At 57.7% G+C, this 100,303-nt stretch carries 102 protein-coding genes and 1 tRNA gene; 54 read left to right on the top strand and 49 right to left on the bottom strand.

Features of this window, described 5'->3' with window-relative positions:
• Positions 1-2: 2 nt before the first annotated feature.
• Entirely contained in the window at positions 3-1,253 is a 1,251-nt protein-coding gene (locus tag AC2FLX_RS07445) for an aminotransferase class V-fold PLP-dependent enzyme (RefSeq protein WP_496875399.1), read from the top strand.
• Between the two features lie 72 nt (positions 1,254-1,325).
• Positions 1,326-1,401, top strand: a tRNA-Val gene (locus AC2FLX_RS07440).
• A gap of 305 nt (positions 1,402-1,706) precedes the next feature.
• Here AC2FLX_RS07440 and AC2FLX_RS07435 read toward each other — a convergent pair.
• Positions 1,707-2,480: an FMN-dependent NADH-azoreductase gene (locus AC2FLX_RS07435; RefSeq protein ID WP_480748586.1), complete on the bottom strand. Its 774-nt coding sequence runs from the start codon at positions 2,478-2,480 to the stop codon at positions 1,707-1,709.
• Between AC2FLX_RS07435 and AC2FLX_RS07430 the strand changes: the two genes are divergently transcribed.
• The 4 genes from AC2FLX_RS07430 to AC2FLX_RS07415 all read left to right on the top strand — a co-directional run bounded on the left by AC2FLX_RS07430 (position 2,427) and on the right by AC2FLX_RS07415 (position 5,781).
• Positions 2,427-3,356, top strand: a complete 930-nt coding sequence (locus AC2FLX_RS07430) for a LysR family transcriptional regulator (RefSeq protein WP_496810199.1) — start codon at positions 2,427-2,429, stop codon at positions 3,354-3,356. The two genes, AC2FLX_RS07435 and AC2FLX_RS07430, sit on opposite strands and share 54 nt — an antisense overlap.
• Positions 3,357-3,422: 66 nt before the next feature.
• On the top strand, positions 3,423-3,620 hold the full coding sequence (locus AC2FLX_RS07425; protein WP_496810198.1) for a hypothetical protein: 198 nt from the start codon (positions 3,423-3,425) through the stop codon (positions 3,618-3,620).
• Positions 3,621-3,742: 122 nt separating this feature from the next.
• A complete protein-coding gene (gene sseA / locus AC2FLX_RS07420; protein ID WP_480748589.1) occupies positions 3,743-4,597 on the top strand; it encodes a 3-mercaptopyruvate sulfurtransferase in 855 nt (284 codons plus the stop codon).
• Positions 4,597-5,781, top strand: a complete 1,185-nt coding sequence (locus tag AC2FLX_RS07415) for an amino acid aminotransferase (RefSeq protein WP_480748590.1) — start codon at positions 4,597-4,599, stop codon at positions 5,779-5,781. The genes sseA and AC2FLX_RS07415 overlap by 1 nt, the downstream gene beginning before the upstream one ends.
• Before the next feature lie 23 nt (positions 5,782-5,804).
• Here AC2FLX_RS07415 and AC2FLX_RS07410 read toward each other — a convergent pair whose 3' ends face one another.
• From AC2FLX_RS07410 to AC2FLX_RS07400, 3 genes are all read right to left on the bottom strand, one after another.
• Positions 5,805-6,173: a hypothetical protein gene (locus tag AC2FLX_RS07410; protein WP_480748591.1), complete on the bottom strand. Its 369-nt coding sequence runs from the start codon at positions 6,171-6,173 to the stop codon at positions 5,805-5,807.
• Between the two features lie 105 nt (positions 6,174-6,278).
• On the bottom strand, positions 6,279-7,589 hold the full coding sequence (amt, locus tag AC2FLX_RS07405; RefSeq protein WP_496748630.1) for an ammonium transporter: 1,311 nt from the start codon (positions 7,587-7,589) through the stop codon (positions 6,279-6,281).
• A gap of 29 nt (positions 7,590-7,618) precedes the next feature.
• On the bottom strand, positions 7,619-7,957 hold the full coding sequence (locus tag AC2FLX_RS07400) for a P-II family nitrogen regulator (protein ID WP_480748593.1): 339 nt from the start codon (positions 7,955-7,957) through the stop codon (positions 7,619-7,621).
• Positions 7,958-8,212: 255 nt separating this feature from the next.
• Here AC2FLX_RS07400 and AC2FLX_RS07395 point away from each other — a divergent pair, with 255 nt between their 5' ends.
• The 3 genes from AC2FLX_RS07395 to AC2FLX_RS07385 all read left to right on the top strand — a co-directional run bounded on the left by AC2FLX_RS07395 (position 8,213) and on the right by AC2FLX_RS07385 (position 11,703).
• Complete coding sequence (locus AC2FLX_RS07395; protein ID WP_480748594.1) at positions 8,213-10,396, top strand: transglycosylase domain-containing protein; 2,184 nt, start codon at positions 8,213-8,215, stop codon at positions 10,394-10,396.
• A gap of 80 nt (positions 10,397-10,476) precedes the next feature.
• The gene (locus tag AC2FLX_RS07390; RefSeq protein ID WP_496810197.1) at positions 10,477-11,283 is read left to right on the top strand and encodes an isocitrate lyase/PEP mutase family protein; all 807 of its coding nucleotides are present in this window, start codon (positions 10,477-10,479) and stop codon (positions 11,281-11,283) included.
• A gap of 153 nt (positions 11,284-11,436) precedes the next feature.
• Complete coding sequence (locus AC2FLX_RS07385; RefSeq protein ID WP_496810196.1) at positions 11,437-11,703, top strand: DUF4399 domain-containing protein; 267 nt, start codon at positions 11,437-11,439, stop codon at positions 11,701-11,703.
• A gap of 147 nt (positions 11,704-11,850) precedes the next feature.
• On the opposite strand, the gene AC2FLX_RS07380 is transcribed toward AC2FLX_RS07385, so the two are convergent.
• From AC2FLX_RS07380 to nth, 3 genes are all read right to left on the bottom strand, one after another.
• Positions 11,851-12,468 (bottom strand): HEAT repeat domain-containing protein, encoded by a 618-nt coding sequence (locus AC2FLX_RS07380; protein ID WP_496810195.1) that lies wholly within the window; start codon positions 12,466-12,468, stop codon positions 11,851-11,853.
• A gap of 62 nt (positions 12,469-12,530) precedes the next feature.
• Positions 12,531-13,517, bottom strand: coding sequence for an adenosine kinase (locus AC2FLX_RS07375; RefSeq protein WP_496810194.1), 987 nt, complete (start codon positions 13,515-13,517; stop codon positions 12,531-12,533).
• Positions 13,514-14,158 carry an endonuclease III gene (gene nth / locus AC2FLX_RS07370; protein WP_480748598.1) on the bottom strand — a complete coding sequence of 215 codons (645 nt, stop codon included), beginning with the start codon at positions 14,156-14,158 and terminating at the stop codon, positions 13,514-13,516. The genes AC2FLX_RS07375 and nth overlap by 4 nt, the downstream gene beginning before the upstream one ends.
• A gap of 169 nt (positions 14,159-14,327) precedes the next feature.
• Between nth and AC2FLX_RS07365 the strand changes: the two genes are divergently transcribed.
• The 5 genes from AC2FLX_RS07365 to AC2FLX_RS07345 all read left to right on the top strand — a co-directional run bounded on the left by AC2FLX_RS07365 (position 14,328) and on the right by AC2FLX_RS07345 (position 18,016).
• Positions 14,328-15,179, top strand: a complete 852-nt coding sequence (locus AC2FLX_RS07365; protein WP_496807372.1) for a bifunctional helix-turn-helix domain-containing protein/methylated-DNA--[protein]-cysteine S-methyltransferase — start codon at positions 14,328-14,330, stop codon at positions 15,177-15,179.
• A 184-nt stretch (positions 15,180-15,363) separates the two neighbouring features.
• On the top strand, positions 15,364-15,621 hold the full coding sequence (locus AC2FLX_RS07360; protein WP_480748600.1) for a hypothetical protein: 258 nt from the start codon (positions 15,364-15,366) through the stop codon (positions 15,619-15,621).
• Between the two features lie 199 nt (positions 15,622-15,820).
• On the top strand, positions 15,821-16,492 hold the full coding sequence (locus AC2FLX_RS07355; protein ID WP_496810193.1) for a YiaD family glycine zipper/OmpA-like lipoprotein: 672 nt from the start codon (positions 15,821-15,823) through the stop codon (positions 16,490-16,492).
• A 141-nt stretch (positions 16,493-16,633) separates the two neighbouring features.
• Positions 16,634-17,176: an NADPH-dependent FMN reductase gene (locus AC2FLX_RS07350; RefSeq protein WP_496746632.1), complete on the top strand. Its 543-nt coding sequence runs from the start codon at positions 16,634-16,636 to the stop codon at positions 17,174-17,176.
• 36 nt (positions 17,177-17,212) lie between these two features.
• A complete protein-coding gene (locus tag AC2FLX_RS07345) occupies positions 17,213-18,016 on the top strand; it encodes an HTD2 family dehydratase (protein WP_496810192.1) in 804 nt (267 codons plus the stop codon).
• 4 nt (positions 18,017-18,020) lie between these two features.
• Here AC2FLX_RS07345 and AC2FLX_RS07340 read toward each other — a convergent pair whose 3' ends face one another.
• Positions 18,021-18,500, bottom strand: a complete 480-nt coding sequence (locus tag AC2FLX_RS07340; RefSeq protein WP_496810191.1) for a GNAT family N-acetyltransferase — start codon at positions 18,498-18,500, stop codon at positions 18,021-18,023.
• Positions 18,497-19,531 carry an NAD(P)/FAD-dependent oxidoreductase gene (locus AC2FLX_RS07335; protein WP_480748605.1) on the bottom strand — a complete coding sequence of 345 codons (1,035 nt, stop codon included), beginning with the start codon at positions 19,529-19,531 and terminating at the stop codon, positions 18,497-18,499. The genes AC2FLX_RS07340 and AC2FLX_RS07335 overlap by 4 nt, the downstream gene beginning before the upstream one ends.
• A 55-nt stretch (positions 19,532-19,586) precedes the next feature.
• Here AC2FLX_RS07335 and mnmC2 point away from each other — a divergent pair, with 55 nt between their 5' ends.
• Complete coding sequence (gene mnmC2 / locus AC2FLX_RS07330) at positions 19,587-20,252, top strand: tRNA (5-methylaminomethyl-2-thiouridine)(34)-methyltransferase MnmC2 (protein WP_480748606.1); 666 nt, start codon at positions 19,587-19,589, stop codon at positions 20,250-20,252.
• Between the two features lie 35 nt (positions 20,253-20,287).
• Positions 20,288-21,118 carry a DMT family transporter gene (locus tag AC2FLX_RS07325; RefSeq protein ID WP_480748785.1) on the top strand — a complete coding sequence of 277 codons (831 nt, stop codon included), beginning with the start codon at positions 20,288-20,290 and terminating at the stop codon, positions 21,116-21,118.
• Here AC2FLX_RS07325 and AC2FLX_RS07320 read toward each other — a convergent pair.
• Entirely contained in the window at positions 21,092-23,065 is a 1,974-nt protein-coding gene (locus AC2FLX_RS07320) for a lytic transglycosylase domain-containing protein (protein ID WP_496810190.1), read from the bottom strand. The genes AC2FLX_RS07325 and AC2FLX_RS07320 overlap by 27 nt on opposite strands.
• 135 nt (positions 23,066-23,200) lie before the next feature.
• Between AC2FLX_RS07320 and dapA the strand changes: the two genes are divergently transcribed.
• A complete protein-coding gene (gene dapA, locus AC2FLX_RS07315; protein WP_496810189.1) occupies positions 23,201-24,073 on the top strand; it encodes a 4-hydroxy-tetrahydrodipicolinate synthase in 873 nt (290 codons plus the stop codon).
• A gap of 99 nt (positions 24,074-24,172) precedes the next feature.
• Here the strand turns inward: dapA and AC2FLX_RS07310 are convergent, their stop codons facing one another.
• From AC2FLX_RS07310 to pdxR, 7 genes are all read right to left on the bottom strand, one after another.
• Positions 24,173-25,045: a dimethyl sulfoxide reductase anchor subunit family protein gene (locus tag AC2FLX_RS07310; protein WP_496810188.1), complete on the bottom strand. Its 873-nt coding sequence runs from the start codon at positions 25,043-25,045 to the stop codon at positions 24,173-24,175.
• Positions 25,045-25,794, bottom strand: a complete 750-nt coding sequence (locus tag AC2FLX_RS07305; protein ID WP_480748610.1) for a 4Fe-4S dicluster domain-containing protein — start codon at positions 25,792-25,794, stop codon at positions 25,045-25,047. The genes AC2FLX_RS07310 and AC2FLX_RS07305 overlap by 1 nt, the downstream gene beginning before the upstream one ends.
• Complete coding sequence (locus AC2FLX_RS07300) at positions 25,791-28,613, bottom strand: molybdopterin oxidoreductase family protein (RefSeq protein ID WP_496810187.1); 2,823 nt, start codon at positions 28,611-28,613, stop codon at positions 25,791-25,793. Before AC2FLX_RS07300 ends, AC2FLX_RS07305 begins: the two co-directional genes overlap by 4 nt.
• Before the next feature lie 64 nt (positions 28,614-28,677).
• Positions 28,678-29,712 (bottom strand): phosphate acetyltransferase, encoded by a 1,035-nt coding sequence (pta, locus tag AC2FLX_RS07295; protein WP_496810186.1) that lies wholly within the window; start codon positions 29,710-29,712, stop codon positions 28,678-28,680.
• Positions 29,709-30,455 (bottom strand): sulfite exporter TauE/SafE family protein, encoded by a 747-nt coding sequence (locus AC2FLX_RS07290; RefSeq protein WP_496746649.1) that lies wholly within the window; start codon positions 30,453-30,455, stop codon positions 29,709-29,711. The genes pta and AC2FLX_RS07290 overlap by 4 nt, the downstream gene beginning before the upstream one ends.
• A 3-nt stretch (positions 30,456-30,458) precedes the next feature.
• Positions 30,459-32,231, bottom strand: coding sequence for a sulfoacetaldehyde acetyltransferase (gene xsc, locus AC2FLX_RS07285; protein ID WP_496810185.1), 1,773 nt, complete (start codon positions 32,229-32,231; stop codon positions 30,459-30,461).
• A 130-nt stretch (positions 32,232-32,361) separates the two neighbouring features.
• The gene (gene pdxR / locus AC2FLX_RS07280; protein WP_480748615.1) at positions 32,362-33,822 is read right to left on the bottom strand and encodes a MocR-like pyridoxine biosynthesis transcription factor PdxR; all 1,461 of its coding nucleotides are present in this window, start codon (positions 33,820-33,822) and stop codon (positions 32,362-32,364) included.
• 136 nt (positions 33,823-33,958) lie between these two features.
• Here pdxR and AC2FLX_RS07275 point away from each other — a divergent pair, with 136 nt between their 5' ends.
• Both AC2FLX_RS07275 and AC2FLX_RS07270 read left to right on the top strand, forming a co-directional pair.
• Positions 33,959-34,267, top strand: coding sequence for an ArsR/SmtB family transcription factor (locus AC2FLX_RS07275; RefSeq protein WP_480748616.1), 309 nt, complete (start codon positions 33,959-33,961; stop codon positions 34,265-34,267).
• A complete protein-coding gene (locus tag AC2FLX_RS07270) occupies positions 34,260-35,294 on the top strand; it encodes a permease (protein WP_496810184.1) in 1,035 nt (344 codons plus the stop codon). The genes AC2FLX_RS07275 and AC2FLX_RS07270 overlap by 8 nt, the downstream gene beginning before the upstream one ends.
• A gap of 60 nt (positions 35,295-35,354) precedes the next feature.
• Here the strand turns inward: AC2FLX_RS07270 and AC2FLX_RS07265 are convergent, their stop codons facing one another.
• Both AC2FLX_RS07265 and AC2FLX_RS07260 read right to left on the bottom strand, forming a co-directional pair.
• A complete protein-coding gene (locus tag AC2FLX_RS07265; RefSeq protein WP_496746653.1) occupies positions 35,355-35,744 on the bottom strand; it encodes a hypothetical protein in 390 nt (129 codons plus the stop codon).
• A gap of 52 nt (positions 35,745-35,796) precedes the next feature.
• Positions 35,797-36,564, bottom strand: coding sequence for a DUF1013 domain-containing protein (locus AC2FLX_RS07260; protein WP_480748619.1), 768 nt, complete (start codon positions 36,562-36,564; stop codon positions 35,797-35,799).
• Positions 36,565-36,693: 129 nt separating this feature from the next.
• Between AC2FLX_RS07260 and AC2FLX_RS07255 the strand changes: the two genes are divergently transcribed.
• Positions 36,694-37,323, top strand: coding sequence for a ribonuclease T2 family protein (locus tag AC2FLX_RS07255; protein ID WP_480748620.1), 630 nt, complete (start codon positions 36,694-36,696; stop codon positions 37,321-37,323).
• Between the two features lie 5 nt (positions 37,324-37,328).
• On the opposite strand, the gene AC2FLX_RS07250 is transcribed toward AC2FLX_RS07255, so the two are convergent.
• From AC2FLX_RS07250 to AC2FLX_RS07240, 3 genes are all read right to left on the bottom strand, one after another.
• Entirely contained in the window at positions 37,329-37,817 is a 489-nt protein-coding gene (locus tag AC2FLX_RS07250; RefSeq protein WP_496746655.1) for a hypothetical protein, read from the bottom strand.
• A gap of 91 nt (positions 37,818-37,908) precedes the next feature.
• On the bottom strand, positions 37,909-38,178 hold the full coding sequence (locus AC2FLX_RS07245) for a CBU_0592 family membrane protein (protein WP_496810183.1): 270 nt from the start codon (positions 38,176-38,178) through the stop codon (positions 37,909-37,911).
• A gap of 37 nt (positions 38,179-38,215) precedes the next feature.
• On the bottom strand, positions 38,216-38,779 hold the full coding sequence (locus AC2FLX_RS07240; RefSeq protein ID WP_496746657.1) for a helix-turn-helix domain-containing protein: 564 nt from the start codon (positions 38,777-38,779) through the stop codon (positions 38,216-38,218).
• 106 nt (positions 38,780-38,885) lie between these two features.
• Between AC2FLX_RS07240 and ilvD the strand changes: the two genes are divergently transcribed.
• Entirely contained in the window at positions 38,886-40,718 is a 1,833-nt protein-coding gene (ilvD, locus tag AC2FLX_RS07235) for a dihydroxy-acid dehydratase (RefSeq protein WP_480748624.1), read from the top strand.
• A 152-nt stretch (positions 40,719-40,870) separates the two neighbouring features.
• On the opposite strand, the gene AC2FLX_RS07230 is transcribed toward ilvD, so the two are convergent.
• Positions 40,871-41,689, bottom strand: a complete 819-nt coding sequence (locus AC2FLX_RS07230) for a sulfotransferase family protein (RefSeq protein ID WP_496811455.1) — start codon at positions 41,687-41,689, stop codon at positions 40,871-40,873.
• A gap of 144 nt (positions 41,690-41,833) precedes the next feature.
• On the opposite strand from AC2FLX_RS07230, the gene AC2FLX_RS07225 reads away from it, so the two are divergent.
• A complete protein-coding gene (locus AC2FLX_RS07225; RefSeq protein WP_480748626.1) occupies positions 41,834-43,411 on the top strand; it encodes a DUF5928 domain-containing protein in 1,578 nt (525 codons plus the stop codon).
• A gap of 16 nt (positions 43,412-43,427) precedes the next feature.
• Here the strand turns inward: AC2FLX_RS07225 and AC2FLX_RS07220 are convergent, their stop codons facing one another.
• The 9 genes from AC2FLX_RS07220 to AC2FLX_RS07180 form a co-directional block, all read right to left on the bottom strand.
• Complete coding sequence (locus tag AC2FLX_RS07220) at positions 43,428-44,072, bottom strand: DUF1523 family protein (protein WP_480748627.1); 645 nt, start codon at positions 44,070-44,072, stop codon at positions 43,428-43,430.
• A 10-nt stretch (positions 44,073-44,082) separates the two neighbouring features.
• Complete coding sequence (locus AC2FLX_RS07215) at positions 44,083-44,349, bottom strand: hypothetical protein (RefSeq protein ID WP_480748628.1); 267 nt, start codon at positions 44,347-44,349, stop codon at positions 44,083-44,085.
• A gap of 1 nt (position 44,350) precedes the next feature.
• Complete coding sequence (locus tag AC2FLX_RS07210; protein WP_496811454.1) at positions 44,351-45,688, bottom strand: DUF6638 family protein; 1,338 nt, start codon at positions 45,686-45,688, stop codon at positions 44,351-44,353.
• A complete protein-coding gene (locus AC2FLX_RS07205; RefSeq protein ID WP_496811453.1) occupies positions 45,685-45,840 on the bottom strand; it encodes a hypothetical protein in 156 nt (51 codons plus the stop codon). The genes AC2FLX_RS07210 and AC2FLX_RS07205 overlap by 4 nt, the downstream gene beginning before the upstream one ends.
• Complete coding sequence (locus AC2FLX_RS07200; protein ID WP_496811452.1) at positions 45,837-46,169, bottom strand: hypothetical protein; 333 nt, start codon at positions 46,167-46,169, stop codon at positions 45,837-45,839. Before AC2FLX_RS07200 ends, AC2FLX_RS07205 begins: the two co-directional genes overlap by 4 nt.
• Positions 46,166-48,097, bottom strand: coding sequence for an AAA family ATPase (locus AC2FLX_RS07195; protein ID WP_496875398.1), 1,932 nt, complete (start codon positions 48,095-48,097; stop codon positions 46,166-46,168). Before AC2FLX_RS07195 ends, AC2FLX_RS07200 begins: the two co-directional genes overlap by 4 nt.
• 350 nt (positions 48,098-48,447) lie before the next feature.
• On the bottom strand, positions 48,448-49,572 hold the full coding sequence (locus AC2FLX_RS07190) for a hypothetical protein (protein WP_496809673.1): 1,125 nt from the start codon (positions 49,570-49,572) through the stop codon (positions 48,448-48,450).
• Positions 49,573-49,889: 317 nt separating this feature from the next.
• Complete coding sequence (locus AC2FLX_RS07185; protein ID WP_496747377.1) at positions 49,890-50,969, bottom strand: hypothetical protein; 1,080 nt, start codon at positions 50,967-50,969, stop codon at positions 49,890-49,892.
• A 249-nt stretch (positions 50,970-51,218) separates the two neighbouring features.
• The gene (locus AC2FLX_RS07180) at positions 51,219-52,427 is read right to left on the bottom strand and encodes a M24 family metallopeptidase (protein WP_480748634.1); all 1,209 of its coding nucleotides are present in this window, start codon (positions 52,425-52,427) and stop codon (positions 51,219-51,221) included.
• A 262-nt stretch (positions 52,428-52,689) separates the two neighbouring features.
• Here AC2FLX_RS07180 and AC2FLX_RS07175 point away from each other — a divergent pair, with 262 nt between their 5' ends.
• The 4 genes from AC2FLX_RS07175 to AC2FLX_RS07160 all read left to right on the top strand — a co-directional run bounded on the left by AC2FLX_RS07175 (position 52,690) and on the right by AC2FLX_RS07160 (position 58,517).
• On the top strand, positions 52,690-54,165 hold the full coding sequence (locus AC2FLX_RS07175; RefSeq protein ID WP_480748636.1) for an NAD-dependent succinate-semialdehyde dehydrogenase: 1,476 nt from the start codon (positions 52,690-52,692) through the stop codon (positions 54,163-54,165).
• 154 nt (positions 54,166-54,319) lie between these two features.
• Positions 54,320-54,796, top strand: a complete 477-nt coding sequence (gene smpB, locus AC2FLX_RS07170) for an SsrA-binding protein SmpB (RefSeq protein WP_496747383.1) — start codon at positions 54,320-54,322, stop codon at positions 54,794-54,796.
• A 379-nt stretch (positions 54,797-55,175) separates the two neighbouring features.
• Positions 55,176-56,258: a FecR family protein gene (locus tag AC2FLX_RS07165; protein WP_496875397.1), complete on the top strand. Its 1,083-nt coding sequence runs from the start codon at positions 55,176-55,178 to the stop codon at positions 56,256-56,258.
• A 27-nt stretch (positions 56,259-56,285) separates the two neighbouring features.
• Positions 56,286-58,517, top strand: a complete 2,232-nt coding sequence (locus tag AC2FLX_RS07160) for a CHASE2 domain-containing protein (protein WP_496809675.1) — start codon at positions 56,286-56,288, stop codon at positions 58,515-58,517.
• A gap of 7 nt (positions 58,518-58,524) precedes the next feature.
• Here the strand turns inward: AC2FLX_RS07160 and AC2FLX_RS07155 are convergent, their stop codons facing one another.
• Positions 58,525-59,505, bottom strand: coding sequence for a DMT family transporter (locus AC2FLX_RS07155; protein WP_496809676.1), 981 nt, complete (start codon positions 59,503-59,505; stop codon positions 58,525-58,527).
• A 167-nt stretch (positions 59,506-59,672) separates the two neighbouring features.
• Between AC2FLX_RS07155 and AC2FLX_RS07150 the strand changes: the two genes are divergently transcribed.
• The 7 genes from AC2FLX_RS07150 (at position 59,673) to uvrC (ending at position 66,983) form a co-directional block, all read left to right on the top strand.
• Positions 59,673-60,191 carry an SRPBCC family protein gene (locus AC2FLX_RS07150; protein WP_496809677.1) on the top strand — a complete coding sequence of 173 codons (519 nt, stop codon included), beginning with the start codon at positions 59,673-59,675 and terminating at the stop codon, positions 60,189-60,191.
• Positions 60,192-60,281: 90 nt separating this feature from the next.
• Positions 60,282-61,211 (top strand): ABC transporter ATP-binding protein, encoded by a 930-nt coding sequence (locus tag AC2FLX_RS07145; protein ID WP_480748641.1) that lies wholly within the window; start codon positions 60,282-60,284, stop codon positions 61,209-61,211.
• Entirely contained in the window at positions 61,208-61,969 is a 762-nt protein-coding gene (locus tag AC2FLX_RS07140) for an ABC transporter permease (RefSeq protein ID WP_480748642.1), read from the top strand. Before AC2FLX_RS07145 ends, AC2FLX_RS07140 begins: the two co-directional genes overlap by 4 nt.
• 115 nt (positions 61,970-62,084) lie before the next feature.
• A complete protein-coding gene (locus tag AC2FLX_RS07135) occupies positions 62,085-62,882 on the top strand; it encodes a S49 family peptidase (RefSeq protein ID WP_496809678.1) in 798 nt (265 codons plus the stop codon).
• Positions 62,883-63,050: 168 nt separating this feature from the next.
• Complete coding sequence (locus AC2FLX_RS07130; RefSeq protein ID WP_480748644.1) at positions 63,051-64,013, top strand: calcium/sodium antiporter; 963 nt, start codon at positions 63,051-63,053, stop codon at positions 64,011-64,013.
• A gap of 24 nt (positions 64,014-64,037) precedes the next feature.
• On the top strand, positions 64,038-64,817 hold the full coding sequence (locus AC2FLX_RS07125; protein ID WP_496747396.1) for an SDR family oxidoreductase: 780 nt from the start codon (positions 64,038-64,040) through the stop codon (positions 64,815-64,817).
• A gap of 291 nt (positions 64,818-65,108) precedes the next feature.
• Entirely contained in the window at positions 65,109-66,983 is a 1,875-nt protein-coding gene (gene uvrC, locus AC2FLX_RS07120) for an excinuclease ABC subunit UvrC (protein ID WP_496747397.1), read from the top strand.
• On the opposite strand, the gene AC2FLX_RS07115 is transcribed toward uvrC, so the two are convergent.
• Positions 66,980-67,864 carry a DMT family transporter gene (locus AC2FLX_RS07115; RefSeq protein WP_496809679.1) on the bottom strand — a complete coding sequence of 295 codons (885 nt, stop codon included), beginning with the start codon at positions 67,862-67,864 and terminating at the stop codon, positions 66,980-66,982. The genes uvrC and AC2FLX_RS07115 overlap by 4 nt on opposite strands.
• A gap of 174 nt (positions 67,865-68,038) precedes the next feature.
• On the opposite strand from AC2FLX_RS07115, the gene pgsA reads away from it, so the two are divergent.
• From pgsA to AC2FLX_RS07100, 3 genes are read left to right on the top strand one after another with little or no spacing between them, the layout of a single operon-like run.
• A complete protein-coding gene (pgsA, locus tag AC2FLX_RS07110) occupies positions 68,039-68,707 on the top strand; it encodes a CDP-diacylglycerol--glycerol-3-phosphate 3-phosphatidyltransferase (RefSeq protein WP_496809680.1) in 669 nt (222 codons plus the stop codon).
• A gap of 3 nt (positions 68,708-68,710) precedes the next feature.
• On the top strand, positions 68,711-68,956 hold the full coding sequence (moaD, locus tag AC2FLX_RS07105) for a molybdopterin converting factor subunit 1 (RefSeq protein ID WP_480748649.1): 246 nt from the start codon (positions 68,711-68,713) through the stop codon (positions 68,954-68,956).
• A 5-nt stretch (positions 68,957-68,961) separates the two neighbouring features.
• Positions 68,962-69,405, top strand: a complete 444-nt coding sequence (locus AC2FLX_RS07100; protein ID WP_496747399.1) for a molybdenum cofactor biosynthesis protein MoaE — start codon at positions 68,962-68,964, stop codon at positions 69,403-69,405.
• Positions 69,406-69,440: 35 nt separating this feature from the next.
• Here AC2FLX_RS07100 and AC2FLX_RS07095 read toward each other — a convergent pair whose 3' ends face one another.
• From AC2FLX_RS07095 to ubiA, 3 genes are all read right to left on the bottom strand, one after another.
• Positions 69,441-69,755, bottom strand: a complete 315-nt coding sequence (locus AC2FLX_RS07095) for a hypothetical protein (protein WP_496747401.1) — start codon at positions 69,753-69,755, stop codon at positions 69,441-69,443.
• Between the two features lies 1 nt (position 69,756).
• Entirely contained in the window at positions 69,757-71,673 is a 1,917-nt protein-coding gene (locus AC2FLX_RS07090) for an OmpA family protein (protein WP_496807384.1), read from the bottom strand.
• A 66-nt stretch (positions 71,674-71,739) separates the two neighbouring features.
• The gene (gene ubiA / locus AC2FLX_RS07085; protein WP_496748351.1) at positions 71,740-72,702 is read right to left on the bottom strand and encodes a 4-hydroxybenzoate octaprenyltransferase; all 963 of its coding nucleotides are present in this window, start codon (positions 72,700-72,702) and stop codon (positions 71,740-71,742) included.
• Positions 72,703-72,714: 12 nt separating this feature from the next.
• Here ubiA and AC2FLX_RS07080 point away from each other — a divergent pair, with 12 nt between their 5' ends.
• The 4 genes from AC2FLX_RS07080 (at position 72,715) to AC2FLX_RS07065 (ending at position 76,206) form a co-directional block, all read left to right on the top strand.
• Positions 72,715-73,440, top strand: a complete 726-nt coding sequence (locus AC2FLX_RS07080; RefSeq protein ID WP_480748654.1) for a 16S rRNA (uracil(1498)-N(3))-methyltransferase — start codon at positions 72,715-72,717, stop codon at positions 73,438-73,440.
• Positions 73,437-74,243, top strand: a complete 807-nt coding sequence (locus AC2FLX_RS07075) for a hypothetical protein (RefSeq protein ID WP_496809681.1) — start codon at positions 73,437-73,439, stop codon at positions 74,241-74,243. The genes AC2FLX_RS07080 and AC2FLX_RS07075 overlap by 4 nt, the downstream gene beginning before the upstream one ends.
• Positions 74,240-74,767 (top strand): hypothetical protein, encoded by a 528-nt coding sequence (locus AC2FLX_RS07070; protein ID WP_496809682.1) that lies wholly within the window; start codon positions 74,240-74,242, stop codon positions 74,765-74,767. Before AC2FLX_RS07075 ends, AC2FLX_RS07070 begins: the two co-directional genes overlap by 4 nt.
• Before the next feature lie 68 nt (positions 74,768-74,835).
• Complete coding sequence (locus AC2FLX_RS07065) at positions 74,836-76,206, top strand: glutamate--cysteine ligase (protein ID WP_496809683.1); 1,371 nt, start codon at positions 74,836-74,838, stop codon at positions 76,204-76,206.
• 71 nt (positions 76,207-76,277) lie between these two features.
• Here the strand turns inward: AC2FLX_RS07065 and AC2FLX_RS07060 are convergent, their stop codons facing one another.
• The 8 genes from AC2FLX_RS07060 to AC2FLX_RS07025 form a co-directional block, all read right to left on the bottom strand.
• Positions 76,278-76,811: an outer membrane protein gene (locus tag AC2FLX_RS07060; RefSeq protein WP_480748658.1), complete on the bottom strand. Its 534-nt coding sequence runs from the start codon at positions 76,809-76,811 to the stop codon at positions 76,278-76,280.
• Between the two features lie 268 nt (positions 76,812-77,079).
• Positions 77,080-77,556 carry a YHS domain-containing (seleno)protein gene (locus tag AC2FLX_RS07055; RefSeq protein ID WP_496809684.1) on the bottom strand — a complete coding sequence of 159 codons (477 nt, stop codon included), beginning with the start codon at positions 77,554-77,556 and terminating at the stop codon, positions 77,080-77,082.
• Positions 77,557-78,014: 458 nt separating this feature from the next.
• A complete protein-coding gene (gene plsY / locus AC2FLX_RS07050) occupies positions 78,015-78,620 on the bottom strand; it encodes a glycerol-3-phosphate 1-O-acyltransferase PlsY (protein WP_496809685.1) in 606 nt (201 codons plus the stop codon).
• A complete protein-coding gene (gene pyrC, locus AC2FLX_RS07045) occupies positions 78,620-79,900 on the bottom strand; it encodes a dihydroorotase (RefSeq protein ID WP_496748353.1) in 1,281 nt (426 codons plus the stop codon). Before pyrC ends, plsY begins: the two co-directional genes overlap by 1 nt.
• Positions 79,897-80,301: a hypothetical protein gene (locus tag AC2FLX_RS07040; protein ID WP_496748354.1), complete on the bottom strand. Its 405-nt coding sequence runs from the start codon at positions 80,299-80,301 to the stop codon at positions 79,897-79,899. Before AC2FLX_RS07040 ends, pyrC begins: the two co-directional genes overlap by 4 nt.
• Positions 80,302-80,351: 50 nt before the next feature.
• Complete coding sequence (locus AC2FLX_RS07035; RefSeq protein WP_496748355.1) at positions 80,352-80,741, bottom strand: hypothetical protein; 390 nt, start codon at positions 80,739-80,741, stop codon at positions 80,352-80,354.
• Positions 80,726-81,250 carry a hypothetical protein gene (locus AC2FLX_RS07030; RefSeq protein WP_496809686.1) on the bottom strand — a complete coding sequence of 175 codons (525 nt, stop codon included), beginning with the start codon at positions 81,248-81,250 and terminating at the stop codon, positions 80,726-80,728. The genes AC2FLX_RS07035 and AC2FLX_RS07030 overlap by 16 nt, the downstream gene beginning before the upstream one ends.
• On the bottom strand, positions 81,247-82,182 hold the full coding sequence (locus AC2FLX_RS07025) for an aspartate carbamoyltransferase catalytic subunit (RefSeq protein ID WP_480748665.1): 936 nt from the start codon (positions 82,180-82,182) through the stop codon (positions 81,247-81,249). The genes AC2FLX_RS07030 and AC2FLX_RS07025 overlap by 4 nt, the downstream gene beginning before the upstream one ends.
• 774 nt (positions 82,183-82,956) lie before the next feature.
• Here AC2FLX_RS07025 and AC2FLX_RS07020 point away from each other — a divergent pair.
• From AC2FLX_RS07020 to AC2FLX_RS06995, 6 genes are all read left to right on the top strand, one after another.
• Positions 82,957-83,724, top strand: a complete 768-nt coding sequence (locus AC2FLX_RS07020) for a uracil-DNA glycosylase (protein ID WP_496809687.1) — start codon at positions 82,957-82,959, stop codon at positions 83,722-83,724.
• Positions 83,721-84,317 (top strand): metallophosphoesterase family protein, encoded by a 597-nt coding sequence (locus tag AC2FLX_RS07015; RefSeq protein ID WP_480748667.1) that lies wholly within the window; start codon positions 83,721-83,723, stop codon positions 84,315-84,317. The genes AC2FLX_RS07020 and AC2FLX_RS07015 overlap by 4 nt, the downstream gene beginning before the upstream one ends.
• Entirely contained in the window at positions 84,314-84,934 is a 621-nt protein-coding gene (locus AC2FLX_RS07010; protein ID WP_496748312.1) for a LysE family translocator, read from the top strand. The genes AC2FLX_RS07015 and AC2FLX_RS07010 overlap by 4 nt, the downstream gene beginning before the upstream one ends.
• A gap of 4 nt (positions 84,935-84,938) precedes the next feature.
• On the top strand, positions 84,939-85,481 hold the full coding sequence (gene moaB, locus AC2FLX_RS07005) for a molybdenum cofactor biosynthesis protein B (RefSeq protein ID WP_496748311.1): 543 nt from the start codon (positions 84,939-84,941) through the stop codon (positions 85,479-85,481).
• A gap of 107 nt (positions 85,482-85,588) precedes the next feature.
• Entirely contained in the window at positions 85,589-87,043 is a 1,455-nt protein-coding gene (locus AC2FLX_RS07000) for an efflux RND transporter periplasmic adaptor subunit (protein WP_496809688.1), read from the top strand.
• A 5-nt stretch (positions 87,044-87,048) separates the two neighbouring features.
• Positions 87,049-90,450 carry an efflux RND transporter permease subunit gene (locus AC2FLX_RS06995; protein WP_496809689.1) on the top strand — a complete coding sequence of 1,134 codons (3,402 nt, stop codon included), beginning with the start codon at positions 87,049-87,051 and terminating at the stop codon, positions 90,448-90,450.
• A gap of 9 nt (positions 90,451-90,459) precedes the next feature.
• On the opposite strand, the gene AC2FLX_RS06990 is transcribed toward AC2FLX_RS06995, so the two are convergent.
• Both AC2FLX_RS06990 and AC2FLX_RS06985 read right to left on the bottom strand, forming a co-directional pair.
• Positions 90,460-90,885 carry an NUDIX hydrolase gene (locus AC2FLX_RS06990; protein ID WP_480748672.1) on the bottom strand — a complete coding sequence of 142 codons (426 nt, stop codon included), beginning with the start codon at positions 90,883-90,885 and terminating at the stop codon, positions 90,460-90,462.
• Positions 90,886-90,888: 3 nt separating this feature from the next.
• Positions 90,889-91,701 carry a protein-disulfide reductase DsbD domain-containing protein gene (locus tag AC2FLX_RS06985; RefSeq protein ID WP_480748673.1) on the bottom strand — a complete coding sequence of 271 codons (813 nt, stop codon included), beginning with the start codon at positions 91,699-91,701 and terminating at the stop codon, positions 90,889-90,891.
• Positions 91,702-91,846: 145 nt separating this feature from the next.
• Between AC2FLX_RS06985 and AC2FLX_RS06980 the strand changes: the two genes are divergently transcribed.
• Positions 91,847-92,401, top strand: coding sequence for a YqgE/AlgH family protein (locus AC2FLX_RS06980; RefSeq protein WP_480748674.1), 555 nt, complete (start codon positions 91,847-91,849; stop codon positions 92,399-92,401).
• Here AC2FLX_RS06980 and AC2FLX_RS06975 read toward each other — a convergent pair whose 3' ends face one another.
• Positions 92,402-93,352, bottom strand: coding sequence for an L-threonylcarbamoyladenylate synthase (locus AC2FLX_RS06975; RefSeq protein ID WP_496748308.1), 951 nt, complete (start codon positions 93,350-93,352; stop codon positions 92,402-92,404). It abuts the gene before it with no gap.
• A gap of 137 nt (positions 93,353-93,489) precedes the next feature.
• Here AC2FLX_RS06975 and AC2FLX_RS06970 point away from each other — a divergent pair, with 137 nt between their 5' ends.
• The 7 genes from AC2FLX_RS06970 (at position 93,490) to AC2FLX_RS06940 (ending at position 99,986) form a co-directional block, all read left to right on the top strand.
• Positions 93,490-95,193: an acyl-CoA dehydrogenase gene (locus tag AC2FLX_RS06970; protein ID WP_496809690.1), complete on the top strand. Its 1,704-nt coding sequence runs from the start codon at positions 93,490-93,492 to the stop codon at positions 95,191-95,193.
• 23 nt (positions 95,194-95,216) lie between these two features.
• Complete coding sequence (locus AC2FLX_RS06965; RefSeq protein ID WP_496809691.1) at positions 95,217-96,239, top strand: MBL fold metallo-hydrolase; 1,023 nt, start codon at positions 95,217-95,219, stop codon at positions 96,237-96,239.
• A gap of 3 nt (positions 96,240-96,242) precedes the next feature.
• Positions 96,243-96,695, top strand: a complete 453-nt coding sequence (locus AC2FLX_RS06960; RefSeq protein WP_496807396.1) for a DUF6173 family protein — start codon at positions 96,243-96,245, stop codon at positions 96,693-96,695.
• Positions 96,696-96,819: 124 nt separating this feature from the next.
• Positions 96,820-98,595 (top strand): glycerophosphodiester phosphodiesterase family protein, encoded by a 1,776-nt coding sequence (locus AC2FLX_RS06955; RefSeq protein WP_496809692.1) that lies wholly within the window; start codon positions 96,820-96,822, stop codon positions 98,593-98,595.
• On the top strand, positions 98,582-99,142 hold the full coding sequence (locus tag AC2FLX_RS06950; protein ID WP_480748680.1) for a hypothetical protein: 561 nt from the start codon (positions 98,582-98,584) through the stop codon (positions 99,140-99,142). The genes AC2FLX_RS06955 and AC2FLX_RS06950 overlap by 14 nt, the downstream gene beginning before the upstream one ends.
• 63 nt (positions 99,143-99,205) lie before the next feature.
• A complete protein-coding gene (locus tag AC2FLX_RS06945; protein WP_480748681.1) occupies positions 99,206-99,340 on the top strand; it encodes an aa3-type cytochrome c oxidase subunit IV in 135 nt (44 codons plus the stop codon).
• Between the two features lie 16 nt (positions 99,341-99,356).
• Complete coding sequence (locus tag AC2FLX_RS06940; RefSeq protein ID WP_480748682.1) at positions 99,357-99,986, top strand: hypothetical protein; 630 nt, start codon at positions 99,357-99,359, stop codon at positions 99,984-99,986.
• 3 nt (positions 99,987-99,989) lie between these two features.
• Here the strand turns inward: AC2FLX_RS06940 and AC2FLX_RS06935 are convergent.
• Positions 99,990-100,303 (bottom strand): AzlD domain-containing protein (locus tag AC2FLX_RS06935; RefSeq protein WP_496875396.1); only part of this gene is annotated, 314 nt, incomplete at its 5' end.

The raw sequence follows: 100,303 nt of genomic DNA, 5'->3' as shown, positions 1-100,303 counted from the left end.
TGCTGCACGAAAAACCGGGTCTGATCGAAGCCGTTCGCGCGCGATTTGCGCATGTGGATGCCTGCCCGTTCCAAGGGCCGCGCATCTTTTTCGAGAACGCGGGCGGCGCGCTGACGCTGAACTCGGTGGTTGAAACCACGGCGAAATTCGCGGCCATCCCCGACAATCAGGGCCGGGACAACGTGGCCAGCCACGCGCTGGTCGACATCATCAATCGGGCCAAGTCGGACATGGCGACCCTGATGAATGCCTCGTCCGGGCAGTTCTTTGTCGGCGAAAGCGGTACCGAGCTGCTGTTTCGCATGATCCGCACCGCCTGCGTGAATGCGCCCAAAGGCAGCAAGGTTATTGGCAGCTCCATCGAACACCCCGCCAGCCGCAGTGCCGCGCGGCGCTGGGCGGATATTGCCGGGCTGGACTATGTGAACGTGCAGCATGACGATGACACCGGCATGGTCACGGCGGATCAGTACCTCGCACACCTGACACCCGATGTCTCGGTCGCCACCATCGTGCATGCCTCGCCCGTGACCGGCATGGGCATGGACGTCGCTGCCATAGCCTCCGCGATCCGCGATGTCGCGCCCGATTGCCTGATCGTCGTCGACGGCATCCAGCACGCGGCCCACGGCCAGCTTGATATCGACAGCTATGGCGTCGACGGCTACGCGATCTCGCCCTACAAGATGTTCTCGCGCCATGGCTACGGCGTGGCGTGGATATCGGACCGGCTGACGGCGCTGCCCCATGACATGCTGATCGACGCGCCCGCAACGGGGTGGGAATTCGGCACTCGCGATACCGGGTCATACGCCACCATGTCCGACGTGGTGGCCTATTTCGACTGGCTGGGCGGCGAGGTGTCCGACCAGACCGATCGCCGCGCCCGGATCGAGGCGGCGGGTCGCGCCATCCACGCCTATGAAACCCACCTGACCAATGCGATGATCAACGGCACCGGAAATCTTCCCGGCCTGCGCGACATGGATCACATCCACATCCTGGCAGGGGCGGACAACCCGGCGCGCGAGGGGCTGGTTTCGATCGTGGTCGAGGATGTGCCCTCGGCCGACGTGGTCACGCGGCTGAACGAACAAGGGATTCGCACCCATATCCGCAAGGCCGACCATTACAGCGGCAACGTGCTGACCCCGCTGGGCCTCAGCGACTGCATCCGCATCTCGCTGTGCCATTACAACACCGAACACGAGGTGGCGCAGTTGCTGGCGGTACTCAAGAACATCCGGGACTAGGGCCGGGATCGCGCAAGAATTTCTCCAACCCCTCTTGCGCGCGCCGTCCCTCTTGGCTACATCCCCCATCACGGGTGATTAGCTCAGTTGGTAGAGCGCTTCGTTTACACCGAAGATGTCGGGAGTTCGAGTCTCTCATCACCCACCATCCCAACCCACAATGTATCAAGGACCTATGCGCCTAGAGCCTCTGGACTTATCAACCGGAATGATCCGAGCCAATACCAACCTGATCTCAACCGATGTGGCCCCTTCGGCGGTTTCAGGCAATCGAGTTTGGGACGCGAAGGATCAAAATTCAGCCTGGATCGTGATCCGGAGCCGAAGTACCCCTGCTTGGGCGGTATTACCTGATCCTTGAGGCAGGCGCGCCGCCTCTGGCTGGCGCACCTTTCCTCGCCTGACAGAAAGCGGCTTCAAGCGGGGCAGGTCCTGTCAGCGATTGCGCCGAACTCACGCCTGTACCAACTGCCCAGCTCTGTGAATGGCTTCATTTCGTGCAGCTGCCGCAGTTGCCGGGCTGCCCTCTGTTGGCGCGACGTCCAGCCACTCGACATCCGTGATGCCGACAAAGCCGAGCCAGCCATCAAAATACGGACGAAAGAAATCAAAAGCGGCGGCAGGGGTGCCGATTGCATAATCGCCCCCACAAGCACGCAGGACGATGGCTTTCTTTCCGGTAAGCAGTCCAAGAAACTGGCCATCTTCAGTCACTTCAAAGGCGATACCAGGTTGGGTAATCACGTCCATGAACTGCTTCAGCCGATAAGGAACCATGAAATTCCACATCGGTGAACTAAAGACAATGATATCAGCTGTCTGAACACGAGCGGCCAGTTCTGTGACAGCCTTCCATGCTGCGGCCTCAGAATTGCTCATCTTGCCGTCAGTCTGACTGTGATGCTTGGCAGAAATCGCATCAGCCCCGAATTCGGGCAGATTTCCGTGCCACAGGTCCAAAGTGTCAATTTCACCCCCAGGATTCTGGGTATGCCACTTTTCGATGAATGCCTTGGCAACCGCAATCGAGTGAGACCGCTGTTTGCGGGGAGAGGCTTCGACGTACAGAATCTTTGTCATGAATAAGTCCTTCGCTTCGCAGGTGTATTCTGGAAGAACTGTAAATTGTTCAGAAATGGGGCAGTATTCGAAAAATTTGGCCAGGAGGTGTACATGTTTGAACAGATGAATTGGGACGATTTGAGATTCCTCAGAGCGGTCGCTCAAACAGGCAGCCTGTCAGGAGCAGCCCGGTCTCTTGGTTTGAGCCACCCGACGGTCTTGCGTCGTATCCAGCGCATGAAACAGCTATGGGCTGTCGACTTGCTGGAAAAGACACCAAGCGGCTATGTACCGACCGAACACGGGAACGCTTTGATCCGTCTCGCAGACGATATCGCCAGTCGGGTTGCGGCAATCGACCGGCAGATATATGGGCAAGAGCCGCACCTCGAAGGCACAGTCCGCATAACAACCACCGATACGCTGCACTTTAGCTTTCTGGCGCCGATGTTCCTGCAGTTGCGCAGGGCTTTTCCACTCATTGATCTAGAGATTACGGTTTCAAACCAGATGTATGATCTGGGCAGCCGGGATGCTGACATTGCCATTCGCCCCACAAACGCTCCACCAGAAACGCTCGTAGGCCGCAAAATGGGAAAAATCGGGTTTGCAGTGTACCTGCACCGGGATCTCGCAGTGGCGCAAGGCACAACGAAGCGTTTTGATGGTCTGGACTGGATTGGCATAGACAACAGCCTGTCCCACTTGCCGCAGGAAAACTGGATGCGCCGCCACAACTTCGACAAAACGGTGCACCTGAGGGTCAATTCAATCCAATCGGTTCTCCACTACATCCGGTTAGGGGGAGGACCCGGAATTGTAGCATGCTTCATGGGTGACAAAGTCGAGGATCTGGTACAGGTCAGCCCCAGGATCAAGGAGTTGGAAACCGACTTGTGGGTACTGGTTCACCCGGATGTAAGAAACGCAGTTCGTATTCGCGCGGTGCTCGATCAGATCTATGCATTCCTCTCTCGTCACCGCGTCACTCTGGAAGGTACAGACGGAGACCAGGCGCATAGATTACTGGGCACCGTTTGACCAACGTGCCCCTCAAGTTGGCCTCTGTATGGAGGGCGTTTTACAGCCTCCCTGTTTGGGAGGTGAATGACGCAGGGCAAATCTGTGGTTCTGGTTGGGTTTGATGTTTCGAATGACACCATTTCGGTTTCCGTGGTCGAAGATGCGCTGACCGAACGGAGCGGCTACGCCATAATTCGCGGCCTGCCCAAACGGCTGTCGTCGGCCACTTGGAAACAGATCGCGGTACTGGCGGCGAAACCGGAATCGCCGACAGTGCCTTGAGCGGTCCCGAGACCCGAAAACCGCGCAGATTCGGGCGACGGTTGCGCCACCATCGTTATCCTGCCTTGAACCCTTGCGCCCGCCCGTATAGGAAAATTCCTGCGCGCATAGGAGGGGCTTAGATGCAGGACGATCCGAAAACTCTTGTCTCCACCGGCTGGCTGGCCGCACATTTGAAAGACCCGGATTTGCGGATACTCGACGGGTCCTGGTACCTGCCGCAGCAGGGGCGCGACGCCAAGGCGGAATATGACGCCGCCCACATTCCCGGCGCGCGGTTCTTCGATATCGACGATATCGCCGATCACCGCTCTGATCTGCCGCACATGGTGCCGCCGGTCGAGAAATTCATGTCGCGCCTGCGGGCGATGGGCGTGGGCGACGGCCATCAGGTGGTGGTTTATGATGGTGCCGGCCTGATGTCGGCGGCGCGGGTCTGGTGGTTGTTCCGGCTGATGGGGCAGGACAACATCGCCGTGCTTGATGGCGGCTTGCCCAAGTGGCAGGCCGAGGGCCACGAGATCGAGGATCTGCCCCCCGTCATCCGTGACCGGCACATGACCGTCCGGGTGCAGAACCATCTGGTGCGCGATGTGACACAGGTCTCGGCCGCCGCCAAGCTGCGCGATCACGAAATCATCGACGCCCGCTCGGCAGGCCGCTTTTCCGGATCCGAGGCCGAGCCGCGCGAAGGGTTGCGGTCGGGCCACATTCCCGGCTCGCGCAATGTGCCGTTCGGCAACTTGCTGAACAAGGATGCCACGATGAAATCGCCCGATGACTGCCGCGCGGTGTTCGAAGCCGCCGGGGTGGACCTGTCGAAACCGGCGATCACCACCTGCGGCTCAGGTGTTACCGCCGCCATTCTCAGCCTCGCGCTCGAGCGCATGGGCAAGAAAGATCACTCGCTTTATGACGGCTCCTGGGCTGAATGGGGTGCCTTCCCGACCCTGCCCGTCGCAACCGGAGAGAACTGATGTTCGAAAATCTCAAGGCGCAGCCCGCCGACAAGATCCTCATGCTGATGCAGATGTATCGTGACGACCCGCGCGATGACAAAATTGATCTGGGCGTGGGCGTCTACAAGAATGCCGATGGTGTCACCCCCGTCATGCGTGCGGTCAAAGCAGCCGAACAGCGTATCTGGGAACAGCAGGAAACCAAGGCCTATACCGGGCTTGCGGGCGACCCGGCGTTTTCGGATGCAATGATCGGACTGGTTTTGGGCGGCGCGGTGCCGCGTGCCAACGTGGCGGCGGTGGCGACACCAGGCGGAACCGGGGCCTGCCGTCAGGCGTTCGAGATGGTCCGCATGGCCAACCCTTCGGCACGCGTGTTCGTGTCGAACCCCACTTGGCCGAACCACCTGTCGATCCTGAACTATCTGGGCATCGAAACGGTCCAGTACCGCTATTTCGACAACGATACCCGGGGCGTCGATTTCGACGGCATGATGGACGACCTGAAAACCGCCAGTGCGGGTGATGTGGTTCTGCTGCACGGTTGCTGCCACAACCCGACCGGCGCCAACCTGAACCTTGTGCAGTGGCAAGAGGTGGTGAACCTCATCAACGAGCGTGGCCTCATCGCCATGATCGACATCGCCTATCAGGGATTTGGCGACGGTTTGGAGGAAGACGGCAAGGCAACGCGTCTTGTGGCATCTTCGGTCAAGGAATGCCTGATCGCGGCGTCGTGCTCCAAGAATTTCGGCGTCTATCGCGAGCGTACCGGCCTGTTGATGGCGATCAGCGCCGATGCCGGTCAGACCGCGCTCAATCAGGGCACGCTGGCCTTCCTGAACCGCCAGAACTATTCCTTCCCGCCGGATCATGGCGCGCGGGTGGTATCCACAATCCTGCAGGACGACGCATTGCGCGCCGACTGGGCGGCCGAACTGGAAGAGGTGCGCCTGTCGATGCTGGACCTGCGTCGGCAACTGGCTGATGAATTGCAACGCCTGACCGGCTCTGACCGCTTCGGTTTCATCGCCCAGCACCGTGGCATGTTCTCGCGCCTCGGCGCCGCGCCCGAACTGGTCGAGAAGATGCGGGTCGAGCATGGCATCTACATGGTCGGTGACAGCCGTCTGAACATTGCCGGGCTGAACGCGACGACCGTGCCAATTCTGGCAAAAGCCATCGTTGACGTCGGGGTCTGACCCGGTCAGTCGCCGCGCCTCGGTCAATCGGGGCGCGGTGGTGTCTTTACAAACCGCATGCCGCCATCGGCAACCGCGAACGGTTCGCCTCCTGCCGTCAGGACCGCGCGGTCCTTCATCTCGCCAAAATCGAACATTGCGTTCAGGATGACATCCGTCCGGCCCTGATATTCCGCCGGGCGATAAATGCAGATCCCCATCCGGTCATCGAGCCGCCTGTAGGTATATCGCGCCTCGCCAACCAGCTTGCCGGCCGCCGTCACATAACAGGTCGTCTCTGTCTCATAACTGACCGTATGCGTGGACAGATCGGCAAAATCGCCGGTGCCCGAATGATGAACGCCAGTCCATTCGAGACTGGTGCCGACCAGTGTGTCCGGTGCTGTCGCCATCAGGCCCTCCGGTTCATCCGCGTTGACACCAAGCCTAGGCGATCAAAGCCCGCAACGCAAAACGCCCCGGTTGGGTCCGGGGCGTTTGTGCAAAAGCCTATCAGGTCAACCCTTGGAAAACTCCGGATAGGCCTCCATCCCCAGTTCCGCCATGTCGAGTCCGTTGATCTCTTCTTCTTCACCCACACGCAGGCCTACGGTCATCTTCAGGATCGTGAACAACGCATAGCTGACGACAAAGACAAACAGGCCGATGGCACCAAAGCCGATGATCTGTTTGGCAAAGGACGCATCGCCATTGGTCCAGGCCACAATGAAAGTGCCCCAGAAGCCTGCAATCAGGTGAACCGGAATTGCGCCCACCACGTCGTCTATCCTGGCCCGGTCCAGCATCGGAACGGCAAAGACCACAATCACACCGCCGACGCCGCCGATGATCAGCGACTGGAACAGCGTGGGCGCCAGTGGCTCGGCGGTGATCGACACCAGCCCGGCCAGCGCGCCGTTCAGGGTCATCGTCAGGTCGACCTTGCCGAACATAACCTGCGTCAGGATCAGCGTTGCAACCGCACCGGCAGCAGCGGCCATGTTGGTGTTGGCAAAGATCTGCGCCACCGCGTCGGCGTCCTCAAGCGTACCCATCGCCAATTGCGAACCGCCGTTGAAACCGAACCAGCCCAGCCACAGGATGAAGGTGCCCAACGTCGCCAGCGCCAGGTTCGAGCCGGGCATCGGCACCACCTTGCCATCCTTGTTGTACTTGCCGATGCGCGGCCCCAGCACCAGCGCGCCTGCCAAGGCGGCGAACCCGCCCGCCGCGTGAACCAGCGTCGAGCCGGCGAAATCGGAAAAACCCATTTGGCTCAGCCAGCCGCCGCCCCACTGCCACGAGGCCTCGATCGGATAGATGATACCAGTGAGCACCACGACAAACAGCAGGAATGGCCACAGCTTGACCCGCTCGGCCATCGTTCCGGACACGATCGAGGCGGTGGTGGCGCAGAACATCAGCTGAAAGAAGAAATCCGAGGCGTTGGAATACCCGCCCGCGTCGATGTCGGTCTTGATGTCCTTGGGGGCGATCGTGCCAAACACGCCCTCGATGATCCAGTTGCCGTCGCCCGGATACATGATGTTATAGCCGACCAGCCAGAACATGATCGCCGCCAGCGAAAACAGCGCGATGTTCTTGGTCAGCTGCATGGTCACGTTCTTTGACCGTACCAGCCCGGCTTCGAGCATGGCGAAACCCGCGGCCATCCAGAACACCAGAAACCCGCCGACCAGAAACAGCAGTGAATTCAGGATGAATTGCGTTTGCGCGGCGGCCTCGCCCGAGGCGGCCTCTTGCGCCAGTCCCGTTTGTGGCAATGCGGCGACGGCAACTGCCGGGATTAAAGTCTTGATCACGTTCATTTTGAAGTCCTCAAAGGGGGTTGCCGCGCTTACAGCGCGTCCGCGTCGATTTCGCCGGTGCGCACGCGCATCGCCTGTTCGACGTCCAGTACGAAAATCTTTCCGTCACCGATCTTGCCGGTCTTGGCGGTGGACGAGATCGTGGTTACGATCTGTTCAACCATTTCTGCCGGCACCACGATTTCCAGCTTGATCTTGGGCACGAAGTTCACGGCGTATTCCGCGCCCCGATAGATTTCGGTGTGTCCGGATTGTGAGCCAAAGCCTTTGATCTCGGTCACCATCATGCCGCGCACACCCACGCCGGTGAGGGCTTCGCGCACCTCTTCCAGCTTGAATGGCTTGATTGTCGCAATGATCAGTTTCACGTCTTTCCCCTTGATAGCGCCGGCCCACCCGGCATTTCGCACCTGCAGAAAAACTGCTGAATCGTCGGCGGGGAACGGAATTGGGGCGTGTGGCGGAACCAAAACCGCGAGATATCGCACAATTTTTGCACAAAACGACACTTGTGATGAAAAAAGCGGCGCAAAGATGAAGGAAATTTAAGGAAATTCGCACCTCTACATGGGCGGCTGGGCAGGGTATTGTCCGGCAAAAGCAAAGATCGGGCAGATTTGAGCATGACTGACTCCAAGCGCCGCAGGCCGACATTGGTGGCCGACAAGCGATACCCGTCCGGGGGTAAGAAAAAGGCGCCGTCGAAATCGACTGCAAAGAAGGCGGCGCCGAAAAAGGCCGCGGCCCGAAAGGCGTCGCGCAAGACCACGCGCCGGACGCCCAGGAAAACGCGCGGCGGCATCATCGGGCTGTTCCAGCGGCTGTTCCGTTGGATGTTCCGCCTGATCTGGGGGATTACCTGGCGTGTCGGAGCCATCGTGGCCCTGCTTGTCGCCCTCGCGGTTGGTCTTGTCTACACGACGTTGCCCGAGGCCGACACCGTGCTTGACGGCCGTGCGCGCGGGTCGGTCACCATGCTGGATCGTGACGGCAATGTTTATGCCTGGCGCGGCGATCAGTTCGGCGGGGTTGTCACCGCCAATACGGTTTCGCCGCACCTCAAGAACGCGGTTGTCGCTACCGAGGACAAGCGGTTCTACCGCCACATCGGCGTCAGCCCGCGTGGCGTGGCAAGTGCGGTGCGCATCAACCTCAGCGAAGGGCGAGGTCCGCTGTCGGGGCATGGCGGTTCGACGATCACCCAACAAACGGCCAAGCTGTTGTGTCTTGGCGTTCCGTATGTTCCCGCCGAGTGGGAGTCGGAGGCCGCCTATGAGGCCGACTGCCGCCAGGGGTCGCTGTGGCGAAAAATGAAAGAAGCCATCTATGCCATGGCAATGGAGGTCAAGTATACCAAGGATGAAATCCTGACCATCTACCTCAACCGGGCCTTCCTTGGTGCGGGTGCGCGCGGGTTCGAGGCGGCAAGCCAGCGCTATTTCGGCATATCCGCCGCCGAGGTCAGCCCCGCCGAAGCGGCGATGCTGGCCGGACTTCTGGTCGCGCCGACCCGCTATGCGCCGACCAACGATCTGGAACGGTCCCAGAACCGCGCCCGGCTGGTCATCAGCCTGATGGAGGATCAGGGCTATCTCTCCGGTACCGAGGCGGACTGGGCGCGGGACAACCCGGCGGAACTTTCCGATGCCGCCGAAGCGCGTGCAGGCGGGTATTTCGCCGATTGGGTCATGGCCAGCGGTCCCGAATATTTCACCCGCAACACGACCGAGGATGTGGTGATCAAGACCACGCTGGACCAGCGCATTCAGACCTCGGCCGAAGAGGCGCTCAAATTCGTCTTCCAGGAAAAGATCAAGGAAGGGTCCAAGGCACAGGCGGCGATTGTGGTCATGTCCTCGGACGGTGCTGTTCGGGCGATGGTCGGCGGACGCAAGACCAAGGTCTCGGGCGCCTTCAACCGCGCCACGCAGGCGCTGCGCCAGACCGGATCGTCCTTCAAGCCCTTCGTTTACGCCACGGCTCTGGAACTGGGCTATTCACCGCTCGATACCGTGATGGATGAACCCTATTGCATTGACATTCCCGGTTCGGGCCAATGGTGCCCCAAGAACTACACCAACAAGCATTACGGGCGGGTGACGCTGGCCGCTGCGCTCAAGGACTCGCTGAACGTCCCCGCCGTCAAGGTGGCCGAGGTCGCCGGGCTTGACAACGTCCGGCGCGTCGCCAGCGAGTTCGGCATCGAAAGCGATCTGGCCGCTGGCCCTGCGCTGGCTTTGGGCGCGTCGGAAAGCACCCTGATCGAAATGGTGGGGGCCTATGCGGGCATCTTGAACGGTGGTTCCTCGGTCGAACCTTACGGGCTGACCGAACTCAAGCTTATTGGCGACGACCAACCGATGATGGCCACCACCTCGGGTATCGGCGAGCGGGTCATCCGCGAGGATGCCGCGCGCCAGTTGATCTGGATGATGGAAAAGGTCGTTTCCGAAGGATCGGGCAAACGGGCGGCGCTGCCCGGCTGGCAGGTGGCGGGCAAGACGGGCACAACACAGGCCGCCCGCGATGCCTGGTTCATCGGCTTCACCGCGGATTACGTGACCGGCGTCTGGATGGGCTATGACGACAACACGCCCCTGTCCGGCACCACTGGCGGCGGCCTGCCTGCCGAGATCTGGCACGAAACCATGGTGCGCGTGACCGAAGGCATGACACCGTCCCCGCTGCCGATGATGGTCCCCAAGCAACCCACCCGCACCGAACAGCCCAAGCAGCAGAAGCGGCGGAACAACACGATCGGAAACGCGGTTGACAATTTCTTCAAGGATCTGTTCGGCAGAAACTGAGCGGCGCAAACCGCGCTTGATTGACAGTGCGGCCAAAGGCAAGCTCGTCTGGCCGAAACGACCCAGAGGAGGGCCAAGTCATGCGTCGCAACGAGTTGACGGAACGCTTTCGTGCCCTGCATGTGCCGGGCCAGCCATTGGTGATGCCGAACCCCTGGGATCTGGGTTCTGCCAAGGTGATGGCGCGGCTGGGGGCGCAAGCTCTGGCCACGACATCTTCGGGGTATGGGTTCACACTGGGCCTGACCGATGGCGGGCAGATGACACGCGACATGGCCCTGCAACACGCCGCCGCCGTCTGTGCAGCCGTCGACGTGCCGGTGAATGGCGATTTCGAGAATGGATTCGGCGATACTCCGGAAACCGTGGCCGAAACCGTGCGGCTGGCCGCCGAGGCTGGGCTGGCCGGTGTCTCGATCGAGGATACCGCGCTGCCGGGGTCCGGCTCTTATCCGTTCGACCTGGCGTTGGCCCGGATCGAGGCGGCAGTTGCGGTAGCACGAGAGGTTGGCATCGTGCTGACCGCCCGTGCCGATGGCTGGCTTTGCAAAAGCTATGATCAGGCCGAGGCCCTGCGCCGCTGTCAGGCCTTCGCCCGCGCGGGCGCCGATGTGATCTATGCACCGCTGGTCGGTGCCGACACCACCCGCGCTCTGGCCGCCACCGGAACGCCGGTTAACCTGTTGGCCGCGGGCACGATGCGTGATCTGACGCTCGACCAGATGGGCGCGTTGGGCGCGGCCCGCATCTCCATCGGCGGTGGATTGGCGCGGGTCACGCAGCAGGTGCTCCTCGACGGCGCCCGCGCCATGCTGGAGCAGGGCGACTTCACCATCCTCAACGGCGCTGCGAACACGGCCGAGGTCGATGCACTGCTGAACGGCTGAGCTGCATCCAGAGAAAACTCCGCATACCATCAGGCGCGCCGGGTCTCGGGCTTTTCGGATTGGAATGGACCGTGTTGCACGAATAGTGGTTGGGCCGCATTTGCGCCTTTCCCCTGTTCGTTATGCGACACGTTCACAGGTCGCGCGACCGAGATGGGTCATGCGGTTGAAAGCTTTGACAGCGATCCGGGTTTCGGTTGTCCGAGTCTCCATTTTGCGACTGCGCAGGTTGGGGCCGAGGAACTGACCTATGGCCTTCCGGTTGATGATCACCACCGCCATTTCGGCGGCGGCCAGACCCAGGTGACCATCGACCTGCCACCGGGGGACCACACCCTGCAACTGGTGCCAGGCGACCACTCTCACGTCCCCCACGCCACCCCGATCATGTCCGAGGTCATCACCATCACGGTCGAATAACCGGTAGAATCGCCAGCTTTCCTTGACGCAGGGAATGCCCGGTTCCAAACAACGCATCCGGGCTTTGCCCTGACCTCTCCGGCACATGGATGAGTGAGGTTCCGGTGTGCGGGACCTTGCTGCTATATGGAATGTTCCCTCAAGATCCTATAGTGGGCTCCAATTCGAGTACTTTTTACCTGCTGCAAGTTTTGCAGCCCTCACGATCTGCGGATCGGACGAATGGATGCATTCTTCGACGAATTTTGAAACATTGTCGCCAGTCCAACCGGGAGCAGCGGCGAGAGGCCAAATACGAATCGGATCATCTTGAGCTCGGCGACTAACGAAATTCAAAATCCGATCAATGTCATCATCAACAGGGACCATTTTGAGCATTGCCATGCCTCTGAATGCACCATCAATCAGCATGTCATTCCCAGATTTCAAGATATCCATAATCGGTGCACCGTCCTTCGATGACTCTGATTTCAAACGAACAATAGCGTCCCCGACACCAACATAGATCATAGTCGCATCAAGGGGACGAGCAGCGAATTCAGTCAAAAACTCCAGCGCATCAATATGCCGACATTCACCTAACGCCATGACAAGCTGATACTGCGTTTCCCACGTTCTTGGGTCTTCAACTTCTTTGCGGAGCGCCTCCAGTAAGTCAGGACCGGCTGCCGGGTCGCCACGTTTGCGTAGTCTTTTAGCGGCCGATCTGCGCTTAGGTGAACGGGTATGCTTTAACAATTCCAAGTCTTCTGCAAGTGTCGACATAACAGGCCTCAAATCAATAGAACTCAGAGATGATATGTCCCAGCCCAATGTCTGCCAAGGGCTCAAAGCAGGCCTTCTTCCTTCAACAGCTCGACCATATTCGCCTCCGGTCTCGGCCCGATATGGCTGATGACCTCGCGGGCACAGACATTGCCGATCCTGGCGCAGGTCTCGAAATCGCGCCCCGTGGCCATGCCGTACAGGAAACCCGCAGCAAACTGGTCACCGGCGCCGGTTGCGTCTACCGGGACAACCTTATTGACCGGCACATCGATGCGCTGGGTGCCGTCCATTACCGTCACACCGTCGCCCGACCGGGTGCACACCACCAGGGGACAGATGCCCGAGGTCAGCATCAGCGCGTCGTCCAGATGGTCGCTTTCGAACAGCGACTGGATTTCGGCCTCGTTGCCGATCACGAAATCCAGGTCGTGCTGGATCAGCGACAGGAAATCGGCGCGGTGTCGGTCGACGCAGAACGGATCGGAAATCGCAATTCCCGCCTTGCCGCCCGCCGCGCGGGTGGCCCGCGCCGCCTCGCGAAAGGCCGATTTTCCGGCATCGTGGTCAAACAGGTAACCTTCAAGGAACATCAGCTTGGCGTTGCCCGTCACCTGCTCCGGAACATCGGTCGAGCTTAACGTGGTCGAGATGCCCAGATAGGTGTTCATCGACCGCTCGCCGTCGGGTGAAACAAAGATCATCGACCGCGAGGTCGCCAGATCGCCCGCCGCCGGCGGATTGACGAAATCGACGCCGTCCTCATTCATGGCGTCGGCATAGAAATGACCCAGCGCATCGTCGCGCACGCGCCCGATGAAGGCCGCGTCAAGCCCCAGCGCGCCGGCGCCGGCGATGGTGTTTGCCACCGATCCGCCGGGCGTCTGCACCCGGTTTTCCATCGCCGCATACAGCACCTCGCCCCGGTCCTGCTCGATCAGTTGCATGATGCCCTTCTCGATCCCCATCAGGTCGAGAAAGACGTCATCGGATTGCGAGATGACATCGACAACTGCATTGCCGATACCGACGATATCGTAGGTCTTCATAGGGTCTTGTCCTCGAATTGGCACAGGTCGCGGATGATGCAGGTGCCGCACATCGGCTTGCGCGCCTTGCAGTGATAGCGGCCATGCAGGATCAGCCAGTGATGTGCGTGTTGCTGAAAGTCGACGGGGATGTTGTCCTCGATGGCGCGCTCGACCGCATCCACATCCTTGCCGGGGCAGATGCCGCTGCGGTTGCCGACCCGGAAGATGTGGGTATCGACCGCCTGCGCCGGATAGTGCCACCACATGTTCAGCACCACATTGGCGGTCTTGCGCCCCACACCCGGCAGCGATTGCAGCGCCGCACGCGAATTGGGCACCTCGCCGCCATACTCCTCGACCAGAATACGGCTGAGCTTGATCACGTTCTTGGCTTTCTGGCGGAACAGGCCGATGGTCTTGATATGCTCGGTCAGACCCTCTTCGCCCAGATCCAGCATCTTTTGCGGTGTGTCCGCGATCCGGAACAGCGCGCGGGTGGCCTTGTTGACACCTGCATCGGTGGCCTGCGCACTCAGCGCCACGGCGACGACAAGAGTATAGGCGTTCACATGCTCCAGCTCGCCCTTGGGTTCGGGGTCGGCTGCATGGAAGCGGGTAAAGATCTCGTGGATCGTGTGATAATCGAGTTGCTTTGCCATCCCGCCCGGTATGCCGTCCGCGCTTCGGTCGCACAAGTGCAAAGAGGCACCGGTTCAGCGGTTTGTACAATTCGGACAACTACCCTCTGGGAACAGGTACATTTCGCACGATTCGGGTCGCTGCCTATGGGAATGCGGGATAGGTTAAGAAAAAGAAATGAGGTGCGCGATGAATGTCCAGACCACCGAAACCGGCTATCACTACAACGTCATGCGGCGGGCAATCGATCTGATTGATCAGGGCGGAGAAACCCTTTCACTTGACGAACTTGCAAGTCAGATGAACATGAGCCCCGCGCATTTCCAGCGCCTGTTCTCGCGCTGGACCGGGGTATCGCCAAAGCGATATCAGCAGTACCTGACACTTGGTCACGCCAAGGCTTTGCTGCACGAACGGTTCACCACCCTGGAAACCGCGCACAATGTGGGCCTTTCGGGCAGCGGGCGGTTACATGATCTTTTCCTCCGGTGGGAGTCCATGAGCCCCGGCGAGTACGCGCGAAAAGGCGAGGGGCTCTGCATCTATTGGGGGTGGTTCGAAAGCCCCTTTGGCCCCGCATTGGTGATGGGAACAAGCAAGGGAATCTGCGGTATAGGCTTTGCGGCCGAGACGGGTGAAGAGGCGGCGATGGACGATCTGGTTTCTCGCTGGCCAAAGGCCGAATTCGTCGAGGAACCCACGCGCTTGCGAGCATGGGTACAAAGCGCCTTTGGCGCAGAACGCGAAGGGGCGGAACCGACACCGCTCTATCTGATCGGTGCGCCTTTGCAGATCAAGGTTTGGGAAGCTTTGCTGCAAATTCCGACCGGGCATGTCTCCACCTATTCCGAAATCGCCGGTTCCATTGGCGTGCCACAAGCCGTCCGTGCAGTTGGTACCGCCGTGGGACGAAACCCGATCAGTTGGTTGATCCCATGTCACCGGGCCTTGCGAAAATCCGGCGGATTGGGCGGATATCATTGGGGGCTGCCGGTGAAACGGGCAATGCTGGCCTATGAAGGCGCGCGCGCTGACGCATGAACATGTCCAACGTCAATCGCGTTTTCCAAGATTATAAAATCCGCGACTGATACCGAAAATTCGGTGATCGGAGGAATATTGCCGAAAAGACTCTCAATATTATTAAAGAGTTGCGAAAAAGATGAATGTGGATGTTACTTTTCTTGTTGAGGTAACCCCAAAGGGTCAACGAGGAGAAATACACATGCCAAACAAGCCAGATTTGCCGAACAACGTGGATTTTGATCCATTCGAATTCGCCACCGAGGCCCATCCGGGATGCAGCTGGGGCGAGTTGACGAGTGACGCCATCGAGGATGGTTTTGACCAGGGGGCGCACGCATCGGACCCCAGCGGTGACGGTGTCGGGCCAGAAGAGCGCGTTGGTCTGGCCAATGTGATCGAACAGGGCAACCTGCACGCGACCTGTGAGTTTATCGACGGATTGAACGACATAGCCTGACTTCTTCGGATAGGTACGGTTACTAGACAAAAAACACCCACGTTCGTTGAGCTGTGGGGGTGAACGTGCAGTTTCCATTGGTTGGGCGAGGAACCGCCGATCTCGCCCGATTGTTGCTTGAGCTTGCGATTGCAGGCCGTGATATACTGCGGCAAACAACGCAATCCCGAAGTTGGGGTCTTGAGCAGAAGGTGATTCCATGACGATTTCCAGATTTGTCCTTGCGACCGCGCTGAGTTCTGCGGTGGTCCTGAGCGCATGTACCGATCCGCTTACCCGCAGCACGCAGACTGATCCGAACCAGAACACAAAACAGGGCGCTCTGATTGGTGGCCTGTTGGGCGCCGGGATCGGGGCGATTGCCAACGACTCCGATCCGGGCCTTGGTGCATTGGCCGGTGCTGCCATCGGTGCCGCTGCCGGTGGGGCGGTCGGCAACGAGTTGGACAGGCAAGCCGCCGAACTGCGTCAGCAGCTTGCAAATGACGGGATCACGATCACGAATGCGGGTGACCGCCTGATCGTCTCGGTTCCCAACGACATCACCTTTGACACCGACAGCGCCACCGTGCGGCCGGCCTTGCGGTCGGACTTGCAGAAAGTCGCGCAGAACCTTGTGCGTTACCCCAAGTCGAACGTGCAGGTCATCGGCCATACCGACAGCGATGGCGATGCGGCCTATAACCAGGGACTTTCCGTGCGCCGGGCGAATTCCGTTGCCGATATCCTGCAGGCCGGCGGTGTGAGCTATAACCGGATCACCACCATAGGGCAGGGCGAAAACAACCCGATTGCGTCGAACCTCACTCCGCAAGGCAAGGCGCAGAACCGCCGCGTTGAGATCGTGATCGTGCCGACGCGCGCTGGGTGAAGTCCGGAAAAAAGTATCTGAAATGGGGGGCTGCCAATGGCGGCCCTTCTTGCTTGCGCACATTGACTGCGCGTCAGGTGGGGTTTGGTTGATCGCCGTCAGTGGCTAGGTAATGCAAAACCAACGAAAGGGCTTTCGATCATGTCAAGACCTACCCTGCTTGGCCTCTCTGGCTCGTTGCGGAAAGAGGCGACGAACCGCAAGCTCATGCGCGAGGCAGCAAGGCTGTTCGGGCCGTGTACATTCGTCGAGGCGGATCTGAACCTGCCGCTCTACAACGGTGATGACGAAAAGGCGGACGGCATTCCCGATGCGGTCCAAAAGCTGGCCGATCAGATCGTGCAGGCCGATGCGGTGGTGATCTCGACGCCAGAGTATAACAAAGGCCCCTCTGGTGCTCTCAAGAACGCCTTGGACTGGGTCAGCCGGACTGACGGCAAGCCCTGGGCCGACAAGCCGGTTGCGGTGATGTCGGCGGCGGCTGGTCGGGCCGGAGGCGAACGCGCCCAGATGATCCTGCGCGCCTTCATGGTGCCGTTTCAGACCCGAATGCTGCAAGGTCCTGAGGTGCATCTTGCGAACAGTTCCGCCGAGTTCGACGAAGCAGGACGCCTCTCCAGCGAACACTATACAAGGACTTTGCAGATACTGATGCAGAAACTGCGGGTCGAAGCTGGCCATTGACTTGCCCGGAGCGGCGGGGCTGTTAGTGTCGGCGGCATGGATCAGGATGTTTCGCAGGAAATCCAACGGGATGTAATGGACCCGGCCCGCGCTGCCGCGTTCGAGGTGGCACTGGGGCGAGTTCCTGTGATCGGTGCAGGATCGCCTTTGCCCCCGTTCTTTCACCAGCTTTATTTCTGGACACCGCGCCCGCCTGAATACCTGGGCCGTGACGGGCATCCAAAAGTTGGCGGCGGGCTGATCCCTGATATGGGCTTGCCGCGCAGGATGTGGGTCGGCGGGCGCTTGCGGTTTTCAAGCCCGCTTCGTGCAGGTCTCCCGGCGGAACGGCGGTCGGTACTGGAAAGCGCGACCTCGAAGACAGGTCGTACTGGTCCCTTGGCTTTCGTGACGCTCAGGCATGAAATCTGGCAGCAGGACAACCTGCGCCTGACCGAGTGGCAGGATCTGGTCTATCGCGAAGATCCGAACCCGGATGCACCGCGCCCACACCCGCCCGAGGCCCGCAGGGACGAGACCGACAGGCGCGAGGTCGGGTTCGATTCCACGCTGCTATTCAGGTATTCTGCGCTGACCTTCAATGGGCACCGGATACATTACGATTTGGACTATGCCCGCGACGTCGAAGGGTATGTGGGACTGGTGGTGCACGGTCCCTTGCTGGCGCAGCACCTTATGTTGTTGGCCGAAGAAGTGATTGGCCCCCTGACCGGTTTTTCCTTTCGCGCCTCCTCGCCGCTGATGCATTTCGAGCGCGCAGAGCTGTGCCGGAGCGGGGACGACCTTTGGGTGCGCGGCCCGGATGGCCGCGAATGTATGCGCGCGACGGCCGAGACCTGATCAGTCAGCCAACGACCTTGCACATGGTGATCGACGTGGGGCTGTAATAGCCGGGATGGGCGGTCTCTCCGGTTTTGACAAAGCCGAGACGCGTGAACGCGATGTGGTTTTCGACCAGTTCGACCCGGGTCTGCAGTTCCAGTGTCGGCAGGCCGTGCACCACCGCGCGTCTCACGGCCAGGGTCACCAACTGCCGGGCCAGTCCGGCACCGCGTTTGTTTTCGGACACTGCCAGTTTGCCGAGGTAAAGCCGATCGGACTTGGGCGTCAGAAATACGACCGCATGTGGGGGTCTTCCGATGGTCCAGATTTCACCCTCGGTGGCTTGCTGGCGTATACTCGCTTGGGTCAGGCGGTGCACCGAGGATGGCGGATCGATCTGGCCTTCCATGAAAGCAAAGCATTCGCTGATCAGCGACAGGATTTGCGGGATAGATGGGTCATCCGGTCCAACTCGCCGCGGATTCTGGTCAGTTCCGCTCACAAGGACGCCTCGGGTCGGAAGTCATCGGGAATGTTGTTTTGATCCTCGAGGATCAGATCGGCCATCACCTCGGCCACTTTCGGGGCCATGCCAAAGCCGATCTTGAACCCGCCATTGGCAATGAACTGGCCCTTGTGCAGCGGGTGTTGCCCCAACATCGGCGCGCGACTTTTGCTGCGAGGGCGGACCCCGGCCCAGCGGTCGATCACCTCGGCCCCATGCAGGACAGGCACCGCCCGCATGGCGCGTTCGATCACGTCGTCCAGCGCGCTGTCGGTGCTGGTCGGATCGTCATAGTCGCGTTCCGACGTCGAGCCGATCGCCAGTGTTCCATCGGCATGTGGCACGATGTGGATCGCATCCGCGAATATCTGTGACACCTCACCGGCATGGAAGCGGAGCAGCGCGGATTGCCCCTTGACGCCGTTGCCGACAGTCTTGCCATAGGCCCGGTTTAACTCTTCCAGCCCCGCAACGCCAGTTGCATGCACCACCCGACCCGAATCAGGGGCATCAGCCACGACTTCGACACCCATCACGGAAAGTGCGGCCACCAGTGCCGCACCCGCTCGCCTGGGGTGCATCCGAGCGCTCAGCGTATCGTGAATGACATGGCCAGTGACGCTGGGTGGGCACCATGATCCGAGCTTGGCCACCGGCACGACCCGCCACTCGGCCTGTCCTTGCCACAGCTCGCGTGCGGAGATCTCACGCTGTCTGGCAAGCTCCAGAGACCGAACGTCGGCAATCGGCTGAAGCCGTCCAAGGCGACCGTAGCCGGCAGATACGCCGCCCGTCGACTCAACCTGTTTCCAATAGGGTTCAGCCATGATCAGGCTTTCGAATTGAAAGGCTTTCTTGGCGTTCCAGTTCTCGGGGACATGTGGCGCCAGTGCGCCAACAAGGCCGCCACTTGATCCCGCGCCGGGACCGAAAGGGTCGACCACCTGCACCTTTGCCCCGCGTCGGGCGCAGGTCCACGCGATGGAGAGGCCGAAAACACCGGCGCCGCGAACCGTCACATCGACCATTGCCAATTCCCCGTTCCTTGTTCAGTGTCGCGCCGCCTTGCTACAGGATATCACGATGGCAGACCAGCGCGCCAAATTGACATGGACAGGGGACGCGGTGCCCGTGTCCCAACGGTTCGACGATCCCTACTTCTCGCTGCAGAACGGGCTGGAGGAAACCCGGCATGTCTTTCTGGCGGGCAACGATCTGCCTGCGCGGTTTACACCTGGCTTCCGGATTGCCGAACTGGGCTTCGGCACCGGTCTGAACATGCTGACAGTCTGGTCGGAATGGGAAAAAGCGGGGCAGGCCGGCCGGCTTCAGTTTACCAGCTTCGAGGCGTTTCCCATGGATTTGGCGGATATGGAAAAGGCGCTGCAAGCCTTTCCTGAACTTGACCAGTGGAGCAGCCGGTTTCTTGCCCATTGGCGAGGCGGCGCATGCGATCTTGGCACCTTGCAGCTTGAAGTGATCGAAGGCGATGCGCGGCAAACCGTAAGAGGTTGGGCAGGCGAGGCCGAGGCATGGTTTCTGGACGGGTTTTCCCCTGCCAAGAACCCTGAATTGTGGGAGGCGGATTTATTGGCCGATGTCGCAAACCACACAGCAACCGGTGGCACGGCTGCTACTTATACCGCAGCGGGCTTTGTCCGCCGGGGGCTGGAGGAGGCGGGGTTTACCGTCACACGAATCCCCGGCTATGGCCGCAAAAGACACATGACGCGGGCTATCAAAGCGTGACGCAAAAGAACAACATTCCGGCAGGAATTGCCCTGATGATTGGCGCGACAATCGTATTTGCGCTGCAAGACGGCATTTCGCGCCATCTGGCGGGAACCTACAACACCTACATGGTCGTCATGATCCGGTATTGGTTCTTTGCCGCGTTTGTAATTGTCCTGGCGGCACGGACGTCCGGTGGGATTCTGGCGGCAGCGCGAACCAATCAGATTGGCTTGCAAATAACTCGGGGGTTGCTGCTGGCGGGCGAAATTTGCGTGGCCGTCTTTGGCTTCACGGTTCTGGGTCTCATTGAAAGTCAGGCAGTTTTCATTTGTTATCCTTTGCTGGTCGCCGCACTCAGCGGACCGGTACTGGGTGAAAGCGTCGGTTGGCGGCGCTGGGCGGCCATCGGCGTCGGCTGTGTGGGAGTTTTGATCATTCTCCAACCAGGCATGGGCGTATTCAACCCTTGGGCGATCGTCCCTTTGATTTCAGCCTTAATGTTCGCCCTGTATGGCCTTTTGACACGCTATGTTGCCCGTCAGGACGGCACAGCAACCAGTTTCTTCTGGACCGGAATTGCCGGCGCCGTGGCGATGACAGCGGTTGGCATGTGGTTCTGGGAACCGATGATCAGCCGTGACTGGATGTGGATGGCGCTGTTGTGCGTGACCGGGGTTACGGGGCACTGGCTGCTGATCAAATGCTATGAAATGGCCGAGGCAAGCGCAGTTCAGCCCTTCGCCTATTTCCACCTGGTGTGGGCCGCCATTTTGGGCATTACCATTTTCGGAGAAACTCTGCGCACGGCTGTGATCATAGGCGCGGGGCTGATCGTTGCCGCCGGTTTGTTCACCTTATGGCGCGAACGACAGCAGCGTTGAACCGACAAGCTCCTGCGAGAATGGAATTGGCAACGCTGGTTTGCCCAGCCGAGCACGATAGACTGGCAGGCTTTCCGTGACCCGCATGACATAGTTCCGTGTTTCGGAAAACGGGATGTGCTCGATCCAGTCAATCACGTCGATCTCTCCGGCCCTTGGATCGCCGAACCGTTCCATCCACGAGATCGGTCGCCTTGGCCCGGCGTTGTAACCAGCTGCCATCATGACCACGTTGCCGCCAAGATCGGCGGCAAGGCCGGCCAGATAGTTCGCGCCAAGTTTGGCGTTGTACCTCCAGTCCGAGGTCAGCCGGTTCGTCTTGTGCCCGCTGAGAATACCCAGATCCTGTGCAACGATTTTTGCCGTGGCAGGCATCACCTGCATCAATCCGCGGGCACCGGCACCGCTGATCACAACCGGGTCGAACTCGCTTTCGCGACGAGCGATCGCGAGCGTCATTTCCTTAGCCATCGGAAGACCAAGATCGGCGATGGGGTGCAGCGGATAGTAGGCTGCAGGTAACACAATGCCAGTCTGTGCAGCCCGTTTGGCGATCATCACGGCGACGTGGGGCTCGTCCATTTCCAGTGCCATGTCCCCAAGCTGCGCGGCTTGCGTTTCATCCAGGCTTTCCACCAAATGGGTGAGAAACCGCTCTGCCAGATCACGTTCGTCGGCCTGCAACAACAAAAGCCCCGCCTCCAGAACACTGGATTCGGCAAATTTCGCCTGTTTCCAATGCGGCGCGCGCCGCGGCAATGCCAAATCTGGGTCAAAAGCGCGACCTATCCGTTCGGCAGCAAGAAGCCCGTAGAAAGAGGTCTGATGCGCGGCCCCCGTGGCATAGGCTTCATAGGCTTTATCAGCATCCCCATTCTCGGCATAGGCCCGGCCCAGCCAATACCCGGCGCGGCCGACTGAGATCGGCGACTCCACTGCTTGCGAGAAGTTCTGGAAATGGCGAACAGCGGTGCCGGGATCGTTCAGCTTGCGCAGGGCAAGGAAGCCGGCCAGCCATTCAAGTTCCGCGTAATCATACCCTATGCCGGGGGTCATGTGGTGGCGGGACGCGATGTCATAGGCGATTTTGTCTTCACCGTTCCGCATCTTCAACCGGGCCAGGCGGGCGCGTCCTTCGGCCCATTTCCCAGGCTCACCCAGCGTCTCCGGGCTGTTTGATCGTTGCAGCATCAATTCGATGGCGCTGTCATCAAGTTCCTTCCGGTCGCGCCAGAAAAACCGCTCATACGCCAGACCCGGAGAATTCGCCAAGGCTTTTGGTACTTCGGCGATCCGGGCGTCCACCCCTGGCGCCATATTGCGAAGATCGATCCGTGCCCGTGCCAACTTGCGTTGATCCTCGCTGACCAAGGGCAGCATCTGCTTTGCGCTGATCAGGTGGCCATCCCACAGCATGCGGTCCAGACGCGCCTCGTGATGCGGTTTCAGCAAGGTCGAGAAATTTTCAAGGTAATTTCGTTGCAGCCCCGGCCCCATCGGCATCGTACGCCATGCCATGACGATATCCGCCTCGGCATCGCCGCGCATGCCTTTGGACATCAGTGCAACCGCGTGATTCAAGGCGCCTTCCGCTGTCTGCGGCGGGATATTGTCATAGAATTTCAGTACACGATCCGGATCGGCATTCGTAAACGAGGGCTCACTTTGCCGCCGCAGCCAATCAAGGCCGGGCCAATCCGGGCGGCGGTCCAGAAACACAAGGGCGTCACCCGATTCGCCATATCCCTGGCGTAGCCAGTGCCACACGATGATATCGCGCGCGACCGAACCGCGCTGTCCTGCCGCCTGCAACGCCTCGTTCCAGTTGTCATTCCGCATTTCGGCAAGAGCCAGCCGCAGATCGTCGACAGTTTCCGCGCGTGCAGGTCCCGACAGGGCCATGCAGCACAGAATCACCCCTGCGATCGTTCTCAGAATGCGTGTCATCCCTTGCAATTCCCGCCAAACCAAGGATACAGCCATTCACGATAAACCGTGCGGCGGCAGGATCAACTCACAATCTGTTCGGCGCGCATTTCCTGCGGTTCGCCCGCTTACGCTGACACTTTGGGAGCACACTTCATGTTCAAAGGCTCTATGCCCGCGCTCGTCACCCCGTTCCACAACGGCGAGTTGGACCTGGACGCGCTCAAACATCTAGTGGAATGGCAGATCGAACAGGGCTCGACGGGGCTGGTGCCAGTTGGAACGACTGGAGAAAGCCCCACGCTGACGCATGAAGAACATGAAACCGTGATATCCGAAGTGGTCAAGGCGGCTGCGGGCCGGGTTCCGGTGATCGCCGGAGCGGGATCGAACAACACCGTCGAGGCCATCCGTTTTGTGCAATTTGCCGAAAAGGTCGGGGCAGATGCGGCGCTCGTGGTGACGCCTTACTACAACAAGCCCACCCAACGTGGACTGCTGGCACATTTCAACACTCTGCATGACTGCGCAGATATTCCGATCATCATCTACAACATCCCGGGCCGCTCTGTCATCGACATGACGCCTGCCACCATGGGCGAACTTGCCAAACTGCCGCGCATCGTCGGTGTCAAAGACGCCACTGGCGATCTTGCACGCGTCAGCCAACAACGTGCCACCTGCGGACCGGAGTTCTGCCAGCTTTCGGGTGAGGACGCCACCGCACTTGGTTTCAATGCACATGGCGGGGTCGGTTGCATCTCGGTCACCGCGAACGTGGCACCGAAGCTTTGTGCCGAGTTCCAGCAGGCCACGCTTGCGGGTGACTACGCCACGGCGCTGGAATATCAGGATTGCCTGATGCCGCTGCACGAGGCAATTTTCATTGAGCCCGGCCTGGTCGGTGCGAAATATGCGCTCAGCAAAGTGGGCCTGTGCAGCGAAGAGGTTCGCTCGCCCTTAACCGGCCTCGAAGACAGCACCAAGACCGCCATAGACGCAGCCATGGCCCACGCTGGCATTCTGTAAAAGGACAAACGGCGCTTTTTCGGCGTCGCCTTCTCGCTTCTTTCTGGTCCGAAATACCCCGGGGGTCTGGGGGCAGCGCCCCCTGAGCAATCGCGAATTTTAACGTTTGCCGTAATAGAGGCCCACGACGTGTTCAGCTTGAGCAAAGAACAACCATCGAGATACAGTAACACCAGTGAGATGGGATAGTACCGCCAGCAAGGCAAACACGTGGTTGAAAGGCATCAACAGCAACAGGATTGGCAGGAAAAATGCCAAGCCAAATGCGATGATTCTAAGTTTGACGGCATGCTTTCGCCCCACGACATGTACGAATTCGCGCAGCAGATAGTTGGTGCCAGTATGCGGCGGCTCGAAGGCGCGGACTTTGCCACGCGAACCCAGACCGGTTGCCGTTCCGAGGTTGGTACCTGACTGTTCCAGTGCATGATCACCCTGTTTCCAGTAGGCGAGTTGAACCAGCGCAGCGATCAGCAACAATACCAAAGCGGCCCTGATCTGCCCGCTCAGCAATGCGCCGCCAGCCAGGCTGAACGACAGGAACATCGCGGGTGTCAGTTTCATGTTCCAGCGGGGGATAGTCTTGAGTTGAGTGTAGATCATGGAGGTGGTGAAAACCGTCGCCAGTGAAAACACCGATCCGACGAGACCCAATAGCGTCCAGCGCTGGCCAAGGAAGATCACGCCAATAGCATAGAGCCCCATGACCACAAGCGCGACAACCGCGCAAACGCCTTCGCGTGAAAGCCAGCTGGTTTTCCACTGGGTGAACGCTTTCCACGCTCTTTCCGGATGTCCGAGGTGAAAGGTCGACGCCAGAAGGCCGGCCACCGCGATGCCGAAACCTACGGCAAACAGAACAAAAGCGACCACGCCAGACACCGCCGGAAGCCCGAGGCCAAGAAAGAACAGCAGGCCGAAGCCAAGACCCGACAGCGTGGTAAAGATGATGACGGAAGGTGCGGGATGCATCAGAGTTTCTCCAGTGCCTTGTCGAGCCAGCCAAGAAAACCTTTGGGTTCTTCGGCTACAGGTGCGAGCAGGGGGGCGAGTATGTCAATCTGGTCCTCGATCCTGTCCTTGGGTCGGGGGGGCAGGTATTTGTTAACCGGCTTGGTTCCCATTTCCGGCATCAGGTCCATGCCTCCACGTTCGGCAACCAGTTTGGAAACATCGCTTTCGGGATCCCCCAGATCGCCAAAATGGCGAGCTCCGGCCGGACAGGTGCGCACGCAGGACGGGATACGGTCCACCTCGGGAAGGTTTTCGTTGTAAATCCGGTCGACGCAGAGGGTGCATTTCTTCATCACCCCTTCGGCCATGTCCAGTTCGCGTGCGCCGTAAGGGCAGGACCAGGCGCAAAGCCCGCAACCTATGCAGTCACTTTCATTGACCAGCACAATTCCGTCCTCGGCCCGCTTGTAGCTGGCGCCAGTGGGGCAGACTGTGACGCAAGGCGCATCCTCGCAATGCAGGCAGGATTTGGGGAAATGGATAAGCTGCGCATGTCCCTCTGCGGGTTGCACTTCGTAAGAATGCACCCGATTCAGGAACGTTCCCGACGGGTTGCCGCCATAGGCATCCTGATCGCTGAGCGGGGCGCCATAGTTCTCGGTGTTCCAGCCTTTGCATGAGATAACACAGGCGTGGCAGCCGACACAGGTATCCAGGTCGATGACCAGACCCATTTTGCGCTCGGTGGATTGGGGAAGCTGGGTCATTTGCCTACCTTCCAAGCCAGATTTTTCGGGCCGGTTCCGACCGGCGATTTGATCGGGTCAAAAGCCGGCTGGCTTTCACCCATCTCTTCCGGGTTCGCCGCTTTTTCAATTCTTACCTTGAGGTCGAACCATGCCGCCTGCCCGGTGATCGGGTCCGAGTTGGCCCAACGCATCCCATCACCCTTGGGCGGCAGCAATTCATGGATCAGGTGGTTGAGCAGGAACCCCTTGGTTGCTTCGGGCGCATCGGGTTCCAGTGCCCAAGCGCCTTTGCGCTTGCCGATGGCGTTCCATGTCCAAACGGTGTTTTCGTTCAGCGCGGCCATTTCCATCACAGGAACGGTGATGGAACCGTGTGGCGAAGACACTTTGGCCCAATCTCCGTCTTTCAGCCCGTGTTCCCGCATCAGCTTGGTGGGCACATACAGGGGATTGCGGCCATGCAACTGGCGTAGCCATGCGTTCTGTGTGCCCCAGGAATGATACATCGCCATCGGACGTTGGGTCAGGGCATTGACGGTAAAGCCCTCGTTGCCGGTTTGATCGGTTTCATACCAGATAGGCAGCGGGTTCAGGCGCTCCTTGATCTGCTCGCGCAGATGATCAGGCGGCTGTCGGTCGCCATACCCTTCGGCCGCCAGCTGAAACTTGCGCATCGGCTCGGAGTAGAGCTGGAACAGATAGGGTTGCGGGCTGTCATAAATGCCCATGCCAACGGCCCAATCCTGATAGGCCGTGTTCCATGGTTTGTAATACAGCGCCTCTTCAGGCACATGTTCTATGAAAAAGCCGCCGTTTTCGATATAGCGATTCAATTGGTCGGGGTTCACTTCGCCCCTACCGGATTTATCCCCGTCCGGACCCCGGAAACCGGCGAGCGGTCCGATGCCCGGTTTGCGCTGGTGGTTGACCATATAGTCGGCATAGTCGGCGTATTTGGCCGAACCATCCTCGTTGGTGAATCCAGGCAATTTCAGCTTGTTTGCCAGTTGCACCAACACGGTTTGGAAACCGCGCACATCGCGGTCCGGTTCGATTACCGGCCAGCGAATGGCGTCGGCCGCGCCATCCGCTTCGCAGATCGGACGATCAAGCAGCGAGATGCAATCGTGCCTTTCCAGATACGTGGTGTCGGGCAGGATCAGGTCGGCATAGGCGACCATCTCGGACGAATAAGCATCCGAATAGATGATGCGCGGAATCACATACTCGCCGTTTTCATCCTTGTCAGTCAGCATGTCCATGACACCCTTGGTGTTCATGGTCGAGTTCCACGACATGTTGGCCATGTACATGAACAGCGTATCGATCTTGTAGGGGTCGCCCGCATGTGCGTTCGAAATCACCATGTGCATCAGCCCGTGGCTGGACATCGGGTTTTCCCATGTGAACGCCTTGTCGATGCGGGCAGGACTGCCATCCGCCTTTAGCGCCAGATGTTCGGGGCCACGCACAAAGCCCAGATGTGGACCATCCAGCGGTGTGTTCTTGGTTACCTTGCAGTGGGGCGTCGGATGCGCTTCGATCGGTTTCGGATAGGGCGGTTTGAAGCGAAACCCTCCGGGAACCTCGACGGTTCCGAGTATGATTTGCAGGATATGCAACGCGCGACAGGTCTGAAACCCGTTGGCATGCGCCGAAACTCCGCGCATCGAATGCATGGAAACAGGCCGCCCGATCATCTTGGCGTGCTTTTCGCCCCGGAAATCCGTCCACTCCTGGTCCAGCTCGAAAGCCTCTTCGAACGCCACGCGGGCCAGTTCCCCTGCGATGGCGCGGATACGTTTGGCGGGGATACCGCATTTTTCCGCAACGGATTCTGGGGCGTATTCTTCGCTGAGATAGCGCTCGGCCATCAGGTGAAAGACCGGGCGATGGATCACGCCGTCTTTTTCATAAACCGCCGACAGATCGGGGCGGACGCCGGACTTGTCGAACGGGGCAAGTTCGCCAGTGGCGCGGTCAACGACCAAAGGCTTCCCATCTGCGTCGCGCAGAAACAGACCATTGTCGGGACCATCCGAGGCGTTGATCAGGACCGGAGCGTTGGTGTAGCGACTGAGGTAGTCCAGATCGATCTTGCCGGCCTTCATCAGAACGTGAATCAGCGACAGGATGAACAGCCCGTCGGTGCCGGGCGTAATGCCGACCCAGTCGTCCGCCACAGCATTGTAGCCCGAGCGGATCGGGTTGACGCCGATTACCCGCGCGCCACGTTTCTTGATCTTGCCGATACCCATCTTGATCGGGTTGCTGTCATGGTCTTCGGCGACCCCAAACAGCATGAACAGCTTGGTATGCTCCCAGTCGGGCTGGCCGAATTCCCAGAATGCGCCGCCCATCGTATAGATTCCGCCAGCGGCCATGTTGACCGAACAGAAACCGCCATGGGCAGCATAGTTGCAGGTGCCGAAATTCTGTGCCCAGAAACTGGTGAAGGATTGCGACTGATCGCGACCGGTGAAGAAGGCAAGTTTTTCCGGGTCATTCTCGCGCAGAGGCTTCAGCCAGCCGGTCGCGATATCCAAGGCCTCGTCCCAACTGATTTCTTCGAACTCTCCCGAACCGCGCGGCCCCACGCGCTTGAGTGGTGCACGCAAGCGCGACGGTGCATTGACCTGCATAATGCCCGCTGACCCCTTGGCACAAAGCACCCCCTTGTTCACCGGATGATCCCGGTTACCTTCGATATAGGCGACCTTGCCGTCCTTCATGTGCACGTTGATGCCGCAACGGCAGGCGCACATGTAACAGGTGGTCCGCCGGATCTCGTCCGAGACTTTGGGCGAGGTATCTAGGATCGGCTGCTGATGGGTCATTGGCGGGTCCTGCTGGTTGGTAAAGGGAACAAGTTCTCAGGCTATTTGAGATATTGGAACGTCGTCACGGTATTTTTTGTGTTTCCGGGAGGGAGTTTTTCGTGGCCTGCAGAATGGTAACGGCAATGATCTGAGTTACGTCCTCTGCGCTGCAGCCGCGGGATAAGTCGTTGGCTGGTTTGGCGAGCCCCTGCATGACTGGCCCGATAGCCGAATATCCCCCCAGCCGTTGGGTGATCTTGTAGGCGATATTTCCGGCATCAAGATCCGGGAAAATCATGACATTCGCGTGCCCGGCGACTGTGGAGCCCGGAGATTTGCGTTCCCCAACCGACGGAACAAAGGCGGCGTCGAACTGTAACTCTCCGTCCGCTTCCAGATCGGGGCGATTGGTTTGCAGAAGCTTGGTGGCCTCAGTCACCTTGTCCACAGCGGGATGTCTGGCGCTGCCCTTGGTCGAGAAGCTGAGCATCGCAATCTTCGGTTCCTGACGCAGAAGCGCGCGGCAAGACTGAGCGGAGGCCACAGCGATAGAGACCATTTCCGATGCGTTGGGGTCGATCACGAGGCCGCAGTCGGAATACAGCATCGCGCGTGCCCCTACGGTGGCGTTTTCGGGCGGGTACATCAGGAAAAAGGAAGACACCATCCCGGCATTGCGTGCTGTTCCGATGACCTGAATGGCAGCCCTTACGACGTCGCTGGTCGTGTGCACGGCGCCGCCCACGGTTCCGGTCGCGCGACCCGTGCGAACCAGCATGGCGGCATATGTCAAGGGATCTTGGACCGCCACGCGGGCCGCCGCTTCGTCGACGCCCTTGTGCTTGCGCAATTCATGAAAGATTCCAGCGAACTCGTCGGTAAGATCCGATGATGCGGGGTCGTGAATAGTCAACCCTTCGCCCTGGCTTGCGCCTTCGGTTTGCAAGGTTGCCTCGACCTGGGCCTGAGGCCCAACCAGGATGATATCGGTCAGACCCGCGTTGTGCGCGGCAAGTGCCCCTGCAACAATTCGCGGATCACTGCCCTCGCTCATCGCGACAACCGGGCGGGTGGTCGGAGGGTTTTGGCGAAGAAGATCAATGGGCAAAAGCGTCATACCAAAACCTTCAGGATGTTGAGGATCGAAAAAACGGATAGCATCAGAACCACGAATTTGCGGAACTGGGATTGCGAAGTCTTTGAAAACCGATGCGTTCCCGCCCAGATACCTAACCCAAGGATGGGAAATGCTAGAACGACGCCAAACACGGTATCTGACGTAACCAGACCATTCGCGGCCATGACCGGAAGCGTCATCAGGTCAATTCCGGTCAGAAATACGATCATCGTCGCCCGGAATACAGTTGCTGGGATGGGTTGGGCGGTCATGAAGGCCGCAACCGGCAGTCCACCCACGCCAGCGCTGTTGGCCATTCCGGCGAATATCCCGACACCGATATGACCAGAACGCCCGATCGGCCGTTGAAACTGCCAGCCGCTAAGCAGAAGCAGGCTTAGAACCAGAATCAGGCAGGATACCGCGATGCGCGCCTCCTGTTCACCCAGTCGCGCCATGACGTATACGGCCGGAACAATGGCAATCCCTGCCCCGATCAGAAGAGTGGTCGCCCGTTTCCAGTCGATATGAGGTCGGATGTCGCGCGCCTGAAAAACAGTCATCAGAACTTCGCAGCAAAACACCACGGGGATAAGTGGGATCGGATTGGTTGTCAGTGCCGCGAGGATGATGAAGATCGCGGAAAACCCAAACCCGGAATATCCGCGAATAAAGGCCGCCGCGAACAGCGCGGCGGCCAGAAAGCCCCCTTGGCCCAGTGTGAGGTCAAAGGGAAGGGTCATGTATCAGACCTGTTGCGGCTTCATGTCGGCCTTGTCGATGCCCGCAACCTTGACAGGCTTCTTCATCGCGTCGCGACGGAAAGGCTCGCCCAGTTCCTGGTTGATCATGGCCTCGATCAGGGTGGTGATACCGTTTTTCTGATCCTTGATCGCCTGGTCCAAGGCCGCGGTCAGCTCGTCCTGGGTGCGGGCAATCACGCCTTTCAGGCCGCAGGCATTGGCGATACCGGCGTAAGACACCTGAGTGTCCAGTTCGGTGCCGACAAAGTTGTCGTCGAACCAAAGGGTGGAGTTGCGCTTTTCAGCACCCCACTGATAGTTGCGGAAGACGATCTGGGTCACGGCGGGCCATTCTTCGCGGCCGATGGCGGTCAGTTCGGTCACGGCAATACCGAAGGCACCGTCGCCCGAGAAGCCGACAACCGGAACGTCCGGACAGCCGATTTTCGCGCCCACAACTGACGGCAGGCCATAGCCGCAGGGACCGAACAGGCCGGGCGCCAGATATTTGCGGCCTTCCTCGAAGGACGGGTAAGCATTGCCGATGGCGCAGTTGTTGCCGATGTCGGAAGAGATGATCGCCTCTTTCGGCAGCGCTTGCTGGATCGCACGCCATGCTTTGCGCGGGCTGAGCCAATCGGGTTTGGCGGCACGGGCGCGCTCGTTCCAGGTGGTGCCCGGATCATCCTGCTCGTGGTCCATCGAGCTCAGCTCTTGCGCCCAGGCCGACTTGGTGTGGGCGATCAGCGCTTTGCGCTCGTCGCGGCCTGCATCGCCTGCGGTATCTGCCAGTTTCTCCAGGATGGTCGTGGCAACCTGTTTTGCATCTCCGACGATGCCGACGGTGACTTTCTTGGTCAGGCCGATGCGATCAGGGTTGATGTCAACCTGGATGATCTTGGCGTCAGCCGGCCAGTAGTCGATGCCATAGCCCGGCAGGGTCGAGAACGGGTTCAGGCGGGTGCCCAGAGCCAGAACAACGTCAGCCTTGGAGATCAGTTCCATTGCTGCCTTGGAGCCGTTGTAGCCCAGAGGGCCTGCGTGCAGCGGGTGCGAACCCGGGAAGGCGTCGTTGTGCTGATAGCCGCAGCAGACTGGTGCATCCAGGCGCTCGGCCAATGCTTTGGACTGTTCAATCGCGCCGCCGATGACCACGCCTGCGCCATTCAGGATGACAGGGAACTTGGCGTTGGACAGCAGTTCGGCCGCCTGATCCAGCGCCTCGCCGCCGCCTGCGGGGCGTTCAAACTCGACAATCTTCGGAAGCTCGATATCGATTACTTGCGTGAAGTAGTCGCGCGGCACGTTGATCTGGGCCGGAGCAGAGTTGCGCTTGGCCTGCATGATCACGCGGTTCAGGACTTCGGCCATGCGGGAGGGGTCACGGACCTCTTCCTGATAGCAGACGCAGTCGGCAAAAGCGCGCATCTGTTCCATTTCCTGAAAGCCGCCCTGGCCCATAGTCTTGTTTGCGGCCTGCGGAGTCACCAGCAGCAGCGGGGTGTGGTTCCAATAGGCGGTCTTGACTGCAGTCACGAAGTTAGTGATGCCGGGGCCGTTTTGCGCGATCATCATCGACATCTTGCCGGTGGCGCGGGTGTAACCGTCGGCCATAAAACCGCCAGAGCCTTCGTGGGCACAGTCCCAGAAGGTGATGCCCGCTTCTTCGAAAATGTCCGAGATCGGCATCATGGCCGAGCCAATGATTCCGAACGCGTGTTCGATACCGTGCATCTGCAGTGTTTTGACGAAGGCTTCTTCCGTTGTCATTTTCATGTGTAAGCGCTCCCAAACAGGATGAGTGAGTCCCTGAAACGGTTGTCTCAGGCGATTGCAATTGGTTTTGGCGTAACGAGGGGGAAGTCGTTAGGGCCAGTCGAGGTGGCAGGCTAAGTCCAGAGTTGCGTCATTCCCTAGGTATTGCGGCAGCAATGCATTCGATTCCTGGTGCGATCCGTTCATTTGAAATCGAGGAATAGCCTAGGCGATAGTAGTTTCTGGGACGTGCTGGTCCGGAAAAGAATGGCTCTCCCGGTTCGATGTGAACGCTTTGGCTGCGCAGGGTGTTTGCCAAGGCCGTCGTGTTGACGTGCTCGGGCGCTTTCATCCAGAGTGACGAGCCACCATAGGCGCCTCGTCCGGCGATGGTCAGGCCTTGTTGAGCGATTGCCGCCTCGATTGTCTTGCGTCGCTCCAGCAGCGCGTTGGACATGCGGCGGATTTGAGCGTCGTAGTGACCCAGAGACAGAAAATAGGCTGCAGTGCGCTGTATGTGGCCCGGTGGGTGCCGCAAGACAAGCGAGCGCAACGCGCGGGCTTCACGGATGAAGGGTTCTGAGCCGACCATGTATCCCAGCCGCAGACCGGGGAAGAGCGATTTGGAGAAGCTTCCGACGTAGATCACGCGCCCATCCTTGTCGAGCGACTTGAGGGCAGGGGAGGGGGCCCCCAGAAAAGCGAGTTCGAATTCATAATCGTCCTCGACAATCATGGCGTCGATTTCCTGCGCGCGTTGCAGCAGTTCCCGCCGCCGCGCGATCGGCATTGTCGCCGTTGTCGGGCATTGGTGGCTGGGGGTAGTGAAGATGACGTCGGTATCATCGGGAATGGCGTCTGGCGGCAAACCATCCATGTCGACCCTCAGTGTGGCCATGCGGCAGCTCGATTTCGCCAAAAGCTCGCGCAAAGCGTAGTAGCATGGGTCTTCTATTGCGGCTTTTCGATCCGCGTCCAGCAGAACGCGGGACGCGATCCAAAGGGCGTTCTGCGCCCCGAGTGTGATCAGGATCTCTTCGGGCCTGGCTGTAATCCCACGTCGGGGCAGTGTGTGGCGGGCGATGAATTCAATGAGTAAGGGATCGTCTTCGTCGACATAATCTGCCGTGAGCGATGCAAAATCCTTGTGCCCCAGTGCACGGACTGCACATAACCGCCAGTTGGCGTGATCAAAGAGCGTAGGATCTGCCTGACCATAGATGAAGGGATAGCGAAAGTTGCGCCAGTCCCGCGGCTTGGGCAAAACATCACCGCCGGAAAACCGGCGTGCGATCGAATGACCCCAATTTACCGTCTCCTCACCGCGTTGCATCGGTGAATAGGTCGGCGGGACAGGTGCATTTTCCGAAACGTAATAACCTGACCGCCCTTTTGATACGAGATAATCGTTCGCCAAAAGCTCGGTATATGCCAATGTCACCGTGATGCGACTGACACCCAGATGGCTGGCAAGCTTTCTTGATGAGGGCAGTTTTTCGCCCACGTGAAAACGTCCGGACAGAATGCCCTCGGCAATCATCTGTTGAATCTGGGCTTGTAGCGTGCCTTGTCCGTCAGATTTCAGAAAGAATGTGTCGACCGATATCCCCATGAGGTTACCTTAGAGTGGACCTAATTTGGGTGCAATCTGGACTTACCGAGTGGAGGCAGAATTTTCGGTTTTTGGTGGGTTGATTTGAGTTTTAAAACTATATAACTAGAAATATAGTTATAACTGGAGCCTGAAAATGTGGGAAACAGCTGCTGCAGGGTTTTCGGCCATGGGGTCGGAAGCGCGACTGAAAGTTCTGAAGACGTTGGTTCGGGCAGGTGTGCCAGGTTTGTCCGTCGGCGAAATCCAGAACCGCACCGGGATTCCGCCATCAACGCTTGCTCATCATCTCAAGTTCCTTGCTGCTGGCGGTGTGGTCGAGCAGGAAAAACAAGGTCGAAGCACCATCAACAGGGCTCGGTTCGAAGAGTTGAGGAAGCTTGCGGACTTCATCCTGAGCGAATGCTGTGCGGACACCCAATCAAAGGCGGCAAACGATGGCTGATTTGACACAAACGCCGGTTCGACCTGCGAAAGTGCTTTTTACCTACCTAAAAACACCGTGGTCGGCGATTGCAATGATCCTGGCTTGTGTCGCGGTCCTCGATCCGGGAAACTGGGGACTGGTTGTGACATTTGCGGCGAAGGCCCTGGCCCATACTGGCCAGTACATTTTATTCGCGGTGCTGCTTCTGGCATACCTCAAGGCAACCGGTGCCGAAGTCCTGATCGCGCGAGCCTTTGAAGGGCGAGAGTCTCGAATGATCATATTGGCCGCCCTGATCGGGGGGTTGGCACCGTTCTGTTCCTGCGAGGTTATTCCATTCATCGCGGGGCTTCTGGCTTTGGGTGCGCCATTGTCGGCAGTCATGGCCTTTTGGCTCAGTTCGCCTTTGATCGACCCGCCGACTCTGCTGATTACGGCAAGTGCCCTGGGATGGCCTTTTGCCATCGGCAAGGCCGTGGCAGCGGTGGGATTGGGCCTGTTCGGTGGTTTTGTCGTCAGGGCATTGATGGCCCGTGGTGTGTTCGCGGCCCCGTTGCGCGTGTACAAACCTGCAGGATGCTGTGGATGCGGGCTCAAAAAAGCAGATATGCCGATGTGGCAGTTCTGGCAGTACCCGGAACGCAGAACCCGGTTTCGCGCCGAATTCGTTCACAACGGTTTCTTCCTGCTGAAATGGCTGGCATTGGCCTATGTGCTGGAAGCCTTGTTGGTCATCTATGTTCCCGCCGATTTGATCGCCGGTGTCGTCGGGGGCGAAGGGGTGGGGCCGATTGTCGTGGCAGCTCTGGTTGGCATGCCGGCCTATTTGAATTCGTACGTCGCGCCGCCCTTGTTGGCTGGACTTGTGGAGCAGGGGATGAGCGCGGGCGCCGCGATGGCCTTTATGGTCGCGGGTGCGGTCAGCTCCATTCCGGCAATGGCGGCGGTCTGGTCGCTCGTCAAACCCAGAGTCTTTGTGATGTATCTTGGGCTTGGTATAAGTGGCGCGATCGTCGCCGGGGTCACGTTCCAATTGATTATTTGAAAAAGACCCTCCTGGTCTGGAGACTGGGAGGCTCGCTTCAGATGAAATGCCAAACTCTGGTCAGCTTTCGCTGCAATATTTCGGTAATTTCAGGCGATACCGGGGATTGCCGCTGTCCACATAGATCCGCTTTTCGATACAAGCCGTTGTTCCGACCGTCTGGGCAATTTCTCCCTCTGTCGAAGTAATCGATGTTGCTGAACCGTCAGGCAGACGAACCGAGGTGATCACTCCTTGGCTCATATCGCCGTTGACGGCAGTCGCCGAAAGTACCGGCACCGTTATATACGCTTCGTGTTCGTGGGCTTCGTCGCCGCCGAACAGCAGCAGTCCAGTCAGAATTGTGACCAGTCCGGCAACTCCAAGAACGGCAAGTCCCTTGGTTTGAAGAAATACGTATACCGACACCGCGCGATGCGATCCGATCAGTTTGGAAAGCAGTTCCAGCATGAGAAATCCGGGTTAAGAAAGCCCCGGAGCAATCTCCGGGGCTTGTTACCTGTCAGAAACGTGGATCGTCGCTGTCGTCTTCTTCCTCGTCTGCTCCGCCTTTGGGCAGGTTGAAGAAGCTGTCGGCGTCGATCATCGGTTCGTCATCTTCCTTGCTGTCGCTGTCGTCCGACAAAGAGAATGTCTCCAATCCTTCGATCGCGGTAGGGATCTTTGGTGACGCGTCCATTTCAAGCGACTGTTCGGTCGACACCAGCTTGCGACGCTCGTCGTCGCTCATCACGCCGCCTTCTGCGGCTTTCTTGGCGGCGGCCTTCTGCACCACGGCATCCAGTTCGGACTGCTTGCACAGACCCAAAGCAACCGGGTCGATTGGCTGCATGTTCCCAATGTTCCAATGTGTGCGTTCGCGGATCGACTGGATCGTCGGCTTGGTGGTGCCCACCAGCTTGGCGATCTGGCCGTCGCTTAGCTCGGGGTGGAACTTGACCAGCCACAGGATAGAGTTCGGGCGGTCCTGCCGTTTGCTGAGCGGCGTGTAACGCGGGCCACGGCGCTTTTCTTCGCCAGATGCCGCCGGGTTGAACTTGAGCTTCAGCTTATGCAGCGGGTTGTTCTGGGCCTTGTCGATCTCTTCCTGAGACAACTGGTTGTTGGCAATCGGATCAAAACCCTTGACGCCGACTGCCACGTCTCCATCGGCGATGCCTTGAATCTCCAATTCGTGCATACCCACGAAATCGGCGATCTGCTTGAAGCTGATCGTGGTGTTATCCACCAGCCACACGGCGGTCGCCTTGGCCATCAGAGGTTTTGCCATGAGCCTCACTCCTTTGAATACATCTTTCCCGTCGCCGGAATTCGGCGGCCTCGCGAAGCGGGGCAGGTTTCCGTTGTCGGGGAACTCGGGCCGTATATAGTCCGACGTGACGAAGAAGGGAAGAGGTGAATGCGCTGGGTATTTTTGTGGGTTTTTTTGGTTTTTCCAGCATTGGCGATTGGTGAGGAGGCGGGCGAATTTGACTACTATGTTCTGTCTCTCAGTTGGTCGCCCAATTGGTGCGCCCGCGAAGGAGACGCACGCGGAGCGGAGCAGTGCGATGCGCGCCACGACTACGGATGGATAATGCATGGGCTTTGGCCGCAGTATCACAGGGGTTGGCCTGACTACTGCCGTACGATCCAAGCGCCGCCGACCCGGCGGATGACCCGGGAAATGGAGGATATTCAGGGAAGTGCTGGTTTGGCGTGGCACCAGTGGAAAAAGCACGGCACATGTTCGGGATTGAGCGCGGCCGATTATTTTGGCCTGTCGCGTCGGGCCTACGAAATGGTGGTTCGGCCTGAGGTATTTCGTAAACTGGACAAGACCATCAAGTTGCCGGCCGCAGTTGTTGAGGACGCTTTTCTGGAAGCCAACCCCGCTCTTGATCCCGACATGCTCACCGTCACCTGCCGCGATGGGTTCATCGAAGAAGTTCGGGTGTGCCTGTCAAAATCGCTGGAACCTGTTCCCTGCGCGCGAGACACGATACAGGACTGTCAGGCCAAGAATGCGGTGTTCCAGCCGATTCGCTAGCGCTGTCATCCCTGGTCTTTTTGGCATTCGCGAGCATATTCCAGCGCCTTAGCGGTTCCTTTCAGATCTATTGCCATGACCTTTTGCCCTGCAGGATTATACACTGTCATCACCTTGCGTAGGGCAATCGCAGTCACGAAATTCCGGTCCTTGAAGAACACTGTGGCCCCCGGAATTCGATCCTGACGGAAACCTATGGCGGTCGCATCAAAGTTTTCGCCATCCAGATCAAACCGGATTGGATAGGTTTTGCCCGGTTCGACATCTCCCCAAGCCTTGTTGTAAACGGTGAAATACCCGCGATTGTCCAATGCATCATATCCCAGCCGAACCACGGAAAGGTCTTGATAGACGGTCTGGATCAAGCAGCCATTGCCCAAAGCCGGGTCCATCATAATATTCCATCCTTCGGCAAAACCTTTGTCGACCAATTCCTGAGCCGGAGCAGATGTGGCAGTTAGGGCGGTAAGGGCGAGGGCAAACAGTTTTGTCATGGATAGGGTTCCGGCGCTGGATTTTTTCCAGCCATATCGCATGAGTCCTTGAGCCTGAAGTATTATTGCAAACTCTCGCGTGGATTTCAGGCTATCGCAGGTGGCGTGTCCGAAAATGCTGACCGATTCCGACAATGCTGATCAAGATCCAAAAGCATTCAATCAGCATCGAGGCCAGGTTGAAATTGGTCATCAGCGAGAAAACGATCAGAGCTGATCCTACGAGATTCACCACCGGAAATCTCAGATCGTCCGAGTTCAACCAACGCATCTGGGTCGCGAAGTAGGCGATCACAACGATCAATGCTCCGAATGATCCGATGGCGTCCACCAGGGATAAGGTATCAAGAAATTCGGCCAAGGAGGTCTCCTGAACTTCATATTTTGTGCAAAACAGGTCAGCTTAGCGATTGCGCAGGTGTCGGTTGCGCGTAATGGTGCATGTTGAGAAAGGTTGCTCCCGCGTGTCCCGCTCGGTAGCCGTGGGGCAGATCGGCGGCAAAGCGAAGCCCCTGACCTGCGTTCAGTGGAACCCATTCGCCGTCGCGCAGCACATCCAGAGTTCCATTCAGGACGAAAACCTCTTCTGTCACGCCTGCGGCATGCGCAGGGGATTCGTGGTATTGATCGGCGTACAAAGCCACGTGAAACGTTTCCGCACACAAGACAGGGTCGAAAGGAAATACGATCTTAACCCTGATTTCACCCGGAAAGGTCACCGTACGGAACACACCGGCATCGGTCGGGTCACGCAGGACATCGTGTCCAATCAATGCGCTTAGCGGCAGTTGGAAGCCTTTGGCGATCTTCCAAAGCGTGGCAATGGTCGGACTTGATTCGCCTCTCTCAATCTGGCCCAGCATGGCTTTGCTGACGCCAGTCAGTTCGGCCACTTTCGAGAGACTCAATCCCGCTGCCGACCTTACTTCCCGAAGTTTTAGGGTGATTTCGTTCGATTCCATGCCCGTGCCCCGCAATATCGCTTGTACGTTATAACGTACATCGGGTAGCGTGCGCTATAACGTACAAGCACCCTATCGCAGGGGCGGGCAAAAGGGAAAGAGCATCATGCCAATGTACCGATCCAGAACCTCGACTCACGGACGCAACATGGCTGGCGCGCGCGGTTTATGGCGTGCGACGGGCATGAAGGACGATGATTTTGGCAAGCCGATCATCGCCATCGTCAACTCGTTCACGCAGTTCGTGCCGGGGCACGTGCATCTGAAGGATCTTGGTCAGATGGTTGCGCGCGAGGTCGAGGCCGCAGGCGGTGTCGCCAAGGAGTTCAACACCATCGCGGTGGATGATGGCATCGCCATGGGTCATGACGGCATGCTCTATTCTTTACCGTCGCGCGAGATTATCGCGGATTCGGTCGAATACATGGTCAACGCCCATTGCGCTGATGCCATGGTCTGCATCTCCAACTGCGACAAGATCACTCCCGGAATGTTGATGGCTGCCATGCGCCTCAATATTCCCGCAATTTTTGTCTCTGGCGGGCCAATGGAAGCGGGCAAGATCGATATTGCCGATCTGGATGCCAAAAAAATCGATCTTGTTGATGCGATGGTTGCCGCCGCAGATGACAAGTACACTGACGAGCAGGTCCGACATATCGAGGAAAACGCTTGCCCGACCTGCGGGTCGTGCTCGGGTATGTTCACCGCCAACTCGATGAACTGTCTGGCCGAAGCGCTGGGTCTGGCGCTGCCGGGCAACGGTTCGACGCTGGCCACGCATGCCGATCGCAAGGGGCTGTTTCTGGAGGCAGGACGCAAGATCGTCGACATTACCAAGCGCCACTACCAGGACGAGGAAAAGGGCCTGCTGCCGCGCGAAATTGCAACCTTCGAGGCGTTCGAGAACGCGATGAGTCTGGACATCGCCATGGGCGGCTCCACCAATACCGTGCTGCACCTGCTGGCAATCGCCAATGAAGGTGAGGTGGACTTCACCATGACCGACATGGACCGGCTCAGCCGACAGGTTCCCTGTTTGTGCAAGGTCGCGCCGAATATTCACAATGTTCATATGGAAGACGTGCACCGTGCGGGCGGGATCTTTTCGATTTTGGGGGAACTCAGCCGTGCAGGCCTTTTGCACAATAGCGTTCCCACCGTGCATTCCTCGACCATGGGTGAGGCGATTGCAAAATGGGACATCAAGGTGGCCAACAATCCTGAGGCCGAGCAGTTGTTCAAGGCCGCGCCCGGAGGTGTCCGCACAACGCAAGCCTTCTCGCAGGCCAACCGGTTCAAAGAGTTGGACACAGACCGGGAAAAGGGCGTGATCCGTTCCAAGGAACACGCCTTCAGTCAGGATGGCGGTCTTGCGGTTTTGTTCGGAAACATCGCTCAGGACGGCTGTATCGTGAAAACCGCTGGTGTGGATGAAAGCATCCTCAAGTTCACCGGCAAGGCCCATGTCTGCGAAAGTCAGGACGCCGCAGTGAACGATATTCTGACCGGCAAGGTCAAAGAAGGTGACGTGGTCGTGATCCGCTACGAAGGCCCGCGCGGCGGTCCGGGCATGCAGGAAATGCTCTACCCGACCTCCTACCTGAAGTCGAAGGGCCTCGGCAAAGCCTGCGCTCTCTTGACCGATGGGCGATTCTCGGGGGGCACATCGGGCCTGTCGATTGGCCATGTCTCGCCCGAGGCGGCCGAAGGCGGGACCATCGGCCTGGTACGTCAGGGTGACAAGATCGAAATCGACATCCCAAACCGCTCGATCCATCTGGCCGTCACGGATGAAGAACTTGCCCAACGCCGAAAACAGCAAGATGCTGCAGGCTGGCGTCCCGCAGAGCCGCGCAAGCGCAAGGTGTCAACCGCGCTGAAGGCCTATGCCAAACTGGCCACCAGCGCGGCAAAAGGGGCCGTTCGTCAGCTTTGAACGCCAAGTAAAAACAATCGATCCGCCCAATTGGCGGATCGTCCTGTTTCACGAATGTGATTTCGAAAATCGATGACCTGTGCCAACCGGTTTTGTGAACTGGTGGAGTGTCATCATTGGCATTCCGCACGGGAGGCGTTTTGATCGACGCTTCAATCCCCCAGCTTGGCGTGCACCTCGTCCAGGTCGATCTCGCCTATTGGCAACTTGTTGGCGGGGTTCGCGAAGTCGTATTTGAACAGCTCGAAATCGCGCTTGTAGATTTCATAGACAAGATGCATCGACAGATCGTCAAAATAGTCCTCGACCGGATGGGCGCGTTTTGGGCCGTGCCCTTCGGATTCGTTGAAGCGTGGAATTTCTGCCAGATCGACCGGATGCCGGACATCGATACTGTCCAAGACACCCTGCATGCCGTCATTGAAATTCTCGGTCCAGAAAATCCGGTCGTATTTTCCGCCATTTAGAATGAAGGTGGAGATGTGTCCCGACATGGCCGACCAGTGAATGTCTGGATCCATCGGGCGTCGCCAGCGGATCGTGTCGCGTGCGAACAGCAGGAAGCGACGAAAGCTCTTGATCTGGTCGAAGTCCTGTTTGCCGTCGTCACCGCCAACTTCGATACCGTAGTTGTATATTAGTGACGGAACCAGGTTGCCACGGTACCTTTTCCCATTGCGCTGGATTCCGCAAATCTTGTCGAAGAACGAGCTGAGAATCCGCGTATATGGGTTGCGTACGCAGGTGAAAGCAAAAGAACTGTGAGATTTCACATTGCGGCTGATCGGCTCCTGGCTATCGTCAAAGGCCCATTTATGCAAGCCGTCCTGAGCATCATGGATGTCGCCGTCGAAAAACCTGCCGTGATCCGAATAATACATGATCTGGCCGATGGTCGAGCAGGCGCATTTCGGCACCACGCGATACACCATGCTTTCACTTTCCGTCATCCAAGTGCCGGGAAATCCCATCTGCCGTGCCTCCAATACCTGCTTCGTTTCAATTCAATCGGCAGGCGTTATGTTCAAAAAAGCAAAAATACCGAGTTTATTCAATCGCTCGTTCGCATTATCAGGGTGTTCCAAGAGCAGCAATAAGGCACATCGTCCAAAGAAATGGCTAGAATTGCGTATATCCTTTTGTGCCACAAGGACCCCGAGGCGATCATTGCCCAGTCAGAGCAACTGACGGCGGCGGGCGACTATATCGCGATTCATTTCGATGCCAGGGCGGGAAGCGCGGAATTCGAACGTATTCGGTCTGCCCTGTCACCCAATCCGAACGTGACGTTTGCCCGTAAACGCATCAAATGCGGTTGGGGCGAATGGTCCTTGGTGCAAGCTTCGCTTTACGCTGTCGAGGCCGCCGTCGAGGCATTTCCGCATGCCAGCCATTTCTATATGCTGTCTGGGGACTGCATGGCGATAAAGACGGCTGAATACGCGCATGGTTTTCTGGATGCTAACGACAAGGATTTCATTGAAAGCTTTGATTTTTTTGAAAGCGACTGGATCAAAACCGGAATGAAGGAAGAACGGCTGATATATCGCCATTTCTTCAACGAACGGTCGCAGGCGTGGTGGTTTTACAGGTCGTATGAACTGCAGAAATCACTTGGGCTGTCGCGGGACATACCCTCGGATATTCAGATCATGATCGGCAGCCAGTGGTGGTGCCTGCGCCGTCAGACCATCGAGAAAATCTTGGAAGTCACCCGCGTAAGGCGCGACGTGATGCGGTTCTTCAGAACCACATGGATACCCGACGAGACTTTCTTCCAGACGCTCGTGCGCCATCTCATTCCCCGAACCGAAATCGAAAGCAGAACGCTCACATTTCTGATGTTTTCGGATTATGGCATGCCGGTTACATTCTACAATGATCACTACGATCTGTTGCTGTGCCAGGACTTCCTATTCGCCCGCAAGATCAGCGCCGAAGCTTTGGAGCTCAAGAAAAGGTTGGGGCAGCTTTATGCGGCGACGGGTGTGACGTTTCAGATATCGAACGAAGGGGGCAATCTATACAGCTACCTGACCAGCCGGGGACGGATTGGGCGGCGGTTCGGTCAGCGATTCTGGGAGACGGAAAGCACTCTGGGGCGGGATCGGGAACTGATAATCCTGATCTGCAAGAAGTGGCATGTCGCCAAACGCCTGCTAGACCAGATATCTAGTCACACCAACTTTCCGGTGGTCGAGTATCTGTTCAACGAGGAAGACACTCTCCTGCCGGATCTTGGTGGTATTGAATCGGCTTTGTACAAGCGCAGCCGCCATTGTCGCGCGTTGCTGCGGATGTTGTTCGATTACTTCGAATCCAACTGTCTCGTGATCTGCCTGGACCCTGCGAATCTGGATCTTATCGAGGATTTTTGCTCTGACCGCTCGGTGACCCGCCTCCTGGAAATCGAGTGTGAATACACCGACGAATATCTCGTGGGCCATGCCCATCGCGTCGGATTGGCCGGAGAGCATACACCGCCAGCACATCTGGACCGACTTTTGCCCACGATCCGAAACGACATCGCTCATGAGGCCGATTGTATTCGCGATGCCGGGTTTCAAAACTACAGCAGGATTAGTGAAACACACCCGAAAGAAGAGAACGCAAAAAAACTGGCCGAGGTTCTGCGGATTCCGCAAGAACTGGCGCTAGAAATATTGTCGGTAGATTATCTGTTTTCCGATTGAGGGCGGTTCTGCCGGCTTACTTGGACTTCCAGCTGTCCAACCAACGGCGCAACCGACCGCGCCGTTCATCAATAGCGTCGCCAGCCGCGTAAAGACTGTCCTCGACGCTGTCGATCATCGGATCGATCCGTGCTTTGCGGAACCGGCGCCAGCGCACCCAGATGGCCCAAACAAGTGCGAAAAACAGAGTTAGGAAGAAGATGTTGAACCACGGGATGATGCGGGCATCTGGTCCGTCGACCGGCTTGATGATGATCGCATTCGGGAAGATCGACAGGAATTCGTTTCGCCAACCATAATGCGTGACGGCCACCCATTCGGGATTGTCCTTGGTCGAAATGGCGTCATTCGCCTCAGTATACAGATTGGCGGTGTCAAATTTGAAATACGGCGGCCAGCCCCAGCCGGTATCTTCGTTGCGATAGACGATGGGCTTGCCGTTGGCCCGTACTGCCTGAATGAACTGCACGTCGCGGTTTGACAGGCTGGTCGATTGATCCTCGGGTTCTGACCAGAAGATGCGGGTCCAGTCGGTCAGGTCCTGCCGTTCCTCATAGGTGTTGACGATGCGCACCACGTCATGTTGGGGCAGGGAGTATTGCAGGAAAGCACCCAGTGTAACCCAGAAGATCAGGATGATTGCCCATTTGACATAGACCATTTGAGGGTCCTCACATGTAATTCACGATATAGATCAATACCGCGATTGCCACCCACGGTATGATATAGACACCAAGGATCAGTTTGCGACGGAACGAATTGTCATAGACCTTGAGCCCGCGTTCCACAAACGCTTCTTTGTTGCCCGTCTTGCGCTGTTCATCCCACCACGTTTCCAGCTTGTCGCGCCGGACATTGCGGGAATAGATCGACAGGACGACATAGGCAATCGTCTGCAGCACAAGCAAAATGAATATCAGCCGCAGCGCACCCAGCATCTCAACCTCTCCTGATCGCGCCCCAGGGGCCGGCGCGGTGAATGATGTCTTCGCTCACCTGGTCCTCGCCGCTCATATCGGGTTCGTGCCCGAAGAGTGCGGCGCGCGCGCCCGCCTTGTCCACCTGATATTCCCGCGCAAGGAAATCTGCCACATAGGCGCGCTTGGCATCCGGCCAGGTCGCATAGGTTCGATAAAACAGTTCCTTGTGGCAGATGAACATCTGGCGCGGGTCAAGCGGCGCCAGCTCGGTCAGCAGCATGTTGACCAGATCACGGTCGCGCGTGTCCGCCGCGCGCAGCGTGTAGAAATAGGCCGGGTGGTCCGAGGTAATGCGCGGCCACGACCCTCCATCCTCGGCCCAGCGCAGCAATTGCGCCAACCCGTGATAAGCTTCCGGCAACCGGTCCGCATGATTGCGTGCCAGACGGCGCATGTCGGTGCGATCCAGCCCGGTCAGGTCGATGCCCGCGCCAGCAGCGGTGTCGATGGTGATGAAATCCATCTTTTGCCGCAGGATCGCTGCCGCGTCGACGCCACGCGCCTTGACGATAGGTTCGACCAAGTCGTTGAGGTCCAGAAACTTGGCGATCCGGTTCCGCTCGGTCAGATCAAAGACGTAGCGGATCGGCAGGTCATCCGGTTTCGTGCCTGCACATATCGCCGCCGGGTGGTCCAGATCGGGAAACAAATAGAGCCCGCCGAAATGGGCCGTCCAGAAATTGCGCTGCTCAAAGGCCGTGTGGCGCAGATGGACGGGGTTGCGCGTGACGTCGCCGGTTTCTTTGGCGGTTTCGATCATCCTGGCGATCAGTACGTCGTCGAACCAGGCGTCCTCTTCGGTCTTGAACCGCTCTACCATGCCCGCGAGTTGCTGCGCCTTGCGCAGAGTGCCGCCTGCGGTATCAGCCTCAATCTCGATCTTGCGCAGGTTCAGCAGATCATTGGGCGTCGTGAGCTTGAAGACCGAGTTCACCAACTCTCCGGCCACGGCATCGGTGGCGGTCAGGGCAAACAGCTGCGCCTCGTTCATCTCGATGAACTCGCGCAGGATATCGCGCGAGGTCGAGAATTTGACGTTCAGCAGAGGCGCGCGTTTCTGCTCGGTCGTCAGAAGGATGAACTGCCGGTTGACCCCGTTGGGGTTGAGGTAGAGCTCATCCTCCAACTCAATCCCCACCTCCGGCGAATAGCCCGAGATATCCACATGGAAATCAGTCAGAGCGGTGGTCTTGCCCGCCAGATGCTGCAGCGCGCGGTTATACCTCTGAACCAGAGCCGGGCTGGAGATGTGGACAAGGTTGCCGAACATCAGGCCCTTTTCGATGAGGCGGATCATGGCGTTTGCCTTTCCGCACAACGGTAGCGATGCGCCCGGCCCGAGGGTGGGTGCGGAACGCGCCCGCCCTGGGGGGCGGGTCGGGCGCGTCGCGGCTGCGCCGCGATGTCACCCTCAACCAGAATCACGATTCCCTTTGTTTCAAAACTCATGCGCGCAATCCTTTTGCGAACGCAAAAATGATGGTGAAACCAAGGGGTACTGAAATCAACCCAAACTGTAGCTGGAAATAGACCATAACATCTGCGGGATTTGCGTTGCCAACATCCACGGAAATGCGGTCGACAAAAACATCCATCAAAACATAGCTGACAAGAATTGCCAGAACAGCGCAAGCCCCACCATAGGCCAAAAATGGAAGAAGCCATTTCTCTCCATTTTCTTTGGTAGCACGAGCCGTGCGATAGGCCCGAAAACCCATTGGTATGGAAACCACAGCACTCAGCAGAAGCGGAAAACCTATGGCGATCAAAAAGGTCACCCCTTCGCCTCCAGATACCGCCGTTTGGCCTCTTCCATCCGGCCCATCTCACGCACCGCGCTCTCGATGGCGACCTCGTCGCTCTTGTCGGCATAGCGGAACTCGCTGTCGGCGTAGCGGTTGATCTCCTGGATCACCATCTCGACCGTGATCGGCTGGCGCAGGTCCTCGATCATGGCCTTCTTGGTGTCGTAGTCGCGGAACAGGAACAGGTCGGGGTTCTCCATCCATTCGTCGGGCAGTTCGAAATCCATCGCGCGGACCTTGACCGCGTCGGTGATGTTCTTGATCGCGCGACCGGTGAACCGTTCATCCGCCTGCTGGATCGCCTTGAGGTAAGTGCCCAGCTTGGCGATTGTGTCCATCTGACCGATCTCGCCTGAGACCCGGTCATAGACCTGCAACAAAGCATCCTCATGCGGGCGGGAATGGCTTTCGAAACTGGCGGCGACGGCCTTTTTGATTTCCTGCGCGGCATAGGCCTCGTGTTCGCCCAGCGGAATGTCGTGGTTGCGGCCCATCAACAGGTGCAGGATGTCGATGTAATCCTCACGCGTCTGCGGGCCGTCCACCAGAAACCGCGCGCCCGCCCGCTGGCGCAGGGCGTCGTCCACATTCTCGGGGTAGTTCGAGAACATGCCAAAGGTGCAATTGCCGCGCACAACAGTGTTGGCCCCGGCAAAGCTTTCCATCAGCACGGCGGTAATTTCCAGTTGCCCGGCTGATGACTGCCGGTCGCCGCGTTTACCCGCCAGTTGGTCGATATCGTCGATGGTGCCGAAACCGATAACCGAGGGGTCGATGATCGTGTTGATAAACGCCTTGGCGTTCTGGCCGGACTTGCCCTGATAGCTGTCGATATTGTCGGTGCTCAGGTTCTGATAGCGGAACGGATAGCCCGCGTTCTGGCAATACTCGTTGATCAGCCCGGCCATCATCTGGATCAGGGTGGTCTTGCCGGTGCCCGGTTTGCCGTCACCCATGAAGGTAAAGATGAACCCGCCAAGTTCCGCAAACGGGTTCAGGCGGCGGTCGAAGTCGTAGGCCATCAGCATCTTCGCCAGCTTCATCGCCTGATACTTGGCGATATGGTTGCCGACCACCTCGTTCGGCTTCTTGAACGTCATGGTCAAGGTGGTGGATTTTGCCTTGGAGGCCGGCTCGAACCCCCGGATCGTCAGGTCGTCGGCCTCGATATGCCAGGCTGCGCTCTGGAACGGGGCCAGATGACCTGCGGACCCTGCGCGCAGGGCGGATTTCTCCATCAGTTGCTCGGCATAGGCACCGGTGGCCGCGATCAGATGGGCGTCGTCGGGGGCGTGTTTGGCCAGCGTCTGGTCCAGCTCCCACAGCGCGCCGTGCAGGGCAAGTTGGCCATTGTCGGTCAGGACCTCTTCGATCTCGCCGATATCGACGGTGGTTTCGCCTAGGTGCGAGGACATCAGATAGGCCAGCGCATTGCCGAAGGTGTGCGACGTGATCAGCGCCTCAGCCGTCAGCAATTCCGAGAACTCGGTCTTGCGCGCAGCTGGCAGATCCCCGGCCAGATTGGCGCGTTTCAGGTCGGCCAATGGGGTCTGTTCCGCATAGGTGTCGGCCACGGCCAGAGCGATTGCGATGGCGCGGCGGATCGCTTGTTGTGCAGTTGCCTGCGGCGGCGAAACCAAGGCGTCACCATCGTCCGACGCCTCGATCCGCTCAACCAGATGCACCCCGTCTGCGCGCACGGTCCGGCGTGTCACCAACCCCGGTGTCGTCGAGCGAAACCGTCGACCAGTCGAAACGCCCGGAGAGCGCTCAACGGTGGCTTCTACCGCCTTGGCAATTCGCGGCGCATGCTCGAACCCGTTTAGCAAGGCGGTCGCCGCCGGATAGTGCTTGCGAATGTCGTCTTCGCGCAATTCCATCTGATCTGACGTCAAACTCATTTCAAAAGCCCTTACAATCCAGCAACTAATTCATAGGTTTTAATCTCGGTAATAGTTTGGTTTTCGTCTAGCCGGGCACAAACCCAGCGCCGGCCTCCCGCCCAAAATCCGTAACTCATGTTTCTATTAAAACAGACAGGCAGCGGATCCGGATCATTTGCCGTGGGAATGAAAGCAGGTCCGCTTTTTCTGAAACCGTGTCTACGTAGGTCCCGCGCTAGCATGTCTTCCGAACTGCCAACGGGATAATCTTCGGCGATCCGTGAGCGGAAGGTCTCAAAATCCTCTACCAGATACCCGCTGCATCCTGACAGCGGTAGACATAGAAGGGCTAAGAGAAATTTATTCATTTAGTACCTCAACACCTGCCCGGTCTTGCTGACGACGAACTTACGCACATCGGCAAATCCCGGCGGGTTGCGTTCGGCCAGCACCTGAAACGGGCGCTGGGGTAGAATGATCGAGCGTTGGGTGCGTGTGGCCCCGGTCTCAGCCCCTTGCCCACCAAACGGATCCAGCGCAAAAACCTCGCGCTCGACGGTGGAAAACCATCCGGCGCGTTCTTCGATCACCTCTTCGCTTTCCAACTCTTCCTTGGTCCAGGCCAGCGCCCAATCCTGCCCTTGCGGAGACTGCGCGTCCTCCAGCACCTGCCGCAAAGGGCCGGATTGTTCGGTATAGGCCGAGGAATACATCGGGCCCACATGGATGCGGCGCAGGTGTTTGGGGTGCAGATCGTCGAAATCCTGATCGAAGCCCTTGGCGATCGTCACGAGTTTCAACCCGCCCAAGGATTGCGCCATCAGATGTGCCTGCACCTCGGGCCAGCGGCGCTGGTCCTTGGGCAGGGCGGTTTTGCCGCTGTCCTCCAACTGCATCAGGTAGATGACCGGCAGATTGATCTGGCTGTCATAGACCGCCCAATGGATCATGAACTTGCGCCGCTCGCCTTCGTTGCCGATCCAGTGGCATTCGGGATCGTTGCGGGCCCAGAACAGCTGACCCTTTAGCAACTCTTCGTAATAGAGCCTTTGCGACAGCGCGAATTGTAGCTTGGTCGGAATTTCCCGGTCGCCAATGATCGTGCGGACCATGTCGGTTTTCAGGTCATCTTCCGAGGGCATATTCGCCAGATGCACCTGTGCCTGTTGCGCGTCATTGGCCATGGTCAGCAACTCGGCCGCCACCGGAAATCCGCTGTCGCGCTTGTCCATGGCAAGGCTGCCAAAGAACCGCCCGGTATCGCGCCCGACCAGCAGGTATTTCATGGAAAGCGCGCGGAAGGTGTAGAGCAACCCCGAGAGGTAGCGCGACACGATCCGCACCTCTTGTTTGCTGATCGCGCCTTCGGCCTCCATCGTCGCGGCCACGCGCAGGAGGTGGACGGTGATCACCTCAAATTTCCGGAAATACCGGCGCGAGGCGAAAGTGTCGGTCAGGCCGACATGGTCTTGGGTGGGGCTTCTATCGGTCATCTTGGAGCGTCCAAGTCCTTCCCGTTTTTGTCGATGTGAAACCACCAACGATATAGCGGCGAGCCAATACTATACAGCACAACCTCGGGATTAATCCCAACTAAGCGCTGAAAACGAAGCCCCCTCTCGCTACCCCAACTCAGCCAGCACAAAAACCGAATGAGCCAAGCGCCAAAAGCCATCGAAAGCAGTATCTGGATAGTCTCGGGATAGATCGGCTTATGCTCTATTACACCCAACTTTTCTAAAAACTCTGGAACCATAAGTGGACCAGGGCTCAAGACCATCAATACTAACTGCTGGTAAGCAAAACGCACTTAACCACCATACAAATTCTTATCATGCTTCTCGACAATCGAGGCAAATCGGCGCGCGAACCGCTCATCCGCCTTGGCCTTTTTCTCCAGCACGTCGCGGGCAAAGACCATGTGGTCCTCATGCGCCTCAAGCATGTCGGCCATCTTCTGGTTGGTTGCGGTGCCGATGGCGGCCATGGCGGTTTGCGCCTCCTGATCGGTTTGCACACCAATCTCGTTGATGCGGTGGGCCACGTCCTGCTGCTGCGCGGTTTTCAGCGATTTGGTCAGGGCGTCATACAGCACCACGCGCTGCTGCGTGTCTGTCTGTAGTTTGTTGATCAGCACCATCTGCGTCGCCGCCTGGTTCTGCAGCGAGTCGACCCAGGTTTTGCCCTTTTCGATATAACGCTCCAGTGTCTGCGATTTAGCCAGCTTGACCTGTTCTTCCTGAACCTTGGCGTTGTATTGCTTGTTCAACTCGGCCAGTTCGGTCTCCAGCTGGGTCCGCGCGGCGGCGTCCTGTTCGACGCTGATCTTGTTTTCCAGCGTGATGATGGTCGGGTCCATGCCTTGTATTTCTGCGCGCAGCGCCTCTAACTCCTGAACCGTGAACTCGCGGTCATCAAGCGTCGCCGTCAGGTTGTCCTCGACCTTCACACGCTGCTCTTCCAGTACCGACAACTGCCCTTCCAGCAGCTTTACAATCACGTCGGATTTGGCGATCAGGTCTTGCAGTTTGTCGTCGATATTGGCGGTACGCATCCTTTCTTGCCGCATCGACTCGGACTTGGCCTTGGCGAAGATGCCCACGAAGCTCTCCCACCCGGTTTTCGAGCGCATCTCGTCGAAATCCTTGGAAAACGCGTTGGTGACGTCGTCCAGCCCCATGATCAGCTCGGCAATATTGGCGTTCATGACCTCGGTATGGGCGTGCACATCCTCAAGCGTGGCGTTTTCGATGTCGATATCGGCCTCGGCGGTGCCGATCTTGGCCCGTGCCGCTTCGATGCGCGAGGTCAGCCCCTCGATCTGCGATTGGCTTTCGCGGACCTTCTTCTGTGTATCTTCAATCAACGCTTCAAATTGCTGGTTCGACATTTTGCCCTCTCGTTTTTTCTTATTCAAGCTAGAGATAGGGTATGTTAAGTTAATTTACATCCCTGCCTTTTCAATTTTCACGCGAACTCTGACAAACCTTCTCCGAAAAGAAAAGAGATATGGCGGAACAGGGCGCCCCTGCGACGTCGCGCCCCGTTATCAAACAAAAGGGCCGCCCGATCTTGGGCAGCCCCTTCATCTTTTTCCAATACTCCCGCCGGAGGCTTGGCCCATCAGGGCCAAACCCGCTTAGCCAACGACGTTGAACTCCGGGCCATAGGGATAGCCGGTGATGTTTTCGTTGCCGTCTTCGTTGATGACCAGAATGTCGTGCTCGCGATAGCCCCCAGCGCCGGGTTGACCATCCGCAATCGTCAACATTGGTTCCATCGAAATAACCATGCCCGGTTCCAGAACCGTGTCGATGTCTTCGCGCAGTTCCAGCCCAGCCTCGCGGCCGTAATAGTGCGACAGCACGCCGAACGAGTGGCCATAGCCAAAAGTGCGATACTGCAGCAGGTCGCGTTCGGCGAAAAAGTCGTTGATCTTGTGGGTGATCTCGGCGCAGCTTGCACCGGGCTGCAACAGGCTCATGCCGTATTCATGAGCGGCGACGTTTGCTTGCCAGATTTTCAGGCTGGCTTCGTCGACTTCCTCAACGAACATCGTCCGTTCAAGAGCAGTGTAGTAACCCGAGATCATGGGAAAGGTGTTCAAAGAGAGGATATCACCGCGCTGCAGAACGCGGCCTGTCACTGGGTTGTGTGCGCCGTCGGTATTGATGCCGGACTGGAACCAGACCCAAGTGTCGCGGTACTCGGCATCCGGAAACCGTTTTGCGATTTCCAATTCCATTGCATCACGGCCCGCCATCGCAACGTCAATCTCTCGCACACCAGCCTTGACAGCATCGCGGATGGCATAACCACCCACGTCCGCGACCTGTGCACCGTGGCGGATCAGCGCGATTTCTGCGGGCGATTTCATCATCCGTTGGCGCATGGTGGTTTCGAACATATCGACCATGGCCGAGGGCTTGAGAAAGTTTTCCAGCTTGTCGCGCTGCATCAGGCTCAGGTGGTCACTTTCATAACCGACCACCTGGCCTTCGCCGGCAACCGATAGAATGGCACGCCAATAATTGTCGCGCTGCCAGTCGGTATAGGTGATGTTGTCGCCATAGCATCGCCGCCATGGCTGGCCAGCATCGATGCCTGCGCTTATTGTGACCGACTCTGTTTCGGTGACGACCAAGCCATAGGGGCGGCCAAAAGCGCAATACAGAAAGCCCGAATAATAAGCGATGTTGTGCATCGACGTGAAAACGGCGGCACCAACACCTAGATCGGCCATGCGCGCGCGCAAGCCTTTCAGTCTGGCCTCGTATTCGGTGTCCTCGAACTGCAATTGGGTTTGTTGGCCGTTGTGATAACGGTAGAATTCCGGACGTGCGGTCATAAGACCCTCCTTGACAGAAGGTCCCGGCGTTCAGGACGGGGAAGTGGGCGCATGCATTGCGGCATGAGGCGACGCCATCGCCAGGGCCCGCGCGCAATCTGTACTATCGCAGAGAGTCGATCAAGCGGGAGTTTTCGTTATGTTTTGGTCAGATGAAAAATTTGATCAAATCTGGATTGATTCATAGGGCCGAGTGGACATAGACAAGTGCCAGACCACTTGATTGAGTGGGCGAAACCATTCTCTAGCCGGAGGCTGACCCATGCTGGATACGACGACCGATCTCAAATCGCTCCTGAAGAAACCGGAACTGCTGGCAACCAAAGCCTTTATCGGAGGTCAATGGGTTGATGGCGAAAACGGGACGTTTGCCGTGACCAATCCTGCACGCGGCGATGTTGTGGCCGAGGTGGCGGATGTCAGCCGGGCACAGGTTGCGGGAGCGATTGCGCAAGCAGAGGCGGCACAGAAAGAGTGGGCGAAATACACTGGCAAGGAACGCGCTGCGATCCTGCGTCGCTGGTATGATCTGATGATGGAAAATGCCGAGGACCTGGGTAAAATCCTGACCGCCGAGCAGGGAAAGCCGCTGGCCGAAGCGATTGGCGAGATCGGATATGGTGCGTCCTTCATCGAATTCTTTGGCGAAGAGGCCAAACGCATCTATGGTGAGACCATACCGGGGCATCAGCGGGACAAGCGGATCATGGTGCTGAAACAGCCGATTGGTGTTGCAGCGTCGATCACTCCGTGGAACTTCCCCAACGCGATGATTACCCGCAAAGCGGGTCCGGCGCTGGCCGCTGGCTGCGCGTTCGTCGCGCGCCCTGCCGCAGAAACGCCGTTGTCTGCGTTGGTTCTTGCTGTGCTGGCAGAGCAGGCTGGTATTCCAGCAGGCGTGTTTAGCGTGGTTCCGTCCTCACGCGCCAGCGAGATCGGCAAGGAATTCTGCGAAAACCCGGGCATTCGCAAGCTGACCTTTACCGGTTCGACCGAAGTTGGCCGTATACTGCTGCGTCAGGCAGCCGATCAGGTGATGAAATGCTCTATGGAGTTGGGTGGGAACGCGCCATTCATCGTGTTTGACGACGCCGATCTGGATGCAGCCGTCGAAGGCGCAATGATGTGCAAGTTCCGCAATAACGGCCAGACTTGTGTTTGTGCCAACAGGATCTATGTCCAAGCCGGTGTATATGACGCATTCGCAGCCAGGCTGAAGGCGGCAGTTGAGGCCCTCAAGGTTGGCGATGGTTTGGCCGAAGGCACAACGACCGGGCCATTGATCAATGCTGATGCCGTTGAAAAGGTGCGCGAGCATATCAAGGATGTTACCTCGCATGGCGGCGCGGTTCTGACTGGTGGGCTGCCCCACGATTTGGGGGGTACATTCTTTCAGCCAACGATTGTGACAGGTGTGACACAGAACATGAAAGTCGCACAGGAAGAAACTTTCGGCCCACTTGCCCCCCTCTTCAAGTTTGATGACGTGGATGATGTGATAGCGATGGCCAATGACACGATTTTCGGGCTGGCCGCCTATTTCTATGCCAAGGATCTTAGCCGGGTTTACAAGGTTGCAGAGGCGCTGGAATACGGAATCGTGGGCGTCAATACCGGCATCATCTCAACAGAGGTCGCGCCATTCGGCGGCGTCAAACAGTCTGGTCTCGGTCGCGAAGGCAGCCACCATGGGATCGAGGACTATCTTGAAATGAAGTATATTTGCATGTCGGTGTAAGAGCATTGAAATCGAGTTCAAAGCTCGCCGTTAGGCGGGCTTTTCTGCTTGGGTAATTTTCAATCCATTGTTGATTTTTCAAATGGCGTACCTTCGCAACTTTTGCGATCAAACCGCTTGCATGGGTGTTGCAAGGCCCCTAAATCACAGCGTTATGGCCAAACCGAAATCAGACCCGAATTACAAGGTGATCGCCGAGAACCGGCGCGCGCGCTTCGATTATGCTATCGAGGACGATATCGAGTGCGGCGTTGTTCTTGATGGGTCCGAGGTCAAGGCCCTGCGCGCGGGTGGATCGAACATCGCCGACAGCTACGCAGCGGTGGAAAACGGTGAATTATGGTTGGTCAACTCCTATATCCCGCCCTATGAACAGGCCAAAGTGTTCAAGCACGAAGAACGCCGTCGACGCAAGTTGTTGGTATCACGAAAACAGATGTCGGATCTGTGGAACGCTACCCAACGCAAGGGAATGACCTTGGTTCCGCTGGTGCTCTATTTCAACCACAAGGGACTGGCGAAGATTAAGATCGGAATAGCCAAGGGCAAAAAGTTGCACGACAAGCGTGAAACCGAGGCGAAACGCGATTGGTCTCGCCAAAAACAGCGGCTGATGAAAGATCACGGATGATTATTGGCACGGTTTTCCGCCGGTCAAGCTTCAATATCGACAATCAAATGTGACTGTCGTGGTGCGCAATGGACAAACGCATACGTAGGCGAACTCTTGCAAAACTCTCCGACTATGCGGCATAGTTGTGTCAATTTAGTGGCATTATAGAGCCAATACAGGCGCCTCCAGGCCCGGCAAGGGTCTGCCTCACCCAAGCCCTGGGTGGGTGTTGTGTACCTCATGGAGGGGGTGTGGGTTGACCTGTTTGCGTCTTGCTGGAGCTTTTGTCCTCTTTCTGCTTGTCTTATTCCCGGCCAGTCGGGTGTTTGCTGCAATCGGCAAAGTGATAGACGTCCGCCAGGGGGCCAGTGTGACATCTGGCGGGGATGATCGTGTGATGCGTGCCGGAATGGTCGTCGAAAACGGCGACGTCATTACAACGGATGGTAACGGGGTCGTTCAGATCCTGTTCAGCGACGAAACCAAGATTGCAATAGGCCCCAATACACGCATGGTATTGGATGTTTCGATGATGCGTGGCGATCAGGCCGCCAGGAATTTTGCGGTCAAGGCGCTGGGGGGTAGTTTCCGTTTCATATCCGGAAACAGCCGGAAGTCGGCCTATTCGATCACGACGCCGACCGCGACCATGGGTGTCCGCGGAACAATTTTTGATGTTTGGGTTCTGGGTGAACAACAAAGCACGATGGTGATCCTCGAAGGCACCGTCCGGATGTGCGGCATACGCAACAGATGCTCGTTCGTGCGAGGGCAATGCTCGATGGTTGCCACAACGCCGGGGGGCGGTGTCGGTCGTCCGATCGATAACCAACAGGCTGTTCGTGCGTTGAACAACGGATTTCCGTTCATCCTGTCCCAAAGCCAACTGGATCCTGCCTTTCGGGCAGATGTCGGCGGTTGTGGAAGCTTTGCTGTTGTGCCAACTGGGGCGGGCATCATCCCAATTCGCGCTGTACCCGTACCTAAAACGCCGGTTACGCCAGATCCACCCGTGGTCGATACAGCAACCCCACCTTCTGATCCTCCGCCATCCCCTCCGGCGACCGAACCGCCTTCGCCACCTCAGCCCGAGCCACCAGGCATTCTGGGCTTCCCGGGGCAGAGCGGTGTAGCCGGTGGCAACAGTCGTGGCCAAGGGAACGCGGTGAGTGACGGTCAGCATGGTACTGGCGCCGGGAATGGGCAGGGTGCCGCCAATCGCGGCGGAAATGGCCCAAATACAGGAGCAACCGGCGATGGTCCCGGTCAAAGTGCGGGGCAAGGTAATTCAGGGTCGGCGCCGGGCGGAGGTAAAGGAAGTGCTTCTTCCGCCGGTTCAGGAAATGGCAAAGGCGTTGGGGTTGGTGGATCGCCGGGACAAAGCGCCGGGCGCGGAAGCTCTGCCGGTCGTGGCGAGGTCGGTGCCGGAAGCAATGGCGGTGGAAACGGGTCATCGGGCGAGAAAGGAGGAAGAGGTTGATGCGCCCGGGATCGAAAGCTGAGTGACATGGCCTGGCTGACCGCAAGCAAGCAGCGCAATTGGACGTTTCGGGGTATTGGGCTGTTGCTGATCCTTTTGGGGTGCCTGCTGCGGATATCGGATCCTTATCCGGTTCAGGCCGCACGGATGATCTATTTCGATTATCTGCAGCGGTTGTCCCCCCGAGACTTCAATCCTGAACTGCCGGTCCGTGTCGTCGATATCGACGAAGCCTCATTGTCTGAAATCGGTCATTGGCCCTGGCCGCGCACGAAGCTGGCCGAGCTTGTCCAAAGGCTTGGAGAATATGGGGCGGCGGCCATTGCGTTTGATATTCTGTTTGCCGAACCGGACAGGTATTCCCCCGCGCGATTATCGGAGGACCCGGCTTTCAAGGAACTGTTGCGGGATGATATTGCGGCAACCCTCTTAGACAACGATATCCGGTTTGCAAATACCATTGCAGAATGGCCGGTAGTTCTTGGTGTAGCGGCCAGACTGCAAAGTGACGGTTTCGAAGTAGCGCCGAAGACCGGCATCGTCGAGATTGGTGAGCGCCCGACGTCAAGGTTGCCTCGTGTATCCAGTTGGACACCTCTGGCAACGCCTTTGGGAGAAACAGCGCTAGGGATTGGCGGTGTAAACGTCTCGCCGCTCGGTGGGCTTGGTGTGGTCCGCACGGTTCCCCTTTTGTGGATGGGGCCCACCGGGGCCTTGCCCAGTCTGAATGTCGAAGTTCTGCGTGTTGCCACCGGCGTAGCTAATATCTTTGTCGAGGGTTCCCAGGATGAACCCGGTGTCATGCTTTCGCTGGACTTCGGTGGCTTTCAGGTGCCGACAACGGAAAACGGTGAGATATGGGTGCGATACAGACGCGATGATCCCGGACTTTACCTTTCAGCAAAGGATGTCCTGAAGACGGGTCTGGATTCCGCTTTTCAGAAAGAAATCCAAGGTCGGATCATATTGGTGGGTACATCAGCTGCGGGCCTGCTGGATATCCGCGAAACCGCTCTGGGAGAGTCGGTTCCAGGCGTATCGATCCATGCCCAGATCATCGAGCAAATCCTTCTCGGAGAGGTTCTGCGCCGCAGCGATGTTACGGCCGCCTTGGAATTGATCGCGTTCATCGCATTGGGATTGATAGTGACCAGCGTCATGTCCGGCTCAGGCGCGGTCCCATCATTCGTCTCGGGTGGGATTGCGGCGGCATCGGTTGTCGGGGTGAGCTGGTTTGCCTTTCACTCCAACTCCATCTTATTTGATGTGACATTTCCACTAATTGGTGGAATGGCGAATTTCGGATTGCTGGCCGGGTATCAGTACATCGTGACCGAGCGCGACAAGCGCGCGATCAGGCAGACGTTTTCCCACTATGTCGCTCCAGAGATTCTGGACGAAATGGAAGCGAGCGGTCAGGCCTTGAAACTTGGCGGTGAAACGCAGGACATAACCGTCATGTTCTCGGACATTCGCGGTTTCACCCCTTTGTCTGAAATACTACCCGCGTCCGAACTCGTGACATTGCTGAACGCGTTGTTTTCCAAACTGGGAGAACAAATTCTTGCGGAAAAGGGAACGATCGACAAGTTCATCGGTGATGCCATCATGGCGTTCTGGAATGCACCGTTGCCGGTTGAGGACCACCCGGCGCGGGCGGTGTGTGCCGCATTGGCGATGCGGCGGGCAATGGCCGAATTCAACGCCTCCCAAAAGATGGACGGGCAGGCCTCTTTGGCGCTGGCAACTGGCTGCGCCACTGGCAGCGCTTGTGTCGGCAATATCGGATCGCGAAAAAGGTTCAACTACACGGCCATTGGCGACGTGGTAAATGTTGCCTCGCGTCTCGAGGTCGCTTGCCGATACGTCAACTATGACATTGTTGTGTCGAAGCCGGTTTACGAAGCGACTAAAGGCAAGCTTGCCATGTTGGAAGCAGGTGCTGTTCACCTCAGGGGAAAATCCGAACCAGAATCGATTTTTGTTGTTGTTGGCGATCAGGAAGTTTTGACGTCGCAGGGCTTTGCAAGGCTGGCAGAAGCCCATTCCAAGATGATGGAAAAACTGCAAGATGCCGAACAAACTCGGGACATGGCCGCGTTGGCGTCTGACTGCGCGCAACTGGCCTCAAAGGTAGAACCCGGACTGGCTGCATTCTATAGGGAAATACCAAGGCGGGTTCAGGATTTTTCTCAGCACATCGCCACGACCGATATCGCCTTCAGGCATTTCGAGCGTTCGCGAATGGCCGGTGAATGACCACAGATCAATATCGGGCTTTGATTTCGGTGCGCGCAATTTCTTTCGCTTTTTGGCGTTCGCGCAAAAAGACGAACAGCCCGGCCCCTATGATCATCGACATGCCCAGCCAAACCACTGTCCCCGGCAATTGTCCCCAGATTAACCAGCCCCAGAATACGGCCATCGGCAGGCCGACATATTCAAATGGGGCGACAGTTGCTGCGTCGGCAACCCGATAGGCTTGGGCCAGGCAATAGGCAACGATTCCCGAGTTCAAGCCAAGCCAAATCACAAAAACCCAATCTTCGTTCGCAGGCCATACCCAGGCACGCAAAAGAAAACTTAGACTGGGGTTGTCTGTCCCCGCTACGAAGCGCCCATCACCTGCAACCAGATAGAAGCCAACGGAGACGAGGATGAACATGCCTTGGATATAGGTTGCCAGCGCCGAGGCCGACGTCGTTGCGCCGAGTTTTCGTGTCATGAGTTGGTTCAATGCATAGGCAAGCGCTGAAAGAACCGGCAGCATCAATACAAGCCGATTTGCATCCATCGTGTCGCTACCTTGCCAATGCCGTTGCATGACGACGACGCCAACAAATCCGACGACGACTGCGCCGATCCGCAACGGACCGACTTTCTCGCCAAGGACCGGGATAGAAAGGACGGTAATGAACAGTGGCGCAGCAAAGAATAGCGCTGTCGCATCGGCAAGCGGTGCTGCGGCGAGTGCAACAAAGAAGGTCATGTTTGATATCACGACCAAAAGACATCGCACGGTATGCAAAAATGGATGGCGTGTTCGCAAAATTCCGACGCCACCTTCGAAATATACCAGCGCTAGCGATAGAACCATGCCGATCGACGACCTCAGGAACACTATCTCGTGCAAGGGATAATCGCCAGAAAACTGCTTGATCAGCATGTCGTTGACAGAAATCGCAAACATGCCACAAATGATAAAGGCGATACCGGCGGCTGACCGGTTTTGTTGTACATGTGACACGGTAGGCTCTCCCAGCGAACGACTTGATGTTTTGCCAAGTAGAAACACCGCTATCATAAGGATTTTGGATTTCCCAATCTCAATATCGGAGTTGTACCTGTTGCGCAGGTCTGCCTTCTGGCGCAAGGTTTTGACCGGATACGCACGACGGCAGAGGAGGTGCAGGCATGCACATGAGTGATACTCGGGAGATCCAGGCGACACCTGCGGAAGTTTATGCGGCGTTACTGGACCCTGCTGTTCTCAAAGAATGCGTGTCTGGCGCGCAAGAGGTCACCGGAAACCCGGAGGACGGTTATGAAGCGACCGTTGTTCAAAAGGTTGGTCCGGTCAAGGCAACCTTCAAAGGCACCGTGACCATGTCCGGCATGTTGAAAAACGAGCGTCTTACCATCGCCGGGGAAGGAAAGGGAGGCGCTGCCGGTTTCGCAAAGGGCGAGGCGGCGGTGACATTGGCTCCGGCCGATGGTGGTGGCACTGTGTTGTCCTATGATGTCGATGCAAAGGTTGGAGGAAAGCTTGCACAGTTGGGAAGCCGACTGATCGACGGGTTTGCCAAGAAAATGGCGGATCAGTTTTTCGAGAACCTTCAGGCACATCTCGAAGGCCCGGCTGAACTGGTGGAAGAGTTAGACGAGCCTGCCAGAAAGAAAGGCTGGCTTGGTAAGCTGACAGGTTCGTCCTGAATTTGCGCAATCGCGCAAGCTTCTGTGCGCAAATGGCCTGTTCTGTCAGCCCGGCGCGCGATAGGGTCTCCGGCAGAACGGGGAACAGGCATGTCAACCATTTTGTCCATCAAGAACCTGCGCAAGTCTTATGCTGACGGTTTTGAGGCGTTGAAAGGCGTCACGCTCGACATCGAGGAAGGTGAGATTCTTGCCTTGCTCGGGCCAAATGGCGCCGGCAAAACCACATTGATTTCCACGATTTGCGGCATCACTACCCCATCGTCGGGAACTGTGACTGTTGGTGGTTATGACATTCAGAACGATTTTCGATCGGCCCGTCGAATGATTGGCCTGGTTCCGCAAGAGATTGCGCTTGAACCGTTCGAAAAGGTCTGGAACACGGTCCGGTTCTCGCGCGGGCTGTTCGGGCATCGGATGGATGATGCAAAGATCGAGGGTATCCTGCGCAAACTCTCGCTTTGGGACAAGCGCAAGAACGCTATCAAGGAACTGTCCGGCGGCATGAAACGAAGGGTGCTTATTGCCAAGGCGCTGGCGCATGAGCCGCGTGTCCTTTTTCTGGACGAACCTACCGCAGGCGTGGATGTGGAACTGCGCAAGGACATGTGGGATATCGTAGCTGAACTGAAGCAGAGCGGCGTCACCATCATCCTGACCACACATTATATCGAAGAGGCCGAGGCAATCGCCGACAGGGTAGGCGTCATCAACAAAGGCGAGTTGCTGTTGGTGCAGGACAAGAGCACCCTTATGGCGCAGATGGGCCAAAAGCAGATTGAGGTGATGCTGACTGAGCCGATCACTGCGGTTCCCGAAAGTCTTAGCCATCACAAACTGTCACTAAGCGGGAATGGCGAAGCGCTGGTCTATACGTATGATACCCATGCCGAGCGGACCGGTATCACTACGTTGCTGAACGACGTTGCAGAGGCGGGACTTGTTCTGAGAGATGTGCAGACACGACAATCCAGCCTGGAAGAAATCTTTGTCAATCTGGTGTCGGGGGACATGCAATGAACTGGGCCGCAATCGCTGCGATCTACCGCTTCGAGATGGCACGTTTCTTTCGCACGCTGGCGCAAAGCTTTTTGTCGCCGGTGATTTCCACATCGCTCTATTTTGTGGTTTTTGGAACAGCTATCGGCAGTCGCATTCAGGAAGTCGAAGGCGTCTCCTATGGTGCGTTCATTGTTCCTGGTCTGATCATGCTATCAGTTGTCATGTTGTCGATTTCGAACGCGTCGTTTGGCATCTACTTTCCCAAATTCCTTGGAACGATTTATGAATTGCTGTCCGCGCCCGTGAACTTCTTGGAAATCGTTATCGGCTATGTCGGAGCGGCCGCGACAAAGGCGTTGTTTGTCGGGCTGGTGATTCTGGTCACATCGACCTTCTTTGTCGATATCCGGGTAGAGCATCCCTTGGCCATGGCTGCGTTCCTGATTTTGTCGTGCCTCAGCTTTGCGCTGCTCGGGTTTATCGTTGGCATCTGGGCAAGTAACTTCGAACAGATGTCTCTTATCCCGCAATTGGTGGTGACGCCGTTGATTTTTCTTGGCGGCACGTTTTATTCCATTTCTATGCTTCCTCCGGTCTGGCAGACGATTACACTCTTCAACCCGGTGGTTTATCTGATCTCGGGATTTCGGTGGTCGTTCTATGGATTGGCCGATGTACCCATCGGGTTCAGCCTGCTGGCCATAGTCGTGTTTACCGGAATTTGCCTTGGAATCATCTGGTGGATCTTCAAAACAGGTTGGCGTCTTCGTAGCTGAAATCGCACGGGGGCGTTGCATTTTTGCCCTCCGATTGTTTGAATTTGGTTCACGTTTCGCTTCTGTCACGTGGGGCGTCTTGTTTACGGCTTGGCCGCACTCTACATCGGCATCCATGAACTTTCGCCTGCCGTTTCTAAAAAAACCGCCAGTTGTGGCCGTGGTCCGTTTGTCCGGTGCCATCGGGATGGCCGGGCGTGCGTCGCTGAATGACAATGCGCTGACACCAGTGCTGGAGAAGGCATTTCGCAAGGGTAAACCCGTTGCGGTGGCACTGGAGATCAACTCGCCGGGTGGTTCGCCGGTGCAAAGCTCACTGATCGGTGCCCGCATCCGGCGTTTGAGTGAAGAACTGAAAATCCCGGTTTTCGCCTTTGTCGAGGATGTGGCAGCCTCGGGCGGTTATTGGCTCGCTGTCGCGGCGGATGAAATCTGGGCTGATGACAGCTCGGTTCTGGGGTCCATCGGCGTGATTTCCGCCGGGTTCGGAGCGCATGTATTTCTGGCGCGACAGGGGATTGAACGTCGCGTGCACACCGCAGGAAAGTCCAAATCGATGCTGGATCCTTTCGCGCCGGAAAAAGAGGATGATGTCGAACGACTCAATGTCCTTCTCGAAGACATTCATGCTAATTTCATCGCTCATGTTCGAAATCGCCGCGGAGACAAATTAAACCGGGGCGAGGACTTGTTCACCGGTGAGGTCTGGTTGGCCAAGCGAGCAACCGAACTTGGCCTGATCGACGGAGTTGGTCATCTGAAGCCCAAGATGCAGGAACGATTTGGCCAGAAGGTCAAGTTTCGACGCTATGGCGTGCGCCGCCCGATCTGGACGCGGTTTGGGGCACAGGTGGCGCAGGATGCTATCGCTGGCGTAGAGGAACGCGCAGCCTACGCGCGTTTCGGGCTTTGACGTGATCATCAAGGCTGTCACCCTTTTTCTCATTGGCATGGCCGTTCTGGCGATGTTCGGAAAACTCAGGTTTCCCGGGCAAAAGCGGTTGGCGTCAGCGCGGTGCAAGCGCTGTGGACGTTTTCGGATCGGCAAGGGTCCCTGTGCCTGCGAAAAAGGGGGGCGGACATGACCGCATGGGTATTATCAGCGCTGGGCCTGTTGATTCTGTTGCTGGCTGGCGATGCGCTGGTTCGGGGGGCGGTAAATCTCAGTTTGCGCCTTGGAGTTCCCGCGTTGATCGTGAGCCTGACCATCGTCGCGTTCGGGACTTCTGCGCCGGAACTCCTGATTGCGATCAAGGCGGTGCAGGAAAATGCACCGGGTATTGCACTAGGCAACGTCGTCGGTTCGAATACAGCCAATATCCTGCTGGTTCTGGGCATACCCGCTATGCTTGCCACCCTTCACACTAGCGAGTGCAATACGCGGCGGAACTATGTGTTCATGCTGATCGCGTCCGTACTGTTCATTGCGCTGGCATTCTGCGGTACGTTCACGCTGGCCAGTGGGGCCATCCTGTTGGTGGGATTGTTCTTGATCCTGATGAACGCCTTTCGGCAGGCGCATGCGCACCGCAAGGCTTGCAACGGCGCTTGTGCGGACGAGGAAGGTCTTGAAACGCTGGAAGAAGCTGATCCGGACATGCCGTATTGGCGCGTCGCTGTTTACTTGATTCTTGGATTGATTGGTTTGCCGATGGGGGCGCATCTGTTGGTGGACAATGCCGCCATCATCGCCCGAACCTACGGTGTCAGCGAGACTGTGATCGGCCTGACTTTGATTGCTGTTGGCACTTCTTTGCCTGAACTGGCGACGACTGTCATGGCAGCCCTCAGGCGTCAGGCCGACGTAGCACTTGGCAACGTGATTGGTTCGAACATGTTCAACCTGTTGGCCATTGTCGGGATTGCCACTCTGTTTGGAAACATTGAGGTTGATCCGGAGTTTCTGGAATTCGACCTGTGGGTCATGCTGGGGGCATCGCTTTTGTTGATCCCCTTTGTGTTTCTCCAGCAGAACATCACCCGTTTTTGGGGGCTTGCGCTGACGGGGCTCTACGGGATTTATGTGGTTGCCGTACTGACCTGAGGTCTCAGAAACAGGGAGATTTGCATGACCCGAGCTCTCGTGACCGGCGCCGGACTGCGTTTGGGTCGTGCCATGGCCCTGTACCTTGCTGATCGCGGTTTCGATGTCGTCGTCCACTATGCGCGCTCGCAAGAGCAAGCGGAGGACACCGTGCGGGCGATATCGGCCAAAGGGCGCACAGCAATAAGCTTGCAGGCGGATCTTTTGGATGAGGTACAGACAGTGGCCTTGTTGCCTCGTGCAGCAGAAGCACTGGGAGGGCCGATCACCTGTCTTGTCAATAACGCATCTATCTTTGAATACGACAACATTCATACCGCGACTCGGCAGAGTTGGGATCGTCACATGGACAGCAATCTGCGCGCGCCGTTTGTACTGACGCAGGCGATGGCGAGGCAAGGGTTGGCCCACAGGATGGATGAGTTTGGTGAACCCGTTGCGTCGGGTCTCATTGTCAACATGGTAGACATGCGGGTAAGGAAACCAACGCCCGAGTTCATGACTTACTCATTGGCCAAAATGGGGCTTTGGGCTTTGACGCGCACGGCGGCTCAAGCATTGACGCCAGCCATCCGTGTGAATGCTATTGGTCCCGGACCCACGTTGCAGGGACATCGGCAAAGCGACGCACATTTTTCTGCCCAAAGAGCGAATACGATCTTGGAACGGGGCGCGCACCCGTCTGACATTACCGCCGCGTTGGGATATTTTCTGGACGCCCCGGCAGTCACCGGGCAGTTACTTTGCGTCGACGGCGGACAGCATTTGGGATGGCGTACACCGGATGTTCTGGGACCCGAATAACGAGTATACGCTGCAAGTTTTGCACCGCTCTCAAAAGCGTTACCGATACGTTACAAAAATGTCTTTTGTTTCATATACTTGTCAGGCCATCAAAAAAATACATCGAAGAATCAAGCGGTTATGATAATGCCTATTTTTTGTGCAACTCAAGGAAGGCACCTGTAAACAAGGAAAAATCCCGATGCCCCAAAAGTTATCGGCACACTTATCCACAGAAATCGTGGATTTGTTTTCTCTTGAAATCGGTGCTCCAAGATTGCAGCCATGGCCAGAGAATCATAGTTCAAGGCAATGACGCACCACGGCGACGATATTCCTGCAATCCCACAGACAGGCTATGCCTGTATTCAGGGATACATGAAAACTCTGGACAGTTCACCCGGTGTATATCGGATGCTCGATGCTGACAGTCGGGTGCTTTATGTCGGCAAGGCGCGGAACTTGCGGGCACGGGTTTCGAACTATACCAGGCCGGGTCATTCAGGGCGGATCGAGCGAATGATAGCGGCCACCGCTTCGATGATGTTTCTGACTACCAAGACTGAAACCGAAGCGTTGCTGCTAGAACAGAACCTGATCAAGCAACTTAAGCCCAAATACAATGTGCTGCTGCGCGACGACAAAAGCTTTCCCAATATTCTGGTGGCCAAGGATCACCCCTTTTCCCAGATCAAGAAACACCGTGGCGCGAAGAAGGAAAAGGGCGCCTATTTTGGTCCCTTTGCCAGTGCGGGAGCCGTGAACCGCACGCTGAACCAGCTGCAAAAGGCCTTTCTTCTGCGCAACTGTTCGGATTCGATGTTTGATAGCCGTACGCGACCTTGTCTGCTTTACCAAATCAAACGTTGTTCAGGACCATGTGTTGGACTGATCTCCGAAGCGGACTACCGTGAAAGCGTCAAGGATGCCGAACGGTTTTTGTCCGGTCGGTCGACCAAGGTGCAAGAGGATTTGGCAGCACAGATGATGGCAGCATCGGAGGCGATGGAATTTGAGCGCGCCGCCAGCTTGCGCGACCGCATACGGGCACTGACGCAGGTGCAGACGAGTCAGGGTATCAATCCTCGCGGTGTCACCGAAGCGGATGTCATCGGACTCTACATGGAAAGCGGGCAGGCTTGTGTTCAGGTATTCTTTATCCGCGCCAACCAGAACTGGGGCAACAAGGACTTTTATCCGCGTGTTGGGCCGGACGTTTCGCCTGCCGAAGTGATGGAGGCTTTCCTTGGCCAGTTTTACGACAACAAGGAACCGCCCCGGCAATTGATCCTGTCCGACGAAATTGAAAACGCTGACTTGATGCAGGAGGCCTTGACGGGAAAAGTTAGACGCAAGGTCGAAATCCTGGTCCCCCAACGTGGCGAGAAGCATGAGTTGGTGACCGGTGCACTAAGAAATGCGCGCGAGTCTCTTGCCCGCCGCATGTCCGAAAGTGCTACGCAAGCCAAGCTGTTGCGCGGCATTGCCGAGGCGTTTGAACTGGACGGGCCGCCGAACCGGATCGAAGTCTATGACAACTCACATATTCAAGGCACAAGCGCGGTCGGCGGCATGATTGTGGCCGGGCCGGATGGGTTCATGAAAAACGCCTATCGCAAATTCAATATCCGTGGCGACGACCTGACACCGGGCGACGATTTTGGAATGATGAAAGAAGTTCTAGGCCGCCGCTTTTCCCGGTTGCTGAAAGAAGACCCGGACCGGGACAAAGGGTTGTGGCCGGATTTGCTTCTGATCGACGGTGGTTCTGGACAGGTCGGTGCTGTGCACGAGATAATGTCCCAACACGGGGTCGAGGATATTCCGATAGTAGGTGTCGCAAAGGGAATAGACCGCGACCACGGCAAAGAGGAGTTCCACCGCATTGGCCAGCGCCCTTTTGCGCTGAAACGCAATGACCCGGTGCTGTATTTCATCCAGCGCTTGCGTGACGAAGCACACCGGTTTGCTATCGGCACCCACCGTGCCAAACGGGCCAAAGCCGTCGGCGCGACCCCGTTGGACGAAATCCCCGGTGTGGGTATGGCCCGCAAGCGGGCACTTCTGACTCATTTCGGCAGTGCCAAGGCTGTCAGCCGGGCAAATTTGGCAGACCTTAAAGCGGTCGAAGGGATATCAGCCGGGTTGGCGCAAAAGGTGTATGATTTCTTCCACGACAAGGGTTAGGCCCGCCGCCCGCGCCACAGTATATAAAGCCCCGAGGTCACGATCAGCGCGCTTCCGATCCACATGTTTCGATCCAGGCTTTCGCCGAACATTATCACGCCCAAAACAATACCGAACAGCAAACGCGTGTAGCGGAACGGGGTGACGGCCGAAACCTCGCCCGTGCGCATCGCTTTCATCAGTGCGGTATAGGCTATTACCCCCATCAGAACCGCGCCGCTCAGATGCTGGCATGTGTGCAAGCTAAGCGGTGCAATTGGCGCAACTTCCCATAATCGATAGACAAGACCTGCAACGATGATGCTAAGAAAGCCATAAAATCCAAGAACTTCAGCCCCCAAGGTGGTCGGGGCCGCGCGACTGGCCAGATCGCGTCCGGCAAAGCCCAGCATGCCCAGCACCGCCAGAATCGACAGGGCAGAAAAACTGTTACCAGTTGGTTGCAAAAAAAGGATGACACCGATCATGCCGACGATAATGGCGCTCCACTGTCGCCAGCGAACGGTTTCGCCAAAAAACAGCGCCGCCCCCGCGACCACGACAAGAGGCGTGGCTTGCAAGATGACGGTAGCCGAGGACAAGGGTGTCAGGGCGATGGCCAGAAAATAGAACAACCGGCCAAGTACTTCGAACACCCCCCTTACCTTCATCGGGCGTGACAGCACATCGGGTTGAAACAGACGAACCCTGCGTACCTGCGCCACGCCCGCGAAAACAACGGCTCCGCCAGCACCAAACAGTACTAAAACCTGCCAAATTGGCAAAGAGGCAAAGGCCGCCTTCAGCAGCGAGTCTTCCAGTGCAAAGCCCGCCATCGCGGCAATCATCCAAAGACTGCCGGCAAAATTTGATCGGGCATCGGTTCGGATTTGGGTAGTCACGATGCGCTTTCTGGCTTGGCTCTGTCGCGCAAACTGGCTGCAATATTGGCAAAGGCCAACCCGTATCGTTCAGAGGCTTCACGACTGCGGCGCTTTGACCAAGCTTCTGTGATAAGTCGAGTTTTTTGGCACTTTGGCTTTTCTGTCCGTAACCGCCGATGTAGGGTCCGCTGCATGAAATGGAACTTGCCCAATATCCTGACTGTTCTGCGCCTTTTGGCTGCCCCCGGGCTGGCTGTGATGTTTTTGTACTTTACCCGGCCGTATGCGGATTGGTTCGCGTTGCTTCTATTCGTGACCGCCGCAGTCACCGACTGGTTCGACGGATATTTGGCCCGGGCGTGGAAACAGGAAACCAAGATGGGTGCGATGATGGACCCGATCGCCGATAAGGCAATGGTAGTCATCGCATTGATGATTATCGTCGGGTATTCCGCTGAACATTGGACACCCTGGTTGGTGCTGCCTGCCACGTTCATCCTGTTTCGCGAGGTTTTCGTTTCCGGTTTGCGCGAGTATCTTGGTGATGTCTCAGGCACGCTCAAGGTGACTAAGCTTGCCAAGTGGAAGACAACATCACAGATGATTGCCATCGCGGTTTTGTTCGGTCAGGGGATATTCGAGCACTACCTGGTGATGTCCTCGTTCGGGATGGATCAGCAGTTGGTCGAACAGATCATGACCAGGCAGGTGGAAGACCTTCACGGCTTGCGCTGGAAATACCACGGTATGGTCTGGGCTGGGCGTGTTGGTCTGTGGTTGCTGTGGATTGCAGCCGGTCTGACGTTGATCACCGGCTATGATTACCTACGTAAAGCTATGCCGCATCTGAAGGATACGTAAGACATGGACATTCTGTATTTCGCCTGGGTTCGCGAACGCATCGGATTGCCGAAAGAAAGAGTTGAAACCAATGCGGCGACTGTTTCGGAATTGGTCGATGAGTTGCGGATGCGCGAGGTCCGGTACGAAGTGGCTTTTGCCGACCTCTCGGCGCTTCGGGTGGCTCTGGATCAGGAGCTTTCGGATTTTGATGCCTCTTTGTCCGGCGTCAGAGAGGTTGCGTTCTTTCCGCCCATGACCGGAGGGTGATTTCCGTGCGCGTAGCTGTTCAGGAAGAACCCTTCGATCTAGGGACAGAAGTCAGTTCTTTCGCTGCCAGAGGAGCGGCAAACGGTGCCATCGTGACGTTCACAGGGGTGGTGCGTGATCTTGCGGAGGACGATCTCGCCGTGATGGAGATCGAGCATTACCCCGGTATGACCGAGAAAGCATTGTCGAAAATCGCTCTGGAAGCGAAAGAACGTTGGGCATTGGGTGATGTTCTAGTCATCCATCGTTATGGCCGGCTCGCACCCGGTGACCGGATCATGATGGTCGCCACTGCGGCCCGCCATCGCAAGGATGCCTTCGAGGCTGCCGAGTATTTGATGGACTACCTGAAGTCTCGGGCACCGTTCTGGAAAAAGGAAATCACAGCTGGTGGCGCTGGTTGGGTTGCAGCCAAGGATGAAGACGAAGACGCTTTGGCCCGTTGGTAGTTCGGTTGTTCCCTGGGTAAAACTAGCCTTTGTGCTTAGCCTGCCAATTGTACCCTTAACTCTTCGGCTTCTTGCCGTGCCGCTCGCAATCCATCCATCGCCGCGGACAGTTCCGCTTCTGTCTGTGTTAACTGATTGGTTAATTCGGCTTCGCGCTGCTGAAGATACGTGATCGCCTGATCGCGGGTTTCTTCCGCTTCGTGCAACTCCCGACTCATACGGTCCAGATCAGCCACGTCGCTTTGGCGAACACGGGACAGCCGGTGAACCAGCCAGTTGGTGAACCAGCCCAGTGAAAACGCCACGAACAGGATGATCGCGGTGGCGATAATGAATTCGGTTCTGTTCATGTCACTGATCCTCTGCCTGCTCTTGCGATGTGTTGTCCGCCTGTTTCCCGGTCGGCCGCTCTTTTGCCTGTTCCGCCGCCTCCAGCCCGGTCTTACGCTCGGTCACGGGTTCAGGGCGAACCAGCCTGAAATCGATCCGCCGATTCTCTTCGCGGCCTTCTTCGGTCCCGTTATCCCCGATCGGCTGGCTTTCGCCATAGCCGATCGCGGCGAAACTCGACGTTGGCACGCGCCGGGCGCGCAGTTCGTTGAGAATAGACTGCGCGCGCGCTTGGCTAAGTTTCTGGTTCATCTCTTCGCGGCCCTGGCTGTCGGTGTGGCCTTGAATTTCCATCCGGATTGGTCCGCATTCTCTCAGGATGTTCGCAATTCGGTTCACCGTTTCCAAGGAGTCGGTCGACACCGTGGTAGAGCCGGGTTCGAATGTGATTTTGTTGCCTTGCTGAATAACGGCTATGTCTGCTTCGCACACTTCCGGGTCCGGCAATGCATCCTCGGGTTCGGGCAGGGGTTCGAAACTGATGTCCAGCTTGAAGTCCTGAGCCTCGCCTAGTTTGTCGGATAGCAACCGTGATATGTCTGCATTTGCATCTTCGTCATGACTCATGCCGCGGATGATGACTGTTTCCACTGTTACCGAAAGAGATCCATTGTGAAGGCGAGACAAGGCGTCGAGACCGGCAAGAACTCGGACTGACCAGTCGGCGGGCAAATCAGGCACGACGCGAGTGGCCATGTGTACGGCTTCTGATCCGAATGCGGCCTTGGCATAACTGTCGACCATCTCCCTCAGCAATTCGTCTCCCAGGCGTCCGCGCAGTTGCACCAAACCCTCGGGGCTACGTGTCGCAGTAAACTCCAATACCTCGGCGGCAGTTTTGACTTCAGGTTCGGGCAGAACGGCGTGCAGTGCGAACACGTCGGGCAAGCTGTTCTCCAACTCTCCGACGACCCTGTCAAACGTCGACTGATCCGTTCCTTGCTGCGCGACCAGCGTGATATCCGCGTCCGCTATTGTGACGCTGCCACGTCCAAGCTCGGCCAGGGCACCGATGCTGAGCTCTGCAGCGCTTGCCCACCGCGGAGACGGAACACCCAATCCGATAGTGCAGTTGATCTTGCCGGTAAGGCCAACACGATGTGCGGCGGCGATAATGCGATCCCTTGCTGTTTCGTCTTGTGCCGAACACGCGTCGAAACGCCCTCCTGATTCGTCGATCAGATAACGAAGAGTGAAAGGGGTGATAACCGGGCGGGGGGCTGAAATCGCAAGTCCGATGCGCAAGCTCGGCGGTGCGGCCTTTGTGAGTTCCTGCTCTAGACGCACCTTTTCCTTGGGACTGTCCGCGATTGCCGTGACCTTGACCAGCCCGCCGCTGGCAGAAACCTTAGCGCGGGGTAACCGGGATAGCGCGGAAATGGCATAAGCAAGCGCATCGTCCCACCCCCTCGGCTTGGGATAGTCCGCTGTCTCCATCAAATCCGATACCCGTGCTTGCCGGTCCAAGGCTTGCAGGGATGAAATGAGTCCTTCGCGATCCTCGGTTGCGGGGATCAGGCCAATAACGGATATCCCGCTGTCATTGCGCAGAATTTCCGCTGAAAATCTGGGTGGTGCCAGATCGGCGGTCGGCGCAATATCCAACTCGTCGATGACGCGGGAAGGGTCAACTTCGGCACCCGCAACCGTTAGGGCATTGAAACGGGCACCTTCGTCAGCGGCGGTTCCAGTCAAAATGACTCGTAACCCGTCGGCTTGAACCTCCGCCCAGTTGTGCCCCTTCAGGTCCAGCGCCCGCCGAATAGACGCTTCGGAACTTTGCTCGACAGCGGTTACGGCAAAGCTAGCGCCAAACAGACACAGTCCGGCCGCCATCACAAATGTCAGAGCGACCACGAGGGAAAAGGGAACTCGCATATGCAGATCGGGTATCTCGTCATGCTTTTGGCCGGGAGTCTTACAACCGCCCGGCCCAAGGTGCAATCACAGCAGCAGTGCAATCCCGAAGAAGATCAGCGGAATAAGGCCGGTGTCGCGGTTGGCGCGAAAAAGCTGCAGCAGTTTGGCGTTATTCTCGATATCGAGGCCTCGCAGTTGCCACGCCATATGCCAGCCCATCGCCCAAGGCCCCGCAATCGCAAGAACCATTGCCATGATCGACGCATCGGGCAGGGCCGCCTCGATCACGGCCAATCCCATCAGGCTGACGGTGGCAATCAGAAAGTACTTCAGCCATTTCGCGGTATCGGTGCCAAACAGGCGGGCTGTAGACTTGATGCCGATAAGTTCGTCGTCTTCAGTATCCTGATGCGCATATATCGTGTCATAAAAAAGGGTCCACGATATGCCGGCCAAATACAGAAGAATAGCGGGCCAGCCCACTGTGCCACTGTGGGCGGCCCAGGCCAGCAGGGCGCCCCAGTTGAAGGCCAGACCAAGAAACACCTGTGGCCACCATGTGAAGCGTTTGGCAAAGGGATAGATTGTGACGGGTAACAGCGAAAGAACACCCATAGCAATTGCTGCCATGTTGAACGTCAAAAGAATCATCAAGGCAAGCAGGCACTGTACCACCATCCAGATCACCGCTTTTCGAACCGTGACCTGCCCTGAGGGAATGGGTCGCGAGCGTGTTCGTTCCACCTTGCCGTCGAAATCCCGATCGGAAATGTCGTTCCAAGTGCAGCCCGCACCGCGCATAAGAAAAGCTCCAAGAGCGCATCCGATGCCGATCCACAAATCCGTCCATTCGGGATCCCCACCATCCAGAACAGCAAGGGCCAACCCCCACCAGCAAGGGATCAGCAACAGCCACGTTCCAATGGGACGATCCGCGCGAGACAACCGGAGATAGGGCCGGGTAAAGGCGGGGGCGTGGGTGTCAACCCAGTTGTCCTTGATCGCGTCGGCGACTTGTCCGTCTGGTGTTGGGGCTTTGCCTTGCATATGTAGGGTCTCATGAGTGCGAAAATCAGGCTGTATGTAGAGCACCGATTGGGTGCGGGGCAATCGGTTCCTTTGACGCGCGAACAGGCGCATTACCTGTTCGGCGTGATGCGCCTTGGCATTGGCGCTCCTGTTGCCCTGTTCAACGGGCAGGACGGTGAGTGGCAGACCGAGGTGTTGGAAACTGGAAAGAAGGGTGGCGTATTGCGATGCATCCAGCAGACACGCACGTTGCAGATGCCCCCGGATTTGTGGCTTCTGTTCGCGCCCATCAAAAAGGCACGAACCGATTTCATCGTGGAAAAGGCCGCCGAGATGGGAGCTGCACAAATCATTCCGGTTCAGACGGATTTCACCAATTCCGAGCGCATACGTCAGGATCGACTGCAAGCTCACGCGATCGAGGCTGCCGAGCAATGCGGCGGAACATTCGTTCCCAAGGTCAGCGACCTGACAAAACTGGATCGGTTGCTGGATCAATGGCCTGAAGGCCGCCGACTGATGTTCTGCGACGAGGCCGAGGCCGGATCGGCCTTGCGCCTGGCGAAAAGTGAAAAAGGCCAACCCTGGGCGATTCTCATTGGCCCTGAAGGTGGATTTTCAGAAAAGGAGCGCACCCGGTTGTCCACATTGCCCTTTTCCCATGTGGTCAGCCTTGGCCCTCGTATCTTGCGTGCAGATACGGCTGCGGTTGCCGCAATGACCTTATGGCAGCAGGTATTGGGGGACTGGAGGTGACGGCACCTCGCCTGCATGTGCTGACGGCCATTAACTCGGACCGTGCAGTGGTCCTGCGACGCGGGCCGAGCGATCAGGTGGCATCCATTCTTTGGGACCGAAAAAAAGACACCATTGAATTGGGTCAATGGCTTAATGGGCGCATTCACGAGTACCGCTCGGACATTTCGCCAGACGGGAAATATCTCGTCTATTTCGCCGGGCGCGGGGGGCGGTGTTGGACGGCCGTGTCGCGGGCGCCCTGGTTGCGGGCAATTTCCTATTGGCCTCAGTCGCACAGCTGGCATGGAGGAGGTGCATTTACTGAAATCGGCGCACTGTGGCTGAATGGAGCGGAAGCGCCAGCTGAAATGCAAGATGGATTGCGGCCTGCCGCTACAGATGCGTTTTCCCATTCCACCGACGGGTTTCACATGGGCGGACTGGTGGCCGAGAAAATGCGCCTTCGTGGCTGGACGCACGATTGTGGCGACCGGTACGAGACGATCCTGCGCAAACCCGTATCAAGCGGTTGGGCTTTGCAATGCGGGTTTCGTATTGGGGAAAAGAACCGGGCTTTGGTATCCAGCAATTATGCCCTGATAGGCCCTGGAACCAACGCGGTTGTTGATCTGCCGGGTTGGGAATGGGCCGATCTTTGGCAAGGAGAAATTCAATGGGCCGAAAAAGGCGTGTTGTGGCAGGCCCGATTGGCAAATGATGGAGGCCTTGAAGATCGTGTCCAGAAGTACGATTTCACTGACATGACCTACGATGCGATCAAGGCGCCCTACAAGGGTGTTCAGGGAAGCCCCGAAACATGAGCTTTGTTCGTCCCGAAGCCAAGGCGGCCATGTGGCGCTGGCGCGAGATTCTGGTTGCTGCTGCGATGATGCTGGTTGGTATCAGCTGGATTGGTGGTCCGGGCGGGTTATTGGGCTGGCTGGGTTGGGTGTTGATTGTCGTTTCAGTCGCGTTGACGGTCATAGGTATTCAGCGGGGACGGTTTCGCAACGGTGCAGGTGGGCCCGGTGTCGTTTCGGTTGACGAAGGCCAGATTTCCTATCTGGGTCCTCTGACTGGCGGAGTGGTCGCCGCGCGTGAACTGGAGCGTTTGGCGCTTGATCCAACCACTCAGCCCGCGCATTGGGTGTTGGAGCAACCAGGTCACCCCAGCCTTCACATCCCGGTCAATGCCGAAGGTGCCGAGGCGCTTTTTGACGTCTTTTCGTCCCTTCCCGGAATAAAAACCGAACAGATGCTGTCGGAGCTTTCAGGACGCGCGGTTCACCCGGTCGTGATCTGGGAACGTCATCCTTCTCGTCCACAGGGGTTGCGGTTGCATTGACACCGGAGGCGTTTACCCTCAGGACTTCCCCCTACATTTTCTAGAGACCCAGCATCGGAGCGCGGCCTATGTCTATCCCTCAGTCCGGCGGAGGACCGATTGAACGCCATGAACAACTGGCCGAATACCTGGCGGATGGATGCAAGCCCAAGGTCGAGTGGCGCATCGGAACCGAGCATGAAAAGTTCGGCTATTGCAAGGACACGCTCAAGCCGCTCCCATACGAGGGGGAACGCTCGATTCAAGCCGTGCTTGAAGGGTTGCGCGACTTGCATGGTTGGGCACCATTGGAAGAAGGCGGTAAGCTGATCGGGCTGACCAAGGACGGTGCCAACGTTTCGCTCGAACCGGGTGGTCAACTGGAACTCAGCGGAGCGCCGCTGGAAACGATCCACGAAACCTGTGACGAGGTGAACGCGCATCTGCGTGACGTCAAGGATATCGCTGACAAGATCGGCGTGGGCTTCATCGGTCTGGGCGCGGCCCCGATCTGGCGGCACGAGGACATGCCGTTGATGCCCAAGGGCCGCTACAAGCTGATGGACAGTTATATGCAAAAGGTCGGCACCATGGGCACCACCATGATGCGGCGGACCTGTACGGTTCAGGTCAATCTTGATTTCGCCTCCGAAGCGGACATGGTGCAGAAACTGCGCGTCGCCATCGCGTTGCAACCGGTGGCCACGGCATTGTTCGCCAACTCGCCGTTCCTTGACGGCAAGCCCAATGGTCATAAATCGTGGCGTTCTCGGGTATGGCGCGACCTGGATGCCGACCGTACCGGGATGGTACCTTTTGTCTTCGAAGAAGGTTTCGGATTCGAACGTTGGGTGGAATATGCGCTCGATGTTCCGATGTACTTTGTCTATCGCGATGGGAAATACATCGACGCGCTGGGCCAGTCGTTCCGTGACTTCCTCAAAGGCGAACTGCCCGCATTACCGGGAGAGACGCCGACATTGTCCGATTGGGCGGATCATCTGACTACTCTTTTTCCTGAGGCCCGGATCAAGAAGTTTATCGAAATGCGCGGTGCCGATGGCGGTCCGTGGCGCCGCTTGTGTGCGCTACCTGCATTCTGGGTCGGGCTGACTTATGAACAATCATCGCTGGATGCGGCGTGGAATCTGGTGAAAGGCTGGGACGCCGAAACCCGTGAGGAGTTGCGCATCGCAGCCAGTAGAGATGGTCTGCAAGCCCAAGTGAATGGTATCAAAATGCATGATCTGGCGCGCGAAGCCGTGGCAATTTCCGAGGCTGGTCTCAAGGCGCGCGCTCGACCCGGTGCCGGAGGACTGGTGCCAGATGAGGCCCATTTCCTCAATGCATTGAAGGACAGCATCGAAACCGGCAAAGTACCGGCAGACGAGTTGCTGGCGCATTACAATGGCGATTGGGATGAAGACCTGACGCGAATTTACCGGGCGTTCAGCTATTGAGCACCTCTGCGGTTACTGTAACCGTGTGTGGCCACACTACCTGAATCCGGTAGTGCGGCCCTCGTTCACTGTCAGAACCGGTAAGCCAGACGAATTTGGAACGTGGTTGCGTCCACATCGACGCCGGTCGAGTTGAAATTGTCAAACTCGTGATAAAGCAATTCGCCGGCAAGGCTTATGTTGGGCACGATGATCTGTTCATATCCTGCGCCGATGAACCAACCGTCATCACTTCCAAAGTTGTCGGTTCCGGCTTCGGCATAGCCTGCAACGCCGTAAAGCAGGCTGTCGGGGTTGATCTTGTATCCCGCCCGCGCTTTCAATCGCCAGACATCCTCGACAGTGGCGGCCCCGGACAGATCGACGTCGGTCCAGTCATAGTCGAACCCGGCGCCAGCGACCCAGGTGCCAAAGTCATAGTCATATCCAAGGATGATACCGCCAATAACACCGTCACCGTCCAGCCCAGATACACTGGTGTCGACGTCGGCATAGCCGATCTCCGCCCCCGCATAAAAGCCGCTCCAATTGCCCGAAGATTGCGCCAACCCCGGCCCCGTCGCCAATGTTGCCAAGGTCGAAACAAGTACCAATTTTCCCGTCATCTCAGTGTCCTTTCGTACAAATGCATTCTTGGGATGTGCATCGGCTCAAAGGGTAGGCCCACTCCGATACACCCCGATCCGCAAAGCGGATCACTGGATTCCCACTTATTCCGAACATTTGATGAGCAGTGCCAGAATCTGTTGGCCCTGCAGGTCCATTAATCAGGACTCATTGATAATCGACAGATTATCCTTCTCAATCAACGGATGCAAATCTCAAGCGGCGGCAGTATGACCTGCCGCCGAAATATCGTGTTTTCTCGGCAAGTTATTGCTGCTGCAACGCCGCCGGGTCTTTGTCTGCGATGTCTTCCCAGTTGACACTGGCTTTTTCGATAAAGCCGGGAATATCGCCTTCCCATTTCTGCTGAATTTCTTCCGACAGGTTCAGGTAGAGCTTGTTGTCGACGATTTTCCAGTAGTTTGGATCGCCGTCAAACTTGAAGCCCATCGCCGTGCCAAAGGCGCAATACCCGCCATAAGCCGGAAGATACGCTTCGGGGTTGGCTTCGAACGCGGCCTTGTTTTCTTCAGAGGCAAAGCGGTACAGGGCATCGTCATGCAGCGTGGTGATTTTCCAGTTCCCCTTGGTTGCCTCGCCTTCGGTGAAATAAGCAACCGGGTCATAGCCCTGCATTGCCAAACCCGTTGAAGACGCATTGATTTCCACGCCCGCTGCCAGTGACGAACTTGCCAGCGCGACCGACAGTACGACGCCACTGAGGAGTGTTTTGATCTTGTTCATGGATTTACCTTTTTATGCGCTGGCCGACCCGCCGAAATTTCGCTCAGCCAACTATGTGAAGACATGAAGTGCCGCGAAATCTGCGTCACGCAACTCGAGTTGGGACGCGCACTGTTCACGTTCAAAACAAACAATTGTGTATGTGCGAGAGCGAAATGAGATTGTGCGGAAATAGAGAGTTCCAGCTTGTGATCAACGACTTGGAACCAGACCGACCACAAAGTCCACGACTTTCTTTGCGGGCATTTCACAAGGGCGCAGAAGGGTCTTGCCGTTTGACAAGATGTAAAGGTTCAAGCTGATATAGTCGGTGCCGCCTAACTCGTGAGCGACAAGCTTGTGCGATCGTTTCCCAGCCAGTTCGGTCCGACTGGCGATATATCTGCGGCCCTGCGACTTTCCCTGAAAACTGCCCGAAGGTAACGCAAAGAAGGCGTCCAAAAATACCTGCGGCGCTTTCAAGAGCGTCCGATCTTCGGTTCGGTCCCGGCCTTGATGCGAGAGATATTTGCTGAATGGCGCCAAAAGATAAGCAACGTCAGGAGAATTCCCAGCAAAAAAGCAGTCCCGTGGTCGAGGACCAGCAGCCAAATCGTCGACGAAGCCGCAGCGGCAAGCGCGCCCATTGATGAAATACGTGTCACCAGTGCAGCGACAAGCCAGGTCAGGCAGCAGGCAAGTCCCACTGGCCAGGCAAGTGCCAGCCAAATACCCAAAAAGGTCGCCACCCCCTTGCCACCCTTGAAGCCAAGCCAGATCGGGAAACAATGCCCAACAAAGGCGCTCAATGCGGCAAGCTGTGCCGCGTCCTCTCCCGTAATGGCGCGGGCTAGCAAAACAGCGGCGGCGCCTTTTCCGGCATCGAACAGCAACGTCAACGCGGCAGCAGCCTTGTTGCCTGTGCGCAGGACGTTGGTGGCACCGATATTGCCCGATCCGATCTGACGCAGGTTTCCAAGCCCCATGATCTTGGCCACGATCATGCCGAAAGGAACGGACCCCAATCCATATCCAATCACAGCCAAGATCAGGAGTTGGGCCATAGTGTTTTCGATGGGCGGCATTACGCTCTCCGGTAAACTTCTTTGCCTGCGACATAGGTTGCCGCAACCCTACCTTGCAAACGCTGGCCGTCAAACGGAGTATTCTGCGATTTCGATTTCAAAGTGAAACGGTCGAGCACAAATGGCACATCCGGATCGAACAACACCAAATCCGCGGGTGCACCTTTGGAAAGCCTGCCGCATTCCAACCCCAGCCGTTTTGCCGGGTTCAACGCCATGGCGCGGAATAACGTCGACAGATCAAGTTGTCCGGCGTGGTAGAGGCGCAGCGCAGCGGGCAACAGAGTTTCAAGCGCGACCGCACCCGAGGCGGCCTCTTCGAAGGGCAGACGTTTGCTCTCCTCGTCCTGCGGAGTGTGCATCGAACTGATAATGTCGATCAGCCCTGTCCGTACGGCCTCTATCACGGCTTGCCGGTCGTCTTCCGAGCGCAACGGCGGCTTGATCTTGAAGAAGGTGCGATAGTCGGCCACGTCCAATTCGTTCAGGGTCAGATGGTGGATCGAGGTTCCGGCGGTGATGTCCAGCCCGTTGCGTTTGGCCCGTTCCAGCGCGGGCAGGGCGCGGGCGGTGGTGATCTGGTCGGCATGATAGGCCGCCCCGGTCATCTCCAGCAGGGCAATGTCACGGTCCAGCCCCATACGTTCTGCCATCGGCGAGACCGAGGGCAGGCCATATAGCGTGGCAATTTTGCCGCTGGTCGCGGCGGCGCCATTGCTCAGGCCCGGTTCCTGCGGATGGGCGATAACCAGTGCCCCGCATGAACGTGCATAGGTCAGCGCGCGCGAGAAAACCTTGGTGTTGGCGACCACATGATCGCAATCGGTGAAAGCGACCGCACCGGCATCCAAGAGGAACCCGATTTCGGTCATTTCGCGGCCCTCGCGGCCTTTGGTGAGCGCAGCCATCGGCAGAACGTTCACCGGCGTATCTGCCTGTGCCCGTCGCGTAACGAATTCCAGCGTCTCCGGCGTGTCGATGGCGGGTGTCGTATCCGGGCGTGTGATGATCGTGGTCACGCCGCCCGCCGCCGCCGCCTGGCCGGCGGACCTGTAGCTCTCCTTGTGCCGCTCCCCCGGTTCGCAAACCTTGACACCAATATCGACGATACCGGGCGCGAGGCATTTGCCGCCGCAATCTACGGTCTGCCCATCAGAACTCGGCGCGTTCCCTTCACCGCGGGCGATGATCCTGCCATCGGCTACCTGCAGCCAGCCGGTCGAGTCTGTCTTGGCCTCCGGGTCGATCAGGCGGGCATTGGTGAAGAGAATAGAAGTCATTGTGTGGCCTCTCGGGCTTGGTTCAATGCCTGAAATGCGGCATCCGGATCGGATAGATGATCGAAGGAGAAATAAGGGTGGCGACTGAACAAAACCGCTCGCCGTGCAATTCGGAAGTTCAGGAAACGGTCAATTTTCAAAGCTTTAGACTTGAGGTCTTTATTGAGCAGTCTCGCATTTTCCGAGGTAACGACATAAACTTTTTGCGCACGAACGTAACGATCTGCATAAAGCAGAAACCCAAATCCTATCGTGCAACAAGAAGTCATCCAAAAATCTCTGGCGGTTGCAAAGATCCAAGGGCTTGCCAGCCACACGAAGGCAATCAGACCAATTCCGGCCTTGTAGACCCAGCCGACCCGGGGCGGGAAAAAACCCTGATCCGGTTTTCCGATCCACAAAATCTCTTCTGTCTCGGGAATTTTGTCGCGCCACCATTCATCCCTCCCACTCACTGGATTGCCCTTTCGATGGCGGCCTTGGTGGCGGCAGGATCCGCCTGATACTTGATCAGATGCTTGTCGCCGTTTCGGGTGACGATCTGAACGAAGCTGCCCAAGGTGCGCACGGTTTCGATCTGGTTGAGCGTCATCCTGCGCTGACCGGGTCCGACGAGGGCGCCGTCCCGGATTTCCCAGTTGGTGGCCAATTCCTCGGAGGCCAGATACCAGGCGCGCACGACGACTGCGGCCAGCCCGGCAGGCGCGCCGGTCCAGATATAGGGGTTGCCGATCAGCCAAAGAACCGCCATTGCTGCAGCCATGGCAAAGGCGGCAAGCCACGCATTGGTGCGGATATAGGCCTGTTTGTCAGCGGGAAAGCGGGTCACCTCACCAGCCACAGAACACCTCCGACAATGAGAGCCATGATCACGGCGAACAGCGCAAATCCGATCCGCCGGGCTTGGGCACGGGCCTGACGGGGTGGGACGCGCGGCGCGGAGTAGGGTTTTGCACTTTCGTTTTCGATGGGTTGCCCGGCCCAGTTCGTGGTCGCTTCAGTGAAAAGTCCAGCCAGTTGCACCCTTGGGTCAGGGTTCAATACAGTAGCGCGCCCATTGAACGCCTTGCTGCGTATAACCATGACCCAACCTGCGATCGCATCAAGTTTTACCCGATCAAGCTGGCCGTCGGAAATGCCGCAACCCTCGGTCAGGTATCCATAGAGGCCTAGTTCCGCCAGATCGGAAACGGGGAATACCTCGATCTGTGAATGGTCCAAGCCTTGTATGTTCAGAACCTGTTCCGCCGCGCCCGGTTCACGCAAAAACCGTGCCTCTTCGGCACGCATGTCGAGCGTGAACAAACGTAAAACGCCTCGTTCGCTTGGGGCGACGGTCAATCCACTCATGCGGCCTCGCGCAAATTGCGGGCCAAAAGCTCCATCGCGGCCATGCGGACGGCGACGCCCATTTCCACCTGCTCCTGAATAACCGAGCGATTGATGTCGTCCGCCAGTGTGCCGTCGATCTCGACGCCCCGGTTCATCGGGCCAGGATGCATCACGATGGCGTCCGGTTTCGCGAGCGAGAGCTTATCTGCATCAAGGCCGTAGCGGTGATAGTACTCTCTCTCGGATGGGATGAACCCGCCATCCATCCGCTCTTTCTGAAGCCTCAACATCATCACGACGTCCACGTCCTGAAGGCCTTCGCGCATGTCATCATACACCTCGGCGCCGAATTCGGCGAAATGGCCGGGAACCAGTGTCGGCGGACCGATCAAGCGGATGCGGTTTTCCATCTTGCCCAGCAGAATCAAGTTCGAGCGTGCCACGCGGGAATGAGCAATATCACCGCAAATTGCCACGTTTAGCCGGTGGAGCCGCCCCTTGGCGCGGCGGATGGTCAAAGCATCGAGCAGCGCCTGCGTCGGATGCTCGTGCCGTCCGTCGCCTGCGTTCAAAACAGCGCAGTTGACCTTCTGCGACAACAGGTCCACCGCGCCGGAATGCGGATGCCGCACCACCAGCAGATCGGGATGCATCGCGTTCAGGGTCATCGCCGTGTCGATCAGTGTTTCCCCCTTCTTGATCGAACTGGCTTGCATCGCCATGTTCATCACATCCGCGCCCAGCCGCTTTCCCGCCAGTTCGAAGCTGGCCTGCGTTCGTGTGGAGTTTTCAAAGAACATGTTGATCTGCGTCAGGCCCGCCAGAACATCGGCGCGTTTGGCCGATTGGCGGTTAAGCTCTACGTATTTCTCAGCCAGATCCAGAATGGCGGTGATGTCAGCGGGTGAAAGCTGTTCGATGCCAAGAAGGTGACGATGGGCGAAACTCATGGGGCGAACTCCGATCAGACATTCGGGCCGCTTATAGAAAGGACGCGCCGGTCGGGCAACATGATCTAACGGTCCTTCGTGTTTTCCTTTTGCGGCAGTTCCTCGCAGCCTCCATCCTGGGTGCAAGCAAAGCCCGGTTTGCACCATTTCCCATAGCCGCAATCAATGGCGCGAACCGGGACGCAACCTTGATGAGCCGAGCACTTGAAACCGGGGCGGCATTGCGACCCGGTTTCCGGGCACAAGAACCAATCCGGACGAGAACAGCCACCATTCGGCAAACAGGTCGATCCGCCGGGGCACACGCGACCATCCTTGCAAGTATTGCCTGACGGTGCTTGAAGTTTCGGTTCCTCCTGGCGCACGCATTCCCCAGTAGCAGTACAGATCATTCCCGGCCCGCAAGTCAGGCCGGAGGTGCACTTGCCAGATCCTTTCGGAGCGCACCGCGTTCCACCCGCGACGCATTCTTCAAACGGCCCGCAGGAACGACCGCCGCCGCAATATGTGCCGCCAGAGGGGATGCAGTGACCATCCCAACTGCATCTTTCGGAAAGGTTGCAGCAATTCGATTGGCCGCACTGCAATTTCCCTGCCGGACATTGATTGTGGAAGTTGGCGAGTGCCGATTGGTTACTCGCGAGAACGAGAGCAATTATCGACACGAAGAGCAGCGATTTAATATACATGATAAACAATTAGTTTGGTGTGTCTTGAGCAGATGACAAGGGCAATTCGCTTTCCCTCTTCGTTCAAGCGGTTAGATTGATTGCTATGGAATCGGTACTGGATCATCATACGGCTCGCGCTCTGCTGGAATGGCAGATCGAGTTGGGCGCAACCGAAGCCATCGGAGATGATCCGGTGGACCGGTATGCTTTACCCGACACGACGGCACAGCCCAAGGCAACTGTTCCAACTCCAGAGGTCAACGTAAAACCGAAGGATGCCGATGCGACCGAGGTTGCGCAAAGATCGGCGCGAAGTGCAAACTCATTGCCAGAGTTGCGCGCGGCAATGGATGCATTTGATCTGTGCGAATTGAAACGCGGGGCACGGCAACTGGTCTTTGCAGACGGAACACCAGGCGCGCGCGTCATGATCATTGGCGAAGCTCCGGGGCGTGATGAAGACCGGGAGGGCCGCCCATTTGTAGGACGCGCGGGTCATTTGCTGGACCGGATGCTGGCAGCGATCGAACTAGACCGCAGCAAGAACGTATATATCACCAACGTTTTGCCGTGGCGACCTCCGCAAAACCGCGATCCTAAACCCGACGAGATTGGAATGATGAAACCGTTTCTCGAGCGGCATGTCGCATTGGCAAAGCCAGCGGTTCTGGTGCTAATGGGAAATATCAGCTGTCAGGCGGTACTGGGAAAGCGCGGTATAACCCGGTTGAGAGGGCAGTGGGAACAAGCAATGAACCTGCCGGTCATACCGATGTTTCACCCTGCATATCTGCTTCGCCAGCCTCATATGAAAAGGCAGGCCTGGGCGGATCTTCTGGTGCTCAAGGAACGGCTTGAGGAAGCGAAATGAAAATTCTTGCGTTCTCTGACCTTCATATGGCGCGGACGCGAGCCGCCGATTTAGTGGTGGCCAGTAACGATGCTGATCTGGTGATCGGCGCCGGGGACTATTGCAATATGCGGCATGGGCTGGATGAAGCGATGGAGATGCTTTCCAGAATATCAGCCCCTCTGGTTCTGGTGCCGGGAAACGCGGAAAGTGCGGAAGAATTGGACACAGCCGCTCACGAAGGCGCGCACGTATTGCACGGCCACGGAATGACCGTGGATGGGGTGCGCATGTTCGGGCTGGGTTATGGCGTACCGGTTACACCCTTTGGCGACTGGTCTTGCGATCTGACCGAGGCTGAAGCGACAGAGTTGTTGGACCGCTGCAAGGATACCGATATCCTCATCACCCATTCCCCGCCAAAAGGGATCGGGGACAAAACCTCGCAAGGGGTGTCGGTGGGATCGGTTGCGGTGCGCAATGCGATCGAACGCATTCAGCCCTCATTGGCTTTTTGTGGGCATATCCACGACAGTTGGGGCGCTCGCGGAAAAATGGGTCGGACCGAAATTGCCAATCTCGGCCCGACTATCAATTGGTTTTCACTGAAATGATCGACCCAGTTGTTTTTTGGACATTCGTTCCGGCGGCGCTGGCGCTGAACCTGACGCCTGGGGCGGACATGATGTTTTGCTTGGGGCAGGGTCTGCGTTCAGGTCCTCGCGCTGCGGCGGCTGCAAGCGCTGGGATTTCGACCGGTTCGATGGTGCACGTCACGCTGGCCGGGCTAGGGTTGGGGGCGGTTGTCGAGGCGGCACCGGTTCTGTTCGACGCCATCCGCTGGCTTGGCGTTTCTTATTTGCTTTGGCTCGCCTGGGGCGCCATACGATCTGGAACGGTATCGCCGGACATTGCGACAAGGCCTGCCAACCATTCTTTTCGCGACGGTTTAATGGTGAATCTGACAAACCCCAAGGTTATCCTGTTTGTTCTTGCTTTCATCCCGCAATTTGTGAACCCGAATGCCGGATCAATCCTGCCACAGTTTTTGATCTTTGGCATGGTCCTTGCGTTCGGGGGGTTTTTCATCAACGCCGGAGTTGGTTTCTTTGCGGGCGCGATGCGCCGGAAGCTAACGAACAACCCTGCGATTTCACGCGTATTGGGCTGGGTTTCAGGGTGCCTGTTCGCGGCCCTCGCCCTACGCTTGGCTATCCTGGAAAGGTCCTGATCCGATGTCCCGCATCGACGAAAGCAAAGATTTCATTCCTGTCCGCATTGCGGTTCTCACCGTTTCTGACACCAGATCCATCGAGGAGGACCGATCGGGCAAGACACTTGTCGATCGCATTGAGAAGGCCGGGCATGTAGTGGTCGACCGGAAAATTCTGAAAGACGAAAGAACCGAGATTGCGGAGCAACTGCGCGTATGGGTGGCCGACCCCGGAATTGACGTTGTGATCTCGACCGGCGGCACTGGATTGACCGGGCGAGACGTGACCGTCGAGGCGCACAGGGACGTGTACGAGAAGGAGATCGAGGCCTTCGGCACCGTCTTCACGATGATTTCGATGGAAAAGATCGGTACATCGGCCGTGCAATCCCGCGCCACTGGCGGAGTGGCGGGTGGAACCTATCTGTTTGCCCTGCCGGGCAGTCCTGGCGCCTGCAAGGATGGTTGGGACGGGATACTGGAAAAGCAGCTCGATTACCGCCACATGCCATGCAATTTCGTCGAGATCATGCCGCGATTGGACGAACACAAGCGACGGAAGTAGACTGGTCATACGTTTCACTGCCTGTAAACGCTTTGTGGCTTGGCATTTTTTGCAGTCCGGCTACTTACTTGTGAGGGCACTTAGAAATGATCGGAGCAATGTGACCGATGCGATTCTTGCGGCAAAGCCTTATTGGGGTATTTCTGGCCTCGATGACGCTTGCCCTACTGTTATATGCGGCGCAATTGGTCACTGGCGCAGTACAGGACTTCGTAAACAAGGAAAACCCGGCTCCGCCGTCGCGTGAACGAATCTTTGCGGTCAACGTCGTGACTGCCGAACTGGAAACGGTGACTCCTTATCTGGACGTTTTTGGCGAAGTACAAAGCCGACGTCGGCTCGAATTGCGGGCTGCAACCGGAGGCAGGGTGATCTGGTTGTCGGAAAACTTCGAAGAGGGCGGCGCGGTATCTGCAGGGCAGGTTCTGATTGAATTGGATCCTGCTGACGCGCAATCGGCTTTGGATCGTGCCGAATCGGATCTTCTGGATGCTCAGGTTGAAGAACGAGACGCCGAAAGATCACTGGTTTTGGCACGGGATGAATTGAAGGCAGCGGCGGAACAGTCCGCTTTGCGCGACCGTGCGCTTCAGCGTCAGCGCGATCTCGAAGAACGTGGGTTTGGTTCTGCCACGGCAGTTGAGACTGCAGAACTGGCAGCGGTATCGGCGCGTCAGGCCACCCTCGCCCGCAGGATCGCAGTAGCGCAAGCTGAGGCGCGGGTCGACCAGACGGAAACGCGACTGGCCCGCGCCCGCATTGCGCTTGATGCCGTAAAACGCGACCTTGACGATATGACGGTGCGCGCACGTTACGATGGGACTCTCAGTGGTGTGACATTAGTAGAAGGACGACTGGTGTCGGCCAATGAAAAGCTGGCCGAATTGGTTGACCCCTACGCTTTGGAAGTCGCCTTTCGGGTGTCGACTGCGCAATATGTACGATTGCTTGATGCAAAAGGTGTTCTGATCGAAGCCCCCGTGACCGTTTCGCTGGAGGTCACCGGAACCGATCTCACGGCAACTGGCAGGATCAGCCGAGACAGCGGCTCGGCCGGAGAGGGGCAGTCCGGACGCCTTATCTTTGCCCGCCTTGACGAGGCCCCCGGATTCAAACCCGGAGATTTCGTGACGGTATCGGTACAGGAAAACCCTGTTGAACAGGTAGCACGTCTTCCGGCTTCGGCACTGGACGCGTCGGGTACTGTGCTGGTGCTTGGTCGTGACGAACGTCTCGAAACACTCCCGGTGCAATTGGTGCGCCGCCAAAAGGACGAAGTGCTGGTGCGAGGCGAAGGGCTGGAAGGGCGCGAGGTTGTTATTGGCAGGACACCTTTGCTCGGAAAGGGCGTGCGGGTGCGTCCGTTGCGGACAGAGGCCAGTACCGCGCTTGATCCGGGCATGGTTGAACTGACCGACGAGCGCCGGGCGCTCTTGGTCGCCGCGGTCGAAGCAAATGACCGTCTTGCTCCTGACGACAAGGCACGGGTCCTGAATCAATTGGCCGAAGCACGCGTACCCGCACAGCTGGTGCATCGTATCGAAGCGCGGTCCGGGGGATAAGTTCGATGATCCGCGAAATCCCCAGCGCAGCCGGTGGAGTTATCAGCTATTTCACGCGTCATCGCACAATCGCAAACCTGCTTTTGATCATCATGTTGGTGATGGGGGCCGCCGCGATTCCGAATATGCGGGCTCAATTTTTCCCTGATGTCATCACGGAGCAGGTCGAGGTCACAGTCGAATGGGAAGGAGCCGGGCCTGAAGATGTAGACAACGCCATCGTGCAAGTTTTGGAACCTGCCCTGTTGGCGGTGGATGGGGTGCAGAGCTCGGAATCCAGATCGCGAGAAGGTGATGCGAGGATTGAGCTGGAATTCGAACCGGGTTGGGATATGTCGCGCGCCGTTGATGAGGTCCAAACCATCATCGACGGTGTAACCAACCTGCCCGAAGATGCCGAAGAGCCAAGCGTCCGGCGTGGCGGGTGGCGCGACAGGGTCACGGATGTCGTCGTTACTGGCCCAGTGGACACGGGGCGGCTGGCGCTATTCACCGACGAACTGATCACCCGCCTCTTCAAGGCCGGTGTTACGCGCACCACGATCCGGGGAATTGCGGCGCCGCGTATCGTGGTCGAGGTGCCGACAGCGCAATTGATTGCCAACGACATCAGCATGGCCGAAATTGCAGCGGCCATCGCTGCCGAGGTTGATGCGAATCCTGCAGGAGACGTGAGTGGGGCGAATGCCCGGATTCGAACCGGTATCGAAAAACGCACGCCTGAAGAGATCCGTGGCATCGCCTTGCGCACATTTGCGGATGGCTCCACGCTGACAATCGAGGACGTGGCCGACGTGCGGATCGAGGGTGTGACACGCAATCGCAGCTACTATGTGGGCGAACATCCGGCCATGTCCGTCCGCGTGGATCGATCCGATCGCGGTGATGCCATTGCGATCCAGCGCACTGTCGAAGAAGTCGTGACCCAGATGCAGGCCAGTCTTCCGGATGGGGTTACGGTCGAATTGATCCGAACCCGCGCCCAGGCAATAACGGATCGCCTCAACATTCTGGTCGACAATGGCCTCATGGGATTGGCCCTTGTAGTGTGCCTGCTGTTTTTGTTTCTCAACGCCCGTATCGCGTTCTGGGTGGCAGCCGGTATTCCAGTTGCGATGTTTGCGGCCATTTCATTCATGTATTTGGCTGGATTGTCGCTCAACATGGTGTCGCTGTTCGGCCTGATCATTACGCTCGGCATTGTTGTGGATGATGCGATTGTGGTTGGTGAACACGCGGATTTTCGGGCGCGTCGGTTGGGTGAAATTCCGGTTACCGCCTCTGAACGCGCTGCTTCTCGTATGGCGATGCCGGTCTTTGCCGCCACGGTAACCACCGTTATCGCCTTCTTCGGCCTGACGGCTATCGGTGGTCGGTTCGGTGAGTTGATATATGACATTCCCTTTACCGTGATCGCGGTGTTGCTGGCGTCCCTGATCGAATGCTTCCTGATCCTGCCGAACCACTTGTCCCATGCGATCGCTCACTCTGCGAAAGAGCACTGGTATGATCTGCCCAACCGTGTCGTCAACCGGGGCTTTCGATGGGTGCGCGACCACCTCTTCCGCCCGCTGATCGCGTGGGTCATCTGGGCGCGATACGTTGTTTTGGCCGGAGTGGTGGTCGTCCTGGCGAGCCAGCTTGCCCTGTTCATTCGGGGCGACGTGAACTGGCGGTTTTTCAACGCGCCCGAACGGGGTTCCGTTACTGGCAACTTCATCATGGTCGAAGGTGCCACGCGTGCAGATACGTTTGCCATGATGCGAGAATTACAGCGTGCAACCGAAGAGCTTGGGAAGATCTACGAGGAGCGGCACGGGCGAAATCCAATAGACTATGTTCTGGCAGAGGTCGGGGGCAACGCGGGATGGGGCCTGTCTGCTGCCGAAGGCAAAGACATTGATCTGCTGGGTGGAATTTCGGTCGAGTTGATCGACGCTGATCTTCGTCCCTATTCCAGCTTTGAATTTGTTGGAGAGTTGCAGGATTTCGTGAACCGCCACCCGATGACCGAGTTTTTGACTTTCCGGGGCTACCGGTCGGGGCCTGCCGGCGATGCAATCGATGTGCAGTTCTCCGGGTCAGAGGTCGGAACGCTCAAGGCCGCTTCAGAAGATTTGCAAGCGGCCCTGATGAGATACTCCGAAGTTTCGGCGTTGGAGGACAACCTTGCCTATGACAAGGAAGAATTTATTCTGGATTTGACGCCCCGAGGGCAGGCGCTTGGTTTTACCATTGAAACCCTTGGGCGCGCTTTGCGAAACCGTCTTAACGGGATCGAGGCGGCCACTTTCCCGGATGGGCCGCGCAGCGCCGAGATACGTGTGGAACTTCCAAAGGACGAACTGACCGCCGATTTTCTGGAGCACACGCTCATGCGCACACCAATGGGTGTATATGTTCCGCTGGCTGATGTGGTCTCGGTGCGGCGCGAAGTCGGGTTCTCAACCGTACGTCGTGAAAACGGGCTGCGCGTCATTTCAGTGATCGGCGATATTGCCGAAGATGACCCGGCCCGCGCGGCAGAAATCGCAGCCGCGCTCGAAAACGAGATCCTGCCCAAAATTGCCAGCGAACGTCAGGTCGAATGGCGCATGGCCGGATTGAGCGAGCAGGAGGACGAGTTTCTCAAGGAAGCGCGCACCGGTCTGATCCTGTGTTTGACAGGAATTTATCTTGTGCTGGCATGGGTGTTCGCGAGTTGGACCCGACCATTGGTGGTAATGGCAATCATACCTTTCGGATTGGTGGGAACGATCTGGGGGCACTACATTTGGGAGGTGCCGCTCTCCATGTTCACTGTTGTCGGATTGCTCGGGATGATAGGTATCATCATCAACGACTCAATCGTTCTGGTGACGACGATTGATGAATATCAGCGGGACAGGGGGCTGATTCCGTCGATCATCGACGGAGCGGCGGATCGTCTTCGTCCGGTCATGTTGACCACTATGACGACGGTTCTGGGTCTTGCGCCCTTGCTTTACGAGCAATCCCAGCAGGCGCAGTTTCTAAAACCCACGGTGATCACGCTAGTATACGGGCTGGGGTTCGGTATGATGCTTGTTCTGTTCGTTGTTCCAGCGCTTCTCGCGATACAGCGCGATTTCGCCCGCCCGTTGATGGCGCTGCGCCGGGCTATTCGTGGTCCGGACCCTTTGGTGCGATCAACGGTGGCGGGCACAGGTGTTCTGATGCTGATCTGGATGGGTATCACAATGATATGGCCGCTTGTCTATAATGGCTTGCCCGGATTTCTGACCCAATTCGCACCAGTTCTGGAAACAGCAAGCCTCGCGCAGGCGGGCTTGGGATTATTTGTGCTCGGTGCGCTGATTATTCTGTTTGCCTCGGTGGTGATATCGGCGCTGCTATATCCACGGTTGGCGTCGCGAACCAAAACGTAATGACTGTGGCTAGTTACTCGCCCGCTCAAGTGCCGTAAGCAAAAGATCGGGAACCCGGGCGCTCATCGGCAAAGCGTTCCCACGAATTTTGTCGACAGGAAACCACCCGGCATCCATTGCGTCATCCCCGGCAACAGGTGCTCCACTGATATAATGGCACGTAACCGCGACAAGCAGATAGTGGCTGACGACATTCCCGCAGTCATCGCGCCGCAGCAAATCCAGGTTATCGAGGTACTGCACCGGTTCAGCAATGACACCGGCCTCCTCCTGCAATTCCCGTGCTGCAGCCTGCATCACCGTCTCACCCCATTCCACATGGCCGCCGGGAAAACCCCACAGGCCGGCGTCCGGTTGTTTGCCGCGCTGCACCAAAAGAACGTGACCGTCATGAATGACGACAGCCAACGCTCCGATGGAGGGTGTCCGGCTCATGTTCTAGCCAGCTGTGCAACCCTGAATATCGACCGCATGATTGGACCCAAGCACCGTGATCCGGATTTCCGAGCGGTCCAGCGCAAAAGCGGACGAAGAGTTGCTGATGAGTTCGGAACTGGCGACCAGTTTGTTTCCCTGTCGCGTCGTTTGCGTTTCCGATGTCCAAAGCGACGGATCGCCCGACTCAATAACTGCGACCTCTTCCCCGCCCGCCGGGGGCATGGCGATGTGCGCTTCTATCCGCATTCCGTTCTGAGTCGGCTTCAGGTGGCAGCTGGCCGACTGAACACCTGCTTCGCGCTCGGAATAGGGTCGCTGGGCCATCGCAGCGGCAATGGCCGGATTGCGCCCGGCTGTCCCTGACAGCGTATGATCAAAGCCAAGGTTGCCGGGAACACAGACGTCCTTGCAAACGCCGAAATCCATCTCACCCCTCAGTCGTACGGGCTGACCTGGTTTGGCGGGGGTAATCTCGACCGGCAGTACCAATTGGTCCTTGTACCCGATTGACCGCAGCCCGTTCTGATCGAATACGTGCGGGGTTGGCCAGGTAATCGAAATCTCGCCGATATTGTCCGACCCGTTCCAGTTGAACTGAGGCGGAATGCCTGCATCGCCCGGCGCGCGCCAATATGTTTTCCATCCCTCGGCAAGTGTCAGCCGAATAGCCCCCAGATAGGTGCCATTCTTTGTTGACCCACCATCCAGGATTTCAAGCCTCACCACATCATCAAGCCCGCCTGCCAAAGCAGGCATTGCGAACGAAATACAGGCGGTCAGGGCGCAGGACGCCAGTTTTTTCAACTTCAACATAGTGAATACATGCGCCTTGAATCGGGAAATGCCAAGTCACGTTCAGGTCAGGAATGTGAAATCTGAGAAAATTGGTGCCCCATACCTTGCAAACCGCGGTGCAGGAGGGCCATTGTTTAAAGATAAGCAGGGAAAGAGTGTTCGCATGGATCTAACCGGAAAACTGTTGATCGCGATGCCTGGTATGGGGGATCCGCGCTTCGATCATTCGGTGATTTATCTTTGCAGCCATAGCGACGACGGGGCGATGGGACTGATCGTCAACAAGCCCGCCGATCTTCGAATCAAGGCGCTCCTGTCGCAGTTGAACATTGCCTGCGAAATCCCGGTTGTGGGTGAACGGCTCGTGCGGTTTGGCGGGCCGGTAGAAACGTCTCGCGGTTTCGTGCTGCACAGCTCGGACTACGAGGCGAACCTGCACTCAATGCCGGTAAAGAGCGGGTTCAGCATGACTGCCACCCTGGATATTCTCGAAGACATCGCTGCCGGACGAGGCCCTGCAGAGGCGATGCTGATGCTGGGGTATTCCGGCTGGGGCCCCGGACAATTGGAAGACGAGATTTCCATGAACGGGTGGCTTACCACCGATGCCTCGCCCGAGCTGGTTTTTCAGGTGGCCGATGATGAGAAATGGGAGGCCGCTCTGGCGACACTTGGCGTCGATCCGCTGACACTTTCCGCCAGTGCGGGTCACGCCTGATCAGGTTAGCCTGGGTGCAGCGGCGCGGCGCAGGCGATCGTTGATCGCTGCACCCAGGCCGGTTTCCGGAATGCGCGTGACGGCAATCGGGCGACCGGTTTCGTTCAACTGGTGCAAGGCCGAAAACAGGTTGGCTGCGGCTTCCGACAAATTGCCTGTCTTCGAAAGGTTCAAGTCGCATTCGACGGGTCCAAAGCCCAGCAGGATTTCGTCCCCGCGCCTGGTGCGCACATTCAACCGAACCGGTGCGTCCGGGGCATAGTGCGACAACAGTTGGCCCGGCGCGGAAACTGCACCGCCTGTCTCATAGTGTTGCAAAGGTGCTTCAAGACACGCCTCGATCTGCTCCGCCGCTATTCCTCCGGGGCGCAATAGCGTCGGGTCCCCTGCCAGCCCTACAATGGTCGATTCCAATCCCACACCACAGGGGCCGTCGTCCAGCACCGCGGCGATCCTTCCGTCAAGGCCAAAGCGCACGTGCTGTGCTGTAGTCGGGCTGATGCGCCCCGATGGGTTGGCCGAGGGCGCGGCGACCGGACCGTCGAATGCAGTCAATAGCGCGCGCGCCGTCGCATGGGCCGGGACGCGAACCGCCAAGGTATCCAGCCCGGCAGTCACGAGCGAGGAAACTCCATGCCCCGGTCGCAGCGGCAATACCAGTGTCAACGGACCGGGCCAGAAGGCATCGGCCAACTTCTGCGCCTCATCGCTCCATTCAACATAACGCCGCGCGGCTTCGATTGACGCCACGTGGGCGATCAGGGGGTTGAAGCTGGGCCGGCCTTTGGCAGCATAGATGGCCGCGACGGCTTCTCCGTTCGAGGCGTCGCCCCCCAATCCATAGACCGTTTCCGTGGGAAACGCGACCAGTTGCCCGTCCCGCAGCAATTCTGCGGCGCGGTTTAGCCCCGCAAGATCGGCGGTCAGGTATTCGGTGACGCAGGAGTTCATAGGCAGTGACGCGGCGTTTTGGTTGCTTGCAAGATCATGTTGGTTAGGTAATCGATCAAGCTCCGATGCTTACCGACGCCAGCAGCGGAATCCAAGCCCGCGCTTGTGAAAGCCGAGAATAACCTCCGAGGAAAGCCATGCCCTATCGCGCCCCCACCTCCGATTATGAGTTCCTGTTCGATCACGTGGTCGGCTTTGATCAGGTGGCGGCGAGTGATTTGTTTGCCGAAGCCAGCCGGGATGTTGTCAGCGCCATTCTGACCGAGGCCGGCAAAATGTGCGAAGAGGTCATGTCACCGTTGCAACGCCCCGGTGATCTGGAACCTGCCCGGCTGGAAAACGGCGTGCTGCGCACCACTCCCGGTTATGCGGACGGATGGAAGGCGATTTCTGATGGTGGTTGGATCGGGATGAGTAGCGATCCGGAGCATGGCGGCATGGGCCTGCCGACAACTGTAGCGACCGCCGTCAACGAAATGATGAGCGCTGCCTGCCTGTCGCTGCAGCTGGCTCCGTTGATGAGCCAGGGCCAGATCGAAGCACTGGAGCATCATGCAAGCGACGAAATCAAGGCACTATATCTGCCCAAGCTGATATCGGGCGAATGGTCGGGAACAATGAACCTGACCGAAGCGCAGGCAGGCTCGGATGTCGGGGCGCTGTCATCCAAGGCCGAACCCAACGGCGATGGAACCTATGCTGTCAGCGGACAAAAGATATTCATCTCGTGGGGCGACAACGATTTTTGTGACAACGTGTGCCATCTGGTTCTCGCGCGCCTGCCAGAAGGCATGCCCGGAACCAAGGGGATTTCGCTGTTCTTGGTGCCCAAGTTCATACCGGATGAAAACGGAGACCCCGGCGTTGCAAACAGCCTCAAGGTCGTATCGCTGGAACACAAGCTGGGCCTGCATGGCTCTCCCACCTGTGTGATGCAATACGACCGGGCGACGGGATGGCTCGTCGGCGCGGAACATGGTGGTATGGCGGCGATGTTCACCATGATGAACAATGCCCGGCTTGGTGTCGGCGGTCAGGGCGTCGGTGTAGCCGAGGGGGCCTATCAGCATGCCTTGGCCTATGCGTTGGAGCGTAAACAGGGCAGGACGCCTTCGGGGACGATCATAGACCATGCGGATGTGCGCCGGATGCTATTGGAGATGCGTGCCGACGTATTTGCGTCTCGTGCGATCCTGCTGGCGAACGCCGTCGCAATCGACATGGCCAAGGCCACCGGAGATGCGGAATGGACAGTGCGGGCTGCGTTGCTGACGCCCATTGCCAAGGTTTTTGGCACTGAAACTGGAATACGAGTGGCCGAGACCGGAGTACAGGTACATGGCGGCATGGGTTTTATCGAGGAAACTGGCGCGGCTCAGTATTACCGAGACGTGCGCGTGACCGCGATCTACGAGGGTACGAACGGTATTCAAGCGATGGACCTGGTCGGTCGCAAAATGATGGACGGCGGCGAGGCGGCCTCGAAGTTGCTGGATGAAATCGAGGCGCAGGCCGAAGCCGCACGCGCCAGGTTGCCCGAACTGGCTGGGCCGGTTTGGGAAGCCACTGAATCTTTGCGTGAGGCGACCGAATGGTTTGTTGGCCAGGACGATATGACTGAACGCTTTGCCGGGGCTTTACCATATTTGCGTGCTTTTGCCCGAGTTCTGGGCGCGCATTATCACCTGTCGGCGGCTTTGGCCGATCCTGACGGGCCACGCGCCAAACTGGCCCGCTTCTATATCAATGTACTGCTGCCGGAACACACGGGTCTGTTGGTACAGGCACAAAATGGTTCGACCGACCTCTATGCGCTCAGCGCTGACGATTTGGCCGCCTGATGGATGGGGCGCAGTCGCCTGTCATGCAGTATCCTTGGGTAGAACCACCCCGAAGCGGAGAGGCCATCGAAGTGGCCGAAGGTGTCTTGTGGATGCGCCTGCCGCTTCCGATGAAGCTGGATCACGTCAATGTCTATGCACTGGATGACGGCGATGGCTGGACAATCATCGATACCGGGTTCTCTTCGAAAAAGACGCGCGGCATTTGGGAACAATTGATGGCCGGGCCGCTTGTTGGCAAGCCGGTGCGGCGCGTCGTAGTCACGCACCACCATCCCGATCATGTAGGTAACGCAGGATGGTTCCAATCCGTCCATGGGGCCGAGCTTGTCACGACGCGAACGGCCTGGTTGTTCGCGCGGATGCTGACGCTTGACGTGCAGGAAAGCTGGCCCAAGGAAACGCTCGACTACTACCGTAGCGCGGGGATGGCGCCGGAGGTGCTGGAAAAGCGCATGTCCGAGCGGCCATTCAACTTTGCCGACATGGTTTATCCGATGCCGCTTGGGTTCACGCGTATTCGGCAGGGCGAAGTTTTCCGCATGGGCGGTCGCAATTGGGACGTTCACATGGGCAACGGTCACGCCCCTGAACACGCGACATTCTGGAGCCGAGACGACAACCTGGTGATTACCGGCGATCAGATTCTCAGCTCGATCAGTCCCAATATAGGCGTCTATGCGACCGAACCTCTGGCTGATCCGGTGGCCGAGTGGCTGGAGGCGTGCGAGCGGCTGCAACCGCTGGCGCGACCGGACCACCTGACGCTGGGTGGTCACAAGCTGCCCTTCACCGGGTTGCCCACACGGATGCGGCAACTGATTGACAACCATCATGGGGCGCTGAAACGCCTGCTGCAGCACCTGGACACACCAAAGCCGGCCTCAGATTGCTTTGTTCCACTGTTCAAGCGAAACATCGGAGAGGGCGAATATGGGTTGGCTTTGGTCGAAGCGGTTGCGCATGTGAACCATCTCTACCACATTGGTGCGGTGACCCGGACGCGCCGAGCGGACGGGGCTTGGCTGTACCAACGCAACGGGTGAGAGATGGACGACAAGATCGAAACTTCTGCCGAGGCCGCCGAAGCCATGGCAATACCGCGTTGCCATGAGGTTCACGCCGACCCTGCTGCGGGTAATGGTCCCAAAGAATTGCCAAAGCCGCTACAGAAACCGATTGAGACCAAAAGTCCGGCGCAGTGGGCGTATGAGCGGTTGATCCTGTATATCCAGAATTTCGAAAAGCAGCTCGACAACAGTCAAGAGGTTGCAATGGGTTTTACCGGGGGCGATGCAGGTGTCCTGCGGATCGAGGGGATGGGTTATTTTGACCCCGATATCGTGACGTTCTATGGGTCCGATGCCACCGGGGCCAAAACCCAGCTTGTCCAGCATGTCAGTCAACTGAACGTGATGCTGCGGGCAATGCCCAAGACGGTCGAGGATGAACCGGCCCAACGCATCGGGTTCCGTCTGGCCGCAGATCTCGAAGGCGACTGACTTTTCTTGCTTTTCATCTGCCCACGTCGTTGAATGACTGCATTGTTCAGGAGTTCGACGCGTGACGCATTTTACAACAGTAACAAACGCATATCGGGTGTCATGGTCTCGCCGGCGGATTTTTGTGCCGCTTTACCTGGTTCTGCGCCTCATAACGCTGGCGGTGATTGCGCCGGCTTTGGCAATTGCCGTCAACCTTGCGGTTCTTCTCTCGGATCAGGCAGCCCTGACGGATCAGGACATTGCGATGTTCATCCTGTCCCCTGTCGGGTTTGTCGTTACGCTGGCCGTACTCAGCCTGTTTCTCGTGGCCGAGGTTCTGGGGTTGTCTGTCATGGCTGCGTGTTTGCGTATGAACGAAACCGACCTGTGGAATGCAGGGCGCTCGGCGCTGACACTTGTCGCCGCACGATTGCCTGGCCTGCTGGAATTCGCTGCGCGGTTCGTTCTGCGCGTGCTGCTTTTGGTTCTGCCGTTTGCTGCTGTCAGTGGGTTGATCGCTTGGTGGACGCTTACGGAATACGACATCAATTATTACCTGACTTTCCATCCGCCAGCTTTCTGGGTCGCGGTGGTACTGATTGGTGCGGTTCTGCTGGTCATGGCGTGGATTTTGATCTGGCGCCTGTCTGCCTGGGCCCTGTCGCTGCACTTGGTACTGTTTGAAAAGATCGCTCCGAAAGCGGCATTCGACGAAAGTGCGACACGGATGGCGGGGCATCAGGGCCGACTCAAGATCAAGCTGGTCTTGTGGCTGGCCGTGCGGATTGTGTTTGCAGCTATCATTGGCACAGTCGCAAGCGGTGTTCTTGGCCTCATTCCGCTGGACCAAGGTACGAACCTGCGCCTCGCTCTGACCATTTCTCTGGCCGTTGCAGGGCTGTGGTCCCTGGCTGGCTTGGTTTTGGCCGCGGTCGCTTTGGGTGCTCTGGCCGCTCTGCTGGACGGGTTTTATGTGGGCGAAGTCAAGCCGCAGGTGCCAGGAAAAGAGGGTAGCATCAAAACCCGTTTGATCGCCCTTGTTGGCATCTCGGGTCTGGCGGTTCTGGCCGGATTCTGGCTGAGCAACGGCTTGCTGGCAAATGTTCAGGCCAATGATGCGGTTGACGTGATTGGCCATCGCGGGGCCGCTGCGTTGCGGCCGGAAAACACCATGGCGTCGGTGCTGAAGGCTATCGACGACGGCGCTGACTGGGTTGAAATCGACGTGCAGGAAACGGCGGACGGAGTCGTTGTTGTCGCGCATGACAGCGATTTCATGAAACTGGCGCAGACCGATCTGAAAGTCTGGGATGCCACCATGTCGGATCTGGACGATATTGATATTGGCAGCTGGTTTGACCCGGAATATGCCGAGGAGCGTACCCCCACCCTTCGCGATGTGCTGGCGGCGGCGCGTGGGAATTCCAAGGTCATCATCGAGTTGAAGTATTATGGCCATGACGAAGATCTGGAAAACCGGGTTGTACAAATTGTCGAAGACCTCGGCATGGAAGACGATGTGGCCACCATGTCGCTGAAATACCCTGCTGTACAGAAAATGCGCGCCTTGCGACCTGACTGGCGAACGGGCGTGTTGGCGGCGACGGCTGTCGGCAACCTTGCCGGGCTGGATGCCGATTTCGTTGCCGTGAATGCCAACATGGCTTCACCCGGGCTGATCCGGTCAGTCCACGAGGCCGGTAAGGATTTTTATGTCTGGACGATAAACGACCCGATCCAGATGTCGCAAATGGCATCGATGGGGGTCGATGGGCTGATCACCGACAAACCGGCCCTGGCGCGGCGGGTTCTGGAATTACGGTCCCAACTGGGCCCGGCGGAACGGCTGATTCTGTGGCTTGCGGGAGAACTGGGGATGGAGATCGAGACCGAGAAGATGCGCGATGACAGTCCCTAAGGTATCTGCGCTTTTGTGTTGTCTGGCGGTGCAAGCGGGCGCACAGGAACTGATCCGAACGATCGAGCTACCGGCACACCGCGCATTGATGCTGGCCCGGGAAACGGTAGAGCTGCGGCCATTCGAGACCGACGGATGTTCAGGTGGCATGTCCTCGGTCTGGGGATTTGCCGCCGATATCTTTCCCGAGTTTGCCCGAACCTACGAGGAGGCGCCGCCGTGGGAAGATTGCTGCGTCACCCATGACAGGGCCTATCACGATGCGGGTGGCGCCGATCAGGCCGAAGACAGCTTTGATGCCAGGCTTGCAGCGGATGCGGAGTTGCGGGCCTGTGTGTTGCAAAATGGCGAGGAGCAAGCCGAACAAATTGCTGAACGCCTGAAGTCCAACCCCGAACGGGTTCTGCTGGCGTATGACGCGATTTCCGAAGCTATGTATCTGGCGGTTCGTTTCGGGGGCGGTCCATGCACCGGTACGCCATGGCGCTGGGGATATGGCTATCCCGGCTGCACCCCATTTGATACTTTGTCCCCTGCGCGCGATTGACGTCGTGACACAGGCGAGCGAATCCACTATCCAACGGTAAACACGCGAATAGGAACTGAAAACATGGCTGAATACAAACACGGCGATATGGACATCAAGGTACAGACCGAAACCTTTAACGGATTCGTCAAGTTCATGGTCTGGACTGTTGCGGTCATTCTGTTCATTCTGCTTTTCCTGGCGGTCTTCGCTTCCTGATCGGGCAAATTCTATCATGCGTCGATTGGTGATCGCATGCGCTTTGCTGCTCGCGGCGTCCGCCTGCACGAAACAAAGCGCGCCGCAGGCGGATTTCGAGACTATTGCGGCCGTTCGTTATCGCGATCCGGGGCCGGCCAAGTTGACGTTGTTCACGATGGTGAACAACCGCACGGGTTCGGGTGGACATGCCTCGCTTATGATCAACGCGTCTGAGCGGGTGATTTTCGATCCGGCGGGATCGTTCCGCGCCGATCGTGTGCCCGAGCGTGACGACGTGCTCTATGGTATCACACCGGCGGTCGAAAAGGCTTATCGAGGATCGCATGCGCGATCGACCTTTCACGTGGTTATCCAGGAACTGGAAGTGACGCCGGAACAGGCCGAGGCGGCCTATCGGCTGGCGAAACAGATGGGGCCTGTGCCCGGGGCATTCTGTGCCAACTATACCGGGCGGCTGCTCAGGCAAGTGCCGGGTCTGGAGGGGATAAAGCCGGTTCTGCAACCGGTGAAACTGGCCGATCAGTTCGGTGATCTGCCGGGTGCCATCACCGAGCGCTACTATGAAAACGATGACGAAGATCTGCAAAAGGGCATCGCGGCGAATAACGCGCAACTCAACGCCCAAGCACCGGCACAGAACTGACGTTCAGCCAAGAAAATAAAGCAAACCATAAAGCGTGGCCGCGCCCGAAAAGATCGCGGCCAGCACGTTCTTGGTCAACAGACCAACGACGATTGCCATAGCGGCGGCACTCATCCGGGGCAGATCGGGCTGTCCATCCGTGGCCGAGGGCCAGACTACCAGCGGTGCAATGAGGGCTGGAAGAACCGCCACGGCGGTATAGCGCAAGTGGCGCAGCAGCCACTCGGGCATCGGCCGGTCGCCGACCAGCCCGATAAAGACGAACCGCAACGCAAAGCTGCCGACCGCAAGACCGGCGATCACGATCCACATGGTGG

Source organism: Ruegeria sp. YKSF57 (assembly GCF_059612585.1).
Note: the sequence above shows the minus strand (reverse complement) of the source record. Positions and strands in the feature narration are given on the sequence as shown.

Excerpts from the sequence above, each read along its gene's own strand:
- AC2FLX_RS07430 (WP_496810199.1), top strand. The coding sequence starts at position 2,427 with ATGTTTGAACAGATGAATTGGGACGATTTGAGATTCCTCAGAGCGGTC.
- AC2FLX_RS07425 (WP_496810198.1), top strand. The coding sequence starts at position 3,423 with ATGACGCAGGGCAAATCTGTGGTTCTGGTTGGGTTTGATGTTTCGAAT.
- sseA (WP_480748589.1), top strand. The coding sequence starts at position 3,743 with ATGCAGGACGATCCGAAAACTCTTGTCTCCACCGGCTGGCTGGCCGCA.
- AC2FLX_RS07415 (WP_480748590.1), top strand. The coding sequence starts at position 4,597 with ATGTTCGAAAATCTCAAGGCGCAGCCCGCCGACAAGATCCTCATGCTG.
- AC2FLX_RS07410 (WP_480748591.1), bottom strand. The coding sequence starts at position 6,173 with ATGGCGACAGCACCGGACACACTGGTCGGCACCAGTCTCGAATGGACT.
- amt (WP_496748630.1), bottom strand. The coding sequence starts at position 7,589 with ATGAACGTGATCAAGACTTTAATCCCGGCAGTTGCCGTCGCCGCATTG.
- AC2FLX_RS07395 (WP_480748594.1), top strand. The coding sequence starts at position 8,213 with ATGACTGACTCCAAGCGCCGCAGGCCGACATTGGTGGCCGACAAGCGA.
- AC2FLX_RS07390 (WP_496810197.1), top strand. The coding sequence starts at position 10,477 with ATGCGTCGCAACGAGTTGACGGAACGCTTTCGTGCCCTGCATGTGCCG.
- AC2FLX_RS07385 (WP_496810196.1), top strand. The coding sequence starts at position 11,437 with ATGGGTCATGCGGTTGAAAGCTTTGACAGCGATCCGGGTTTCGGTTGT.
- AC2FLX_RS07380 (WP_496810195.1), bottom strand. The coding sequence starts at position 12,468 with ATGTCGACACTTGCAGAAGACTTGGAATTGTTAAAGCATACCCGTTCA.
- AC2FLX_RS07375 (WP_496810194.1), bottom strand. The coding sequence starts at position 13,517 with ATGAAGACCTACGATATCGTCGGTATCGGCAATGCAGTTGTCGATGTC.
- nth (WP_480748598.1), bottom strand. The coding sequence starts at position 14,158 with ATGGCAAAGCAACTCGATTATCACACGATCCACGAGATCTTTACCCGC.
- AC2FLX_RS07365 (WP_496807372.1), top strand. The coding sequence starts at position 14,328 with ATGAATGTCCAGACCACCGAAACCGGCTATCACTACAACGTCATGCGG.
- AC2FLX_RS07360 (WP_480748600.1), top strand. The coding sequence starts at position 15,364 with ATGCCAAACAAGCCAGATTTGCCGAACAACGTGGATTTTGATCCATTC.
- AC2FLX_RS07355 (WP_496810193.1), top strand. The coding sequence starts at position 15,821 with ATGACGATTTCCAGATTTGTCCTTGCGACCGCGCTGAGTTCTGCGGTG.
- AC2FLX_RS07350 (WP_496746632.1), top strand. The coding sequence starts at position 16,634 with ATGTCAAGACCTACCCTGCTTGGCCTCTCTGGCTCGTTGCGGAAAGAG.
- AC2FLX_RS07345 (WP_496810192.1), top strand. The coding sequence starts at position 17,213 with ATGGATCAGGATGTTTCGCAGGAAATCCAACGGGATGTAATGGACCCG.
- AC2FLX_RS07335 (WP_480748605.1), bottom strand. The coding sequence starts at position 19,531 with ATGGTCGATGTGACGGTTCGCGGCGCCGGTGTTTTCGGCCTCTCCATC.
- mnmC2 (WP_480748606.1), top strand. The coding sequence starts at position 19,587 with ATGGCAGACCAGCGCGCCAAATTGACATGGACAGGGGACGCGGTGCCC.
- AC2FLX_RS07325 (WP_480748785.1), top strand. The coding sequence starts at position 20,288 with ATGATTGGCGCGACAATCGTATTTGCGCTGCAAGACGGCATTTCGCGC.
- AC2FLX_RS07320 (WP_496810190.1), bottom strand. The coding sequence starts at position 23,065 with ATGACACGCATTCTGAGAACGATCGCAGGGGTGATTCTGTGCTGCATG.
- dapA (WP_496810189.1), top strand. The coding sequence starts at position 23,201 with ATGTTCAAAGGCTCTATGCCCGCGCTCGTCACCCCGTTCCACAACGGC.
- AC2FLX_RS07310 (WP_496810188.1), bottom strand. The coding sequence starts at position 25,045 with ATGCATCCCGCACCTTCCGTCATCATCTTTACCACGCTGTCGGGTCTT.
- AC2FLX_RS07305 (WP_480748610.1), bottom strand. The coding sequence starts at position 25,794 with ATGACCCAGCTTCCCCAATCCACCGAGCGCAAAATGGGTCTGGTCATC.
- AC2FLX_RS07300 (WP_496810187.1), bottom strand. The coding sequence starts at position 28,613 with ATGACCCATCAGCAGCCGATCCTAGATACCTCGCCCAAAGTCTCGGAC.
- pta (WP_496810186.1), bottom strand. The coding sequence starts at position 29,712 with ATGACGCTTTTGCCCATTGATCTTCTTCGCCAAAACCCTCCGACCACC.
- AC2FLX_RS07290 (WP_496746649.1), bottom strand. The coding sequence starts at position 30,455 with ATGACCCTTCCCTTTGACCTCACACTGGGCCAAGGGGGCTTTCTGGCC.
- xsc (WP_496810185.1), bottom strand. The coding sequence starts at position 32,231 with ATGAAAATGACAACGGAAGAAGCCTTCGTCAAAACACTGCAGATGCAC.
- pdxR (WP_480748615.1), bottom strand. The coding sequence starts at position 33,822 with ATGGGGATATCGGTCGACACATTCTTTCTGAAATCTGACGGACAAGGC.
- AC2FLX_RS07275 (WP_480748616.1), top strand. The coding sequence starts at position 33,959 with ATGTGGGAAACAGCTGCTGCAGGGTTTTCGGCCATGGGGTCGGAAGCG.
- AC2FLX_RS07270 (WP_496810184.1), top strand. The coding sequence starts at position 34,260 with ATGGCTGATTTGACACAAACGCCGGTTCGACCTGCGAAAGTGCTTTTT.
- AC2FLX_RS07265 (WP_496746653.1), bottom strand. The coding sequence starts at position 35,744 with ATGCTGGAACTGCTTTCCAAACTGATCGGATCGCATCGCGCGGTGTCG.
- AC2FLX_RS07260 (WP_480748619.1), bottom strand. The coding sequence starts at position 36,564 with ATGGCAAAACCTCTGATGGCCAAGGCGACCGCCGTGTGGCTGGTGGAT.
- AC2FLX_RS07255 (WP_480748620.1), top strand. The coding sequence starts at position 36,694 with ATGCGCTGGGTATTTTTGTGGGTTTTTTTGGTTTTTCCAGCATTGGCG.
- AC2FLX_RS07250 (WP_496746655.1), bottom strand. The coding sequence starts at position 37,817 with ATGACAAAACTGTTTGCCCTCGCCCTTACCGCCCTAACTGCCACATCT.
- AC2FLX_RS07240 (WP_496746657.1), bottom strand. The coding sequence starts at position 38,779 with ATGGAATCGAACGAAATCACCCTAAAACTTCGGGAAGTAAGGTCGGCA.
- ilvD (WP_480748624.1), top strand. The coding sequence starts at position 38,886 with ATGCCAATGTACCGATCCAGAACCTCGACTCACGGACGCAACATGGCT.
- AC2FLX_RS07230 (WP_496811455.1), bottom strand. The coding sequence starts at position 41,689 with ATGGGATTTCCCGGCACTTGGATGACGGAAAGTGAAAGCATGGTGTAT.
- AC2FLX_RS07225 (WP_480748626.1), top strand. The coding sequence starts at position 41,834 with ATGGCTAGAATTGCGTATATCCTTTTGTGCCACAAGGACCCCGAGGCG.
- AC2FLX_RS07220 (WP_480748627.1), bottom strand. The coding sequence starts at position 44,072 with ATGGTCTATGTCAAATGGGCAATCATCCTGATCTTCTGGGTTACACTG.
- AC2FLX_RS07215 (WP_480748628.1), bottom strand. The coding sequence starts at position 44,349 with ATGCTGGGTGCGCTGCGGCTGATATTCATTTTGCTTGTGCTGCAGACG.
- AC2FLX_RS07210 (WP_496811454.1), bottom strand. The coding sequence starts at position 45,688 with ATGATCCGCCTCATCGAAAAGGGCCTGATGTTCGGCAACCTTGTCCAC.
- AC2FLX_RS07205 (WP_496811453.1), bottom strand. The coding sequence starts at position 45,840 with ATGAGTTTTGAAACAAAGGGAATCGTGATTCTGGTTGAGGGTGACATC.
- AC2FLX_RS07195 (WP_496875398.1), bottom strand. The coding sequence starts at position 48,097 with ATGAGTTTGACGTCAGATCAGATGGAATTGCGCGAAGACGACATTCGC.
- AC2FLX_RS07190 (WP_496809673.1), bottom strand. The coding sequence starts at position 49,572 with ATGACCGATAGAAGCCCCACCCAAGACCATGTCGGCCTGACCGACACT.
- AC2FLX_RS07185 (WP_496747377.1), bottom strand. The coding sequence starts at position 50,969 with ATGTCGAACCAGCAATTTGAAGCGTTGATTGAAGATACACAGAAGAAG.
- AC2FLX_RS07180 (WP_480748634.1), bottom strand. The coding sequence starts at position 52,427 with ATGACCGCACGTCCGGAATTCTACCGTTATCACAACGGCCAACAAACC.
- AC2FLX_RS07175 (WP_480748636.1), top strand. The coding sequence starts at position 52,690 with ATGCTGGATACGACGACCGATCTCAAATCGCTCCTGAAGAAACCGGAA.
- smpB (WP_496747383.1), top strand. The coding sequence starts at position 54,320 with ATGGCCAAACCGAAATCAGACCCGAATTACAAGGTGATCGCCGAGAAC.
- AC2FLX_RS07165 (WP_496875397.1), top strand. The coding sequence starts at position 55,176 with ATGCGTGCCGGAATGGTCGTCGAAAACGGCGACGTCATTACAACGGAT.
- AC2FLX_RS07160 (WP_496809675.1), top strand. The coding sequence starts at position 56,286 with ATGGCCTGGCTGACCGCAAGCAAGCAGCGCAATTGGACGTTTCGGGGT.
- AC2FLX_RS07150 (WP_496809677.1), top strand. The coding sequence starts at position 59,673 with ATGCACATGAGTGATACTCGGGAGATCCAGGCGACACCTGCGGAAGTT.
- AC2FLX_RS07145 (WP_480748641.1), top strand. The coding sequence starts at position 60,282 with ATGTCAACCATTTTGTCCATCAAGAACCTGCGCAAGTCTTATGCTGAC.
- AC2FLX_RS07140 (WP_480748642.1), top strand. The coding sequence starts at position 61,208 with ATGAACTGGGCCGCAATCGCTGCGATCTACCGCTTCGAGATGGCACGT.
- AC2FLX_RS07135 (WP_496809678.1), top strand. The coding sequence starts at position 62,085 with ATGAACTTTCGCCTGCCGTTTCTAAAAAAACCGCCAGTTGTGGCCGTG.
- AC2FLX_RS07130 (WP_480748644.1), top strand. The coding sequence starts at position 63,051 with ATGACCGCATGGGTATTATCAGCGCTGGGCCTGTTGATTCTGTTGCTG.
- AC2FLX_RS07125 (WP_496747396.1), top strand. The coding sequence starts at position 64,038 with ATGACCCGAGCTCTCGTGACCGGCGCCGGACTGCGTTTGGGTCGTGCC.
- uvrC (WP_496747397.1), top strand. The coding sequence starts at position 65,109 with ATGACGCACCACGGCGACGATATTCCTGCAATCCCACAGACAGGCTAT.
- pgsA (WP_496809680.1), top strand. The coding sequence starts at position 68,039 with ATGAAATGGAACTTGCCCAATATCCTGACTGTTCTGCGCCTTTTGGCT.
- moaD (WP_480748649.1), top strand. The coding sequence starts at position 68,711 with ATGGACATTCTGTATTTCGCCTGGGTTCGCGAACGCATCGGATTGCCG.
- AC2FLX_RS07095 (WP_496747401.1), bottom strand. The coding sequence starts at position 69,755 with ATGAACAGAACCGAATTCATTATCGCCACCGCGATCATCCTGTTCGTG.
- AC2FLX_RS07090 (WP_496807384.1), bottom strand. The coding sequence starts at position 71,673 with ATGCGAGTTCCCTTTTCCCTCGTGGTCGCTCTGACATTTGTGATGGCG.
- ubiA (WP_496748351.1), bottom strand. The coding sequence starts at position 72,702 with ATGCAAGGCAAAGCCCCAACACCAGACGGACAAGTCGCCGACGCGATC.
- AC2FLX_RS07080 (WP_480748654.1), top strand. The coding sequence starts at position 72,715 with ATGAGTGCGAAAATCAGGCTGTATGTAGAGCACCGATTGGGTGCGGGG.
- AC2FLX_RS07070 (WP_496809682.1), top strand. The coding sequence starts at position 74,240 with ATGAGCTTTGTTCGTCCCGAAGCCAAGGCGGCCATGTGGCGCTGGCGC.
- AC2FLX_RS07065 (WP_496809683.1), top strand. The coding sequence starts at position 74,836 with ATGTCTATCCCTCAGTCCGGCGGAGGACCGATTGAACGCCATGAACAA.
- AC2FLX_RS07060 (WP_480748658.1), bottom strand. The coding sequence starts at position 76,811 with ATGACGGGAAAATTGGTACTTGTTTCGACCTTGGCAACATTGGCGACG.
- AC2FLX_RS07055 (WP_496809684.1), bottom strand. The coding sequence starts at position 77,556 with ATGAACAAGATCAAAACACTCCTCAGTGGCGTCGTACTGTCGGTCGCG.
- plsY (WP_496809685.1), bottom strand. The coding sequence starts at position 78,620 with ATGCCGCCCATCGAAAACACTATGGCCCAACTCCTGATCTTGGCTGTG.
- pyrC (WP_496748353.1), bottom strand. The coding sequence starts at position 79,900 with ATGACTTCTATTCTCTTCACCAATGCCCGCCTGATCGACCCGGAGGCC.
- AC2FLX_RS07030 (WP_496809686.1), bottom strand. The coding sequence starts at position 81,250 with ATGAGTGGATTGACCGTCGCCCCAAGCGAACGAGGCGTTTTACGTTTG.
- AC2FLX_RS07025 (WP_480748665.1), bottom strand. The coding sequence starts at position 82,182 with ATGAGTTTCGCCCATCGTCACCTTCTTGGCATCGAACAGCTTTCACCC.
- AC2FLX_RS07020 (WP_496809687.1), top strand. The coding sequence starts at position 82,957 with ATGGAATCGGTACTGGATCATCATACGGCTCGCGCTCTGCTGGAATGG.
- AC2FLX_RS07015 (WP_480748667.1), top strand. The coding sequence starts at position 83,721 with ATGAAAATTCTTGCGTTCTCTGACCTTCATATGGCGCGGACGCGAGCC.
- AC2FLX_RS07010 (WP_496748312.1), top strand. The coding sequence starts at position 84,314 with ATGATCGACCCAGTTGTTTTTTGGACATTCGTTCCGGCGGCGCTGGCG.
- moaB (WP_496748311.1), top strand. The coding sequence starts at position 84,939 with ATGTCCCGCATCGACGAAAGCAAAGATTTCATTCCTGTCCGCATTGCG.
- AC2FLX_RS07000 (WP_496809688.1), top strand. The coding sequence starts at position 85,589 with ATGCGATTCTTGCGGCAAAGCCTTATTGGGGTATTTCTGGCCTCGATG.
- AC2FLX_RS06995 (WP_496809689.1), top strand. The coding sequence starts at position 87,049 with ATGATCCGCGAAATCCCCAGCGCAGCCGGTGGAGTTATCAGCTATTTC.
- AC2FLX_RS06990 (WP_480748672.1), bottom strand. The coding sequence starts at position 90,885 with ATGAGCCGGACACCCTCCATCGGAGCGTTGGCTGTCGTCATTCATGAC.
- AC2FLX_RS06985 (WP_480748673.1), bottom strand. The coding sequence starts at position 91,701 with ATGTTGAAGTTGAAAAAACTGGCGTCCTGCGCCCTGACCGCCTGTATT.
- AC2FLX_RS06980 (WP_480748674.1), top strand. The coding sequence starts at position 91,847 with ATGGATCTAACCGGAAAACTGTTGATCGCGATGCCTGGTATGGGGGAT.
- AC2FLX_RS06975 (WP_496748308.1), bottom strand. The coding sequence starts at position 93,352 with ATGAACTCCTGCGTCACCGAATACCTGACCGCCGATCTTGCGGGGCTA.
- AC2FLX_RS06970 (WP_496809690.1), top strand. The coding sequence starts at position 93,490 with ATGCCCTATCGCGCCCCCACCTCCGATTATGAGTTCCTGTTCGATCAC.
- AC2FLX_RS06965 (WP_496809691.1), top strand. The coding sequence starts at position 95,217 with ATGCAGTATCCTTGGGTAGAACCACCCCGAAGCGGAGAGGCCATCGAA.
- AC2FLX_RS06960 (WP_496807396.1), top strand. The coding sequence starts at position 96,243 with ATGGACGACAAGATCGAAACTTCTGCCGAGGCCGCCGAAGCCATGGCA.
- AC2FLX_RS06950 (WP_480748680.1), top strand. The coding sequence starts at position 98,582 with ATGACAGTCCCTAAGGTATCTGCGCTTTTGTGTTGTCTGGCGGTGCAA.
- AC2FLX_RS06945 (WP_480748681.1), top strand. The coding sequence starts at position 99,206 with ATGGCTGAATACAAACACGGCGATATGGACATCAAGGTACAGACCGAA.
- AC2FLX_RS06940 (WP_480748682.1), top strand. The coding sequence starts at position 99,357 with ATGCGTCGATTGGTGATCGCATGCGCTTTGCTGCTCGCGGCGTCCGCC.